Source organism: Sulfitobacter sp. THAF37, assembly GCF_009363555.1.
In the GTDB taxonomy this organism is placed as follows: Bacteria; Pseudomonadota; Alphaproteobacteria; order Rhodobacterales; family Rhodobacteraceae; genus Sulfitobacter.
On the sequence record NZ_CP045372.1, the window covers coordinates 725,131 to 838,023 of the forward strand.

The 112,893-nt window shown below is 62.0% G+C and carries 108 protein-coding genes and 4 tRNA genes (2 of these 112 cut by a window edge); 47 read left to right on the plus strand and 65 right to left on the minus strand.

Going from position 1 to position 112,893, the window contains the following annotated elements; genetic code table 11:
• The 4 genes from tuf to rpsL form a co-directional block, all read right to left on the minus strand.
• On the minus strand, window positions 1-857 hold the 5' portion of the coding sequence (gene tuf, locus FIU94_RS03670) for an elongation factor Tu (RefSeq protein WP_152464488.1). 319 nt of this gene lie to the left of the window's left edge; 857 of the gene's 1,176 nt are visible here — the first part of the coding sequence; its start codon is at window positions 855-857; its stop codon lies beyond the left edge, outside the window.
• A gap of 94 nt (window positions 858-951) precedes the next feature.
• The gene (fusA, locus tag FIU94_RS03675; RefSeq protein WP_152464489.1) at window positions 952-3,075 is read right to left on the minus strand and encodes an elongation factor G; all 2,124 of its coding nucleotides are present in this window, start codon (window positions 3,073-3,075) and stop codon (window positions 952-954) included.
• Between the two features lie 75 nt (window positions 3,076-3,150).
• On the minus strand, window positions 3,151-3,621 hold the full coding sequence (gene rpsG, locus FIU94_RS03680) for a 30S ribosomal protein S7 (protein ID WP_067928015.1): 471 nt from the start codon (window positions 3,619-3,621) through the stop codon (window positions 3,151-3,153).
• 103 nt (window positions 3,622-3,724) lie between these two features.
• Window positions 3,725-4,096: a 30S ribosomal protein S12 gene (rpsL, locus tag FIU94_RS03685; RefSeq protein WP_025063456.1), complete on the minus strand. Its 372-nt coding sequence runs from the start codon at window positions 4,094-4,096 to the stop codon at window positions 3,725-3,727.
• A 355-nt stretch (window positions 4,097-4,451) separates the two neighbouring features.
• Here rpsL and FIU94_RS03690 point away from each other — a divergent pair, with 355 nt between their 5' ends.
• Window positions 4,452-5,258 (plus strand): putative rhamnosyl transferase, encoded by an 807-nt coding sequence (locus FIU94_RS03690; RefSeq protein WP_152464490.1) that lies wholly within the window; start codon window positions 4,452-4,454, stop codon window positions 5,256-5,258.
• Here the strand turns inward: FIU94_RS03690 and FIU94_RS03695 are convergent.
• From FIU94_RS03695 to FIU94_RS03745, 11 genes are all read right to left on the minus strand, one after another.
• Window positions 5,247-6,113, minus strand: a complete 867-nt coding sequence (locus FIU94_RS03695) for a DMT family transporter (RefSeq protein WP_152464491.1) — start codon at window positions 6,111-6,113, stop codon at window positions 5,247-5,249. The two genes, FIU94_RS03690 and FIU94_RS03695, sit on opposite strands and share 12 nt — an antisense overlap.
• 163 nt (window positions 6,114-6,276) lie before the next feature.
• Window positions 6,277-10,521 carry a DNA-directed RNA polymerase subunit beta' gene (rpoC, locus tag FIU94_RS03700; RefSeq protein WP_152464492.1) on the minus strand — a complete coding sequence of 1,415 codons (4,245 nt, stop codon included), beginning with the start codon at window positions 10,519-10,521 and terminating at the stop codon, window positions 6,277-6,279.
• Window positions 10,522-10,629: 108 nt separating this feature from the next.
• Entirely contained in the window at window positions 10,630-14,769 is a 4,140-nt protein-coding gene (rpoB, locus tag FIU94_RS03705) for a DNA-directed RNA polymerase subunit beta (RefSeq protein ID WP_152464493.1), read from the minus strand.
• Between the two features lie 283 nt (window positions 14,770-15,052).
• Window positions 15,053-15,427, minus strand: a complete 375-nt coding sequence (rplL, locus tag FIU94_RS03710; protein ID WP_152464494.1) for a 50S ribosomal protein L7/L12 — start codon at window positions 15,425-15,427, stop codon at window positions 15,053-15,055.
• 74 nt (window positions 15,428-15,501) lie between these two features.
• Window positions 15,502-16,014: a 50S ribosomal protein L10 gene (gene rplJ / locus FIU94_RS03715; RefSeq protein WP_152464495.1), complete on the minus strand. Its 513-nt coding sequence runs from the start codon at window positions 16,012-16,014 to the stop codon at window positions 15,502-15,504.
• A 533-nt stretch (window positions 16,015-16,547) separates the two neighbouring features.
• Window positions 16,548-17,252, minus strand: coding sequence for a 50S ribosomal protein L1 (rplA, locus tag FIU94_RS03720; RefSeq protein ID WP_152464496.1), 705 nt, complete (start codon window positions 17,250-17,252; stop codon window positions 16,548-16,550).
• A gap of 1 nt (window position 17,253) precedes the next feature.
• Window positions 17,254-17,679: a 50S ribosomal protein L11 gene (rplK, locus tag FIU94_RS03725; protein ID WP_067267940.1), complete on the minus strand. Its 426-nt coding sequence runs from the start codon at window positions 17,677-17,679 to the stop codon at window positions 17,254-17,256.
• A gap of 167 nt (window positions 17,680-17,846) precedes the next feature.
• Window positions 17,847-18,380: a transcription termination/antitermination protein NusG gene (nusG, locus tag FIU94_RS03730; RefSeq protein WP_152464497.1), complete on the minus strand. Its 534-nt coding sequence runs from the start codon at window positions 18,378-18,380 to the stop codon at window positions 17,847-17,849.
• 216 nt (window positions 18,381-18,596) lie between these two features.
• Complete coding sequence (gene secE, locus FIU94_RS03735) at window positions 18,597-18,794, minus strand: preprotein translocase subunit SecE (RefSeq protein WP_152464498.1); 198 nt, start codon at window positions 18,792-18,794, stop codon at window positions 18,597-18,599.
• 90 nt (window positions 18,795-18,884) lie between these two features.
• Window positions 18,885-19,619 carry a hypothetical protein gene (locus FIU94_RS03740; protein ID WP_152464499.1) on the minus strand — a complete coding sequence of 245 codons (735 nt, stop codon included), beginning with the start codon at window positions 19,617-19,619 and terminating at the stop codon, window positions 18,885-18,887.
• A 138-nt stretch (window positions 19,620-19,757) separates the two neighbouring features.
• A complete protein-coding gene (locus FIU94_RS03745; RefSeq protein WP_152464500.1) occupies window positions 19,758-20,552 on the minus strand; it encodes a TetR/AcrR family transcriptional regulator in 795 nt (264 codons plus the stop codon).
• Between the two features lie 134 nt (window positions 20,553-20,686).
• On the opposite strand from FIU94_RS03745, the gene FIU94_RS03750 reads away from it, so the two are divergent.
• The 6 genes from FIU94_RS03750 to FIU94_RS03775 are packed head-to-tail and all read left to right on the plus strand — an operon-like array spanning window position 20,687 to window position 26,656.
• The gene (locus FIU94_RS03750) at window positions 20,687-21,952 is read left to right on the plus strand and encodes an ABC transporter substrate-binding protein (RefSeq protein WP_152464501.1); all 1,266 of its coding nucleotides are present in this window, start codon (window positions 20,687-20,689) and stop codon (window positions 21,950-21,952) included.
• Window positions 21,952-22,677 carry an ABC transporter ATP-binding protein gene (locus tag FIU94_RS03755; protein ID WP_172975840.1) on the plus strand — a complete coding sequence of 242 codons (726 nt, stop codon included), beginning with the start codon at window positions 21,952-21,954 and terminating at the stop codon, window positions 22,675-22,677. The genes FIU94_RS03750 and FIU94_RS03755 overlap by 1 nt, the downstream gene beginning before the upstream one ends.
• Before the next feature lie 7 nt (window positions 22,678-22,684).
• Window positions 22,685-23,383 (plus strand): ABC transporter ATP-binding protein, encoded by a 699-nt coding sequence (locus FIU94_RS03760; RefSeq protein ID WP_302848718.1) that lies wholly within the window; start codon window positions 22,685-22,687, stop codon window positions 23,381-23,383.
• Window positions 23,380-24,249: a branched-chain amino acid ABC transporter permease gene (locus FIU94_RS03765; protein ID WP_152464504.1), complete on the plus strand. Its 870-nt coding sequence runs from the start codon at window positions 23,380-23,382 to the stop codon at window positions 24,247-24,249. Before FIU94_RS03760 ends, FIU94_RS03765 begins: the two co-directional genes overlap by 4 nt.
• The gene (locus FIU94_RS03770) at window positions 24,249-25,199 is read left to right on the plus strand and encodes a branched-chain amino acid ABC transporter permease (protein ID WP_152464505.1); all 951 of its coding nucleotides are present in this window, start codon (window positions 24,249-24,251) and stop codon (window positions 25,197-25,199) included. Before FIU94_RS03765 ends, FIU94_RS03770 begins: the two co-directional genes overlap by 1 nt.
• A complete protein-coding gene (locus FIU94_RS03775) occupies window positions 25,196-26,656 on the plus strand; it encodes an amidase family protein (RefSeq protein ID WP_152464506.1) in 1,461 nt (486 codons plus the stop codon). The genes FIU94_RS03770 and FIU94_RS03775 overlap by 4 nt, the downstream gene beginning before the upstream one ends.
• 368 nt (window positions 26,657-27,024) lie before the next feature.
• Here the strand turns inward: FIU94_RS03775 and FIU94_RS03780 are convergent.
• Window positions 27,025-27,100 (minus strand) — tRNA-Trp (locus tag FIU94_RS03780).
• 154 nt (window positions 27,101-27,254) lie between these two features.
• Between FIU94_RS03780 and FIU94_RS03785 the strand changes: the two genes are divergently transcribed.
• Window positions 27,255-27,752: a DUF892 family protein gene (locus tag FIU94_RS03785; RefSeq protein WP_152464507.1), complete on the plus strand. Its 498-nt coding sequence runs from the start codon at window positions 27,255-27,257 to the stop codon at window positions 27,750-27,752.
• A 27-nt stretch (window positions 27,753-27,779) separates the two neighbouring features.
• Here FIU94_RS03785 and FIU94_RS03790 read toward each other — a convergent pair whose 3' ends face one another.
• From FIU94_RS03790 to FIU94_RS03805, 4 genes are all read right to left on the minus strand, one after another.
• Window positions 27,780-28,265, minus strand: coding sequence for a CatB-related O-acetyltransferase (locus tag FIU94_RS03790; protein WP_368407142.1), 486 nt, complete (start codon window positions 28,263-28,265; stop codon window positions 27,780-27,782).
• A gap of 444 nt (window positions 28,266-28,709) precedes the next feature.
• Complete coding sequence (locus tag FIU94_RS03795; RefSeq protein ID WP_152464509.1) at window positions 28,710-29,186, minus strand: hypothetical protein; 477 nt, start codon at window positions 29,184-29,186, stop codon at window positions 28,710-28,712.
• The gene (locus FIU94_RS03800; protein WP_152464510.1) at window positions 29,186-29,668 is read right to left on the minus strand and encodes an RNA pyrophosphohydrolase; all 483 of its coding nucleotides are present in this window, start codon (window positions 29,666-29,668) and stop codon (window positions 29,186-29,188) included. Before FIU94_RS03800 ends, FIU94_RS03795 begins: the two co-directional genes overlap by 1 nt.
• Window positions 29,665-30,126 carry a GNAT family N-acetyltransferase gene (locus tag FIU94_RS03805; protein ID WP_152464511.1) on the minus strand — a complete coding sequence of 154 codons (462 nt, stop codon included), beginning with the start codon at window positions 30,124-30,126 and terminating at the stop codon, window positions 29,665-29,667. The genes FIU94_RS03800 and FIU94_RS03805 overlap by 4 nt, the downstream gene beginning before the upstream one ends.
• A 118-nt stretch (window positions 30,127-30,244) precedes the next feature.
• Between FIU94_RS03805 and FIU94_RS03810 the strand changes: the two genes are divergently transcribed.
• From FIU94_RS03810 to FIU94_RS03820, 3 genes are all read left to right on the plus strand, one after another.
• Window positions 30,245-32,272: an NADPH-dependent 2,4-dienoyl-CoA reductase gene (locus tag FIU94_RS03810; RefSeq protein WP_152464512.1), complete on the plus strand. Its 2,028-nt coding sequence runs from the start codon at window positions 30,245-30,247 to the stop codon at window positions 32,270-32,272.
• Window positions 32,273-32,354: 82 nt separating this feature from the next.
• Window positions 32,355-33,296, plus strand: a complete 942-nt coding sequence (locus FIU94_RS03815) for a zinc transporter ZntB (RefSeq protein WP_152464513.1) — start codon at window positions 32,355-32,357, stop codon at window positions 33,294-33,296.
• Between the two features lie 148 nt (window positions 33,297-33,444).
• Entirely contained in the window at window positions 33,445-34,350 is a 906-nt protein-coding gene (locus tag FIU94_RS03820; protein ID WP_152464514.1) for a LysR family transcriptional regulator, read from the plus strand.
• An 84-nt stretch (window positions 34,351-34,434) separates the two neighbouring features.
• Here the strand turns inward: FIU94_RS03820 and FIU94_RS03825 are convergent, their stop codons facing one another.
• From FIU94_RS03825 to FIU94_RS03840, 4 genes are read right to left on the minus strand one after another with little or no spacing between them, the layout of a single operon-like run.
• Complete coding sequence (locus FIU94_RS03825; protein ID WP_152464515.1) at window positions 34,435-35,361, minus strand: OmpA family protein; 927 nt, start codon at window positions 35,359-35,361, stop codon at window positions 34,435-34,437.
• The gene (locus FIU94_RS03830; RefSeq protein ID WP_152464516.1) at window positions 35,358-35,927 is read right to left on the minus strand and encodes a peroxidase-related enzyme; all 570 of its coding nucleotides are present in this window, start codon (window positions 35,925-35,927) and stop codon (window positions 35,358-35,360) included. The genes FIU94_RS03825 and FIU94_RS03830 overlap by 4 nt, the downstream gene beginning before the upstream one ends.
• Window positions 35,928-35,938: 11 nt before the next feature.
• A complete protein-coding gene (locus FIU94_RS03835; protein WP_152464517.1) occupies window positions 35,939-36,658 on the minus strand; it encodes a GNAT family N-acetyltransferase in 720 nt (239 codons plus the stop codon).
• Window positions 36,655-37,374: a molybdopterin-binding protein gene (locus tag FIU94_RS03840; RefSeq protein WP_152464518.1), complete on the minus strand. Its 720-nt coding sequence runs from the start codon at window positions 37,372-37,374 to the stop codon at window positions 36,655-36,657. The genes FIU94_RS03835 and FIU94_RS03840 overlap by 4 nt, the downstream gene beginning before the upstream one ends.
• Before the next feature lie 46 nt (window positions 37,375-37,420).
• On the opposite strand from FIU94_RS03840, the gene sfsA reads away from it, so the two are divergent.
• From sfsA to FIU94_RS03855, 3 genes are all read left to right on the plus strand, one after another.
• Window positions 37,421-38,134 (plus strand): DNA/RNA nuclease SfsA, encoded by a 714-nt coding sequence (gene sfsA / locus FIU94_RS03845; RefSeq protein WP_152464519.1) that lies wholly within the window; start codon window positions 37,421-37,423, stop codon window positions 38,132-38,134.
• Window positions 38,135-38,162: 28 nt separating this feature from the next.
• On the plus strand, window positions 38,163-38,990 hold the full coding sequence (map, locus tag FIU94_RS03850) for a type I methionyl aminopeptidase (protein WP_152464520.1): 828 nt from the start codon (window positions 38,163-38,165) through the stop codon (window positions 38,988-38,990).
• A gap of 513 nt (window positions 38,991-39,503) precedes the next feature.
• Window positions 39,504-40,715 carry a PLP-dependent aminotransferase family protein gene (locus FIU94_RS03855; RefSeq protein ID WP_152464521.1) on the plus strand — a complete coding sequence of 404 codons (1,212 nt, stop codon included), beginning with the start codon at window positions 39,504-39,506 and terminating at the stop codon, window positions 40,713-40,715.
• 2 nt (window positions 40,716-40,717) lie between these two features.
• Here FIU94_RS03855 and rsmD read toward each other — a convergent pair whose 3' ends face one another.
• A complete protein-coding gene (gene rsmD / locus FIU94_RS03860) occupies window positions 40,718-41,272 on the minus strand; it encodes a 16S rRNA (guanine(966)-N(2))-methyltransferase RsmD (protein ID WP_152464522.1) in 555 nt (184 codons plus the stop codon).
• The gene (locus FIU94_RS03865) at window positions 41,269-42,480 is read right to left on the minus strand and encodes an NAD(P)/FAD-dependent oxidoreductase (protein ID WP_152464523.1); all 1,212 of its coding nucleotides are present in this window, start codon (window positions 42,478-42,480) and stop codon (window positions 41,269-41,271) included. The genes rsmD and FIU94_RS03865 overlap by 4 nt, the downstream gene beginning before the upstream one ends.
• Before the next feature lie 89 nt (window positions 42,481-42,569).
• Between FIU94_RS03865 and FIU94_RS03870 the strand changes: the two genes are divergently transcribed.
• The gene (locus FIU94_RS03870; RefSeq protein WP_152464524.1) at window positions 42,570-43,058 is read left to right on the plus strand and encodes a peroxiredoxin; all 489 of its coding nucleotides are present in this window, start codon (window positions 42,570-42,572) and stop codon (window positions 43,056-43,058) included.
• Window positions 43,059-43,116: 58 nt separating this feature from the next.
• On the opposite strand, the gene FIU94_RS03875 is transcribed toward FIU94_RS03870, so the two are convergent.
• The 8 genes from FIU94_RS03875 to FIU94_RS03910 form a co-directional block, all read right to left on the minus strand.
• Entirely contained in the window at window positions 43,117-43,971 is an 855-nt protein-coding gene (locus FIU94_RS03875; RefSeq protein WP_254702608.1) for a mechanosensitive ion channel family protein, read from the minus strand.
• Window positions 43,971-44,279, minus strand: a complete 309-nt coding sequence (locus tag FIU94_RS03880) for a 4a-hydroxytetrahydrobiopterin dehydratase (RefSeq protein ID WP_152464525.1) — start codon at window positions 44,277-44,279, stop codon at window positions 43,971-43,973. The genes FIU94_RS03875 and FIU94_RS03880 overlap by 1 nt, the downstream gene beginning before the upstream one ends.
• Window positions 44,276-45,463, minus strand: coding sequence for a GNAT family N-acetyltransferase (locus FIU94_RS03885; RefSeq protein WP_152464526.1), 1,188 nt, complete (start codon window positions 45,461-45,463; stop codon window positions 44,276-44,278). The genes FIU94_RS03880 and FIU94_RS03885 overlap by 4 nt, the downstream gene beginning before the upstream one ends.
• Window positions 45,464-45,508: 45 nt before the next feature.
• The gene (locus tag FIU94_RS03890) at window positions 45,509-46,270 is read right to left on the minus strand and encodes a glycerophosphodiester phosphodiesterase family protein (protein ID WP_152464527.1); all 762 of its coding nucleotides are present in this window, start codon (window positions 46,268-46,270) and stop codon (window positions 45,509-45,511) included.
• A complete protein-coding gene (locus FIU94_RS03895; protein ID WP_152464528.1) occupies window positions 46,267-46,725 on the minus strand; it encodes a RidA family protein in 459 nt (152 codons plus the stop codon). The genes FIU94_RS03890 and FIU94_RS03895 overlap by 4 nt, the downstream gene beginning before the upstream one ends.
• 72 nt (window positions 46,726-46,797) lie before the next feature.
• Window positions 46,798-48,108, minus strand: a complete 1,311-nt coding sequence (locus FIU94_RS03900; protein ID WP_152464529.1) for an HlyD family type I secretion periplasmic adaptor subunit — start codon at window positions 48,106-48,108, stop codon at window positions 46,798-46,800.
• Window positions 48,105-49,841, minus strand: a complete 1,737-nt coding sequence (locus FIU94_RS03905) for a type I secretion system permease/ATPase (protein ID WP_152464530.1) — start codon at window positions 49,839-49,841, stop codon at window positions 48,105-48,107. Before FIU94_RS03905 ends, FIU94_RS03900 begins: the two co-directional genes overlap by 4 nt.
• A gap of 409 nt (window positions 49,842-50,250) precedes the next feature.
• Window positions 50,251-52,494, minus strand: coding sequence for a transglycosylase domain-containing protein (locus FIU94_RS03910; RefSeq protein ID WP_152464531.1), 2,244 nt, complete (start codon window positions 52,492-52,494; stop codon window positions 50,251-50,253).
• 256 nt (window positions 52,495-52,750) lie between these two features.
• Here FIU94_RS03910 and FIU94_RS03915 point away from each other — a divergent pair, with 256 nt between their 5' ends.
• The 3 genes from FIU94_RS03915 to FIU94_RS03925 all read left to right on the plus strand — a co-directional run bounded on the left by FIU94_RS03915 (window position 52,751) and on the right by FIU94_RS03925 (window position 54,830).
• Entirely contained in the window at window positions 52,751-53,089 is a 339-nt protein-coding gene (locus FIU94_RS03915; RefSeq protein ID WP_152466937.1) for a P-II family nitrogen regulator, read from the plus strand.
• Between the two features lie 29 nt (window positions 53,090-53,118).
• The gene (locus FIU94_RS03920; protein ID WP_152464532.1) at window positions 53,119-54,426 is read left to right on the plus strand and encodes an ammonium transporter; all 1,308 of its coding nucleotides are present in this window, start codon (window positions 53,119-53,121) and stop codon (window positions 54,424-54,426) included.
• 221 nt (window positions 54,427-54,647) lie between these two features.
• Window positions 54,648-54,830, plus strand: a complete 183-nt coding sequence (locus tag FIU94_RS03925) for a CsbD family protein (RefSeq protein ID WP_152464533.1) — start codon at window positions 54,648-54,650, stop codon at window positions 54,828-54,830.
• 100 nt (window positions 54,831-54,930) lie between these two features.
• On the opposite strand, the gene FIU94_RS03930 is transcribed toward FIU94_RS03925, so the two are convergent.
• The 4 genes from FIU94_RS03930 to smpB all read right to left on the minus strand — a co-directional run bounded on the left by FIU94_RS03930 (window position 54,931) and on the right by smpB (window position 58,185).
• Window positions 54,931-56,115: an amino acid aminotransferase gene (locus FIU94_RS03930; RefSeq protein WP_152464534.1), complete on the minus strand. Its 1,185-nt coding sequence runs from the start codon at window positions 56,113-56,115 to the stop codon at window positions 54,931-54,933.
• A gap of 1 nt (window position 56,116) precedes the next feature.
• On the minus strand, window positions 56,117-56,971 hold the full coding sequence (gene sseA / locus FIU94_RS03935) for a 3-mercaptopyruvate sulfurtransferase (RefSeq protein ID WP_152464535.1): 855 nt from the start codon (window positions 56,969-56,971) through the stop codon (window positions 56,117-56,119).
• A gap of 79 nt (window positions 56,972-57,050) precedes the next feature.
• Window positions 57,051-57,704, minus strand: coding sequence for a glutathione S-transferase family protein (locus tag FIU94_RS03940; protein WP_152464536.1), 654 nt, complete (start codon window positions 57,702-57,704; stop codon window positions 57,051-57,053).
• A complete protein-coding gene (gene smpB / locus FIU94_RS03945; RefSeq protein WP_152464537.1) occupies window positions 57,697-58,185 on the minus strand; it encodes an SsrA-binding protein SmpB in 489 nt (162 codons plus the stop codon). Before smpB ends, FIU94_RS03940 begins: the two co-directional genes overlap by 8 nt.
• A gap of 154 nt (window positions 58,186-58,339) precedes the next feature.
• Between smpB and FIU94_RS03950 the strand changes: the two genes are divergently transcribed.
• Entirely contained in the window at window positions 58,340-59,032 is a 693-nt protein-coding gene (locus FIU94_RS03950; protein ID WP_152464538.1) for an SGNH/GDSL hydrolase family protein, read from the plus strand.
• Between the two features lie 84 nt (window positions 59,033-59,116).
• Here the strand turns inward: FIU94_RS03950 and FIU94_RS03955 are convergent, their stop codons facing one another.
• Window positions 59,117-59,935, minus strand: coding sequence for a sulfotransferase family protein (locus FIU94_RS03955; RefSeq protein WP_152466938.1), 819 nt, complete (start codon window positions 59,933-59,935; stop codon window positions 59,117-59,119).
• A 149-nt stretch (window positions 59,936-60,084) separates the two neighbouring features.
• On the opposite strand from FIU94_RS03955, the gene FIU94_RS03960 reads away from it, so the two are divergent.
• On the plus strand, window positions 60,085-61,662 hold the full coding sequence (locus FIU94_RS03960) for a DUF5928 domain-containing protein (RefSeq protein ID WP_152466939.1): 1,578 nt from the start codon (window positions 60,085-60,087) through the stop codon (window positions 61,660-61,662).
• Window positions 61,663-61,686: 24 nt separating this feature from the next.
• Here the strand turns inward: FIU94_RS03960 and FIU94_RS03965 are convergent, their stop codons facing one another.
• The 10 genes from FIU94_RS03965 to FIU94_RS04010 all read right to left on the minus strand — a co-directional run bounded on the left by FIU94_RS03965 (window position 61,687) and on the right by FIU94_RS04010 (window position 71,108).
• Window positions 61,687-62,316, minus strand: a complete 630-nt coding sequence (locus tag FIU94_RS03965) for a DUF1523 family protein (protein WP_152464539.1) — start codon at window positions 62,314-62,316, stop codon at window positions 61,687-61,689.
• Window positions 62,317-62,327: 11 nt separating this feature from the next.
• Window positions 62,328-62,594 (minus strand): hypothetical protein, encoded by a 267-nt coding sequence (locus FIU94_RS03970; RefSeq protein ID WP_152464540.1) that lies wholly within the window; start codon window positions 62,592-62,594, stop codon window positions 62,328-62,330.
• Complete coding sequence (locus tag FIU94_RS03975) at window positions 62,595-63,950, minus strand: DUF6638 family protein (RefSeq protein ID WP_152464541.1); 1,356 nt, start codon at window positions 63,948-63,950, stop codon at window positions 62,595-62,597.
• A gap of 132 nt (window positions 63,951-64,082) precedes the next feature.
• Window positions 64,083-64,397: a hypothetical protein gene (locus FIU94_RS03980; protein WP_152464542.1), complete on the minus strand. Its 315-nt coding sequence runs from the start codon at window positions 64,395-64,397 to the stop codon at window positions 64,083-64,085.
• On the minus strand, window positions 64,394-66,331 hold the full coding sequence (locus tag FIU94_RS03985) for an ATP-binding protein (protein ID WP_152464543.1): 1,938 nt from the start codon (window positions 66,329-66,331) through the stop codon (window positions 64,394-64,396). The genes FIU94_RS03980 and FIU94_RS03985 overlap by 4 nt, the downstream gene beginning before the upstream one ends.
• Before the next feature lie 53 nt (window positions 66,332-66,384).
• The gene (locus FIU94_RS03990; protein WP_152464544.1) at window positions 66,385-67,512 is read right to left on the minus strand and encodes a hypothetical protein; all 1,128 of its coding nucleotides are present in this window, start codon (window positions 67,510-67,512) and stop codon (window positions 66,385-66,387) included.
• On the minus strand, window positions 67,505-67,750 hold the full coding sequence (locus tag FIU94_RS03995) for a hypothetical protein (RefSeq protein ID WP_152464545.1): 246 nt from the start codon (window positions 67,748-67,750) through the stop codon (window positions 67,505-67,507). Before FIU94_RS03995 ends, FIU94_RS03990 begins: the two co-directional genes overlap by 8 nt.
• The gene (locus FIU94_RS04000; RefSeq protein ID WP_152464546.1) at window positions 67,740-68,816 is read right to left on the minus strand and encodes a hypothetical protein; all 1,077 of its coding nucleotides are present in this window, start codon (window positions 68,814-68,816) and stop codon (window positions 67,740-67,742) included. The genes FIU94_RS03995 and FIU94_RS04000 overlap by 11 nt, the downstream gene beginning before the upstream one ends.
• A 229-nt stretch (window positions 68,817-69,045) precedes the next feature.
• The gene (locus tag FIU94_RS04005) at window positions 69,046-70,137 is read right to left on the minus strand and encodes a histidine kinase dimerization/phosphoacceptor domain -containing protein (RefSeq protein ID WP_152464547.1); all 1,092 of its coding nucleotides are present in this window, start codon (window positions 70,135-70,137) and stop codon (window positions 69,046-69,048) included.
• Between the two features lie 179 nt (window positions 70,138-70,316).
• Window positions 70,317-71,108, minus strand: coding sequence for an alpha/beta hydrolase (locus tag FIU94_RS04010; RefSeq protein ID WP_152464548.1), 792 nt, complete (start codon window positions 71,106-71,108; stop codon window positions 70,317-70,319).
• Window positions 71,109-71,206: 98 nt separating this feature from the next.
• Here FIU94_RS04010 and FIU94_RS04015 point away from each other — a divergent pair, with 98 nt between their 5' ends.
• Window positions 71,207-72,682 carry an NAD-dependent succinate-semialdehyde dehydrogenase gene (locus FIU94_RS04015; RefSeq protein WP_152464549.1) on the plus strand — a complete coding sequence of 492 codons (1,476 nt, stop codon included), beginning with the start codon at window positions 71,207-71,209 and terminating at the stop codon, window positions 72,680-72,682.
• A 407-nt stretch (window positions 72,683-73,089) separates the two neighbouring features.
• Here FIU94_RS04015 and FIU94_RS04020 read toward each other — a convergent pair whose 3' ends face one another.
• Window positions 73,090-73,776 carry a hypothetical protein gene (locus FIU94_RS04020; protein WP_152464550.1) on the minus strand — a complete coding sequence of 229 codons (687 nt, stop codon included), beginning with the start codon at window positions 73,774-73,776 and terminating at the stop codon, window positions 73,090-73,092.
• 222 nt (window positions 73,777-73,998) lie between these two features.
• Here FIU94_RS04020 and FIU94_RS04025 point away from each other — a divergent pair, with 222 nt between their 5' ends.
• On the plus strand, window positions 73,999-74,460 hold the full coding sequence (locus FIU94_RS04025; RefSeq protein ID WP_152464551.1) for a hypothetical protein: 462 nt from the start codon (window positions 73,999-74,001) through the stop codon (window positions 74,458-74,460).
• 205 nt (window positions 74,461-74,665) lie between these two features.
• Here FIU94_RS04025 and FIU94_RS04030 read toward each other — a convergent pair whose 3' ends face one another.
• The 6 genes from FIU94_RS04030 to FIU94_RS04055 all read right to left on the minus strand — a co-directional run bounded on the left by FIU94_RS04030 (window position 74,666) and on the right by FIU94_RS04055 (window position 80,591).
• Window positions 74,666-75,136 carry an Hsp20 family protein gene (locus FIU94_RS04030; protein WP_152464552.1) on the minus strand — a complete coding sequence of 157 codons (471 nt, stop codon included), beginning with the start codon at window positions 75,134-75,136 and terminating at the stop codon, window positions 74,666-74,668.
• A 145-nt stretch (window positions 75,137-75,281) separates the two neighbouring features.
• On the minus strand, window positions 75,282-76,070 hold the full coding sequence (locus FIU94_RS04035) for a serine protease (protein WP_152466940.1): 789 nt from the start codon (window positions 76,068-76,070) through the stop codon (window positions 75,282-75,284).
• Window positions 76,071-76,166: 96 nt separating this feature from the next.
• Window positions 76,167-77,561: a glycolate oxidase subunit GlcF gene (gene glcF, locus FIU94_RS04040; protein WP_152464553.1), complete on the minus strand. Its 1,395-nt coding sequence runs from the start codon at window positions 77,559-77,561 to the stop codon at window positions 76,167-76,169.
• Window positions 77,562-77,591: 30 nt separating this feature from the next.
• A complete protein-coding gene (locus tag FIU94_RS04045) occupies window positions 77,592-77,960 on the minus strand; it encodes a hypothetical protein (protein WP_152464554.1) in 369 nt (122 codons plus the stop codon).
• The gene (locus FIU94_RS04050; RefSeq protein WP_152464555.1) at window positions 77,957-79,066 is read right to left on the minus strand and encodes an FAD-binding protein; all 1,110 of its coding nucleotides are present in this window, start codon (window positions 79,064-79,066) and stop codon (window positions 77,957-77,959) included. Before FIU94_RS04050 ends, FIU94_RS04045 begins: the two co-directional genes overlap by 4 nt.
• Window positions 79,067-79,142: 76 nt before the next feature.
• Complete coding sequence (locus FIU94_RS04055; protein WP_152464556.1) at window positions 79,143-80,591, minus strand: FAD-linked oxidase C-terminal domain-containing protein; 1,449 nt, start codon at window positions 80,589-80,591, stop codon at window positions 79,143-79,145.
• A gap of 76 nt (window positions 80,592-80,667) precedes the next feature.
• Here FIU94_RS04055 and FIU94_RS04060 point away from each other — a divergent pair, with 76 nt between their 5' ends.
• Together FIU94_RS04060 and FIU94_RS04065 are read left to right on the plus strand one after the other, a co-directional pair.
• Entirely contained in the window at window positions 80,668-81,360 is a 693-nt protein-coding gene (locus FIU94_RS04060) for a DUF599 domain-containing protein (protein ID WP_152464557.1), read from the plus strand.
• 43 nt (window positions 81,361-81,403) lie between these two features.
• The gene (locus FIU94_RS04065) at window positions 81,404-81,757 is read left to right on the plus strand and encodes a hypothetical protein (RefSeq protein ID WP_152464558.1); all 354 of its coding nucleotides are present in this window, start codon (window positions 81,404-81,406) and stop codon (window positions 81,755-81,757) included.
• A gap of 19 nt (window positions 81,758-81,776) precedes the next feature.
• On the opposite strand, the gene rlmH is transcribed toward FIU94_RS04065, so the two are convergent.
• The 4 genes from rlmH to FIU94_RS04085 form a co-directional block, all read right to left on the minus strand.
• Complete coding sequence (gene rlmH, locus FIU94_RS04070) at window positions 81,777-82,247, minus strand: 23S rRNA (pseudouridine(1915)-N(3))-methyltransferase RlmH (protein WP_152464559.1); 471 nt, start codon at window positions 82,245-82,247, stop codon at window positions 81,777-81,779.
• A gap of 15 nt (window positions 82,248-82,262) precedes the next feature.
• Window positions 82,263-82,628 carry a ribosome silencing factor gene (rsfS, locus tag FIU94_RS04075; RefSeq protein ID WP_152464560.1) on the minus strand — a complete coding sequence of 122 codons (366 nt, stop codon included), beginning with the start codon at window positions 82,626-82,628 and terminating at the stop codon, window positions 82,263-82,265.
• Window positions 82,629-82,782: 154 nt separating this feature from the next.
• Window positions 82,783-83,454 (minus strand): FAD-binding oxidoreductase, encoded by a 672-nt coding sequence (locus tag FIU94_RS04080; protein ID WP_152464561.1) that lies wholly within the window; start codon window positions 83,452-83,454, stop codon window positions 82,783-82,785.
• Between the two features lie 138 nt (window positions 83,455-83,592).
• Window positions 83,593-84,945, minus strand: coding sequence for a mechanosensitive ion channel family protein (locus tag FIU94_RS04085; protein ID WP_152464562.1), 1,353 nt, complete (start codon window positions 84,943-84,945; stop codon window positions 83,593-83,595).
• A 358-nt stretch (window positions 84,946-85,303) separates the two neighbouring features.
• Here FIU94_RS04085 and leuC point away from each other — a divergent pair, with 358 nt between their 5' ends.
• From leuC to FIU94_RS04130, 9 genes are all read left to right on the plus strand, one after another.
• Entirely contained in the window at window positions 85,304-86,707 is a 1,404-nt protein-coding gene (gene leuC / locus FIU94_RS04090) for a 3-isopropylmalate dehydratase large subunit (protein WP_152464563.1), read from the plus strand.
• A gap of 58 nt (window positions 86,708-86,765) precedes the next feature.
• On the plus strand, window positions 86,766-87,287 hold the full coding sequence (locus FIU94_RS04095; protein WP_152464564.1) for an HdeD family acid-resistance protein: 522 nt from the start codon (window positions 86,766-86,768) through the stop codon (window positions 87,285-87,287).
• A 90-nt stretch (window positions 87,288-87,377) separates the two neighbouring features.
• Entirely contained in the window at window positions 87,378-87,983 is a 606-nt protein-coding gene (gene leuD, locus FIU94_RS04100) for a 3-isopropylmalate dehydratase small subunit (protein ID WP_152464565.1), read from the plus strand.
• Window positions 87,984-88,273: 290 nt separating this feature from the next.
• On the plus strand, window positions 88,274-89,110 hold the full coding sequence (locus tag FIU94_RS04105) for a hypothetical protein (protein WP_152464566.1): 837 nt from the start codon (window positions 88,274-88,276) through the stop codon (window positions 89,108-89,110).
• A 26-nt stretch (window positions 89,111-89,136) separates the two neighbouring features.
• Complete coding sequence (locus FIU94_RS04110; RefSeq protein ID WP_172975814.1) at window positions 89,137-90,099, plus strand: endonuclease/exonuclease/phosphatase family protein; 963 nt, start codon at window positions 89,137-89,139, stop codon at window positions 90,097-90,099.
• Between the two features lie 84 nt (window positions 90,100-90,183).
• Window positions 90,184-91,290 carry a 3-isopropylmalate dehydrogenase gene (gene leuB / locus FIU94_RS04115; protein WP_152464568.1) on the plus strand — a complete coding sequence of 369 codons (1,107 nt, stop codon included), beginning with the start codon at window positions 90,184-90,186 and terminating at the stop codon, window positions 91,288-91,290.
• A 133-nt stretch (window positions 91,291-91,423) separates the two neighbouring features.
• Window positions 91,424-92,464, plus strand: a complete 1,041-nt coding sequence (locus FIU94_RS04120) for a DMT family transporter (protein ID WP_254702609.1) — start codon at window positions 91,424-91,426, stop codon at window positions 92,462-92,464.
• Window positions 92,455-92,531, plus strand: a tRNA-Pro gene (locus FIU94_RS04125). Before FIU94_RS04120 ends, FIU94_RS04125 begins: the two co-directional genes overlap by 10 nt.
• Before the next feature lie 371 nt (window positions 92,532-92,902).
• Window positions 92,903-94,387, plus strand: a complete 1,485-nt coding sequence (locus tag FIU94_RS04130) for a TadE/TadG family type IV pilus assembly protein (RefSeq protein ID WP_152464569.1) — start codon at window positions 92,903-92,905, stop codon at window positions 94,385-94,387.
• Window positions 94,388-94,437: 50 nt separating this feature from the next.
• Here FIU94_RS04130 and FIU94_RS04135 read toward each other — a convergent pair.
• Window positions 94,438-94,514, minus strand: a tRNA-Arg gene (locus FIU94_RS04135).
• A gap of 194 nt (window positions 94,515-94,708) precedes the next feature.
• Between FIU94_RS04135 and FIU94_RS04140 the strand changes: the two genes are divergently transcribed.
• The 12 genes from FIU94_RS04140 to pxpA all read left to right on the plus strand — a co-directional run bounded on the left by FIU94_RS04140 (window position 94,709) and on the right by pxpA (window position 108,078).
• Window positions 94,709-97,231 carry a YadA-like family protein gene (locus tag FIU94_RS04140; RefSeq protein ID WP_172975842.1) on the plus strand — a complete coding sequence of 841 codons (2,523 nt, stop codon included), beginning with the start codon at window positions 94,709-94,711 and terminating at the stop codon, window positions 97,229-97,231.
• On the plus strand, window positions 97,225-97,749 hold the full coding sequence (locus tag FIU94_RS04145; RefSeq protein WP_152464571.1) for a hypothetical protein: 525 nt from the start codon (window positions 97,225-97,227) through the stop codon (window positions 97,747-97,749). The genes FIU94_RS04140 and FIU94_RS04145 overlap by 7 nt, the downstream gene beginning before the upstream one ends.
• Before the next feature lie 72 nt (window positions 97,750-97,821).
• Window positions 97,822-98,856, plus strand: a complete 1,035-nt coding sequence (locus FIU94_RS04150) for a LacI family DNA-binding transcriptional regulator (RefSeq protein WP_152464572.1) — start codon at window positions 97,822-97,824, stop codon at window positions 98,854-98,856.
• Window positions 98,853-100,079: a winged helix-turn-helix domain-containing protein gene (locus FIU94_RS04155; protein ID WP_254702644.1), complete on the plus strand. Its 1,227-nt coding sequence runs from the start codon at window positions 98,853-98,855 to the stop codon at window positions 100,077-100,079. The genes FIU94_RS04150 and FIU94_RS04155 overlap by 4 nt, the downstream gene beginning before the upstream one ends.
• 364 nt (window positions 100,080-100,443) lie before the next feature.
• Window positions 100,444-101,682 carry an FAD-binding oxidoreductase gene (locus tag FIU94_RS04160; protein WP_152464574.1) on the plus strand — a complete coding sequence of 413 codons (1,239 nt, stop codon included), beginning with the start codon at window positions 100,444-100,446 and terminating at the stop codon, window positions 101,680-101,682.
• 29 nt (window positions 101,683-101,711) lie between these two features.
• A complete protein-coding gene (locus FIU94_RS04165) occupies window positions 101,712-102,701 on the plus strand; it encodes a TRAP transporter substrate-binding protein (RefSeq protein WP_152464575.1) in 990 nt (329 codons plus the stop codon).
• Window positions 102,702-102,763: 62 nt separating this feature from the next.
• Window positions 102,764-103,288 carry a TRAP transporter small permease gene (locus FIU94_RS04170; RefSeq protein WP_152464576.1) on the plus strand — a complete coding sequence of 175 codons (525 nt, stop codon included), beginning with the start codon at window positions 102,764-102,766 and terminating at the stop codon, window positions 103,286-103,288.
• Between the two features lie 4 nt (window positions 103,289-103,292).
• Window positions 103,293-104,603, plus strand: a complete 1,311-nt coding sequence (locus FIU94_RS04175) for a TRAP transporter large permease (protein WP_152464577.1) — start codon at window positions 103,293-103,295, stop codon at window positions 104,601-104,603.
• A gap of 9 nt (window positions 104,604-104,612) precedes the next feature.
• Window positions 104,613-105,551, plus strand: coding sequence for a hypothetical protein (locus FIU94_RS04180; protein ID WP_152464578.1), 939 nt, complete (start codon window positions 104,613-104,615; stop codon window positions 105,549-105,551).
• On the plus strand, window positions 105,544-106,281 hold the full coding sequence (locus FIU94_RS04185) for an allophanate hydrolase subunit 1 (protein WP_152464579.1): 738 nt from the start codon (window positions 105,544-105,546) through the stop codon (window positions 106,279-106,281). Before FIU94_RS04180 ends, FIU94_RS04185 begins: the two co-directional genes overlap by 8 nt.
• Window positions 106,278-107,306 (plus strand): biotin-dependent carboxyltransferase family protein, encoded by a 1,029-nt coding sequence (locus FIU94_RS04190; RefSeq protein WP_152464580.1) that lies wholly within the window; start codon window positions 106,278-106,280, stop codon window positions 107,304-107,306. The genes FIU94_RS04185 and FIU94_RS04190 overlap by 4 nt, the downstream gene beginning before the upstream one ends.
• 1 nt (window position 107,307) lies before the next feature.
• On the plus strand, window positions 107,308-108,078 hold the full coding sequence (pxpA, locus tag FIU94_RS04195) for a LamB/YcsF family protein (protein WP_152464581.1): 771 nt from the start codon (window positions 107,308-107,310) through the stop codon (window positions 108,076-108,078).
• Between the two features lie 221 nt (window positions 108,079-108,299).
• Here the strand turns inward: pxpA and FIU94_RS04200 are convergent, their stop codons facing one another.
• Entirely contained in the window at window positions 108,300-109,070 is a 771-nt protein-coding gene (locus tag FIU94_RS04200; protein WP_152464582.1) for an A24 family peptidase, read from the minus strand.
• Window positions 109,071-109,249: 179 nt separating this feature from the next.
• Window positions 109,250-109,325: transfer RNA gene (locus FIU94_RS04205), tRNA-Lys, on the minus strand.
• 106 nt (window positions 109,326-109,431) lie between these two features.
• Between FIU94_RS04205 and dapF the strand changes: the two genes are divergently transcribed.
• Entirely contained in the window at window positions 109,432-110,265 is an 834-nt protein-coding gene (gene dapF / locus FIU94_RS04210) for a diaminopimelate epimerase (protein ID WP_152464583.1), read from the plus strand.
• Entirely contained in the window at window positions 110,262-111,515 is a 1,254-nt protein-coding gene (mtaB, locus tag FIU94_RS04215) for a tRNA (N(6)-L-threonylcarbamoyladenosine(37)-C(2))-methylthiotransferase MtaB (protein ID WP_152464584.1), read from the plus strand. The genes dapF and mtaB overlap by 4 nt, the downstream gene beginning before the upstream one ends.
• Before the next feature lie 99 nt (window positions 111,516-111,614).
• Here mtaB and FIU94_RS04220 read toward each other — a convergent pair whose 3' ends face one another.
• A complete protein-coding gene (locus FIU94_RS04220; protein WP_152464585.1) occupies window positions 111,615-112,403 on the minus strand; it encodes a cytochrome c1 in 789 nt (262 codons plus the stop codon).
• 11 nt (window positions 112,404-112,414) lie between these two features.
• Window positions 112,415-112,893: the final stretch of a cytochrome b gene (gene petB, locus FIU94_RS04225; protein WP_152464586.1), read on the minus strand. The gene runs 865 nt beyond the window's last position; 479 of the gene's 1,344 nt are visible here — the last part of the coding sequence; its start codon lies off the right edge, out of view — the gene reads right to left on this strand; it ends in the stop codon at window positions 112,415-112,417.

Genomic DNA, 112,893 nt, shown 5'->3' on the forward strand with positions numbered 1-112,893 from the left:
CGCTCAACGCCGTCACGCTCAACGCCGCGCAGCAGCGCGCCGATGTTGTCGCCCGCTTCACCACGGTCCAGCAGCTTGCGGAACATTTCCACACCCGTGCAGGTCGTCTTCTTGGTGTCGCGGATGCCCACGATCTCGATCTCGTCGCCCACGTTGATCACGCCGCGCTCCACACGACCGGTCACAACCGTACCACGACCGGAGATCGAGAACACGTCCTCCACCGGCATCAGGAACGGCTGGTCCACCGCACGCTCGGGCGTGGGGATGTACTCGTCAACCGCCGCCATCAGCTTCTTGATCGACTCTTCGCCGATCTCGGGGTTGTCGCCGTTCATCGCCGCCAGCGCCGAGCCGGGGATGACGGGGATGTCGTCGCCGGGATAGTCGTAGGACGACAGCAGCTCGCGGATCTCCATCTCGACAAGCTCCAGCAGCTCCTCGTCGTCCACCTGGTCAACCTTGTTCATGTAGACGACCATCGCGGGGATGCCCACCTGGCGGCCCAGCAGGATGTGCTCGCGCGTCTGCGGCATCGGGCCGTCGGCCGCGTTCACCACCAGGATCGCGCCGTCCATCTGCGCCGCACCGGTGATCATGTTCTTGACGTAGTCCGCGTGACCGGGGCAGTCGACGTGCGCGTAGTGACGGTTCTCGGTCTCGTACTCCACGTGCGCGGTCGAAATCGTGATCCCGCGCGCCTTCTCTTCCGGTGCACCGTCGATCTGGTCATACGCACGGAAGTCACCGAAGTACTTCGTGATCGCCGCCGTCAGCGTCGTCTTGCCGTGGTCAACGTGACCAATCGTACCGATGTTGACGTGCGGCTTGTTACGTTCAAACTTTGCCTTTGCCATGGTGTGGCTCCTTCATTTTCATTCAAAACGGTGCGTGGGCAGCACGCACCCTACGGGTTGGTGTAGGGTGCGTGGTCATCCACGCACCGCTGTATCAAGCGAATTTAGCCTGGATTTCGTCCGAGATGTTCTGCGGCACGGCTTCGTAATGTGCGAACTGCATGGTGAAGTTCGCACGCCCCGAAGACATCGACCGCAGGGTGTTGATGTAACCGAACATGTTCGCCAGCGGCACGAAACAGTCGATCGCGATGGCGTTGCCACGTGTGTCCTGACCCTGGACCTGACCGCGACGCGACGTGAGGTCGCCGATGATGCCGCCGGTGTATTCCTCGGGCGTCACCACTTCGACCTTCATGATCGGTTCCAGAAGTTTCGCACCGGCCTTCTTCATGCCTTCACGCATCGCCATACGCGCAGCGATTTCGAAGGCCAGAACGCTGGAGTCCACGTCGTGGAATTTACCGTCGATCAGCGCCACCTTGAAGTCGATCACAGGGAAGCCCGCCAGCGGACCGGAGTCCAGAACCGACTTGATACCCTTCTCCACGCCCGGAATATATTCCTTGGGCACGGCACCACCGACGATACGGCTTTCAAAGGAATAGCCCTCGCCCGGTTCGGTCGGCATCAGGATCATCTTCACCTCGGCAAACTGACCGGACCCACCCGACTGCTTCTTGTGGGTATAGGTGATCTCGGCTTCGCGCGAAATCGTTTCGCGGTAGGCCACCTGCGGTGCACCAATGTTGGCTTCGACCTTGAACTCACGCTTCAGCCGGTCGACGAGAATGTCGAGGTGAAGTTCGCCCATGCCCTTCATGATGGTCTGACCGGACTCAAGGTCGGTCTCGACGCGGAAGGACGGGTCCTCGGCGGCCAGACGGGCCAGACCCTGGGACATCTTCTCCTGGTCGTTCTTGGTCTTCGGCTCGACCGCGATCTCGATCACCGGATCGGGGAAGGTCATGGTCTCCAGAACCACCTGCTCTTTCGGGTCGCACAGCGTGTCGCCCGTGGTGGTGTCCTTCAGACCGGCCAGCGCGATGATGTCGCCGGCAAATGCCTCTTCGATCTCTTCACGGTTGTTGGAGTGCATCATCATCATACGGCCGATGCGCTCTTTCTTGCCCTTGGTCGAGTTCTGAATGGTGTCGCCCTTCTTCAGCACGCCCGAATAGATGCGTGTGAAGGTAAGCGAGCCCACGAAGGGGTCGTTCATGATCTTGAACGCCAGACCCGAGAACGGCATGGAATCGTCCGCGCGGCGCGGGATGTTCCGGGTTTCCGTTTCGTCGTCCGGCGCAAAGCCCATGTAGTCGACCACGTCGAGCGGGCTCGGCAGATAGTCCACAACGGCGTTCAGCAGCGGCTGCACACCCTTGTTCTTGAACGCGGAACCGCCCAGGACCGGAACGAAGGTCAGCGACAGGGTGCCCTTGCGGATCAGCTTCCGCAGGGTCGGCACGTCGGGCTCGTTGCCTTCCAGGTATTCCATCATCGCGTCGTCGTCCATTTCGACGGCGTTCTCGATCAGCTTGGCGCGCCAGTCGTCGGCCAGCTGCTTGAGGCTGTCGCGGATCGGCTGACGGGTCCAGGACGCACCCAGGTCTTCACCTTTCCAGGTCCACTCTTCCATGGTCACAAGGTCGATGATGCCTTCCAGCTCGTTCTCGGCACCGATCGGCATGGCGATCGGGACGGCTTTCGCGCCGGTGCGGTTTTCGATCATCTCGACGCAGTTGAAGAAGTCCGCGCCGATCTTGTCCATCTTGTTGACGAAGACGATGCGCGGCACCTTGTAGCGGTCGGCCTGGCGCCAGACGGTTTCCGTCTGGGGTTCGACACCCGCGTTGGCGTCCAGCACGCAGATGGCGCCGTCAAGCACCGCCAGCGAACGCTCGACCTCGATGGTGAAGTCCACGTGGCCGGGGGTGTCGATAATGTTCATCCGGAACTTGGTGTCGTCGGTACCCTCTTTGGTCGGGTCTTCCTGCCACTGCCAGAATGTGGTGGTCGCAGCGGAGGTGATGGTGATGCCGCGTTCCTGCTCCTGCTCCATCCAGTCCATGGTGGCCGCACCATCGTGAACTTCGCCGATGTTATGGCTTTTGCCGGTGTAGAACAGGATGCGCTCGGAACAAGTGGTCTTACCGGCGTCGATGTGCGCCATGATGCCGAAATTGCGGTAGCGTTGAAGCGGATAGTCGCGTGCCATTGGGAGGTGTCCTCAGAGGTCTTGCGTTAAAGAGAGCCTGGGGCCCGGCGGATCCGGGCCCTGTCTTTGAGTGTCTTACCAGCGGTAGTGGCTGAACGCCTTGTTGGCATCGGCCATCTTGTGAGTGTCTTCGCGCTTTTTCACCGCGGTGCCGCGGGACTGGACGGCGTCCAGCAGTTCGCCGGCAAGACGCTCTTCCATGGTGTTTTCGTTGCGGGCGCGGCTGGCCTTGATCAGCCAGCGGATCGCCAGCGCCTCGCGGCGCTCGGGGCGCACTTCGACCGGGACCTGGTAGGTGGCACCGCCGACGCGGCGCGAACGCACCTCAACGGAAGGTTTGATGTTGTCCAGAGCTTCGTGGAACACCTCGATCGGGGCGCGCTTGATCTTGTCCTCAACGCGGGTCATCGCGTTGTAGACGATGCGCTCGGCGACGGATTTCTTGCCGTCGATCATCAGGTTGTTCATGAATTTGGTCAGGACCAGATCACCGTACTTGGCGTCTGGCAGAACTTCGCGTTTTTCAGCGGCGTGACGGCGTGACATATCTTTGTCTTCCTCTTGGCGGGTGATGCGTAGCGCGGTGCGCGGAAAAAGCGCACCCTACGGGATGGCGGTAGGGTGCGCTTTCATGCGCACCGTGGAAACATTACTTCGGACGCTTTGCACCGTACTTGGAACGGCGCTGCTTGCGGTCCTTGACGCCTTGGGTGTCGAGAACACCACGCAGAATATGGTAACGCACACCGGGAAGGTCTTTCACACGGCCGCCGCGGATCAGAACGACGGAGTGTTCCTGAAGGTTGTGGCTTTCACCGGGAATGTAGCTGATGACCTCGAAGCCGTTCGTCAGGCGCACCTTGGCAACCTTACGCATGGCCGAGTTCGGCTTTTTCGGTGTGGTCGTGTACACGCGGGTACAGACGCCACGCTTTTGCGGGCATTCCTGCAGGTGCATGGACTTGGAGTATTTACGCTTCGGCTGCCGCGGCTTGCGGATCAGCTGTTGGATCGTTGGCATTCCGGATTATCCCCGTTCTGTCTCACATCAGGTGCACGAGGAACACCCCATGCGGTTTCAAATTCAACGCTTTACCTTTGGCAAAGCAAAAACACCGCAACGTTCCCGTACCGAGGCAAACGAGGCGGTGGGGCTACAGAGGACCGGATCAACAGTAGATCGGGTCTTGACCACGTAGGTTATGAATTCGGGCCTGCGGGGGATGCCCCGCGTCCCGGATAGCGCGCGTATATGGCGTCAAGAGCAGGGTGTCAACAGCCCCGGCGCATCCCCTGCGGCATATGCCCGCTTGCCATTGCGGTTTCCCCTCCGTCATATTCGGGGCCAGTCGGGCGACCAGAAGGACAAGACCGGAATGCAGGCCATCGGACTATGCCGCTTTTCTTATCCCGCCTTGGGGGGCTTCCAGGTCGAACATGAGGACATCGAGGAACGGATCGCCTATCTTTACGCCGACGCCCGGCTCGAAGAACGGTTTCAACTGCTCGAAACCGTCGCCCTGCCCTGCCTGCGCGCGCAGACGGACCCCGATTTCAGCCTGATCATCGTGATCGGCGACCAGTTCCCCCAACGCCACGAAAAACGGCTGGAGCGGCTGATAGAGGGTTTGCCACAGGCCCTGATCCACAAGGAACCGCCGCGCAACCAGCGTGAGGTGATGAAGGAGATCCTGAACGAGGCGCGGATCAACCCAAAGGAACCCTGCCTGCAGTTCCGCTATGACGACGACGATGCCGTGTCGGTCGATTTCATCGCAAAGCTGCGCCGCGCGGTAGCGGACACCCAACCCCTCCTCGGTGACAACCGCACGTTTGCCTATGACTGGAACCGCGGCTTCGTGGCCGAGTTTGGCGCGGACGGGATCGCGGCGGTGGACATGTTCCGGCAATTCTACGTCGCCTCGCTGGGCATGTACATCAAGGGCAATTGCAGCCAGACCATCATGAATTTCGCCCACGAAAAGATCCCGCGCTTCATGCCCGCGGTCAGCTTCTCGGACCCTGCGATGTGGGTGCGCAGCCACAACGGCTTCAACGATTCGCGACAAAAGAAGGTCAGACCGGTCCCCGTCGCCCCGCTCACAGCAGAGCAGGAACAGCTGTTCCGCGACAGGTTCGCGATCGACGCGGACCATGTCAGGCGGGTATTCTCAGCCGCCTGACAGCTTCCGTTCGCGGTAGAATGTGAAAACCCCGGTCGCAACGACAATGGCCGCGCCCAGCAAGGTCATCCAGCCGGGCCATTCCCCGAAAACGGACCAGCCCAGGATCAATGCCCAGACGAGCCCGGTGTAGCGAAACGGTGCCGTGAAAGAGACATCGCCGACCCGCATGACCCAGATCGACAGGAAGTAGCCCGCCATAACGAATACGGCCGACCCGATGATCAGCAACCAGACATGCGGCGCGATGGGCACCCACGGCCCGGTCAGCGACACGAGGCCAAATGCCGTCATCACCGACGCCGCCGTGCTCAGCGCGACGGTCATTGACGGGACGGTTGGGGACAGCTGGCGGGTGATCAAGTCGCGGGCGGTGACGCCCAGCATGGCCATCAAAGCATAGACCGACCAGATGTCGAAGCCCGCGGCGCCCGGTTTGACAATCAGCAGCACACCAAAAAATCCGATAAAGATCGCCACGAACCGCCGCCAGCCCACTGCCTCCCGCAGGAACAGGGCAGAGGCCAGCGTAACCGCCAGCGGCACGACCTGCATCACCGCGTTGAGGTTCGCCAACGGCACGTGAAACAGCGCCGTCAGAAAGAAGTACGAGATGGCCACCTCGCTCACCGCGCGTGCGCCGATCAGCAGCCAGTCACGGCGCGCGATGTCGAAATGCATCGTGCCGATCCGGCCCTTCGTCGCCAGCATCAGGGTGCAGGTGATGAGCGAACGCATGAAAATCAGTTGCGCCAGAGGGACCGCGCCGGCGGTCAGTTTCAGCAGTGTGTCATTCAGGGTGAAGGCAGCCATCGAAGCCGTCATCAACAGGGCGCCCAGCAAGGTCGGTGACATCAGAGTCCTCCCAGCATGTCACGGGTCAGCCCCTTGATCTGCAACTTGTTCCTCGTCGCCATGACCTGCCCTTTTCAGAAGGTCAGGGCAAGTCAAAGACATGAAAAAGCCCCCGAAACTCATAGGATTCGGGGGCTTTCCGTTTACTTGGCTGCGGGCAATATCAATCGCGGCTTTCGTCGTCCACGATCACAGTGTCGAAAACGTCACCGCCAACGACATCGCCCTGCGCTTCCGGAGCAGCAAGCCGTGCGGCCTGTTCCGCCTCATCGCGGCGCGCCTCGATGACCACGTTGTCACGGTCCTGTGCAACCTTGCGAATCTGCATGGTCGCACCGCCCGTGCCTGCCGGGATCAACCGGCCCACGATCACGTTCTCCTTCAGACCGACCAGCTTGTCTTTCTTGCCCTGGACCGAAGCCTCGGTCAGGACGCGGGTGGTCTCCTGGAAGGACGCGGCCGAGATGAACGACCGGGTTTGCAGCGACGCCTTCGTGATGCCCAGCAGGATGGGCTCGCCCTTGGCCGGGCGCCCGCCCTTGCTGATCGCCTTCTCGTTGGCCAGATCGAACTCCTGCTTGTCGACGTGTTCGCCCTTGAGCAGCGTGGTTTCGCCAGAATCCTGGACTTCCCACTTCTGCAGCATCTGACGCACGATCACCTCGATGTGCTTGTCGTTGATCTTCACGCCCTGCAGGCGATAGACGTCCTGCACCTCGTCGATCATGTAGTCGGCCAGAGCCTCGACACCCATGATGGCAAGGATGTCATGGGGGGCGGGGTTGCCGTCCATGATGTAGTCACCCTTTTGCACAAAGTCGCCTTCGGCAACGGGGATGTGCTTGCCCTTGGGCACCATGTACTCGACCTTCACATCCGGATCGTCGGCGGATTCGATCGCGATACGGCGCTTGTTCTTGTAGTCCTTGCCGTACCGGACGTAGCCGTCGATTTCCGCGATGATGGCGTGATCCTTCGGGCGGCGTGCCTCGAAGAGTTCGGCCACGCGCGGCAGACCGCCGGTGATGTCCTTGGTCTTGGCACCTTCACGCGGAATACGCGCGATGACGTCGCCGGCCTTTACCTCGTTGCCGTCCTCCACCGACAGAACGGCATCGACGGACATCGGATAGGTCACCGGGTTGCCCGCATCTGTACGGACCGGTTCGCCATCGCCATCGACCAGGATCACTTCCGGCTTCAGCTCGTTCCCTTTCGGCGCCGCGCGCCAGTCGATCACGATCTTCTGCGTCATGCCGGTTGCGTCGTCGGTCTCGTCCTTGACGGCAATGCCGCTGACAAGGTCCACGAACTTGGCCGTGCCCGACTTCTCCGCGATGATCGGCAGAGTGTAGGGATCCCATTCGATCAGCTTGGCGCCGCGCTCGACCTTTTGACCGTCCTTGACGAAAAGCGTGGTGCCATACCCGATCTTGTGGCTGGCGCGCTCGACGTCATCGTCGCCGACGATCCGCAGTTTCATGTTCCGGCCCATCACGATCACGTCGCCATTGGCGTTCTCGATCGTCTGTGCGCCTTCGAACACGACCTTGCCCTCTTGCGATGCTTCGAGGAAGGACTGCTGACCACCCTGGGCAACGCCGCCGATGTGGAAGGTCCGCATCGTCAGCTGTGTACCGGGTTCGCCGATGGATTGCGCGGCGATGATACCGACCGCTTCACCCTGGTTGACCAGCGTACCGCGTGCGAGGTCACGGCCATAGCACATGGCGCAGACGCCCTCTTCGGCCTCGCAGGTCAGGGGCGAACGGATGCGGGCGGATTGAACCGCCGCTTCGTCCACTAGATCCGCCATGCGTTCGTCGACCACCGCACCCGCGGGCACCAGCACCTCGTCGGTACCTGGCTTGAGGATGTCGTCCGCAGCGACACGACCAAGCAGACGTTCCGCCAGCGAGGACACGACCTCACCGTCGTTGACCGCCGCTTCGGCAGTGATCGCGGCTTCGGTTCCGCAGTCGTGCATGCGCACGATGCAGTCCTGCGCCACGTCCACCAGACGGCGGGTCAGATAGCCCGAGTTCGCAGTTTTCAGAGCCGTATCCGACAGACCCTTCCGCGCACCGTGAGTCGAGTTGAAGTATTCAAGAACGGTCAGACCTTCCTTGAAGTTCGAGATGATCGGCGTCTCGATGATGTCGCCGTTCGGTTTGGCCATCAGGCCGCGCATACCGCCCAGCTGCTTCATCTGCGTGACCGAGCCACGTGCGCCGGAGTGGGCCATCATGTAGACCGAGTTCGGTTCCATCACCGCACCGCTGTCATCCAGCCGCTCGGCAGAGATCGAGCCCATCATGGCCTCAGTCACCTTGTCGTTACACTTCGACCAGGCGTCGACAACCTTGTTGTACTTTTCACCCTGTGTGATCAGGCCGTCCATGTACTGCTGTTCGAAATCCTTGACCTGCTCGCGGGTCTCGTCAACGAGGCCCCACTTGCTGTCGGGGATCAGCATGTCGTCCTTGCCGAACGAAATGCCCGCCTTGAACGCTTCGCGGAAGCCCATGGTCATGATCTGGTCACAGAAGATGACCGATTCCTTCTGACCGCAGTAACGGTAGACGGTGTCGATGACCTGCTGCACTTCCTTCTTGCGCAGCAGACGGTTGACCAGATCGAAAGGTGCCTTGGCGTTCAGCGGCAGCAACGCGCCCAGACGGACACGACCGGGGGTCGTGTCAAAGCGCATCATGACCTCGTTGCCCTCGTTGTCGATCTGCTTGATCCGGGCCTTGATCTTCGTGTGCAGGTGGACCTCGCCCGCGTCGAGCGCATGCTGCACCTCGTCCACGGTGCCAAAGATCTTGCCTTCGCCCTTCATGCCCGCGCGTTCCAGCGTGGTATAGTAGAGACCGAGGATCATATCCTGCGACGGCACGATGATCGGCGCGCCGTTGGCGGGCGACAGCACGTTGTTCGTGGACATCATCAGAACGCGCGCTTCCAGCTGGGCTTCCAGCGAAAGCGGCACGTGAACTGCCATCTGGTCGCCGTCGAAGTCGGCGTTGAAGGCCGAACAGACCAGCGGGTGCAGCTGAATAGCCTTGCCTTCGATCAGCACGGGCTCGAACGCCTGAATGCCAAGACGGTGCAGCGTGGGCGCCCGGTTCAGCATGACGGGGTGTTCGCGGATGACTTCATCCAGGATGTCCCAGACCTCGGGACGTTCCTTTTCCACCAGCTTCTTCGCCTGCTTCACGGTGGAGGACAGTCCTTTGGCCTCCAGACGCGAGTAGATGAACGGTTTGAACAGCTCCAGCGCCATCTTCTTGGGCAGACCGCATTGGTGCAGCTTCAGCTCGGGGCCGGTCACGATGACCGAACGACCGGAGAAGTCGACGCGCTTACCCAGAAGGTTCTGACGGAAACGGCCCTGTTTGCCTTTCAGCATGTCGCTGAGCGATTTCAGCGGGCGCTTGTTGGCACCCGTGATCACGCGACCACGGCGGCCGTTGTCAAACAGCGCATCGACGGATTCCTGCAGCATCCGCTTTTCGTTGCGCACGATGATGTCTGGCGCGCGCAGCTCGATCAGGCGCTTGAGACGGTTGTTGCGGTTGATGACGCGGCGATACAGATCGTTGAGATCCGAGGTCGCGAAGCGACCGCCGTCCAGCGGCACCAGCGGGCGCAGTTCCGGCGGGATCACCGGAATGACGGTCATCACCATCCACTCGGGGCGGTTGCCCGATTCAAGGAAGCTTTCCACGACCTTCAGACGCTTGATGATCTTCTTCGGCTTCAGCTCGCCCGTGGCTTCCTTCAGCTCTTCACGCAGCTGATCGGCCTCGGCTTCGAGGTCGATCGCTGCCAGCATCTCACGGATGGCTTCGGCGCCGATATTCGCGGTAAACGCGTCCATGCCGTAGGCATCCTGCGCGTCCATATACTCTTCCTCGGTCATCATCTGACCGTAGGTGAGGTCCGTCAGGCCCGGTTCGATCACCACGTAGTTCTCGAAGTAGAGAACCCGCTCAAGATCGCGCAGGGTCATGTCCAGCATCAGGCCGATGCGGGACGGCAGCGATTTCAGGAACCAGATATGCGCGACGGGCGAGGCCAGTTCGATGTGGCCCATGCGCTCGCGGCGGACCTTCTGCAGCGTCACTTCAACGCCGCATTTCTCGCAGACGACGCCGCGGTATTTCATGCGCTTGTATTTGCCGCACAGGCATTCGTAATCCTTGATCGGGCCAAAGATACGCGCGCAGAACAGGCCGTCACGCTCTGGCTTGAACGTGCGGTAGTTGATGGTTTCGGGCTTCTTGATCTCACCGAAAGACCACGACAGGATACGCTCGGGCGATGCCAGAGAGACCTTGATCTCATCGAACACCTTGGGCGGTGTCAGCGGGTTGAACGGGTTGTTTGTCAGTTCCTGGTTCATTCTATTTCCTCATGTGTCAGAGGGTGCGGGGGAGGGTTGGGCGGAAGGTGCGCTGTCAATGCACACCCTTCGTAGGGTGTGCACGTGTTGCGCACCGTTCTTTCGCGCCTACTCGTCCTCCTCCGCATCCAGGAGTTCCATGTTGAGACCCAGACCACGGACCTCTTTGACCAGAACGTTGAACGATTCCGGGATACCGGCTTCGAAATTGTCCTCGCCCTTGACGATGCTCTCATAGACCTTGGTGCGGCCCGCGACGTCGTCCGACTTGACAGTGAGCATTTCCTGCAGGGTGTATGCAGCGCCGTACGCTTCCAGCGCCCAGACCTCCATCTCCCCGAAACGCTGACCACCGAACTGCGCCTTACCACCGAGCGGCTGCTGAGTGACGAGCGAGTACGGCCCGGTCGAACGCGCGTGGATCTTGTCGTCCACCAGGTGGTGCAGCTTGAGCAGATACTTGACGCCCACGGTGACGGGGCGCGCGAACTGCTCGCCGGTGCGACCGTCGAACAGGATCGACTGCCCGGAAGAGTTGAACCCGGCACGCACCAGGGCGTCGTTCACATCCGCTTCCTTGGCCCCGTCGAAGACCGGCGTCGCGATCGGCACACCGCGCGTCACGTTGCCCGCCGCTTCGATCAGCGTGTCCTCGTCCATGCTTTCGATACCTTCCGCATAGACGTTCTCGCCGTAGGCGTGGCTCATCGCCTCGCGCACCGGGGTCAGATCGCCCGACCGGCGGTATTCCTGCAGCGCCTCGTCGACATTGATCCCCAGGCCGCGCGCGGCCCAGCCCATGTGCGTCTCAAGGATCTGACCGACGTTCATACGCGACGGCACACCCAGCGGGTTGAGACAGAAGTCGACCGGGGTACCATCCGCGAGGAACGGCATGTCCTCCATCGGCACCACTTTCGAAATCACACCCTTGTTCCCGTGACGGCCGGCCATCTTGTCGCCCGGCTGCAGCTTGCGCTTCACCGCGACAAAGACCTTGACCATCTTCATCACGCCTGGGGGCAGATCGTCGCCGCGACGCACTTTCTCGACCTTGTCCTCGAACCGCGCATTCAGAGCCCGCTTCTGGATCTCGTACTGCTCGTTCAGGGCCTCCACGATCTTGGCGTCGTCCTCGTCCTCAAGGGCAAGCTGCCACCATTGGCCGCGGGTCAGCTGGTCGTCCAGCAGCTCCTCGGTGATCTGGCTGTTCGCTCTTACGCCCTTCGGACCTTTGACCGCGACCTTGCCCAGGATCATCTCGCGCAGACGCGCATAGATGTTGCGGTCAAGGATCGCCAGCTCGTCATCCCGGTCACGGGCCAGACGCTCGACTTCCTCGCGTTCGATCTGCAGGGCGCGTTCGTCCTTCTCAACGCCGTGGCGGTTGAAGACGCGCACCTCGACGACAGTGCCGAAGTCGCCCGGCTTGACCCGAAGCGAGGTATCGCGGACGTCAGACGCTTTCTCGCCAAAGATGGCGCGCAGCAGCTTCTCTTCCGGCGTCATCGGGCTTTCGCCCTTGGGGGTGATCTTGCCCACCAGAATATCGCCCGGCTCCACGTCGGCACCGATATAGACGATACCCGCCTCGTCGAGGTTGCGCAGAGCTTCCTCGCCGACGTTGGGAATGTCGCGGGTGATCTCTTCCGGCCCCAGCTTCGTATCACGCGCGGCGACCTCGAATTCCTCGATGTGAATCGAGGTAAAGACGTCGTCACGGGAAATCCGCTCGGAAATCAGGATCGAGTCCTCGTAGTTGTAGCCGTTCCACGGCATGAAGGCGACGACTACGTTCTTGCCCAGCGCCAGTTCACCCATATCGGTGGACGGGCCATCCGCGATCACCTGCCCCTTGGTCACAGTCTCGCCCACCTTCACCAGCGGACGCTGGTTGATGCAGGTGTTCTGGTTGGACCGCTGGAACTTGCGCATGCGGTAGATGTCCACCCCGGCGTCGCCCAGCTCCAGGTCCTCGGTGGCCCGGATCACGATGCGGCTTGCATCGACCTGGTCAATGATGCCGGCACGCCGGGCCATGTAGGCAGCACCGGAGTCCCGCGCGACAACCTCTTCGATGCCGGTGCCGACAAGCGGTGCCTCGGCCTGCAGCAGCGGCACGGCCTGACGTTGCATGTTCGACCCCATCAGGGCGCGGTTGGCGTCGTCATTCTCCAGGAACGGAATGAGCGAGGCAGCCACAGAGACCAGCTGTTTCGGGCTGACGTCGATCAGATCGACGCTCTCCGTCGGGGCCAGCGTATAATCACCGGACTGACGGGTATTGACCATCTCGTTGGTGAATTTGCCGTTTTCATCGAGCGACGCGTTGGCCTGGGCCACGGTGTGGCGCATCTCTTCGGTCGCGGACATGTAGTGGACCTCGTCGGTCACTGCACTGTCCTTCACCACCCGGTAGGGTGTCTCGATAAAGCCGTACTTGTTCACGCGTGCGAAGGTGGCCAGCGAGTTGATCAGACCGATGTTCGGACCTTCCGGCGTTTCAATCGGGCACATCCGACCGTAGTGGGTCGGGTGAACGTCGCGCACCTCGAAGCCCGCGCGCTCGCGCGTCAGGCCGCCCGGCCCAAGCGCCGAAAGGCGGCGTTTGTGGGTGACTTCCGACAGCGGGTTGGTCTGGTCCATGAACTGCGACAACTGCGAAGACCCGAAGAATTCCCGCACGGAGGCGGCGGCAGGTTTCGCGTTGATCAGGTCCTGCGGCATGACGGTGTCGATTTCGACCGAAGACATGCGCTCCTTGATCGCACGCTCCATGCGCAGCAGGCCGACGCGGTACTGGTTTTCCATCAGCTCGCCGACAGACCGCACCCGGCGGTTGCCGAGGTGGTCGATATCGTCGATGTCGCCGCGCCCATCACGCAGGTCCACGAGCGCCTTGATGCAGGCGACGATGTCTTCGCGGCGCAGGGTGCGCACGGTGTCTTCGGCATCCAGGTCCAGACGCATGTTCATCTTGACCCGGCCCACGGCCGAAAGGTCGTAGCGTTCAGAGTCGAAGAACAGCGTGTCGAACAGCGCCGAAGCGGCTTCCACGGTGGGCGGCTCGCCCGGGCGCATGACGCGGTAGATATCCATGAGCGCCGTGTCGCGGTTCATGTTCTTGTCCTGCGCCATGGTATTGCGCATGTACGGACCGACGTTGATGTTGTCGATGTCCAGCAGCGGAATCTCGGTGACGCCTGCGTCAATCAGCTCTTTTGCAGTCCCGCCGATCAGCGTGCCGTCCTTGTCATATTCCAGCGTCAACTCATCCCCGGCTTCCACGTAGATCGCGCCGGTTTCTTCGTTGATGATGTCGCGGGCGACGAACTTGCCATTGATGTGGTCGAACGGCAGCAGCAGCTCCTTGACCGTGCCCTCGTCGATCAGCTTTTTCACTGCCCGCGGGGTAACTTTCTTGCCGGATTCGAACAGAACTTCGCCGGAAGCCGCGTCAACGACGTCATACGTCGGGCGGGTACCGCGCACACGCTCGGGGAAGAACGGCGCGACCCAGCCTTTGTTCTTCTGCAGGGTGTAGGTGATTGTATCGTAATAGGCATTCATGATGCCTTCCTGGTCGAGCCCCAGGGCATACAGCAGGGTTGTCACCGGCAGCTTGCGGCGGCGGTCGATACGGGCAAAAACAATGTCCTTGGCGTCGAATTCGAAATCCAGCCAGGAGCCGCGGTAGGGAATGATCCGGCAGGCGAACAGAAGCTTGCCCGAAGAATGCGTCTTGCCCTTGTCATGGTCAAAGAACACGCCCGGCGAGCGGTGCATCTGCGAAACGATCACACGTTCGGTGCCGTTCACGATGAACGTCCCGTTCGGCGTCATCAAGGGCATGTCGCCCATGAAGACGTCTTGTTCCTTGATGTCCTTGACCGATTTCGCACCGGTATCCTCGTCCACATCGAATACGATCAGGCGCAGCGTCACCTTCAGCGGCGCCGAATAGGTCATGTCGCGCTGCTGGCATTCATCGACGTCGTACTTGGGCTTTTCCAGCTCGTATTTGACATATTCCAGAACCGAGGTTTCGTTGAAGTCCTTGATCGGAAAGACCGATTGGAAAACACCCATGATCCCCTCACCATCGGTGGGGTTTTCGGCGTCGCCGGAATTCAGGAAAAGGTCATAAGAAGATTTCTGAACCTCAATAAGGTTCGGCATTTCCAGCACTTCGCGGATTTTGCCATAATATTTACGCAGACGTTTCTGGCCAAGGAAGGATTGTGCCATGTGTCGTGTCACCTTTCGATTCTCTCACCAAGCGCGTCCTCACCGGGGCCGTGAGGCGCTGCTTTAAGAGCGGAGTGTTCCGGTCAATGCTGGGATGCGTCCCACCGCATCCCTTCCGACCTATGTACCTCTCCAGAAGGACGCTTTCGTGAAAGCACCCTTCAAGACAGGTTTGGCTGGACAGGACAAATGCCCCGTCCAGCCAATGTTCCTACGGGACATACCGAAGTCTGAAAAACTCCAGCCCGATCCTGTCGCAAGGACCGGTACCCGTGGCGACCTATCAGGCCAGCTCGACTTCCGCGCCTGCGGCTTCCAGCTTGCCCTTGATGTCTTCTGCTTCTGCTTTGTCGACACCTTCTTTGATCTTGCCGCCGGCTTCGACCAGGTCCTTGGCTTCTTTCAGGCCCAGACCGGTGATGCCGCGCACTTCCTTGATCACGTTGATCTTGGATGCGCCCGCGTTCTTCAGAACGACGTCAAATTCGGTTTTCTCTTCTTCAGCAGCGCCACCACCGTCGGCGGGGCCGGCCATCATCACTGCGCCGCCTGCTGCGGGCTCGATGCCGTACTCGTCCTTCAGGATGGTTTTCAGTTCTTGTGCTTCCAGCAGGGTCAGACCAACGATCTCTTCTGCCAGTTTCTTCAGATCAGCCATGTTCAGCTCTTTCCGTTAACGATATGTGTGTTCCAACGTGTTGTTTCAACCAGCACGCCGATAAGACGAATTGCTTACGCAGCCTTGTCCTCGATGGTGGACAGGATGGATGCGATATTGCTTGCAGGTGCGCCAATGGCCCCGGCGATGTTCGATGCAGGTGCGCCCAGCATGCCCGCGATGGTGGAGATAAGCTCCTCCCGCGAAGGCATCTTGGACACGGATTCCACACCGGCCACGTCGAGTGCGTTCTCACCCATTGCGCCGCCAAGGATCACGAACTTTTGGTTCTCCTTGGCGAATTCCTGAGCAACCTTGGCCGCAGCCACGGGATCCTCGGAATAGGTCAGAACGGTCATGCCCGTCAGAAGGTCCGCGATGCTTGCGCAGGGCTTTCCTTCAAGGGCGATCTTGGCGAGCCTGTTCTTGGCAACACGCACGGCCCCGCCAGCGTTACGAGCACGCGCGCGAAGGTCCTGCATTTCAGCAACTGTCAGACCGGTGTAGTGGGCGACCACGACAACGCCAGAGCTTTCAAAGATCTGGCCGAGCTCGTCGACCAACTGTTCTTTTTGTGCTCTATCCACAGTTTCACTCCAGTAAGGGAGGGTTGCCCCTCCGGCTCAGTTTTGCCGGGACTGTTGGGCCCCGACTTTCGGGTCCTTACGGGGGCCGGACGGGTTGCCGCGGAGGCCCAGACGGGCTGTCCGAAGAAAATCTGCCGTTTCCCGTCTCAGGCAGGAATTATGTTGAAGAAAACCCCAACACCCACCGTCTCGGACGAAAAGCACAAAAGCGCGACGAATCGCGCTTTGTACCTGAGGGGGTGGATAAACGCTTGACGAGGTATTTCCAACCCCCAAACAACAGCCAATTCGGACTTTGGTAACAGAGCGCCGCGGTCGGGGGCCACCCCCTTCCTACAGATCACCCCGCGTGGCCCTAGGGCCGTTCAGGTTCGAGACCGGAGATGCCCGCAAACATGACGATAATTGCGGACCCTGTCCACACCAGGGCCGAACGCCACCAAACTGCCACGGCTCCTTGCAATCACGTTTCGCGATGCAAAAAGGGCGGTGACATCGCCACCGCCCCTTTTCAACCGTTTCTGACCTGAAAATCAGGCCTGATCTGTCATCGCGTCGTCGACGGCGACCGAAATACCCGGACCCATTGTAGAGCTCAGGTTGATCTTCTTCATATAGGTGCCCTTGGCGCCTGCCGGCTTGGCCTTGGCCACCGCGCCCACGAAAGCCCGGATGTTCTCGGCCAGCTTGACTTCGTCGAAGCTCAGCTTGCCGATGCCGGCATGCACGACGCCACCTTTCTCGGCCTTGAACTGAACCTGGCCACCCTTGGCGGCCTCGACGGCCTCCTTGACGTCCATGGTCACTGTGCCGACCTTGGGGTTCGGCATCAGGTTGCGCGGACCCAGGACCTTGCCCAGACGGCCGACGATCGGCATCATGTCAGGTGTCGCGATGCAACGATCGAACTCGATCTTGCCGGACTGCACGGTTTCCATCAGGTCTTCGGCACCGACGATGTCCGCCCCGGCGGCCTGTGCCTCTTCGGCCTTGGGGCCGCGGGCGAAGACGGCGACGCGCATGGTCTTGCCGGTGCCGTTGGGCAGGCCAACAACGCCGCGCACCATCTGGTCCGCATGGCGCGGGTCGACGCCGAGGTTCATCGCGATCTCCATGGTCTCGTCGAACTTGACCTTGGAGTTGCTCTTGATCAGCGCGACGGCCTCTTCGACGGTCACATCATCCTTGCCGGCGAATGCTTCGCGGGCGGCGGCAGTACGTTTTGCAAGCTTTGCCATCTTACTTCACCTCGATGCCCATGGACTTCGCCGAGCCCAGAATGATCTTCATTGCCGCTTCGACGTCGTTCGCGCTGAGGTCTGCGGCCTTGGCTTCCGCGATCTCGCGAAGCTGCTTGGTCGTGACGGTGCCGACGGTCTCACGGCTGGGCGTCTTGGCGCCGGAGTTCACCTTGGCAGCTTTCTTCAGGTAGTAGGACGCCGGGGGCGTCTTGATGTCCATGGTAAAGGACTTGTCCTGATAGTAGCTGATCACGGTCGGGCACGGCGCGCCGGGCTCCATGTCCGCTGTCTTGGCGTTGAACGCCTTGCAGAATTCCATGATGTTGATGCCGCGCTGACCCAGTGCAGGGCCCACGGGCGGGGACGGGTTGGCTTGCCCCGCCTTGACTTGCAACTTCATCGTACCGACGAGTTTCTTGGCCATTGGCCTTCTCCTTTGTTGTCGGCGGGTTCATGACCCACCCTTCCGGACCGCGACGCGTCACGGCCCACTTGCGAGCGTGGTATGGATCGTGACGCGCGCGCCGCTTTCCTCCCACAGACGAACGGCCCTTTCAGACCGTAGGCGAGGCATGGCCCCGCCTTGCACACTCAGGCCTGTTTGTTGACCTGTGTGAATTCCAGTTCGACCGGGGTTTCCCGGCCAAAGATCGACACCGACACCTTGAGACGCTGGTTCTCGTCGTCCACCTCTTCGATCATGCCGTCGAAATCCTCGAACGGGCCATCGGCCACCTTGACCTTTTCGCCCACCTCGAAGTGGATAAGGGTCCGCGGCGCTTCCTCGCCCTCCTGGACGCGCCCCAGGATCGCCTGAACCTCGGCATCGCGCATCGGCATCGGGCGCCCCTGCGGCCCCAGAAACCCGGTTACCCGGTTGATCGAATTGATCAGGTGGTATCCCTTGTCGGACATTTCCATGTGAACAAGAACGTAACCGGGCATAAAGCGGCGCTCTGCCGTCACCTTCTTGCCCCGGCGCACTTCGATCACCTCTTCGGTGGGGACCAGCACCTCGTCGATCTGATCCTCCAGGCCCTGCTCTTCGGCAGAGGTGCGAATCTGTTCGGCGATCTTCTTCTCGAAGTTCGACAGCACACTGACCGAATACCACCGTTTTGCCATCTGAACGCTCGTCCCTGTCTTGCGCGGCGCGTGCCGCCTTGTGCGTAAATCTCTTGCGCCGCTCCGGACGCGCCTGACGAATCCTGAACAAAAAATCGGCGCGCAACTCGAATCGCCGCGCGCCCGTTTCAGGTCAGACCTGCGCAATAACGCGCAAGCGAAGGTCTTTCAAGGGAGGATTGCGAAATTCGCGACGCGCAGCAGGCGACCGCGGGCCTAGCTGAACATCCCCAGGATGCCCTGCAGCCCACCCCGGATCAGGATGTCGACGACAGCGAAAAACACGGCTGTCAGCGCCGCGAGGATGAACACCATCACCGTGGTCAACAGCACTTCGCGGCGGGTGGGCCATACAACCTTGGCCACCTCGGCACGCACCTGCTGAATGAACTGGAGGGGGTTGGTGGTGGCCATCTGAACGATCCTAACGCTTGTCTGCCCGAAGCATCTAAAGGGTGCGCGAGCCGGATTCAAGGCGTAACCCGCGCCCGCCCCGGCGAAGGATCAGGCTTCGTGCTCGCGCATTTCGGACAGGCGCCTGTTAACGGCGGCGTCGTGCCTTTTGTCGGCTTCGGCCAGATCCCCGAAATCCGGCAGGTAGAGACCATCGACCGAGCCTTCCGGGAACCGGTCCAGTATGGCGTCCCACTTCATTGCAAAGTCATCCAGCCTACGGTGCATCTCAACCGCGCGGGAGGGGTTTCGACGGGCGTACCACCGCGCGAGCCCCATGGCCCGGCGCCAGAATCCGTCGTATCCAAGGATCAGAAAGACACCGACCATGACGAACAGGCCCAGCAACGCGATGCCAAGCACCAGCCACGGCCGGAACACCAGCAACAGCACGGCGGTGCCGATCACGATGTGGCGCCCTGTCGGACGATAGCCTGTTACCGCCGCCTTGAACCTGGCTAGCGTTTCGTTTTCGCCTCGTGTCCGATCGCCTTTCCGACCGGCCCTCGCGGGCGCGGCGGAAGCCGGCTGCGCCTCGGGCCGGGCGATGACCTGCTGCTCAAGAATCGCGCGTTTGCTCGTCCCCTGCGCCGCAGGTTGCGGCTGGGACTGCGTCTGTCGTTCCGAAACCGGCGCCTCCGCCTGCTCCGCCGCGCGCGCTTCGCCCGCCAGCAGGTCGCGGATCGCGGCCAGTGATCCCGGATCCAGCTCCGCCTGCACGGGTTCGGCCTGCGCCGACCGGTCCTCGGATGAAATATCTGTTGATCGCTCGCTTGCAGTCGTCATTGTCGCATCTCTCAGCCAGTTATGGCGTCGCTAACGCTTCAATCAGACTCTACGTTGGCACGAATACGGCGAAAAAGTGGCGGATCACAGAGGGCAGTCACAATTCCCACAGCCGCTTCAGCCTGTCGCCGCCCCCATTCAATCTGTCAGGTCTGCCTGCGGAAACCAGCGTCTTGCGATATCTCTCGGGGATGGCGGGTTGACCAGCAGCGGCGCGACGGAAAGCTCATTGACCGCATTGATGCCCGGGAAGAAATCAGCGGCCTTGCCGCTGCCCAGCGGATGATGGCCCTGTGTCAGGTAAACCGCGAGGCCGTGGGTCGCCAATACGATGTAGCCTGCGATGCGAATCGCATCACCTTCGACGATCTGCCCGGCCCGTTGGCAATCCTTGATGCATGTCACCAGGGTCGACAGCGCCTGTTCGTTGTGAAGGGTTCGGCTGCTCTGTTCGGGGTCCTCGTCCTCACGGGCCGTGAACATTAATGAAAAGAACCCCTTATTCTCCAGCGCGAACCGCAGATACGCCGACCCCAGGACATTGAGCCGCTCAAGCGGATCGTCCGAGGATCCTTCCAGTTCCTCCTCCTGGCAGGCGGCGAGGATTCGAAACCCCTCGGCGGTCAACGCATCAAGAAGCGCGGCCTTGTCGGAAAAATGGCGGTAAGCCGAGGCGTGGGTCACGCCAACGGCGCTGGCGAGTTCGCGCATGGAGAAGACAGGGCCGCCCCTCTCGGCGATCAGTTTCAGCGCCTCGGCCAGCAGTGCGTTCCGCAAGTCATTGTGATGATAAGCTTTTTTTCGGCTTCCCTTGCTAGCCGTGCTCGTCGTGCCGTGCTGTTCGATGTTTCTGCTCCCTGACATGTAGAAGGCTCCTTTGATGCCATGCAAACCGGCAATTCGACAAGGTTTCCACCATCGAAAACCGAGCACCAGCCATTTTCATTTGACGGATTACACCTTGCCAACCTAATGTGTCCATCGGTTACATTGGATGTGACCACTGGTTACACAACACAACAACAGGAGGCGAAACAATAATGAAATTCACAATGAGACACGCCGCAATGACACGCCGGCAAGCTTTGAAGGTCGGCGCAGGTGCCGCGGCCGGCAGTCTATTTGCACCAGCAATCACCCGCGCTGCCGGATCGACGATCAAGATCGGCTACGTCGGTGCCCTGTCAGGAATCCGCGCCGCTTTCGGAGAAACCGAGAGCTGGACCATCGAGAAAATGAAGGCGCATCTGGCCAACGGCCTGGATGTCGGCGGCAAGACCTATCAGGTCGAACTTGTGATCCGGGACAATCAGTCGGATCCGAACCGGTCAACGTCGATCGCAAGTGAACTGGCGCTGCGCGAAAGATGCAATCTGGTCCTGGCCCAGGACGGTGACGGCGCGATCTCCATTGGTGAGTTGGCCGATACACGGCGTGTTCCGACCATTTCGACGATGGTGCCTTGGCAGGGCTGGTTCTTCCCGCGCGGCGGCAATCCGGAAACCGGCTTCCCCTACACGTTCCATTTCTTCGCCGGGTCCGACACCATTCTGCAGACTTTCGTGGCGCTTATGGGTCAGGTCGAAACGAACAAGAAGGTCGGCACCCTGTTCCTGAACAACGAACCCGGCCAGGCCTTCATGGACCCCCAGCTCGGTCTTCCTCCTCTTCTCGAACAGGCCGGCTATTCCGAAACCGCAGGCGGCGGTTTTCCAATCACCGCGAACGATTTCTCGAACACAGTATCCGCTTTCGCCGCCGCCAACCCGGACATCCTGACCGGTTTCATGTATCCCAACCACTTCATCCCGTTCTGGAACCAGATCGGGCAGGCGGGCCTCAGCCCCAAGGTCTGCGCCATGGCAGCGGCTTTCCTGTTTCCTTCCGGTCTTGAGGCGCTGGGCGACTCCGGCGACGGCATGGCCACCGAAGTCTGGTGGTCGCCCCGGTTCCCCTACGGTTCGACGATCACCGGCCAAAGCGCCGAGGCGTTGGCCGCCGCCGGGGAAAAGGAATCCGGCCGCCAGTGGACCCAGCCGCTGGGCTATGGTCATGCGCTGTGGGAGGTCGGTCTGGCGGCGTTGCAACGCTCCGGTGATCCGACTGATCCTGACATGGTGCGCGACGCGATCGCGTCCCTGAACATGGAGACGGTGATCGGCCCGGTGAACTTTGCCGGAAGCCCGATCAAGAGCGTCGCCGTCACCGGACTTGCCGGGGGCCAATGGCGCAAGGGCACAGGGAAACACCCCTACGAGCTGAAAATCGTGGACAATACGGCCCTGCCCGCCGTGCCGATCGAAGCGGAGATGGTTCCGCTCGGCGGCGCCTGATGACGGCCCGTCCCATGGCCTTGATGGCGACCGAAGATGTGTCGCGGCAGTTCGGATCAGTTTGTGCGGTCGATCAGATCAGCATTGAATTGAACGCGGACGAAAGCGTCGGCCTTATAGGCCCGAATGGGGCGGGCAAGACAACGCTCCTGTCTCTGCTCAGCGGGGCGCTCAAGCCATCGTCGGGCAGGATTACGATGGATGGCAACGACGTCACGGCCCTACCGGTTCATGCCCGCGTCGCAGCGGGCATCGCCAAGGCCGCGCAGATCCCTCAGACCTTCGACCGACTGACGGTACGCGAAAATGTATTGCTGCCGGCATATTTCGGCGCGGGGCTGTCGCAGCCTGATGCCGGGGTGTGGATCGACGAAGTCCTGGAAATGACCGGCCTGATCGACCGGGCCGACAAGGTGCCCGCGTCTCTGGGGCTTCTCGACCGCAAACGGCTGGAGCTGGCAAAGGCGGTGGCCAGCAAGCCGCGGGTCTTGCTGCTGGATGAAATCGCCGCTGGCCTTACCGAACCCGAAATCGCCCTGATGAAGGAGGTGGTGAGACGGCTGCAACCGGGTCGGGCCATTGTATGGGTCGAGCACATTCCATTCGCCTTGCAGGATATCTGCGCGCGACTGGTCGTCATGGACAAGGGCGCCAGGCTGCTCGATGGGCCCTTCGACGAGGTCTGGGCGTCGGATGCCCTTCAAAGCACGTATATGGGGATGTAAAATGGCGATGGCTCTCGAAATCTCGGACCTCAGCGCCAGGTATGGCCAGTTCCGCGCACTGGACGGCGTTTCGATGTCGGTTGGCCAGGGCGAGACGCTCGCACTGGTCGGCGCCAACGGAGCGGGCAAATCCACTTTCCTGCGGATCCTTTGCGGGCTTATGCCCAGCTGGGAAGGCCACATGACGATCAATGGCCAACAGATCGCGCCGGGCGACCTGATGAAGGCGTCGCACCTGGGGCTGGCCCTGGTGCCCGAAGGGCGCATGCTGTTCGGCAGCCTGACTGTTCGGGAAAATCTGCTGATCGGACAAACGGACCGCGACGGCCCGTGGACCATCGCCGCTATTGAACGCCTGTTCCCGGTCCTCAGGGAAAAACGCGGTTCACGACCGTCGGAACTGTCCGGAGGCCAGCAGCAGATGGTGGCGATCGGTCGGGCGCTGGCCGCCAACCCGAAGATTCTCCTGTTCGACGAGATTTCGCTCGGGCTGTCTCCGGCTGTGGTGCGCGAAGTCTACACCGCACTTTCGACAATTAAAAAAGAGGGAGTAACGCTCGTGATCGTCGATCAGGACATTTCCCGCGTCTGCGAAGTCGCCAATTCGGTCACCTGTTTCTTCAAAGGGTCGGTCACTTTCACCGGCCCCGCCAAGGGAATGACCGCCGGCGCGCTCCACGAGGCCTATTTCGGAGGCCGGACATGACAACGGCACAATTCGCATCGCTCTTGTTCCAGGGGCTCACGCTGGGCGGGCTTTATGCCATGATCGGGGCCGGACTTGCGCTGAACTACGGCATCCTGAAGGTGCTGCAACTCGCCCATGGGGAATACATCACCTACGGTGCCTTTGCAGCCGTCGGTGCCATTGTGGTATTCCCGGACCTGCCCTTCCACGTGATACTTCTGATTGCCTTTCTTGCCTGTGCCCTGCTGGGTGCGGCGGCGCAGTGGCTGATCGTGGAACGCGCGATGGCCCACCGTAACGAGGTTGTGGCCATGCTCGTGACATTCGGGCTGGCGGTGGTGCTGCGCGACTCGCTGGTCGAAACCGTGGGCGCAGATTTGCGCGGCCTGTCGGTGGGTCAACTGGGGCAGGCGAATTTCACCATCGCCGGACTGACCTTCGGAGTCCTGCCGCTGATCTCCCTGCTGATCGCGATAGCGTCGTTTGGGTTGCTGACCCTGCTCATCTTCAAGACGCACCTGGGCAGGCAGATACGCGCGGTTTCCGATCTGCCCGATATCGCGGAACTGGTGGGCGCCCCGGTTCAGCGCATTCATGTCATCGTCGCGGCGCTCTCTGCCGGACTGGCAGCCATCGCTGGGGTGTTGCTGGCGATGCGGGCGAGCGTTTCGCCCTACTCGGGCCTCGACAACCTGCTGATCGCGTTTGAAGTCGTGGTTCTCGGCGGTCTGGGATCCATCCGCGGCGTGCTCTGGGCAGGCTTCCTGCTGGGCATGACCCAGGTGGTCAGTACGTGGTTCGACGGCAATGCCGGGCTTTTCTACGTCCATCTCGTGTTCTTCATCGTGCTGGTCTTCCGCGCCATGACCGGGAGGCTTTCCTGATGCGTCGTTATGAAATCGCCGTACTGGTTGCCGGGGCCGTGATTGCCGGTCTTGCCGGAGTATTCATCGACTCCGGTCTCCAGTTCCTGCTGTGCGAGGTCTTCGTCCTGTTTATCATGGCGCAGATGTGGAACCTGCTGGCCGGATATGCCGGACAGGTCTCCTTTGGCCAACAGATGTTTGTGGGTCTGGGCGGCTATGGCCTCTGTGTGATCGCGAACAACTCCGGGCTTCCCGTCTGGGCAACCGTCGCGATCGTCCCCGTGCTCGTTGGCATCCTCGCGATCCCTCTCGGCATGGTCGTGTTCCACCTGAAACATGCCTATTTCGCCATCGGGATGTGGGTCGCCGCCGAAGTCGTCTTCCAGTTCGTTGTCAAAACCCCGGCACTCGGCGGGTCCGGTGGCCTTGTCCTGCGCCCGGGCGGCGAGATGATGCAGGGCTTCCCCGAACAGACAGTGCTGCCTGTCGTGCTCTTCCTTTCCGTGGCGCTGATCGTCGGCCTGCGCGTGTTCCTGCGCAGCAGACTTGGGCTGGCCACACTGGCGGTGCGCGACAACGAAGCGGCGGCGGAGGCGGCCGGCGTCAATATCTGGCGACTGCACCTGATCCTGTTCACCCTGACGGCGGCAGGCACCGCTTTGGCCGCTGCGCTCTACTATACGACCACGCTGTTCGTGACTCCGCTGGACGCCTTCCAGGCCAAATGGGTGATCATGATGATGTTCATTGTGGTCATTGGCGGACTGGGCACGCTGACCGGACCCGTGGTTGGCGTGGTCCTGTTCATCGGCATCCGCGAGGTCATGACCGCAGCCGGGTATTCCGGCAGTCAGAACTGGATCGTGATGGGGCTGCTCGCCATCGGCGTGCTCCTGTTCCTTCCGCAGGGCTTGTGGCCCGCATTCTCCAATTCCATCCGATCACTCAAAGACAAGGCATCTTCATGACCGCATACCAAGACAAGAAGCCACATCTGTGGACCGCAGGAGAGGCTGTCGCCGCCCTGAGATCGCGGAAGATCGGCGCAGTCGAACTGCTGGACATCTACCTGGACCGCCAGACAAGGCTCGACGGCGACATCAACTCGGTCGTCGAAACCCGCGCTGACGCCGCACGCAAGGCGGCCAAAGCGGTGGATGCGGGCAGCGCCGCACCCGGCCCGCTGGCCGGCCTGCCGATGACCATCAAGGAAACCTTCGAGATCGAAGGCTTCCATGCGACGGCGGGCATCCCCGAGCTGAAGGATCATCTGTCGACCGAGGACGCGGATGCGGTTGCGCGGCTGCGGGCAGCCGGTGCCGTCATATGGGGCAAAACCAACGTGCCGCTCGCGGCGTCGGATCACCAAAGCTACAACCCGATTTATGGCGTCAGCCGCAATCCCTGGGATACCGGCAGGACCGTCGGCGGATCGTCGGGCGGGTCCGCCGCCGCGCTCGCGGCAGGGTTCACCGCGCTGGAACTTGGCAGCGACATCGGCGGCTCGATCCGGATACCCGCGCACTTCTGCGGCGTCTGGGGCCATAAACCCACCTACGGCACCGTGTCGGGCATCGGTCACGTCCCACCCCCTGGGGCGCGGTCGCAATCGCCGCTGTCGGTCTACGGCCCGATGGGGCGCTGCGCCGCGGACCTGCAGCTTGGGATGGATCTGCTTGCCGGTGGCGCAGCGGAAAACGCATGGGTCCTGAACCTGCCGAAGGCGCGACACGATAGGCTCTCGGATTATCGGGTCGCGGTCTGGACCGGGGGCAGTCCGGTCGATCCGGCCTACGCCGAAGCGATCGGCGAATTCGCGGATGCCCTCGCCGCGCAGGGCGTTCGGATCACCCGTTTCGATACGCCACCGGCCCCGCTGGTCGGCAATGAGGCGTTCTACATCGACACCCTGTTTGCCGTCATCGGTTCGGCCCTGCCGGCAGAAGAGCTTGAGGCTTATGCCGCGGCAGCGACCGGCCATCCGCCGGACAGCCTGCCAGCGCGGGTGGCGCGGGCCACGAGATCAAGCCTCGCGGGCTATGCCGCTCTGGTGGAACGCCAGGAGGCGCTGCGACAGGCCTGGCGCGACTGGTTCCGGGACTACGATATTCTGTTGTGCCCGGTCAGCATGACGGTCGCCTTTCCGCACCAGACCGAAGACGGGCATGGCCCGGTTCCCCAGATGGCGCGCGTTCTGGATGTCGGGGGGGAAATGCGGCCCTATCTGGAAAACCTCTATTGGCCCGGCGTGGCCACACAGGGGCTGCTGCCGGCGACCGTCCGCCCCCTGCCCTCGCAGGTGCGCGGCATGCCGGCCGGTGTCCAGTCTATTGGCGTCGAATTCGGAGATCGAACAACGCTTCGCTTCACTGAACTTTGCGACGAAGTCTTCGGCGGCTTCGTGCCGCCGCCCGGCTTCGATTGAGACGGCAAAGAGCACCCTTGCCCCCGATCTTCCTTCTGCGCCGTCCGTTATCAGCATCTGAAACGGACTGCGCAGCACCAGACCCTTTGCGACGACAAGCGCCAGGGCAAGAAACCTTACGAGAACGATATTTTCTGGATGGCAGGGGCTGAGGGCCTCGAACCCACGACCCTCGGTTTTGGAGACTTGTGAGGAAACTTTTTCATATTAATTTCAATATGTTACGTGGATCCAAAATTTCGCTGTCCCCGTTTGTCCCCGCTGGTCGCGGGACAGATTTACGGGGACTGTCCCCGTCCAAATTCCGCAATTTCAACCAACCCGTGTACCGGGCTGATTTTTTTATTCAATGTTTTCAGTGATTTGTGTGGCAGGGGCTGAGGGACTCGAACCCACGACCCTCGGTTTTGGAGACCGATGCTCTACCAACTGAGCTAAACCCCTATGCCGAACCTCCGACTAGTCGCAATTGCCGCCGCGATCAAGGGGCATCGCGCCGATTGCAGGGAATTTCACCCGATGTGTGCGGAACTCTTCATCGGGGCCGAAGCGTTGGTTCTTCGAAAAGAAAACTTAACAAGCACGCAAGGAACCTGCCATGACCCTCAAGAACCTGCACGACGTTTACCACGATCAGCTTCAAGACCTGTACAGTGCCTGCAAGCAATCGCTTGACGCGACAACAGAATTGGGTCGCGCCGCGACGGACAAGAAGGTCAGCGAAGCCCTCATCGCAGGCACCAACGGCATCAGCGCAGGCATGGATCAGCTGAAGTCCATTTGCGCCGAACACGACATCGACCCCGAAGGCGAACACTGCAAAGGCATGGCCGGTCTGGTGACAGAGGCTCGCGCGCACGCGCTCAAGGCCGATTTCGACAACGACGCCACCCGCGATGCGGTGATCATCACCCAATACCAGCGCATGGTCCACTACGCGCTTGCAGGCTATGGCTCGGTTGTTGCCTTTGCCAACCGTCTGAACCTCGACGAAGAAGGCGCGATCCTGCAGAAGCTTCTGGACGAAACTTATGACGGCGACCGCCGCATGACAGACATTGGCATGAACGGCGGCGTCAACGAAGCGGCGGCCTGAGCGTTGCCTCTGGGCCGTGGCGTGGGGCTAACCTCGTGCCACGGCCGACAAACCCGCGACATCCGCGCCGACGATCAGCTGTTCGTTGGCGAGGATTCTGTCGATCGGCCAGTCCCACCAGGCAATTTGTTCCAAAGCATCAATTTCTGCCGGGCCGAACCTCATCCGTACCAGGCGAGACGGATTGCCTGCGATCACGCTGTAGGGCGATATACGGCCTGAGACCACAGCGCCCGCGCCGACGATCACCCCATCACCCAGCTGCGCACCAGGCATTATGCGGGCACCCTGACCGATCCACACATCATTGCCGACGATCGTATCAGGCCCCGGCCCGGGCATCGACGGACGCCCCTCCACCGGGCCGCCGCCAAAAACGGCAAAGGGGAAACTGGAAATACCATCGTAGCGATGGTTCGCGGAGGCAGTGATAAAGACAACCCCGTCGGCGATCTGGCAAAATTTCCCGATCACCAACCGTTCGGGGCTGAAGTCGTAAAGATAGGGCGCCAAATGCGCTGCCCAATCCTCGGGCGGGTTGTGTGCGCTGGCATAGGAATAGTCGCCGACACTGATCCGCGGATGAGACAGGGCCGCGCGCAGGAAGACGGTACCCGCATGTGTGCTGCCGTCGGGAAGGGGCACGGGATGCAAGGTATTGGCTGTGGGAAAGGGTCTTGGGGCGGGCATAACAACTCCTTAAATCTGGGAAAATTTGGTCAGATCAAAGTTGTTGTCACGGCACCCTCCAGCGGTTTCGCCGCACGATAGCAGACTGCGCCGCGCCGTTGAAGACATCTAGCCGCAAATAAATGGCTTTCACCGCTTTGAAGCCGCCTTTGCCCCGAAATCCGCGTCTAAGGAAGACATGTCATTTTCGACATGTCTTCTATGCCCTGCTGAACGAGACGAAACAATGATGCAGCGATTACGATCCACCCGTCCGACTGCGCTGATCTACTCTGCCTTGCACGGCCCGCCGACAAAACACTGCCGGACCTGCTTCAACTGCGCCGGTTTTGCCGGTGTGAAAACATGCCCCCCGCAGGGGTTCACCCCCAGCGCATAGCGGCCTTCGTCCCGACGCACGAAGGCCAGAACATCCGCACCATTCGCCATAGACCCACACCAGGGACCGAAACAGGCGACTTCCAGCATGATGTCCTGATCGAACGGAACCTGAAAGCCCGACTTGTTCAGCGACAAGCCGTTCAGGGTGGCAGGCACTTTCGTCATTTTTGGCGGATTGGACTGCAACGAACCGTCGCTCGGCAGTTTGCGCGTGTCCAGCGTCAGGCGCCCGTGCACGACGACGTATTCTTCCTTGGCATCGTTCACCTCGTGATAGCTGCGCTCCACCGACGGGGCGATGCACGATAGCGCCAGCGCGGGCAGAGGGGCGAACATGGCCAGCATAAGGGCTGCGAAACGCATCACAAATACTCCTCGAACTCGGAAACGACGGCGCTGTAGACCGCCTGTTTGAAGGGAACGATGTTCGGGACCAATTGGTCCACCGGCATCCAACGCCAGCGCGAAAACTCGGGGTGCTCCGTCTCGATGTTCACCTGATCGTCCGTGCCCCGATAACGCATCAGGAACCATTTCTGTTCCTGCCCGCGAAACCGGCCCTTCCAGATTTTGGGCACCAGATCGTGCGGCAGATCGTAGGGCACCCAAGTCCGGGTCTCTGCCATCACGGTGACAAGGTCACGGGACACCCCGGTTTCCTCTTCCAGCTCCCGCAGGGCGGCCTCGCGCGGTTCCTCGTCCTTTTCAATGCCGCCCTGGGGCATTTGCCAAGCCTCCTGATCGCGGTCCCTTCGCTGCCCGACAAAGGCGTCGCCGTCAGCGTTGACCAGCATGACCCCCACGCAGGGACGGTAGGGCAATCTGGCGATATCTTCGGGTGTCATGTCAGAGGTTTCTCCATTTCGGCACGGCGCAGAGCCTCGCCTGCCCGGGCCACGGTTTCGTGACGGATAACATGGAAGCCCACCGCCAGAAAAGCAGGTTGCGCCATCAGGCTCGCATGTGTCCAAAGACGCCGCTGGCCCTGTGCCGCCGCTTCGACAGAACCATATAGCGCGCGAAACACGCCCCTGCCCTGTGCTGCCGGGGCGACGAAGGCAAGGTTGATATAGTCCTCGCCTTCAAGGCTGATGAAACCGGCCGGTGCGTGCGCCTCCAGCGCCACCCACACCCGCTGCGCCTCAAGCCGCTCGGTCCAGTCCGGCCCCGAGTTTGGTGCGGGCAGCCACGCGCGACGTTCCGCCTCGGAATACAAGCTTGGCCCGCGATGGATCGCGTCGAACATCAATTGCCCCAGCGCCGCGTCGTCCGTGCCGTTCTCTTGGCGTGCACGCACCTGCATCCTTGCCTCCCTCGCCGCGATGATTACCAATGGTCAGGATGACGCCGCGTCCGCCGTGACACAAGCCGCAGGATCGGATGTTCTCGTGTTCGAACGCAGCCAGCCAGAAAGGTCTTCCATGTCCAGCTATCCTCACCTGCTTGCCCCGCTCGACCTGGGATTCACCACACTGAAGAACCGTGTGCTGATGGGGTCGATGCACACCGGACTGGAAGAGACCGGCGACTGGAACCGGGTGGCGGAGTTCTATGCCACCCGCGCAAGGGGCGAGGTCGGCCTGATGGTAACTGGCGGTATCGGCCCGAACCCGGAAGGGGCCGTTGCCCACGGCGCCGCGCTGATGGTCAGCGACAAGGACGTCGCGAACCATACCATCGTGACAGATCGGGTGCATGAGGCAGGCGGCAAGATCGCGCTGCAGATCCTGCATGCGGGCCGCTATGCCTTTTCACCCGACTGCGTCGCCCCCTCTGCAATCAAGTCGCCGATTTCCATGTTCCAGCCCAAGGAACTGGACGAGGAAGGGATCGAAAAGCAGATCAGCGACATCGCCGCCTGCGCGGCCCGGGCCCGAGAAGCCGGGTATGACGGGGTCGAGATCATGGGGTCGGAGGGATACTTCCTGAACCAGTTTCTTGTCACCCATACCAACAAGCGGACCGACCGGTGGGGCGGCTCCTACGAAAACCGCATGCGCCTGCCGATCGAAGTGGTCAGGCGCGTGCGCGAGGCTGTCGGGCCGGACTTCATCCTGATCTATCGCCTTTCGATGATCGACCTCGTGCCGAACGGCTCGACCTACGACGAGGTCGTGCAACTGGCGCAGGAGATTGAAAAGGCGGGGGCCACGATTATCAACACCGGCATCGGCTGGCACGAGGCGCGGATACCCACCATCGCGACATCGGTGCCGCGGGCCGCATTCGCCTGGGTCACACGCAAGCTGATGGGCAAGGTCGGAATCCCTGTGATCACCTCCAACCGGATCAACACCCCCGAAGTGGCGGAACAGGCACTGGCGGAGGGTTGCGCCGACATGGTCAGCCTGGCACGCCCCATGCTTGCCGATGCGGATTTCGTCAAGAAAGCCATGCAGGAACAGTCGAACCGGATCGCGCCCTGCATCGCCTGCAACCAGGCCTGCCTTGACCACACCTTCGGCGGCAAGATTTCCACTTGCCTCGTCAATCCGCGCGCCTGCTACGAGACCGAGCTGACGATCGAGGCTGCCGAAACGCCCAGATCCATCGCGGTTGTCGGCGCCGGCCCCGCCGGGCTGTCCGCGGCGATCACCGCTGCAGAGCGGGGCCACGATGTCACTGTCTTCGACCGCGCGAAGGAGATTGGCGGCCAGCTGAACCTGGCCAAGCAGGTCGCCGGAAAGGAAGAGTTCTGGGGCTTTGTCGATTGGTATCGCACGATGCTCAAGGTGCATGACATCACCGTCAGGTTGGAAACCGAGGTGTCGGCGGACGATCTGGACGGGTTCGACGACGTGATCATCGCCACGGGCGTCGTGCCGCGCGACCCCCAGATCCCGGGACAGAACCGCGACAACGTGATCAGCTATATCGACGCGCTGAATGGCACGGCAAAGGTGGGCCGGCGTGTCGCGGTCGTCGGCGCGGGCGGCATCGGTTTCGACGTGTCCGAACATCTGGTCCACGACGGCGACAGCACCACGCTGAATCTGCCGGAATGGATGCGCGAATGGGGTGTCGCCGACCCCGAGGAACATCGCGCCGGGTTGGCCCCCGAAGGCCCGCAACCCCACGCCCCGGCCCGCGAGGTGACCATGCTGCAACGCAAGACCAGCAAACCGGGCAAAGGTCTGGGCAAGACCACCGGCTGGATCCACCGCGCCTCCCTCACCATGAAGGAGGTCAAGATGATCGCGGGCGTGAACTACGAGAAGATCGACGACGACGGGCTGCACATCACGTTCGGCGAAGCGCGCGAGAACCCGACGCTGATCGAGGCGGATACCATCGTGCTGTGCGCCGGGCAGCTGTCAGACCGGTCGCTGGCCGACGCGCTGGAAGCGAAGGGCAAGACCTGCCACGTCATCGGCGGGGCGGATGTCGCCGCCGAACTGGACGCAAAACGCGCAATCAATCAGGGCACGCGTCTGGCTGCCGCCCTCTGACCGGGGGGCGCAGGGACAGAGAACAGCTTGCGGCGGCTGGCCCCGGCGTGCAGACTCCGCGTCGAGTAACGAGGGGCCAACCATGCCGATTTGCGTATTCGATGTTGCCGAGGATGGCACGACAACCGTCCCGGAGGACGCCAACCTGACCGGAGGCGCGGCGTACCGCTGGTGGCATTTCGACCTGGCCGACCCGATGCTGATCCCCTGGGCAGAGCAACACCTGCACCCGATCCCCGGTGGCGCGCTGATCCAGCCGAAAACCCGGCCCCGCTGCGACCGGTTCGAGGGTGGGCTGATCCTGAACCTGCGCGGCATCAACCTCAACACCGGAGAGGACGCGGACGAGATGATCTCCGTCCGGATCTACGCCGACGAGGACGTGCTGGTGACAGTGCGCCGCAACAAGGTCTTTGCCATCGACGCCATCCGCCGCGGCGCCGAGGCGGGCAGTGCGCCGCTCAGCACGGCCGAGTTCCTCGAACAGCTGATCACCGGGCTGACCGACCGGGTGGACCAGCATGTGGCGACCATCGACGAGCGGACGGACCACTACGAAATCGCGCTGGAGGACAAGGACACCCCGATGCCGCGGGATCTGCCGGACAACCGTCGCGCCGTCATCCGCCTGCGCCGCTACCTCGAACCGCAGCGGGCAGCGCTCAGCAAACTGTCCACGCTGGACCTGCCGATGATCCCCGAAACGATCAGCCTGTCGCTCCGCGAACTGGCCAACCGCGCGGCAATCGACGTCGAGGAGCTGGACGAGCTGCAAGGTCGCCTGATCTCGGTTCAGGAAGAACACGACGCCAACATCGCCCAGCGCCAAGCGCGACACGGTTACGTCCTGTCGCTGGCCGCTGCCATTTTTCTGCCTCTTGGCTTTATCACCGGGCTGTTCGGCGTCAATGTGGGTGGGATGCCCGGTGTGGACCGGCCCGATGCTTTCGCCATACTGTGCCTGTCCATGTTGGGCCTGAGCGTGCTGATGGTGATCCTGTTGAAACTGGTGCGCTGGCTGTGACCCGGTCACGAAACGGATTGTTCCGCCGTTTCCCTGCCTTCAACGATTCCAGCAAAGACCTTGCAACTGTCCAATACCTGCCGCGATCTCGCCTAATTTGACGATCATACCCGGTCCTCGAAGCACAAAGTTGACGAGGAACCCCTTTATGGACCGCCTGACAGAAATGGAAGCATTCGCCACCGTGGTGGATCAGGGGGGCTTTACCGATGCCGCCAAGAAGATGGGCATCTCCAAGTCCGCGGTTTCCAAGCATGTATCGTCGCTGGAAGCGCGGCTGGGCGCGCGCCTGTTGAACCGCACCACGCGCCGCGTTTCGCCCACGGAAATCGGTCTCGCCTATTATGACCGCGCACGCCGCGTTCTGAACGACGCGGGCGAAGCCGACGCACTTGTCACCTCGATGCAGTCCGCGCCTTCGGGCCTTCTGCGCATCTCGGTCGCCACCGATTTTGGGGTGAATCATCTGTCGCCGGCGCTGTCCGAATTCCTCAAGGATTTTCCGGACATCACCGTTAACATGGTGCTGAACAACCGCTACGTGGAGCTGATCTCTGAAGGCTTCGACATGGCCGTCCGCATCGGGGAACTGGAAGACAGCACCCTGCGGGCCCGCAAGCTGACCGAGACCACCAAGCGTATGATCGCGAGCCCGAAGTATTTCGAAACCTACGGACGCCCCGAAAAGATCGACGATCTGAATAACCACAAACTGCTGCACTATTCCAACCAGTCCAGCGGCAATGTCTGGAAACTCACTGCGCCCTCTGGCGAAAAGCGCCAGGTGCGCACTGCGGGCTGGTTGTCGGTCAACGACGGACAAAGCCTGCTGAACGCCGCGATCTCGGGCCTCGGCATCGCCTACCTGCCCAGCTTCCTCTACTCCGATGCGATGGGAAAAGGGCTGATCGAAGATGCGATCCCCGATCTGCCGCTTGAGACCCAGGGCATCTACGCTGTCTATCCGCCAGGTCGCTTTACCCAGCCAAAGGTTCGCGCCTTCATCGACTTTCTGGTGCATGCCTTTGCCGACAAGGGCCCCAGCGAATGGTGAGCTGACACAGGATTACTTACACCAACCTCCCTCGGTGAACTCCCCCGGCACTCTCAAGGTGTCGGGGTTTTTTCTGCGTTCAACTCACTCTCCCAGCACGACCACCTCGACGCGTCGGTTCTCCTCGCGCCCCTCTTCCTCAAGGTTGCTGGCGATCGGGGAAAGATACCCCATGCCTTCGGCCTCCATCCGGGCACCGTCGATGCCGAACCGGTCGATCATGCGTTGCCGCACCGACTGCGCCCTGCGGCGGCTCAGCGCGATGTTGCCATCCAGCGCGCCGACCGTGTCGGTGTGGCCGACCAGTGCGATGCGCAGGTTAGGCCGCGCATCCAACACGTCTGCAAGCCTGCGCAGGGACGCATATCTGCCCTCCTCCAGGTCCGACGCGCCGGTCTGGAACTCAAGGTCGCGCAGCACCGCGTGACCCTCGCGGATCAGCCGGTTGCCCAGGTCGTCCTGCACCTGCGCAGTCGGGGAAACCGGCACCGGCGCTTCTGTCACCACATCGTTCTCGGTCACTTCACCCGCACGTATCACCTGGATGAATGCTGAATTCGCCGCCGTGCTTGCGAGTATCGTCAACACTTCCTGCGGCGCGTCCACCGAGGGCCGCACGGCGGTAATGAAGTGATAAGCGCGGATGTTCACGTACATGTTCGGGCCCGGCAGCGTCTCTGTCGCGAACCGGAAATCGAAGCCGCCACAGGTCTCGGCGGCGCAATCCAGCAGGATCTCGAATCCCGCATCCAACAGCTGACGGCGGAGCGGTCGGATAAGTTGCAGCGGTGTCAGGCCCTGCTGGCTAAGTTGCCATGCGGCGCGGCGCACCTGGCCCTCCACCTCCAGCGTCACGACCTGCCCGTTTCGGAAGATACCCGCAGGCGCGGAGTATCTGTCAGGCCCGGTGTTGCGCTCTGCCGTCAACCGCGCGCCTGCGGGCAGAGAAAGCTCCACCGCGGCCACCGGCCCGGCCAGAACACATCCCAAGAGCAGCGCCCGCAGGATCATCTGGCCTGTGCGTGATATTCGACATTGGGCCGCATGTCGGTGCCACTGGCAACCCGGTTGGTCATGTTGAAAAAGGCTGCGACACTTACTATGTCGAAAATATCGCGGTCCGAGAAACCATGGGCACGCAGCGCCTCGCGGTCGGATTCCACGACGGCAGCACTTTCGCGGGTCAGTTTCACCGCGAAATCCAGCATCGCCATCTGGCGTGCGTCGATCCTGGCCACCTTGTAGTTCATCACCAGCGCCTCGCCCAGTTGCGGATCGCCTGACAGCTGCCGCACTGCGGCCCCATGCGCCACGAGGCAGTAGTAACACTTGTTGACCGACGACACGGCGACCGCGATCATCTCGCGCTCCAGCTTGCTCAGGGCGCTGTCCCCCAGCATCAGGTCGTTGTACATCGCCGTGAAGGCGTTGAGCTTGTCGATGTCAAAGGCATAGGCCCGCAGGACGTTGGGAACCATGCCCAGCTTCTCCATGCAGACGTCGAAATATTTCTGCGTCTGCGCGGGCAGCGGATCAACCATCGGCAGGTCAAGGGCGGTTGGGGAATCGTCGGCCACGAAAGTCTCCTTTACCTCGGGGATTGACGATAATGGTAGCGCCCGCATTCGGTGAAGCCTATAGCCTGGTAGAGCGCATTCGCGCCCGCGTTCTGTTCGACGCAGAGCACTGCAAGCAGCGCCGCCCCCCGTGCCTGCGCCCAGAACGCGGCGCGCCGCATCATCCACCCTGCCACGCCCTGCCGCCGCTGATGCGGCAGCACCTCTACCGCGTGAACCATGCAGATCCCGTCATGGACCGCGGCAAAGGCGACGCCCCCGGGTTTTTCCTTCCAGCGCGAAAGGATCGCCGTCTTCACCTCTGCCCGCTCCATGACCGCAATCCGGGCGGTGCCGACGCCACCCTGCGCCCAGATCTCGCGCATGATGGCCAGCGGTTCCCAGATTTCAAACGCGGTGACGCGCGGGATCGGCAGGTCAGTCAGCCGATCTGTCGGAATCGTGTACATGATCACGGGATCGACGATGCCATACCCCCGCGCGTCCAACAGCCGGTCAAGCGCCTCGTCTCCCTCGCGGACCATGAACAGCGGCGTCTGGTCCAGCGCGCGCATGGCGATTTCCGCCTCGTCGATATCCGCGCTTTCGACCGGGCCGCGGGCAGTGGCCGCCGACACGCGCTTGCCGCCGCCGCGCCCCTCGCGCAGCGTCCAGTTTCCGTGCTCGAACCGCCGCGCGGCAGGCCAGGTCCGGTCGCAGATCTCATAAAGCCGTGCCGCCGCCACCGTCATACAAAGGCTGCCTTCAACTCGGCCAGTGCCGCGTCCACCGCGGCTGCGTCACTGCCCCGGATCACGACATGCGCGCCGTATCTTCCGTCTTTCTGAAAGGGATAGGACCCCATCGACAGCATCGGATAAGCCTTGGCAAGCGTGCCCAGCGGCGCGGCAATGTCACCTTCGCCCCGATCAATGCGCAGCGTCTTGCTGATCAGCGGGGCACCCCCGGTCAATCCTGGCAAAACGGAACCGACCATCGCATGGAATACGCTGGGCACCCCGGCCATGACGTATACATTTTCGACCCGGAAACCCGGCGCGGCGGACACCGGGTTTTCGATCAGCTCCGCGCCGTCGGGAATGCGCGCCATCCTCAGGCGCGCGGCGTTCAGCTCTGTCCCCGATCTGGCATAATGCGCGGTAAGGATCGCGCGGGCATCGTCGCGGACGTCAATCCGGCGGTCAAAGGCCGCCGCGATGCTGTCGGCGGTGATGTCGTCATGTGTCGGGCCAATACCGCCGCTCGTGAAGACGTGATCATGACGGCCCGACAATTCCCGCACCGCCCCGACGATCGCGTCCTGATCGTCGCTGATCACGCGAACCTCCATAAGGTCGATCCCCGCCTCCGCCAGTTTGCCCGCGAGATGGTGCATGTTGCTGTCCCGGGTACGGCCTGACAGGATCTCGTCTCCGATGACGATCATGGCGGCGGTTGGGTTTGGCATCGGGTTCTCCTTGAGACGTTCCGAGGTTCGGTATAGGCCGCACCCCATGCGCTTTCAAACCCAACTTGTGCCCGCCCGGCTGATCCGCCGCTACAAGAGGTTCCTCGCCGATTGCCAGCTGGAAGACGGGCGCGAGGTGACGGCACATTGCGCCAACCCCGGGTCGATGATGGGTCTGGCCGAGCCCGGCACCCGGATCTGGCTGGAACCCAACGATGACCCGAAGAAGAAGCTGAAATTCGGCTGGCGCCTCGTGGATCACGAGAACGGCCACTTCACCGGGGTCGATACCGGGCTGCCGAACCGGTTGATCAGATCGGCGCTTGAAGCCGGGGAAATCGCGGGGCTGGCAGGCTATGACAGAGTTCAGGCTGAGGTGAGATACGCCGAAAAATCGCGCGTCGATTTCCTGCTGTCGGGGCCGCGCAGACCGGATTGCTATGTCGAGGTGAAATCCGTCACCCTAAGCCGCACGCCAGGATTGGCCGAATTTCCCGACAGCGTGACGGCGCGCGGAGCGCGGCACCTGAACGATCTGGCGCAGATGGCGCAGGCCGGTCACCGCGCGGTCCTGCTCTACCTCGTGCAACGGACCGATTGCACATCTGTTACAATGGCGCGCGACATTGACCCTGCCTATGCTGCGGCGCATGCGGCGGCAACTGAAGGCGGGGTGGAAACGCTGTGCCTCGGCACCCATATTACGCCGGACTGCGTCACTTTGGCCGCCCCTCTGGCATTGCAACGCCGCGCACGCTAAACATCTGCCTGAACGGAATGGAAAATTCATGGAGAAGCCGGTGAACGAACAGCACCGTGGCCGCGTCACAAAGGACGGCATCCGCATATACGATCCGTCGGATTTCGCCGGAATGCATGCTGCCGGGCGACTGGCGGCGACGATCCTGGATGAAATCGCGGAGCATGTCGTTGTCGGCCAGACCACGGGCGAGATCGACCGCCTGATCGAGGAGAAGGTCAAGGCAGCGGGTGCGAAATCAGCAACCATCGGGTACAAGGGCTATCAGCACGCCTCCTGCATCAGCGTGAACCACGTGGTCTGCCACGGCATCCCCGGCGACAAGAAGCTCAAGGATGGCGACATCCTGAACATCGACGTCACCGTGATCGTCGATGGATGGTTCGGGGATACGTCGCGGATGTATGTCGCGGGCAAACTGCCACGCAAGGCCGAGCGCCTGATCAACGTGACACACGACAGCCTGATGCGGGGCATCGAGGCCGTGAAGCCGGGGAACACGTTTGGTGACATCGGCCATACGATACAGTCCTTCGTGGAAGCGCAGCGCATGTCCGTCGTCACCGATTTCTGCGGTCATGGCCTGGGCCGTGTGTTTCACGCCCCGCCGAACGTGCTGCACTACGGTCGGCCCGGCACCGGTGCTGTCCTGGAACCTGGCATGTTCTTCACCATCGAGCCGATGGTGAACCTCGGTCGGGCAGAGACGAAAACGCTGTCGGATGATTGGACGGCCGTGACGCGAGACAAGTCATTATCGGCGCAATTCGAACATTCCGTCGGCGTGACGGAGGATGGGGTCGAAATCTTTACCCTGTCCCCGTCGAACTTGTTTCATCCGACCTACGGCGGCTAACCTTCCGGGTCGTCTTTGTGTTCTGCCAGCCGCTTCATCATCAGACTTAACAAGGTCTCCCCCGCGACAGGTGTGATCGCATCCGTGATGATGACCGCGGGGCCGACAGGTTTGCGGCCCGGCGCGGTCCGGTCGTCGGCGCTCGCGTGCGGTATTGGCAAGGCCCAGTGTGGCACCGTCAAATCTGTCATGTGAAGGGAAATAGCACGACGGCCGGGCCTTTACAGCCTTTGAACGTCAGACGGCCATCTGGGCGACATCGGTTAGCGGCCTCGGACAACCCTGCAAGATCCGCAGCCCGACCGAACTTCACTCCCTTCAAAATGAAGACATGTCATAAATGACATGTCTTCTTTGGTAGGACAGGATATCAACCGGCGCTCTCATCGGGGGGCGACATTGCATATTCGCCAATTCGAACCCGCACTCGGCAACTTTCGTTTCAATTAGGTAAGAAATATTGCCATAGATTTCTTTTCGTGATTACCTCCCCCAAAAAGGGAGGATATCACCATGGACTGGCATCAGATTTTCGCCACACGCATGGACCGCATGAAGGCCAGTGAAATCCGCGAGTTGCTCAAGCTGCTGGACCAGCCCGACATCATCTCCTTTGCAGGCGGCATCCCCGACCCGGAATTGTTCCCGACCGAAGCGTTCCAATCGGCATTGGCCGATGCCCTGTCACCGGCCAATGCCAGTGCCGCGCTGCAGTATTCCGTTTCCGAAGGCTATGCCCCCCTGCGGGACTGGATCGCGACCCAGATGGCAGAGCTGGGCGCGCCTTGCACCCGCGAGAACGTTCTGATCACCTCGGGCTCCCAGCAGGCGCTGGATTACCTTGGCAAGCTGATGCTATCGCCGGGCGACACGGCACTGATCGGCTGGCCCACCTACCTTGGCGCGCTGGGCGCGTTCAATGCCTATGAACCGACCTACGACCGACTGATCCCACGGGGCAACCGCAGTGCCGAAGACTATGCCGCTGCGGCCAGCGCGAATGGAGGCCGGGTCAAGTTCGCCTATGCGTCCGTGGACTTCGCCAATCCCACCGGCGAAACGCTGGACCATGCTGCGCGCGAGAGCATCCTGACCCTCGCCGACGATCTGGACATCGCGGTGATCGAGGATGCAGCCTACCAGGTGTTGCGCTACGACGGGGAGCCGGTTCCGCCGATGCTGGCGCTCGAAATCGCGCGGAAAGGCGATATCGAACAGTGCCGGACGCTGTACTGCGGCAGCTTTTCCAAGTCGCTGGCGCCGGGGCTGAGAGTGGGCTGGATCTGCGGCGCGTCCAACGTGATCAGCCAACTGGTCCTGATGAAACAGGCCGCCGACCTGCATTCATCGACCATCAACCAGATGGCGATCAACACCGTGGCGCGTGGCGTGTTCGCGGACCATACCGCCAAGCTGCGCCGCACCTATGCCGCGCGCCGGGATGCAATGCTGTCGGCACTGGAAACGCACATGCCAGAAGGCGTGACCTGGACAAAGCCGGAGGGCGGCATGTTCGTCTGGGTCACTTTGCCCAAGAACATCAACGGCACCGACCTGCTGCACGTCTCGCTGGAAAGCCAGCGGGTCGCTTTCGTGCCGGGACAGGCCTTCTTTGCGGACCGCTCCGGGGCCAATACACTGCGCCTCAGCTTCTCTCTGGCGGACGACGCAGCAATCTCGGAGGGCATCAAGCGTCTGGCGGCGGCAATCCGCGCCGCAGCCTGAAATCAACCGGTAAACAGCAACAGCGTCACGTGTGTGTCGCCGAACCGCCGGTTGTCCAGCAGGGCGAAACCCTCAGGCGGCTGCATGGGGGCGCTTTCTTCCCAGACGACAGTGGCATCTGGCCTCAGCCATCCCTGCGTGCCAGCCGCTTTCAACGCGCTTTGCCCCAGGTTCTGGCCATAGGGCGGGTCAAGAAAGACAAGATCGAAAGGCGCATTCGGCCACGCCCCCAGCCGGGTCGCATCGTTGCGCATCAGCATCGCTTCGGTTTCCACCCGCAGCTTGCGGATGTTCTCGGTGATCAGCCGCTGGCCCGCGCGCCCGTTCTCTATCAGACAGACCTCGCGCGCACCGCGTGACAGCGCCTCCAGCCCCAGCGCCCCGGTTCCGGCAAAAAGGTCGAGCACCCGCGCCCCTTCGATCACGTCGCGGTGGGTCAGCATGGAAAACAGGCTTTCACGCACCCGGTCGGACGTAGGACGCAGATGCGCAGCCGCATCACCCTTGCCCAAGGCCGCAAGCGCCGTGCCTCGAAATCTCCCGGCGATGATCCTCACGCCTTCAGCAGCGCCTTCAGATCCGTCGTCGGGTCTGCGATGACCTCCGGATCAGGCGATTTGCCCGCCTCTATCAGGCGTTTGCCCACCATATAGCCGCGCGGATCGTTCATCGCGTCCACGGCCACCAGTTCATCTCCCCGATAATACCAGAACCCGATCGAATCCGCATCGACCCGCCGGGTCACGACCCGGTCGTAGCCGGTGTTCAGCCCCGCGATCTGCAGCTTGACGTCATATTGATCGGACCAGAACCAGGGCTTCGCGATATAATCCTTTTCCGCGCCCATGATATTCGCGGCCACCGCTTCGGCCTGTTCGATGGCGTTCGGAACGGACTCCAGACGGATACGCTCACCCCGGTAAGGAAAAGATGCGCAATCGCCTGCCGCCCAAACATGCGGAACCGACGTCCGGCCCTGCGCGTCGACCCGGATGCCGTTCTCTATCTCGATGCCGGCGGCCTCTGCCAACGCGACGCCGGGGCGGATGCCGACACCTACAATGACAAAATCCGCCGGGATTTCGGTCCCGTCGGTCAGGCGCGCGCCAATCACCGCGCCCGCCTCGCCCATGAGATGATCCAGCCCCACGCCCTCGCGAATGTCCACGCCGTGGCGGTGATGCAATTCGCGGAAGAAATCGGAGGTTTCTGGCGCCGCCACCCGCTTCAGAATGCGGTCGGCCATCTCCACCAGTACAACCTTCAGGCCCAACTTGGCCGCGACGGAGGCCGCTTCCAGCCCGATGTAGCCGCCGCCGACGATCAACACCTTTGCATCCTGAGCGAAGCGCGGCGCCATCGTGTCGACATCCGAAAGGTCCCGCACCACGAAAACACCGTCAAGGTTGCCTCCAATGGCCTCGGGCAGGCGGTTCGGTGTCGAGCCGGTGGTCAGCACCAGTTCGTCATACGCCAGGGTTTCCCCCGAAACCGTCAGTGTCTGCGCGTTGGTATCAATGCTCTCGACCTCCGAATGCATGCGCAGCGTGATGTTGTTGTCGGCGTAGAACGCCTCCGGTCGCAGGTAGAGGCGCTCCAGCGTCATGTCACCCATAAGATAGGCCTTGCTCAGCGGCGGACGCTGGTAGGGCGGTACGGGTTCGGCGCCAATCAGGGTGACATCGCCCTCGAAGCCACTGTTGCGCAGCTTGGCCACGCAGGATGACCCGGCCTGGCCGGCCCCGATGACAACCACATGCTTCATCTATCCACTCTCCGATTTTCCGCTCGCACCGATGGGCGAAACCTATATGGTCGCATTGATCCAACACAATACCATGAAAGGCCCAGCGGATGACAATCTCAACAGGTGATACCCTGCCCGACGCGACCCTCGTTCAGATGGGGTCGGACGGCCCTCAGCCGGTGCAAATGGCCGACAAGGTGAAGGGCCGCAAGGTGGTGGTCTTTGCCGTCCCGGGAGCGTTCACGCCAACATGCCACTCTGCCCATGTTCCCAGTTTTGTACGCACCAAGGACCAGTTCGACGCCAAAGGCGTGGACGAGATCATCTGCGTGTCCTGCAACGACCCCTTTGTAATGAAGGCCTGGGGAGAGGCGACAGGCGCGACGGAGGCGGGGATCACCATGCTTGCCGATGCGTCTTCCGAGTTCACCAAAGCCATCGGCATGGACTTTGACGCACCGCCCGCCGGGCTTGTGGCCCGGTCCAAGCGATATGCCATGCTGATCGAAGACGGCAAGGTTACTCTCTTCCAACCAGAGGAAAACCCCGGCGTCTGCGAAGTCTCCGCCGGCGAGAGCCTACTGGCCAGCATGTAACGAAAACCGCGGGCGGGCGCGTTCTTGATCGCGCCCGCCCCGTTCCGAATTCGCCCGCTCAGCCCGCCTGAACGAGTGTGCGTGTCGGGAACGGAATATCGACGCCCCCGGCGTCCAGGGCTTCCTTGACCTGACGGGTCATGTCGGCCTTGAAGGCGAAGTAATCTGCGGCGCTGCACCACACTCGCACCAGAAAATCGACGGAACTGTCGTTCAGGTTTGTGACCTGAATAAAGGGTTCCGGTTCTTCCATGGCGCGGGAGTCTGCCATGATCGTGTCTCTGATAATCGTCTCCGCGTCTTTGAGGTTCGCGCCGTAGCCAACACCGAATGTCCATTCCGCGCGGCGGGTCGGATTGACCGAATAGTTGTCGATGACATTGCCCCAAACCTCGGAGTTGGGAACGATTACGTGCACGTTGGTCAAGTCCGCGAGTTCGGTGAAGTTCAGGTTGATCTGCTTGACCGTCCCCATCTTGCCTGCCACCTCGACGAAATCGCCAATTTTGATGGGCCGGAACAGGATCAGCATCACCCCTGCGGCCACGTTCGACAACGTCCCTTGCAGCGCAAGGCCGATTGCCAGACCGGCGGCACCGATAACCGCCACGACCGATGTCGTCTGTACGCCGAAGGTGTTGAGCACGAAGAGAATCGTGAAACCCAGCACGACATAGCGCACGATGGAGGCAAGGAATTCGAACAGCATGTCGTCCAGATGACGACTGCTCTTGCCCAGTTTCTGAACCCTGCTTTGCAACCAGCTGGAGATGATCCAACCCAACAAAAGGATCACGACAGCCCCAAGGATGGAGCCTGCCGTGCTGGCGAGGAATTCCAGTGTCAATACGTCCGAAATGCTTCTGCCATTCCAGATTTCGGTGTTCAGAAAATTGGTCAGTTCCTGTTCCATCAGTCTTTCTCTGTTCCGTACAAGCCGTCCATCTTGCGGGCCAATTTTGCGTCCAGTGTCGTCAGCCCGTCAGCATCGTGCGTGGTCAGGGTGACATTTACCGTCTTGTACACATTGTCCCATTCTGGATGGTGATCCCATTTTTCGGCCCAGATGGCCACCCGTGTCATCCAACCGAAAGCCTCGACAAAATTGTCGAATTCGAACGTCTTGTGCATGGCGTCCTGATCTTCGGCCAGTTCCCAGCCGCTTTCCAACAACGGCTGCAGGACGGTGCGGCGGGTCTCGTCACTCAATTTCTCGGTCATTCCTGTTCCTCCATATGAACGTGTTTGAAAGGGCCGTAGTCCGTGAGGATCTCAATCTCCTGGTCTACGGCATCCCGCTCTGCTTGCAGGTATTCGGCAACGGCGCTGGCGAAACCCCGATCCCGCATCCAGTGCAGGGACCAGGTGGGCGTCGGCAAATACCCGCGCGCCAGCTTGTGTTCGCCCTGTGCACCGGCCTCGACCGTTTTCAGCCCACGCGCGATGGCAATGTCGATGGCCTGATAGTAACACAGTTCGAAATGCAGGCAGGGGTGATGTTCGATACAGCCCCAGTAACGGCCATAAAGCGCGTCGCGCCCGATAAAGTTCAGCGCCCCCGCGACCCACCTTCCGTCCCGTTCAGCCAACACCAGCGCAATGTCATCGCGCAACGTCTCCTGTGCGATGTCAAAAAAGCGACGGGTGAGATAGGGCGTACCCCATTTACGCGCGCCAGTGTCCTGATAGAACTGCCAGAAGGCATCCCAGTGCTCCGGCAACAACTCATCGCCGGAGAAGGTCCTGATCGTTCCGCCGAATCCCTGGGCCTGCGCCCGTTCCTTGCGCAGGTTCTTGCGCTTGCGCGAGTTGAGGTTGGCGAGAAAATCGTCGAAGTCGTTATAGCCCTGGTTGCGCCAGTGGAATTGCTGGGTCATGCGTACCATCAATCCCAGGTCTTCTGCCTGGGCCGCCTCTTCGGCCGTGCAGAAAGTGACATGCAGCGATGACAAGCTGTTGTTCTGTGTCAACTGGACCGCGCCCTGCGCCAGCGCCGCCAGCCCGGTCTGCTCGAACCCCGTCCGCGTCAGAAAGCGACGCCCGGTCGCAGGCGTATGCGGCACGGCGATCTGAAGCTTGGGATAGTACCGGCCCCCTGCCCGTTCATAGGCATGCGCCCAGCTGTGGTCGAAGATGTATTCTCCCTGCGAATGGGATTTCGCGTACAGCGGCGCCACCCCGATCACCTGCCCCTCTACCGAGGCCGTGATGTACTGTGGCTGCCAGCCGGTGCCGGGACCCACGCTCCCGCTTTGTTCGAGCGCGGAAAGAAAGCGATACGTCGTGAAGGGATCGTTGGGCGCACCGCCATCCGCAGTTTCGGGACAGGCACAGGCATCCCAATCGGCCTGCCCGACCTCGGACAGGTGGGGAACCACCCTGATTTCAATCTCTTGTGCGCTCATGCCATTTTCCTGCCTCTCCCTTATCTGGTTCGGCCTCGCGCCGGATCAAGCGGGAATGGCAGGCATGTACCCTTCGAAGGTGATGTTGTCCGCGACCTTGCGCGCCTGCATCTCCTGTCCGACGTCCCGGATCGTCCAACAGCAGATGAACGCCCCCCCTGCCTTGATCTCCGCCACGCGGGGGCGTGCCAGATCGTCCAGCTCGTGACTGATAAAGGCGGCATCGACCCGGTCAAAGTCCGGTACCTCGCGCAGTGCGTCGCAGGTGGCGCGCGGCAAGGGCCAGTCTTCATAGCGATAGGCGCTGGTCACAATCCCGCGCGGCACCTCGGGAAGCAGGTCGGCCATCCGGGCGACCGAATGCGGGTTGAAGGACATCACCGCCACCGGCCCCTCATACCCTTCGAGCGCCGACGCCACCGCCGCTTCCAGGGGGCCGATGTCAGGGCCCATGCCGCCGTCCTGATCCTTGAGCTCGATCAGCAGGGGCACCCGCCCCGCAACCAGATCGAGCACGTCGGCAAGCGGGGGGATCCCTTCTTGCCCGCCCTTCAGCCGGGTGCCCGCCAAATCCTCGGCACTGCGAAGCCGCACAGGGCCGGTGCCGTTTGTCAAACGCTCCAGCGCGTAATCGTGAAAGACCATCGCGGCATTGTCCGCGGTCAGTTGCACGTCCAATTCGATCCCGTAGCCCGCGTCGATCGCCGCACGGAAGGCGGCGCGGCTGTTCTCGGGTCGATCGGCATTCACATCGTGCAGCCCTCTATGGGCCAGCGGGATCGTGTGAAAGGCGCGCGGCAAGCTCATTTTATTTCGAAGATGCCTTCGATCTCGACCGCCACGCCCACAGGCAGCGACGGCGCCGAGACCGCGGAACGTGCATGGCGACCGGCATCGCCCAACGCCTCGACCAGAAAATCGGATGCGCCGTTGATCACCTTGGGCTGATCGGTGAAATCCTGTGTGGAGTTGACGAAACCCGTCAACTTGACCACCCGGTCCAGCCGTTCGATATCGCCGCCGCAGGCCGCCTTGACCTGCGCCAGCAGGTTGATCGCACAGGATCTTGCCGCTTCTGCCCCCTGTGCCACGTCCATGTCGGCACCCAGTTTGCCGGTGATCAACCCATCGGGGCCGTTGGAAATCTGGCCCGAGACGTAAAGTGTGCTGCCGACCTGCACATAGGGGACGTAGTTGGCTGCTGGTGCGGGCGCATCCGGCAATGTGACGCCAAGCTCGGCCAAACGATCTGCAATACCCATGAACTGGTCCTTCCCTTCAATGCTGCTTGCGCAAAAGTTAACGCCGCGGCGCGGAGTCCGAAAGCCCCCGGATCAACTTTCCCGGAACGCGCGTGCGAAATAGTCGGCGACCGGTTTCACGAGATACGCCATGGGAGACCGGTCGCCGGTACGGATGAATGCCTCCACCGGCATACCGGGCAGCAGGATCGACCCCTCGGGCAGCTTTTCCATCTCTCCGGGGTTCAACGCGATCTCGGCCCGGAAATAGGACTGACCGCTTGCCTCGTCTTCAATCGAGTCGGCAGATATCTGCAGGACCTGGCCCACCAGTTCCGGTGTCGTGCGCTGGTCCAGCGCCGAAAGGCGCAGGTTCACCTGCTGGCCGACCGCGATCTGGTCGATATGGATCGGCAGCACCCGCGCCGCAATCACCAGCGGTCGGTCTTGCGGCACGAGAAACATCAAAGGTTCCGCCGGCCGCACCACGGACCGGGGTGTCTGCACCTGCAAGCCATAGACGATGCCCGAAACCGGTGCGCGCACCGACAGACGATCTATTTCGTTCAGCAAGGCGCGGCGTTGCTGCACAAGCTCCAGCTCGCGGTAGCGCAAATCCCGCAGGCGGGTGATCGCCTCTTCGCGTCCGGCGGTTCCCAGCTTCAGGATCTCGATCTCGATCTCCGTGGTGCGTTCTTCCAACTGGGCGCGGCTGGCTGCCAGTTCACCAATCTGCCCGGTCAGCCGGGCCTTTTCGCGCTGCAGGTTCAGAACCGTGGTGGCCTGTGCCAGCCCCCGGTCCAGCAAGGATTGCTGGTTGGCCAATTCCTGCTCGATCAGCTGCAACTGTTCTTCAAGCGCGGTTTCCTGTGCCGCAACTCCCCTGATCTGTGCACCGATCTGGTCGCGCCGCTTGCCCAGTTGCTCGGTCTCCCGCGCGACAGAGGCACGGCGGGCCATGAACAGGTTCTGCTGACCCTCCATCAATTCGGCGATTTCAGGGTCGCGGCTGCTGGCCTCTGACAATTCATCATCGAAGGTAATCTGCTCGACTTCGTCACGCTCGGCCTCAAAACGGCCCCGCCGGGCCATCAACTCGTAGAGTTGCCCTTCGACGATGGCCAATTGCGAGCCGATCTGCTGTCCGTCCAGTTGCAGCAGCAGATCGCCAGCGACCACATTGTCGCCCTCGTCCACACGGATCTCGGCCACCGTGCCACCGTTCTCGTGCTGAACGATCTGACGGTTACGGTCGACCTCGATCCGACCGGAGGCGACGACCGCACCCGAAATTTGCGAGACCATCGCCCAGGTGCCGAAGCCGCCAACCAGCACCAGAAGGCCGATGAAGCCAAAGATCACCGGCGCGGTGGCGGACCAACGGTTGGGGGAAGGACCGCTCATGTGACACCTCCCGCATCGGCAGGCGCCGACTGGATTGCACGCGCGTTCTTGACCATTCCTGCCAGCACCTCGTCCTTGGGCCCAAAGGCCATGCGCATGCCACCGTCCAGAACCAGCAGGGTGTCGCATTCCTGGATCGCGGCGGGGCGATGCGCCATGATCAGGACCGACCGGCCATCTGCCTTCATTGACCGGATCGCGTGGTTCAACGCCTGCGACCCGACATTGTCGAGGTTCGAATTCGGCTCGTCCAGCACCAGGATCACCGGCTCGTCGTAAAGCGCACGGGCCAGACCGATGCGCTGCATCTGTCCGCCCGAAAGCCGGACCTGACCCGCGCGGACCACCGTGTCATAGCCCTTTGGCAATTCCAGGATCATCTCGTGCGCCGCCGCTTTCTTGGCCGCGTCGACGACTTTGGCATCGTCCGGCTGCGGCGAAAGCCGTGCAATGTTTTCAGCAATGGTGCCGTCGAAAAGCTGCACGCGCTGGGGAAGATATCCGATATGCTGGCCCAGAACCTCGGTCCCGTAATGCTCCAGCGCCGCGCCGTCCAGCCGGACGTAGCCCCCCGCCGGGGGCCAGACGCCAGTGAGGGTACGCGCCAGCGTCGTCTTGCCCGCGCCCGATGGGCCGATGACCCCGACCGCCTGCCCCGGCTCCACGTTGAAGTTGATCGACTTGAGAGAGGCCTGCCGTTCGCCCGGTGGCACCACCGTCAGGTTCTTCGCGACCAGCTTGGCCGCCGGTTTCGGCAGGGCCGTGCGCGGCGGCTCTGGCGCAACGGCGCCCAGCAACGTCGCGAGATTTTGCCAGCCTTCGCGCCCGCGCTGCACGATGGGCCACTGGTTCAGCGCCATTTCCACCGGCGCCAGCGCGCGACCCAACAGGATGGACCCTGCAATCATCGCACCTGCGGTCATTTCCCCTTGGAGGACCAGATACGCACCCAGACCCAGCATCGCCGATTGCAGGAACAGGCGCAGGGTCTTGGTCATGGAAGTGAACGTGCCGCCGACATCGGTCGCCCTGATCTGGCTTTCCAGCGCCTCACCCCGCGCTTTCTGCCAGCGGTCGAAAGCGGCATCACGCATGCCCATGGCCTGCACCATCTCGGCCTCTGTCCGGATCTGGTCCGCGATGGATCCGGCCGCTTGGCCCGCCTGCCCCGCCTTGGACTGAGAGTTACGGGACAGCAGCTGGTTGGCAAAGGTGATGGCGATCAGCACAGCCGCGCCACCGACCGCCATCCAGCCCAGCAAAGGATGAAAGAGAAAAATCGCAGCAAAGAAAATCGGTGTCCACGGCATATCGAAAAAAGCCATCAACACCGGCGACGTCAGCAACCGCTGCACAGCCTCGAGGTCGGACAGGTTTCCGCTGGTACGGGTGTCCGGCGCGATGGCGGATTTGCGCACAACCGCGTCGAATACACGGCGATCCAGCGCATCCTGGAACCGCGCGCCTACGCGCGCCATGATGCGACCGCGGGTATAGTCTAGCACCCCCATTATCCCATAGAGAAAGACCACCAAAATCGACAGCGCGATCAGGGTTTCCTCGGACCCCGAACCCAGCACCCGGTCATAGACCTGCAACATGTAAAGCGGACCCGTCAGCATCAGCAGATTGGCGAACAGACTGAACAGCGCGACCGTCCAGAACAGGCTGCGGCTGCGTTTGCGCACGGCGCGCAGTTCGGCAAAGCCGCGTCGGGTTACTTCATCACGCATCTGCGCCTTCCTGCCCAAGGAACGTCAAAACAGCTCCGCCAATTCTCAAAGGCGATGCCCGTCAATGGCATAACCAGTTTAACAGCGAATTTCCATTCCAAGATTGAACGGGGCGCGGCAACTGTGGCGCGGTCACATCCAACGCAGGGCGCCGCTGACACGCACGGATGCACCGGGTTTTCCCGTGACCTCCACCGTCAGCGCCAATGACATCCCCATGTCCACACCCTGCCGGATTTCGAAACGCCCCCCTGCCGCAAGCCGTCGCAGCGCAAATCAACCAGTACCCGGCAGGGCATTGCGCAGCACCGTCCCGAGATGGGAGAAACATCTGTGCAAGAATAGTGGCCGGTTATCCGCAATAGGAAAAATCAGCTTTTGCGTGGCCACCATCATGAAATGAGAAGAATCACCTTTCCGTCGGTCGGGGCGCAGATGCCCCACTGCCGGACCCGGTGCTGCCGCCACCGAAGATGTCCTGCAGAACCTGGTCGATGATGTTCCCGCTGCCTTGGTTGCCACCGGTTTCGTCCACCGGGATCGGATCCGAAGCCAGCACCGGGTCCTGCTCCCCAAGGCCGCTGGGAGCGACGGGAGGCGCCATCGGCAAGCCCTTCAGTTCAGTCCCCTCGTGGGCGCGGCTCATGGCCTCGCGCCAGATGTCGGTGGGCAGACCGCCGCCCGTCACGCCCTTGAGCGGGGTGTTATCGTCATACCCCATCCAGACACCGGCGACGTAGTCCGCCGAGAAGCCGATGAACCAGGCGTCCTTGGCGGCCGAGGTCGTACCGGTCTTGCCCGCCAGTTCACGCCCGCCGAACTGCGCCCGTTGCCCGGTGCCTTCGGATATGACCTTTTCCATCATGTAGACCAGCTGCCGCGCCGCATCTTCCTGGATCACCCGTTCGCCGATCCCCCCGCCGGTGCCCATCAGCGGCTCATTATCGCCCATCAATCGCAGGTCCACGAGGCCGTAGGGCGTGACCGAAGAGCCGCCGTTGAGAATGCCCGCGTATGCCCCTGTCATCTCGGTCAGGGTGCTTTCCGACGCGCCAAGCGCCAGCGCAGGCCCAGCGGCAAGGTCGTTCTTGATGCCGAATTGCGCGGCGACCCGGCTCACCAAATCCCGACCGACGCTTTCGGAGATCTTGACCGCAGGAATATTCAGCGAGTCCTTGAGCGCATTGGTCAGTGTGACCGGCCCGAGAAAGCGATTGGTGTAATTCTTGGGACACCATTCGCCCGAGCCGGGAATGTTCATGCACAAAGGTTCATCGACCACGATGTCGTTGGGAGAATACCCAAGATCGAGCGCGGCGGCATAGACGAACGGCTTGAACGCCGACCCGGTCTGGCGCAGCGCCTGGGTCGCGCGGTTGAAGGCACCGCGCACCTTGGTCTTGCGCCCGCCCACCATCGCGCGCACCGCCCCGTCCGCCGACATGATGACGATCGCCGCCTGCGCCTCTGACCCTTCGCGCACCTTGTTTTCGAAGACGTATTTCAGCCCCTCCTCGGCGGCCCTCTGAATACGCTGATCCAAGGTCGTTCGGATAATCACGTCTTCGGTCGTGTTCCGGGTAAAGAATTCCGGTCCGGTGGACATCACCCAGTCCGCAAAGTAGCCGCCCGCACGCGCCTCCGCCGCATCGGACAACACCGCCGGGTTGGCCTGTGCCGTCTCGGCCTCCGCCGCCGTCAGATAGCCCTGCTCCCGCATGAGCCGGATAACGGTCGCCGCACGGTTCTGCGCGCGATCCAGATCATTCGTGGGTGAAAGGACAGAAGGCGACGTCAAAAGCCCGGCCAGCATTGCGGCCTCCGACGGGTTCACCTCGGACGCGGATTTGCCAAAGAATCGCTGCGCCGCCGCTTCCGCGCCATAGGCACCGCCGCCCATGTAGGCGCGGTTCAGGTAAATCGACAGGATATCATCCTTGGAATACTTGACCTCCATCGCCATGGCATAAAGCGCCTCCTTAGCCTTGCGCTGAAGGTTGCCGGCCCGGCAGCCCGCCTCGTATTCCTGCTCCGTCTGGCCGGAAGATGGATCATAGGGTTCGCCCAGACAGATCAGTTTGGCGGTCTGCTGAGTGATCGTCGAGCCGCCGTGCCCCGAGAGCGGGCCGCGCCCCTCGCTGAGGTTGATGCGCACGGCAGAGGCGATGCCGCGCGGGCTGACGCCCAGATGGCGGTAGAAACGCTTGTCCTCGGTCGCGATCACCGCATTCTTGAGGTGTCTCGACACACTCTCGGCGGTCACGACGCCGCCAAACTGGTCGCCGCGCCAGGCAAAGACGTCGCCATTGCGGTCCAGCAGCGTGACCGACCCACGCGCACGTCCGTCCAGCAGCGCCTGAAGCGGGGGCAGCGTGGTGTAGAAATAGCCCACCGCCAATGCGAGGCACAGAACAACGACAGCGGTGACGCGCCAGGTGATCTTCCAGATCAGCCGCACGAACCAGGATGCCAGCGCCGACAGCAACCCAAGAGGACCACCGCGACGCGGCTTTCTTGCCCGCGTGGCCTTGCGGCGCACCGGCGCGGCCTTTGCCGCGGGTTTCTTTGCGGTTTTCTTACCCGTGGGCTTACCCTTTGACTGATACCGACGGTCCGCCACCAACGGGCGTTTTCGTTTGGATGAATCGCTCATGAGTCTGGCCTGCTCGCCTGTCTTTTTTCCATCTTACGCTGCAAATGCGAGATTGTTTAGCGCAGCAAAGCGCAATGCCCATCATTATTTTGATTATTTTTTATGCAATTTGCCATTTATGCCTACATATTATGCAAATGAGGGCGAAAATCCGCCCAAACCCTTCGGTCAAACCTTCCACCCACAGCTCGATAGCCTGTTTTCTGCAGTGGCATCACGCAGGTCGATCCTGCCAACCGGAAGAGGGATTCAGAAGGTGAAACTCATTATCGCAACAATCAAGCCATTCAAGCTCGAGGAAGTGCGCGAAGCACTGACCGAAGCGGGTGTGCGCGGGCTGATGGTAACTGAAATCAAGGGATTTGGCGCGCAGTCGGGCCACACGGAAATCTACCGCGGTGCGGAATACGTCGTGAACTTCGTCCCGAAGGTCAAACTGGAGCTCGTCGTCGCCGACAGCGTGGCCGATCAGATGGTCGAGGTAATTTCGAAAACCGCCAAAACCGGCAAGATCGGCGACGGCAAGATCTTTGTGCTCGATGTCGAACAATCGGTGCGCGTGCGGACCGGCGAAACCGGCGAAGACGCCATCTGACCCTCCCATAGAACTGAGGAAAACTCGAAATGAACAAACTCAAGTATATTCCGTTGGCCACCGCGATCGCGCTGGTGCCCACGCTGGGGGCGGCGCAGGATGCTGAATTCGCCTCGCTCTCGCAGACGACCTTCATCTTCAACACGCTGCTGTTCCTGATCGGCGGCTTCCTGGTGTTCTGGATGGCCGCAGGCTTTGCCATGCTCGAAGCTGGATTGGTCCGCTCCAAGAACGTGACCACCCAGCTGACCAAGAACATGGGCCTCTTCGGGATAGCGGCGATCATGTACTGGCTGATCGGCTACAACGTGATGTACCCCGGCGACGGCAACTGGATGATGGACGGCGTGCTGGGCACGATCGCGCCCAAGGACATCAAGACAGAAGTTGACGCCGGCGGCTATTCCAACGCCTCGGACTTCTTCTTCCAGCTGATGTTCTGCGCCACGACCGCCTCCATCGTGTCGGGCACCCTGGCCGAGCGGATCAAGCTGTGGCCCTTCCTGATCTTCGTCGTGGTGCTGACCGGCCTGATCTACCCGATCGAGGCATCCTGGCAGTGGGGCGGCGGCTTCCTGTCCGCGATGGGCTTCTCCGACTTCGCCGGTTCCACGCTGGTACACGCCGCAGGTGGCTTTGCCGCCCTGGCCGGTGCCCTGCTGCTTGGGCCGCGGATCGGCAAATACGCCAAAGACGGCCGCGTCGTCCCGATGCCGGGCTCCAACCTGCCGCTTGCCACGCTGGGTACGTTCATCCTCTGGATGGGTTGGTTCGGCTTCAACGGCGCCTCCCAGCTGGCCATGGGCACACTGGAAGACGTGGACGCGGTCGCGCAGATCTTTGCCAACACCAACATGGCCGCCGCATCCGGTGCCGTGGCGGCACTGATCCTGACGCAGGTGCTGTACCGCAAGGTCGACCTGACGATGGTGCTGAACGGCGCGCTGGCCGGGCTGGTGTCGATCACCGCAGGTCCGCTTGACCCGACCCTGCTTGGCGCACTGTGGATCGGTGCCGTTGGCGGTGTCATCGTGGTCTTTGCCGTGCCCTTCCTGGACAAGCTCAAGATCGACGACGTGGTCGGTGCGATCCCGGTCCACCTGATCGCGGGCTTCTGGGGCACATTGGTTGTACCAGTCTACACCGACGGCACATCCTTCGTGACCCAGATCATCGGCTTTGTTGCCATCGGTATCTTCGTCTTCGTGGCCAGTATCATCGTCTTCGGCATTCTCAAGGCCGTGATGGGCATCCGCGTCAGCGAAGAAGCCGAAATTCAGGGGCTCGACACTTCTGAACTGGGCATGGAAGCCTACCCTGAATTCTCCAAGGGCTGACCCTCCCTCAGTCCTGAAAGAACCAACCCGGCCTTTCGAGGCCGGGTTTTTTCATGCCCCCAGATCAACGGCAGGGTAGCGACCGGCCAAAAATGGCTGATCCGCGACACGCCGCACAGGACACCGGGAACCGGCGGATCACAGAAGCGGTTATCAGGATACTGGAACAGGAACCGCGATCGGCGCGCTACTCTTCCGGGCCCGATCAGGAGAACACGATCATGGGTGAAATCGCAGACAAGGCAAAAGGCGCCGCCAACAAAGCCGCCGGCGCGGCGAAATCGGCCGCAGGCCAGGCCACCGGTAACGAAAAGCTCCGCAGCGAAGGCGAAGCCCAAAAGGTGAAGGGCGACGCGCAAAAGGCCAAGGGCGAAATCAAGGGCGCTTTGGGCAACAAGATCTGATCAGTCTGAAAATCCATATCTGCACCAAAGTGCACCAAAGAAAGACCCCGCGCCGACCCTATCGACGCGGGGGTTTTGCATTGGTGGTCGCCAGGCTTGCTCAGATGCCGACGTCGATGATGGCCCGCGCAAGGATCGGCACAGTCTGCTGGTTCAGCCCGGCAATATTCATGCGGCTGTCACCTACCATATAGATGCCGTGTTTCTCGCGCAGCTCCTCGACCTTTTCGGGCGTGGTCCCCAGGCGCGAGAACATGCCGCGGTGCTGACCGAGGAAACCGAACCGGTCCGATCCCGAAAGGCGTTGCAGTTCCGCGGCAAGCTGGGTGCGGATGCCCAGCATGGTGTTTCGCACGTCCTCCAGTTCCTGCATCCAGTCTGACCGTAGGTCAGCGTCGTTCAGTATCGTCGTGACGACCCGCGCCCCGTGGTCCGGGGGAAAGCTGTAATTCTGGCGGTTGAGGAAGGCCAGCGTGTCCTGGTTGAGCTTGCGCGCAGAGCTATCCGCAGCGATCACCATCAACAGACCGGTACGTTCCCGGTAGATGCCGAAGTTCTTGGAACAGCTTGCCGCGATCAGGCATTCGGGCACCGCTGCCGCGACCTTGCGCGTCGCAGCGGCGTCGTCCGCCAAACCGTCACCGAACCCCTGATAGGCGATGTCGATCATCGGCGTAGCACCGGTTTGCTGCAATACCTTGATAACAGCATCCCATTCGCTGGTGTTCAGGTTGGCCCCCGTCGGGTTGTGACAACAACCATGCAGCAGGACCACATCACCGGCCCTGGCCTGTTTGAGGTCCTCGACCATACCGTCAAAGTCCACCCCGCCGGTATCGCTGTCGAAATACCGGTAGTTTACCACTTCGATACCCAGATATTTGAGAATCGACAGATGGTTGGGCCATGTCGGGTCCGACACGAACACCCGCGCGTCGGGCCGTGCCATCTGGATCATTTCGAACGCCTGCCGCACGGCACCCGTGCCGCCGGGCGTCGCCGCGGCTGCCACCGTGTCACGCGGCACGGCCCCATCCAGGACCAGTCCGATCATCGCATCGGAAAAAGCCGGGTCCCCGACCAGCCCGGTATAGACCTTGGTGTCCTGTGCCTCCCAGATCCGGTGTTCCGCCGCTTTGACGGCGCGCATCACGGGGGTAAGCCCCGTGGGATCCTTGTAGACGCCTACGCCGAGGTCGATCTTGTCCTCGCGCGGATCGTCCCGGTACATCTGCATCAGGGTCAGGATCTTGTCAGCAGGCTGGTTTTTCAGTGTTTCGAACATTTCATGCGTCTCCGGTAGCGATTGGAACCGTGGGGAACATGCCCCATTCGGCCCAGGATCCGTCATAGAGCGACCAGTTGCTCTGGCCGATCCGCTCAAGCGCAAGCGCGAGGATCGCGGCGGTCACGCCCGACCCGCAGGTCGTGATTACGGGCTTGGCCGTATCGACACCCGCCGCCTCGAAGACCGCGCGCAGCGCGTCGGGGTCCTTCATTGTGTTGTTGTCGTTCAGCAAGGTCTGGTAATGCACGTTGCGCGACCCGGGGATATGCCCCGCGCGCAGCCCCTCGCGCGGCTCGGGCGCATCGCCCCGGAACCGGGCTGGCGGGCGCGCATCGACGATCTGCGGGTCGCCCAACTTCGACGCCTGCGCCACCTGCGTCACGTCGCGCACCAGATGGTTCTGCAGGCGGACCGTCATGTGACGGTCGCGCGGGATCGGCGGCATATCCTCGGTCGGATGCCCCTCATCGACCCACTTGGGCAGGCCCCCATCCAGCACCGCGACGTTCTCTTGACCCATCAGGCGGAACAGCCACCAGACACGCGCCGCCGACATCAGGCCCGCGCCGTCATAGACCACCACCTGATGCCCGTCCCCCACGCCCATCGCGCGCATCCGCGACATGAATTTCTCGACCGGGGGGGCCATGTGCGGCAAGTCGGATCGCGCGTCGGAAATATCCTCGATGTCGAAGAACCGCGCGCCCGGAATATGCGCCGCGTCGTATTCTGCCTTGGGGTCGCGGCCCGCATCCGGCAGATACCAGGACGCGTCCAGCAATCGCATGTCCGGGTCTTTGAGATGCTTCGCCAGCCAGGCGGTGGACACCAGCGTCTTGGGATCATCGGCCATGAACGGTCCTTCCAGAAAATGCTACGTTGTCTGCCTAGCCAAGCGGATGCCAACTGGCAAGGGGAGGGCCGCCCCCGCCTCACTCTACAGGAGGCGCGGCGGATGGAAACGGCTCGGTCATCAGCAACATGGGGCTGTCCGCCATGCCACGCCACCAGGCACAGAGCGCAGGATATTCCGCCAGCGCCTCTGCCCCTGCCTGAACTCGTGTGAAATAGTCGATCATCGGCGCGAGATGCAGATCCGCGAGGCTGCGGCTCTCACCGCCCAGCACAAGCCCCTCCGCCGAGATGGCATCAAGCAATTCAAGCCCCGGCCGACCCGCTTCCAGACCGACGGCCACCTGTCGCGGGTCATGCGCTTCCTGCATGAGCGGGCCGTAAAAGCCGTGAGAAAAGACCTGCCGCACCAGGGGCCAATACAGGCTGGAGTCCGCCACGCCCATCACCTGCTCCATGCGGGCAAGCGTCCGGGGATCTTCGGGAAGCAGATGGCCGCATCCGGTGATCCGCGCCAGGTAGCGCAGGATTGCCGCCGTCTCGGTCAGGGTAAAGTTACCGTGGCGCAAAACGGGGACCTTTCCCAGCGGCGTGAACCGATCCAGCGCGGCGTCGCCCGCAAACGGATCGACTTCGAGATAGCGCGCTTTGGTCCCGGTTTCGATCAGCGCGATGCGCACGATACGGGTGTAGACAGAGTAGCGGAAACCGATCAGCTCGAACGGTTCAGCCATGATCTTTCAGCAGACGCGCCTTCTGGCGGGACCAGTCGCGTTTGGCTGCCGTCTCGCGCTTGTCATGGTTCTTCTTGCCCTTGGCGATGCCGATCTTGATCTTCGCCATACCGCGGTGGTTGAAGTACATCACAAGCGGCACCAGCGTCATGCCCTTGCGCTGGGTGGCGTTCCACAGGTCGGACATTTCCTTGCGCGAAACCAGAAGCTTGCGCCGCCGCCGTTCGTCATGCTGAAACGTCTTGGCCTGCGCATAGGGCGCCACGTAGGAATTCACCAGCCACAGTTCGCCGTCCTCGACAGCCGCATAACTTTCGGCGATGTTGGCGCCCCCTTGGCGCAGTGATTTGACCTCCGATCCTTCCAGCACGATGCCGCACTCGAGGTCTTCCTCAATTGCATAATCGAACCGGGCCCGGCGGTTTTCAGCGATCACCTTGTAGTTGGGATCGGACTTGGAGGATGTTTTGACCTGTGTCATGCCCAGCGATGTAAGGCGCGCGCGCGCCGTGCGCAACAGTACCGATGCGCCAGACCAGATTGTACACCAGAATTCGACCGAATTTCCATAATTTCGCCCGAATCCTGTGTCACAAATGTGGCAGATACAGCAGCATCAGATGAAGGGGGATGTCATGCGTGCACTTCTGGTCACTCTTGGAATGGTCTATGTGTTGTCTTTCGGGTCGACAGCCGTTGCGGCGGAGCGGATGAACGTCCTGGTTATGGGCGACAGTTTCATGACGTCGAACGGCTCGGCCCGCCAATCCGTCCCACATGTGTTGTCGTCCCTATTGAAAACCCGCGTCAAAAGCAAAGCGGTGACCGGTGCACGCCACCTCTACCGATTGCCGATCACCGGGGCGCTGGGGATGAACATTTCCAAACAATACCGGCCCGGCAAATGGGATGTTGTCGTGATGAATGGCGGCGGAAACGATTTGTGGATGGGCTGTGGCTGCGGCAAATGCACCCGCAAGATGGCGCGGCTGATTTCGCCGGACGGGAAACGCGGGGCCATCCCCTCAGTCGTGGCACGTGCCCGCGCCGATGGCGCGCGGGTGATCTATGTGGGTTATCTGCGCAGCCCCGGCCGCGGCTCGCCAATAGAAGGGTGCAAACCGCTTGGCGACGCGCTTGAGGCACGCATTGCCAAACTGGCGGCGCGTGATCCGGGCATGACTTTCGTGACGCTTGCGGACATGGTGCCCTTTGGGGACAGGAGTTTTCATGCGGCCGATATGATCCACCCCTCGCCCAAGGGTAGTGCAGCTGCGGCACGGCGCGTGGCGGAGGCAATCAAGAAGGCTCAGAAAAGCAGTTTCTGAAGAACTGTCTCACCTGACGCTGCCCGGCAGGACTTCGTTCGAGCGGCCAGATCAAGAGGTGCTGGCCTGGCTCAACAGTCCCGCTCAATCCCCGAGCTTGGCATGCACCTCGGCCAGATCAATCTCTCCGACGGGCATCTTGTTCCCCGGATTGTCAAAGTCGTATTTGAACAGCTCGAAATCACGTTTGTAGATTTCCCGCATCAGATGCATGGACAAATCGTCAAAGTAATCCTCGACCGGATGCGCCCGCTTGGGTCCGTGCCCTTCGCTCTCATTGAACCGCGGGATATCGGCCAATTTGACCGTATGCGTGGTCTTAATCGAGTCGAGCACATCTTGCATGCCGTCGTTGAAATGCTCGGTCCAGAAAATCTTGTCATAGGTGCCACCGTTGACAATGAACGTACTTACGTGCCCCGACATGGCCGACCAGTGAATGTCCGGGTCCATCGGCCGACGCCAGCGGATGGTATCGCGCGCGAACAGCAAGAACCGGCGGAAACTGGCGATCTGGTCGAACTCCTGCTTGCCGTCGTCGCCGCCGACCTCGATCCCGTACTTCTGGATCAGCAACGGCACAAGGTTGCCGCGGTAGCGTTTGCCGTTGCGCTGGATGCCGCAGATCTTGTCAAAGAACGACGACAGGATGCGCGTGTAAGGGTTGCGCACGCAGGTGAAGGCGTAGGATTTATGCCCCTTCACGTTCTCTGTGATGGGCAATTGCGACGCATCTAGCGCCCATTTGTGCAGACCCGACTGCGCGTCATGGATGTCGCCGTCAAAGAATTCGCCATGGTCGGAGTAGAACATGATCTGTCCGATCGTTGAACAGGCGCACTTGGGCACGACGCGATAGACCACGCTCTCGCTCTCCGTCATCCATGTTCCGGGGAACCCCATATCCGCCTGCCTCTCACTCATTCCGTCATGACTGTTTTCAGCAACAGTTCTGAGTTGCCGCAAAAAAGCAAATAAATGCGGTTTATTCAATGTTGCTTCATCATTATCTAGGTAAACAAAACAAGGTAAAGGGGCAGTTCGTTTCCGCCGTGGCCAAAATCGCCTACATACTGCTGTGTCACAAGGATCCGCTTGCCATCATCCGGCAGGCCGAGCGACTGACAGCGGTGGGCGACTACATGTCCATCCACTTTGACGCACGGGCCAAGCCGGCGCACTACCAGCAGATCCGCGAGGCTTTGGAGGATAACCCCAACGTCACCTTTGCCAAAAAGCGTGTGAAATGCGGCTGGGGCGAATGGTCCCTTGTGCAAGCCACACTCAGCGCGCTGACCGCCGCGGTCGAGACCTTTCCCCGTGCCACCCATTTCTACATGCTGTCGGGCGACTGCATGGCGATCAAGTCAGGGGAATACACCCACCGTTTCCTCGATGATAACGAAGCCGATTTCATCGAAAGCTTCGACTACTTCCAGAGCGACTGGATCAAGACAGGCTGGCGGGAAGAAAGGCTGATCTATCGCCACTGGTTCAACGAACGCACCCAGAAGAAACGTTTCTACTGGATGTTTGAGGTACAGAAACGGCTGGGGTTAACCCGGAACATTCCCGCTGATTTGCAAGTCATGATTGGCAGCCAGTGGTGGTGCCTGCGTCGGCGTACCGTGGAATGGCTGCTGGATTTCGTGAAGAAACGCCGCGATGTCGTCCGTTTCTTTCGCACGACCTGGATCCCGGATGAGACGTTCTTTCAGACCCTGGTCCGGCACCTGGTGCCCGAAGAAGAGATCCGCTGCCGGACCCTGACATTCCTGATGTTCACGGACTACGGGATGCCGGTAAACTTCTACAACGACCACTACGAACTGCTGCTCAGCCAGGATTATCTGTTTGCCCGCAAGATCAGCCCAGAGGCGAAGGATTTGAAGCGACGGCTCGGGCTGCTTTATGCGGCGGAAGGGGTCCAGTTCCAGATCAGCAACGAGGGCCGGAGCCTTTTCAAATTCCTGTCGGGCCGCGGCCGGATCGGCCGCCGCTTTGCCACGCGATTCTGGGAAACCGAAAGCACATTGGGCCGCGAGCGCGAGCTGCTGATCGTCGTCTGCAAGAAATGGCATGTCGCCAAGCGCGTGCTGGACCGCATCAGGCAAGTCACCAATGTACCGGCCATCGAATACCTCTTTAACGAGGAGGACACCCCGCTGCCCAACCTGGGCGGCATCCAGAACACGTTGGAGAAACGGCATCGCCATCGGCGCGCGTTGATGCGGATGCTGTTCGACTATTTCGAGACGGACCGCCTGATCGTCTGCATGGATCCGGGCAACATCGAGCTGCTGAACGACTTTGCCTCGGACAGGTCCATCACGCGCATTCTGGAGATCGAATGCCAGTTCTCGGACGATTATCTGATCGGTCACGCCATGCGGGTCGGCCTTGCAGGGGAACAGACCTCGCAGGATACGCTTGAACGGCTTCTACCGACTATCCGCAACAATATGGTCCACGAAAGCGATCACATCCGCGATGCGCAGTTCGAAAACCACCTCCGGATGCGCGAAACCGCCGAGCCCGAGATCAACGCCGAGACCCTTCAGAAATTCCTGAACATCTCGGACTCCAAGGCGCGCGAGATAGCCGGGACCGAACATCTGTTCGCCGATTGAGCGCGCAACGCTCTTCCGCCGGGTCTATTTGCTGCCGCGCCTGTTGGCGAACCACCTCGACACACCCTGCCGCCTTTCAGCCAGATCATCCTCGATCGCCTCAAGGGTGGGGTCGAGCCGCGCGCGGCGGAACCGTCGCCAGCGCACCCATATGGCATAGACGATGGCAAAGAAGAGCGTCAGAATGATGATGTTGGTCCATGGGATGCCCTTGGAGGCGTCCGGCCCTTCCACAGGTCGCAGCGAGATCGCGTTCGGGAACACCGTCAGGAATTCATTGCGCCATCCGTAATGCTTCAGCGCGAACCAGCGCGATGACGCGTCCGTGGATCTGCCGTCCGCCGCCTCTGCCTGCAGGTTTGACGTGTCGAACTTGAAATAAGGCGGCCAACCCCATCCGGTATCTTCGTTGCGATACACCATCACGTCACCCTTGGCCCGCCGTGTCTGGATGAAAAACACATCCCGGTTCGTCAGCGTCCCGTCCGTGCCAACATCGGCCTGCGCCCAGAACAGCGAATTTTCACCCGGATCGACACGCTTTTCATAGGTATCCGTGATCCTGACGATGTCGACCTGCGGCAGCGTGTAGTGAAAGAAGGCCGCAACCAGCACCCAGACGGTGATCCAGAATACCCACTTGATAATCGCCATGTTGGCCCCTCTCAGGAAAAATTCGTCAGATAGATGACTACGCCGACCACGACGACAGGTACGATGTAGACGCCCAAAATCAGCTTGCGCCGGATGGACCCGTCATAGCGTTCAAGTCCGCGCTGCACAAACGTGTCGCGGTCGACCAGTTGCTTGCCCTCGTACCACTTCTTGCGCAGCTTCGACCGCCGCACGCTGCGCGAATAGAACGACAGGCAGACGTAGACGACCGTCAGAACGACAAAACCGACCACCACTAGACGCATCAGTGCAAACATCTACCTCTCCCTCACCGCGCCCCAGGGGCCGACACGGGCCATCATGTCGGACACCGGGTCTGGCTTGCGGGGGGCGGGCTCCTCCATCGGGGCGTCGTGCCCGAACAGCGCCGCCCGCGCGCCCGCCTTGTCCACCTGATACTCGGCCACAAGGAAATCGGCAACATAGGCCTTCTTCGCCTCCGGCCAGCGCGCATAGGTCTGGTAGAACAGTTCCTTGTGGCAGATGAACATCTGCCGCGCGTCCTTGGGGGCCAGTTCGGCCAGCAGCATGTTCACCAGTTCCGCATCCTTGGTATCGCTGGCGCGGAGGGTATAGAAATAAGCCGGATGATCCGAGGTGATGCGCGGCCAGTTGCCGCCATTCTCGGCCCAGTTCACCAGCGCGCCCAGCGCGTGAAACTCTTCGGGCAGCTTGCCCGCATGCTCCCGCGCCAGACGCCGCATATCGGCACGCGTGGCCCCGGTCAGGTCGCCGCCTTCATCCGCCACAGCGTCGATCAGGATGAAATCCATCTTCTGCCGCAGGATCGCGGCCGAATTGATGCCCCGCGCCTCGACAATCGTTTCGGTCAGGTCGTTGTATTCAAAGAACTTGGCAAGCTGGTTCCGGTCGTCGGCGTCAAAGACATATTTGATCGGCAACTCGCCCAGATGATCCTTGCCAGAGGGGGCCACAACCGCCGGATGATCCAGATCCTGAAACAGGTAGAGCCCGCCGAAATGCGCCGTCCAGAAATTCCGCTGGTCAAAGGACATCTGCCGCAGCCTGACCGGGTTGCGCACCACATCCCCGGTCTTGCCCGCCAGCTCGATCATCTGCGCGATCAGCACATCGTCGTACCAGCCGTCTTTCTCGGTCTTGAACCGCTCGACCATCTGCCCCAGCTTTTCCGCGTCACGCACCGTGCCTGCCGTTGTATCCGCCTCCACCTTCACCCGCCTGAGGTCGAACAGCCGCTTCGGCTCTGACACGTCGAAGACGGAGTTCACCAACTCCCCCGCCACCGCGTCGCGGGCGGTCAGCGCGAACAACTGCGCCTCATTCTCGGCGATGAACTGCTGCAGGATACCCCGCGAGGTCGAGAATTTCATGTTGAGCAATGGCGCCGTGCGCTGCTCCATGCTCAGCAGGATAAACTGCCGGTTCACGCCAGCGTGGTTGAGGTAAAGGTGGTCGCCCAGCTCGTCGCCGACCTCGGGCGAATAGCCGGAGATGTCGACGTGGAAGTCGGTAAGTTGGGTGCGCTTGCCCGTCAGATGCTCCAGCGCACGGTTGTAACGGTCCACCAGCGCGGGGGAGTCCACGTGGAAGAGGTTGCCGAACATGAGGCCGCGTTTGATCAGGCGGTTCATGCTATTCCCGCCTCGTCGGTTGGCATCCATGCGCGCTGATTTCCCGTCCGGCGACACGCTGGGCCGCGCACCAATTCGTGCGCGTTCCGGCTCGTGTCTTGAAAAATGCGACTGAATGGTCAGCGAATTGCCCTAACACACGACCTTCCCCACCGTATATGGCCCATCCCCGTCATGCCGGATCAGCTCCGGTTTCAGCGGGCACCCGGCCACGTTCCGGATCCCGATCACGTTCCGCGCGAAATAGGCGTTGTCCAGCCGTGCCCGGTCACGCTTGGACGCGCCCTGTGCGCGGTAAGTCCCTGCATCGGCGCGGGACTGTTCGACCGCCACGCCAAAGCCCTTCACGTCGGTCGTGGCGATCCGGCGATAATCGCCGGTCTCGGCGCATGCGGCAATCGTGATCAGCGCCGTGAGGGCTGCGATTTGCTTCAGCCAACGCGTCATGTCCGCCCCCCCAAATACCGCTTCTTCGCCTCTTCCATCCGCCCCATCTCGCGCACGGCATTCTCGATCGCCACCTCGTCCGACTTGTCGGCATAGCGGAACTCTGAATCCGCGTAGCGGTTGATCTCCTGCACCACCATCTCCACCGTGATCGGCTGGCGCATGTCCTCGATCATCGCCTTCTTCTCGTCATAGCCCTTGAACAGGAACAGGTCGGGGTTCTCCATCCACTCATCGGGCAGTTCAAAGTCCATCGCCCGCACCTTCACCGCGTCGGTGATGTTCTTGATCGCGCGCCCCGTAAACCGCGCGTCCGCTTCCTGGATGCCCTTCAGGTAGGTGCCCAGCTTGTTGATCGTATCCAGCTCCCCGATCTCTCCGCGCACGGCGTCGTAGACGCGCAGCAACCCCGCCTCATGGGGCCTGGAATGGGCGTCAAACGAGGCCGCGACCGCCTTCTTGATCGCCTGCGCCTCGAACACGTTGTGATCGCCCAGCGGGATGTCGTGGTTCTTGCCCATCAGCAGATACAGGATATCGACGTAATCTTCTCGCGTCTGCGGCCCGTCCACCAGAAACCGCGCCCCGGCGCGCTGGCGCAGCGCATCGTCCACGTTCTCGGGGTAATTCGAGAACATGCCGAAGGTGCAATTGCCGCGCACCACCGTATTGGCCCCCGCAAAGCTCTCCATCAGGACCGCCGTGATCTCCAGCTGGCCCGCGCTCGACTGCCGGTCGCCGCGCTTGCCCGCCAGTTGGTCGATATCGTCAATGGTGCCAAAGCCGATCACGCCGGGGTCGATGATAGTGTTGATAAACGCCTTGGCATTCTGCCCCGATTTGCCCTGATAACTGTCGATGTTGTCGGTGCTCAGGTTCTGATAGCGGAACGGATAGTCGGCGTTGCCGCAATATTCGCTGATCAGCCCCGCCATCATCTGGATCAGCGTGGTCTTGCCCGTGCCCGGCGCGCCGTCACCCATGAAGGTAAAGATGAAGCCGCCCAGTTCAGCGAAAGGGTTCAGCCGACGGTCGAAATCATAGGCCATCAGCATCTTGGCCAGTTTCATCGCCTGATATTTGGCGATGTGGTTGCCCACGACCTCGTTCGGCTTCTTGAAGGTCATGGTCAGCTTGGTGGACTTTGCCCTGGACGCAGGGCTGAACCCGGCCACGGTGAAATCATCCGCTTCGACCCGCCAGGACGCGCCCCTGAATGCCTCTAGGCGCGGGGCGGTCTGGGCGCGCAGCGCGACTTTTTCCATCAACGCCTCGGCAAAGGCGCTGACCGTGGCCACCAGCCGCGCATCGTCCTGCGCATGTGCCGCAATGTCCTGATCCAGCTCCCACAGCGCGCCATGCAGCGCGGTCTGGCCGTTGTCGGTCAGCACCTCGTCCACATCGCCGACTTCCACAGTCGTCTCTGACAAATGCGACGACAGCAGATAGGCGGTGGCATTGCCAAAGACATACAGCGTCACCAGCGCCTCCGCCGCCAGCAGTTCGGAAAATTCGGACTTGCGCGCGGCAGGCAGCGATCCTTCAAGGTTGGCGCGTTTCAGATCGCCCAGCCCGGATTGCTCTGCCACGTTCTCTGCCACCGCCAGCGCAATGGCTGTGGCGCGGCGCAGGGCATGCATGACGGTCGCCTGCAAAGGTGTGATCAGCGTATCGCCCTCATCCGCCCCCTCGATCCGCGCCAGCAGCTGCACCGCACCGCTGGGGGTGGTCCGCCGCGTGGCCAGACCCGGCGTGGTGCTGCGGAACCGACGCCGCGTACCGATGCCGGGAGAGCGTTCCGGCTGGGCAGATTCATCCGTGGGCTTTCCAATGCGCGGCGCGTGATCGAACCCTTCCAGCAGGGCTTGTGCCACGCTTACGTGCTTTGCAATATCCTCTTCCCGAAGCTCCATCGCATCAGATGCCTGGCTCATATCACAACCCTATTTTCATTGTTCAATAAATACACTCTTTTGGCGCAGCTTCGCTAATATCGAAGAACCCGTCCTTTCGCGCTGACCACATATTTCCGCACCGACGCGAATCCGGGCGGCCGTTTCTCCTCAAGCACCTGATAGGGCCGCTGAGGCAGGATAATGCTCCGCTCCGTCCGTGTCGCGCCCAGGTCCGGCCCCTGCACGCCAAACGGGTCGAGCGCAAAGACCTCCCGCTCGACGGTTGAGAACCAGCCGGATTTCTCTTCGATCACCCGGTCGCTCACCAGTTCTTCCTCAGTCCAGACCAGTGCCCAATCCTGGCCCGCAGGCGCGTTCGCCTCCGCCAGGACCTCACGCAGGGGGCCTGCCTGCCGGGTATAGGCATGGCTGTACATCGGCCCCAGGTGGAACCGGCGCAGCCGCTTGGGGTGCAGGTCGTCGAAATCCTGGTCAAAGCCGCGCGCGATGGTCAGCAGCTTCAACCCGCCCAGCGCCTGTGCGCTCAGGTGCGCCTGCACCTCGGGCCAGCGCCGTTCGTCCTTGGGCAGACCGATTCGCCCGGAATCCTCCAGCTCCATCAGGTAGATGATCGGCAGGTTTACCTCTGAATCGTAGGTTGACCAGTGCACGCGGAACCGCCTGCGCCCCTCGCCTACATTGCCCATCCAGGCCGCCTGCGGGTCATTGTTCACCCAGAAAAGGTCGCCACGCGCGAGTTCGGCGTAATAGAGCCGTTGCGACAGGGCGAATTGCAGCTTGGTGGGAATTTTCCGGTCGCCAAGGATGGTCTGCACCATTTCGTCCTTCAGCCGCGCCTCGGACGGCATGTTCTGCAAGCGTGTCGCGGCCTGCTGCGCGTCGTTGGCCATGGTCATGATCTCTGCCGCCACCGGAAAGCCGCTGTCGCGGTTGTCCATGGTGAGCGAGCCAAAGAAACGGCCTGTTTCACGCCCGACCAGCAGGTATTTGTAGCTGAGCGCCCGGAATGTATGGGTCAGCTTGGCCGCATAGCGTGTGAGTATCTCGATTTCATCTCGGTCCAGCGCCCCTTCGGCTTGCATCACGCCCGCCACATGCAACATGTGCTGCATGATGCCTTCGAACTTGGCAAAGTAGCGGCGCGACGCGAAGGTGTCGGTGATACCGACATGATCTTGCGAAAGCGACAGATCAGCCATCAAAAAAGCGTCTCTTCAGAATGACCCAGTTCAACTCCCGGCTCCACGTCCTGATGACAATGAACACAGAGATCAACAGCCCCAGCACATAGAAATTGGCCCCAATGCTGATACCGAAGACAACCATCAGAAGAGGGGGAAGGCCAATCAGAGAAATGGCAATCAGCAAGTCGCGCTTGCCTCGGTCGGAAAGCAAGTTTCCCGAATGCCTGTTCCTGTATTCCTTTTCAGCCGCCATACTGATTGCTGTCGTGCTTTTCGATGATCTTGGCAAAGCGCCGGGCGAAACGCTCATCCGCCTTGGCTTTGGCCTCCAGCACCTCGCGGGCGAAGACCATGTGGTCCTCGTGTTTCTCCATCATCTCGGCCATGCGTGCATTGGTGGCCGCCCCGATGCCCGCCATGGCGGATTGCGCCTCCTGATCCGTCTTCACACCGATCTCGTTGATGCGGTGCGCCACATCCTGCTGCTGCGCGGTTTTCAGCGATTTGGTCAGCGCGTCATAGAGCACCACGCGCTGCTTGGTGTCGGTCTGCAGCTTGTTGATCAGCACCATCTGCGTCGCCGCCTGGTTCTGCAATGAATCGATCCAGGTCTTGCCCTTCTCGATATAGCGTTCCAGCGTCTGGGACTTGGCCAGCTTGACCTGCTCCTCCTGCACCAGCGCGTTGTACTTTGCATTCGCCTCGGCCAGCTCGGTTTCCAGCTTGGTGCGTTTCGCCGCGTCCGCCTCTGACGCGATGGCGTTCTCCAGCTTGATGATCTCCGGGTCCATGCCGCCGATGTCGGCACGGATGGTTTCCAGCTCGCCCACCGTCAGCTCGCGTTCATTCAGCGTCTCGCCCAGGTTGCTCTCGACCTTGACCTTCTGCTCTTCCAGCATCGCCAACTGGCCTTCCAGCAACTGGACAATCACGTCGGATTTGCTGATCAGATCCTGCAATTTGTCGTCGATGGAGGCAGCGCGGACGCGTTCCTGACGCATGCTTTCAGCCTTGGCGCGGGAAAAGATGCCGATAAAAGTCTCCATCCCCGTCTTGCTGCGCATCTCGTCAAAGTCGCGGCTGAACCCGGCGGTCACGTCATCCAGGCCCATGATCAGTTCGGCGATATTCGCGTTCATCACATCGGTATGCGCGTGGACGTCTTCCAAAGACGCGTTCTCGATGTCGATCATCGCATCGTCACCAGCCTTCAGCTTGGCCCGAGCCGTCTCGATCCGGCTGGTCAGCTCTGCGATCTTCGACTGCGCCTGAGCGACCTGCGCCTGGGATTCCTTGACCTGTGCGTCCAAGTTGGCCATCGAAAGCTCCATTTCTCAATAAGTTAAGAACGATATAGAAAATGTTACGGGGATTTACATCCCCTGCCGCGATAATTCGCCCCGAGTTTGGCAAATGCCCAAGCCCTTGGGAAGAGCGGATTGCGCCAGCAGAGCGTTTCGGGACATACGTGGATCACTTGTTCGCTGCCTCTCCCTTCGGTCGAGCGCGAAAAGTGATGTGGGATGTTTCAAGTCTATCCCGAACGCTTTAATCCAGCGGCCAGCGCAGGGTGACGACGTGACCTTTTTCTTCGCTGGAAGCGTCTATTTCGCCCCCCAACTGCTGGGCGGCGGCCTGCATGATCCGCGTGCCCAGACCGGTGCCGACGATTGTCTGCACACCTCCGGTGGCGGCGGGGCCACCGTCATCGGCGCAGGTCAGGACGTAATGCTCCCCCTCAACCTTGCCCACAATTTCGAAAGCCCCTTTTTCGCGCCCGTCAAAGGCGTATTTGGCGGCATTTGCGATGGCTTCATTCACGACCATACCAACCGAAGACGCGGCACGGGATTCCAGTTTGCAGGCTTCCACCTCGTGCCGCACGATCACGCCCTGCGGCATCTGGCCCGACGCGGTTTGCACCACGCGATCCAGAAAGGTCGCCAGATTGACCATGGCGCCCGCATCGGACAGGTAAAGCGCCTCGTGCAGGTTGCTAACCATCGCCAGCCGCCCCTGAACCGCCTCCAGCGCATCCCGCGCCTCTTCGGTCTTGACGGAACGCGCCTGTATCCGGATCAGCGCCTCCAGCGACTGGAGAGAGTTCTTGACCCTGTGGTCCACTTCGCGACGCAGCATCTCGGCAGCACCCAGCGCATCCCGCAGCTCCAGGTGGCGCATCACCTGCTTGGCCAGTATTTCCAGCGTCGTGCGCTGCACTTCATTCAAGGCGCGTGGCTTTCGGTCCAGCACGCAGAGCGTCCCCAGCGCCACGCCGTTCTCGTTCTTCAGTAATGCACCAGCATAAAACCTGATGTTTTCATCACCGATCACCAGCGGATTGCCCTTAGTGCGGTCATCCTTGGTGGTGTCCTGTACCTCAAGAAAGTCATCGGACTGGATCGCATGGGCGCAAATGCTCATCCGGATAGGAGTCTCGGTCACGTCCAGACCCTCGACTGCCTTGAACCACTGGCGATCTTTCTCGACCAGCGACACCAGGGCAATCGGTGTTTCGCATATCGTCCGGGCCAGTTTGACGATATCGTCAAACCCATCTTCCGGGGCCGTATCAAGGATGTTGTATCCGCGCAGCAGGGCGAGGCGGATTTCCTCATCGTCGATCAGCTTGTCTGACATTCAGGCTCTTTCGTTACCGCGCCCTATCGCAAGGATCTGGCCCGTATTTCAATCCAGCAACGGTATTGTGGAAGGGGCCGGTCGGGTCAAGTCCGATCCGTTCATGACCTCCAGGCAAGCAGAATTCCCCGCTTTGCCTGATCACGGGCCTGATGGTTTGCCTGACGGAAACTGGTGGCTCACCCGCCCAGAAGCGCCCGCACCATGTCGCTCTCCGGATCGGCCAGTGCGTCGATGACATCGAAGTGGTGCTTGCCCTCGACCACGGACTGCCGTGCCCCCCAGGCACGGGCCAGCTGCTCGGACTGCTCCAGAAAGGCGGGACGTTCATCCGCACCGACCCAGACGGTCACGTTGACCCCGTGCGGCGGGCTCATGTTGACCGGGCTTTCGGCCTGCGCCTCCGATGTGTCGATACGCAGGATATCGTTCATCGAAGTCTGCATCAACGGTGCCAGGTTCGCCAGGGCCGAGATCGGAACAACGTTCTCTATACGGTCGCGCACCTCCACGGACAGCACCAGCGGGTCCATCATCCGGCACACCAGATGGCCGCCTGCCGAATGCCCCGCCAACGAGATCGGTCCGAAGGTTCGCCCGGATATTTCTGTCACCGCCGCGGCGATCTGGCCGGTGATATCGCTGATCCGCACATCCGGGCACAGGTCATAGGATGGCATCGCCACCGCCCAGCCGCGCGCCAGCGGCCCAGCGGCCAGGTGCGACCAGTAGCTGCGGTCCAACGCCTTCCAATACCCGCCGTGAACAAAGATGACGGTACCGCGCGACACGCCTTCGGGCTGGAAAAAATCGAATGCCTGCCGATCCGATGGTCCGTAGGACACATCGGTTTGCGCCCGTGCGCCCAGCTCACTGCGGAACGCCGCGGCTGCCCGTTTCCATGTCGGGGGAAAGTCCTCGGCGCCCTCAATGTGGCCGGAATTGTCGTAGGCATCGTCAAACTGCGTCATACTTCGTCCTTTGGATAGCGGCCCCGAAACAAACGGGAACTGGACAATCATAGCCAATGTTGCTTTGGGTGCCACAGACAAAAGCGGAGACGAGATACATGACTGACTCAAAGACCGATCTGAAATCCATGCTCAAGGACCCGGCCCTGCTTGAAACCCGTGCATATATCGGCGGCAAGTGGGTCGACGGCGACGACGGTACCTTCGACGTGACGAACCCCGCCCGCGGCGACGTGATCGCGCAGATCGCGAACCTCAGCCGCGCCCAGATCGCCGGTGCCATCGCACAGGCCGAAAAGGCGCAAAAGGAATGGGCCGCCTGGACCGGCAAGGAACGTGCCGCCGTGTTGCGCAAGTGGTTCGATCTGATGATGGAGAACCAGGACGATCTGGGCACCATCCTGACCGCCGAACAGGGCAAGCCGCTGGCCGAAGCCAAGGGCGAAATCGCCTACGGCGCCTCGTTCATCGAGTTCTTCGGGGAAGAGGCCAAGCGTGTCTACGGCGAAACCATCCCGGGCCACCAGCGCGACAAACGGATCACCGTGATCAAACAACCCATCGGCGTCGCCGCCTCGATCACGCCGTGGAACTTCCCCAACGCGATGATCACCCGCAAGGCTGCGCCGGCACTGGCCGCCGGCTGCGCTTTCGTCGCGCGACCTGCCACGGAAACACCGCTCAGCGCCATCGCCATGGGCGTGCTGGCCGAACGCGCCGGCATCCCCGCCGGCGTCTTCAACGTGGTGCCGACCAGCTCCTCTTCCGAAGCCGGCAAGGAATTCTGCGAAAACCCGGCAGTGCGGAAGCTGACCTTCACCGGCTCCACGGAAGTCGGCCGCATCCTGCTGCGCCAGGCAGCGGACCAGGTCATGAAATGCTCCATGGAACTGGGCGGTAACGCCCCCTTCATCGTCTTCGACGACGCCGACCTCGACGCCGCGGTCGAAGGTGCAATCATGTGCAAGTTCCGCAACAACGGCCAGACCTGCGTCTGCGCCAACCGCATCTATGTGCAATCCGGCGTCTACGACGCCTTTGCGGAGAAGCTGAAAGACCGCGTCAGCAAAATGAAAGTCGGCGATGGATTTGGCGACGGCGTGGATCTTGGCCCGCTGATCAACGGCGACGCCAGCGAAAAGGTCAAGGAACACGTGGAGGACGCGGTTTCCAAAGGGGCCGAGATCATCCTCGGTTCGAAGGAAGAGAAGCTGGAAGGAAACTTCCTCGCCCCCACCATCATCACCGGCGTCACCCAGGACATGAAAGTGTCCAAGGAAGAAACCTTCGGTCCCCTCGCGCCGCTGTTCCGGTTCGACGATGTGGATGACGTGATCGAAATGGCAAACGACACCATCTTCGGCCTCGCGTCCTACTTCTACGCCAAGGACCTCAGCCGGGTCTACAAGGTCGCCGAAGCACTGGAATACGGCATCGTCGGCGTGAACACTGGCATCATCTCGACCGAGCTCGCGCCCTTCGGCGGCGTCAAGCAGTCCGGCCTTGGCCGTGAGGGCAGCCATCACGGCATCGAGGACTACCTGGAGATGAAATACATCTGCATGTCCGTCTGACGCACCGCCCGCCAAGGGCACAGCAAATCCCCTCTCCCCCGCGGGGGAGAGGGTTAGGTCGTGTTGACATTCATTGTCGACCACCCGCGCGAGACGGATTTTGCCGCTGGCGCCCTGATGTGAGCGCAGCAATGTGATCATTTGAAGTGAACATCCGGGATGGCAGAGGCAAAATCCGCCGCGCCCCGAAGGGGTTTCGCCAAAATTGCCCATTTCCGCGTTAAGAGAGCTTGAAATAGCTGGCTATTCCTGCGCTCTCTTGCCTGGAACTGAGCAATTTTGGGCTGAAACGGGTGGCCGAAAATGAATGTCAACACGACCTAGGGTGAGGGGGCACCCCCCGCCCCGGCCAGCACCACCGCAGGGTCGATGCTTGCCATCTGGGCCTCGAACCTTTCCCACGAGATTTACGCCCGGTTGCCCGCATGACCATGGTAATGCGACCGGCCCGATGCATTGGGCAGCCCGGCCCAGATCTTCGCCAGGTTGTTCATGAAGGCCACCCGCGTCAGGCTGCCGTCGCGAAACCGGTGCAACCCCGCTTCGGCCAGAAGCACATCCGCCAGTCTGTCCTGCAGCTGCGGACCAAAGCGCGCCTGCGGGCCAACGCCAAGCTTTTTGGCGACACGCCGCAGCGTAACCGGAATGAACTGGTACCGCCCGATCGCATGAGGCTGGCCCGGCGTTTGCTCAATCCATTCATAGATCTCCGCCAAGGTCATCTGTGTCGGTGGTTTGGGCGGTTTTACCCGTGCCCCGTGCTGCACCGCATCGTACCCGTCGCGCCGCGACTCCGCCTCCTGAATCAGGCCCCGGATGATGGCAAGGTCCGATCCCCCCGCAACGGCAGATGGCGCCGCGGCAAAAGCCGGCGCCTGCGGGACCCGGTCCGCGAAAAGACCCCGTTCCGCCCGCCCCACGAACAGGCTGGCGGCCCGCACTGCCGCCCCGTCCGAGGCGCGCGCGGCGCTCAGACCGGGCCGCGTGTCGCCCCAGACGCCCGCTGCAAACAACGATCCGCCCTCGGCACTCGCATTTGCGGCAAACATCAGGTTGCCAAACGCGGCAATGAAAAGGACGACAGCAAGGTGCATCGGGTCTCCGGCAGGTTGGATGGCGGCAACCTCGCAGCTTCAACCTAAAATTTCGTGACCGCCCTTACCGGGCCAGCAATCCCCCGCCGACATGCCGCGATCTGGGCAAGTGCGTGCCGACGCCTTGGCGATACGGGAACGGCACCCCCATGTCTGGGTTGGCGCCACAACCGGCAGGCACACCGCCTTCCGGAAACCGCCAAACGACTGAAAGGAACGACAATGACCTTCTCGAAAACCACGCGTACCCTCGTAGGCTCAACCGCTCTCGCCGCTGCATTCGCGATGCCACTGATGGCGCAGGAAGCGCCGGATGCCTCGCAGTCACCCGAAACGCCGATGACACAGACCGCACCCGAGGCCACGGCCGAAGCGCCAGTCGGCGATGCAACCGCCTCGATGGAAGCGGTCGAGAACGGCAGCGCCGTTGCTGTGACCTCGGATGACGCGGTGATCGGAAAGATCGAGACGATGACACCGATGGACGATGGCACCCACCGGTATGAGATCGCCTTGGAAGACACCTATCAGGTCGAGGGCGGGCGCGTTGCGATCAAGAGCCCTGAGCAATTGAACGCCGATGGTGAACTGGAACTTGAAGTTACCGAACAGGAATTCGCCGCTGCGGTCCAGCAACAGCTGGGTGGCGGCACAGGAATGGGCACCGAGACGCAGACAAACTGACCTCCCCCGGTTTGTACCCAAGACTGCCTCGGCTGTCCGGGGCCGGTTCCGCCGCGACGGAACCGGCCCCCTTTTATTGAAGAACCCAACAACATCGACACCACAACGAAAAAGCCCGGAGCATCACTGCTCCGGGCACGGTCTGCATGGGGTCAGTTTCAGACCTCCCGCCGCGAACCCGGCAGGCCGGTTTGAACTGTCCGCCTCAGTTGACGGATTTCGCGTCGACCACGTCTTTGTCCAGCGCCCGGGTGTCCGAGGCGATCTGGATCTGGCGCGGCTTCAGGGCTTCGGGCACCTGGCGCTCCAGCTCGATGTGCAGCATGCCGTTCGCATGCGCCGCACCCGTCACATGGACGTGATCGGCAAGGTGAAAGCGGCGCTCGAACGCGCGGGTCGCGATACCGCGATGCAGGTAGGTCTTGCTGTCATCTTCATCGGCCTTGCGCGCGGACACGATCAGGGCCTTTTCCCGAACTTCGACGCTCAGGTCTTCGTCGGAAAAGCCTGCGACCGCGATCGAAATGCGATAGCTGTCGTCGTCCAGTTTCTCGATGTTGTACGGGGGATAGCTGGGGGTGGCCCCATCATTGCTCAGGACCCGGTCCATCATGTTGGCGATCTGGTCAAAACCGACGCTGGACCGGTAGAGCGGTGCAAAATCATAGGTACGCATAAGTCATCCTCATATCAGAGCGATTAACGTGGCAGGCCTTCCACCATCGGACAGGCCCAGGTTTGCTGCCAAGACCCTGCATAGGCGTCTCGGTGCGACTAAGATGGGGAGGGCGAAATTCGATTTCAAGACCCGGGAAAACGGATCAGGGACGGACGAATTTCGCACCGGTACCGGAACTACGCTGACCTGCCATCAGGCTCTTGCTGCCACCGCTGCTGGAGGACATCGCGCGCTGTCCGGCGACCAGCTCGGCCTGAAGCAGGGCAAGCGGTGTCGACAGTGCCGTGCCGAGAGAAACGACTTCCGTGCCCACCTCCGCCTTGGCGGAGACGACAGAGACCACATGTGCCTCACCGTTTTCCAGCGAGAATATCGGTGCGCCGCTGGACCCGAAATCGACGGAACAGGAGGTGACAAGAACACCTTCCTGCTGGGCGATCACCTTGCAGACCTCCTGCAGGGACGGTGCTTCGGACCGGTCCCTGGCATAGCTGACCACGCCGACCGAATCGCCGGGCCGCGGCCGGGCCGCGGTGCCGAAAGGCTTGATCGTGGTGTTGTTGATGGGGCGCTGCAGTTCAAGCAACGCCAGGTCGTTGCGCACCCGGTCCGAAGAAACGACACCGTCATAGACGTAATCGGGATGCACCACCGCGCGACGCACGTCCCGGTAAGCCCCGGCGCGGCCATTCCGCCACCCGGCGAGGAAACGCACCTTGCTGTGATCAATCCGCTCTTTGGTATCGCGGTCGAACAGACAATGGGCGGCGGTCAGCACCAGTCGGGGTGCAATCAGCGTACCGGTGCAAAACCCCCCACCGTCGATGTCCAGCCGTCCCACAGCCTCCCAGGCGGCAGCGTCATCGCCTGTATCAAGGCGCTTGAGACGGGCATCCTGAGCAAAAGCCGCAGAGGTGGTGACGAGCACCATCAAAGTCATTGCCATCCAGCGCCGCACGTACATCTCCAAGACTTGATAAGCCCTGCCTCACTATCGACAACTTGCGGCAAAAATGGGGCAGATCGGTTAACGCAGGCGCGGAATTTCCGCCTCGTCAGGCAGGTTTTCCCGCAGCGCCGGCGGCTTCGGTCCGCCGAAGGCCCAATCCAGCAATTCCACTGTGTGGACCACCGGCACCGACGCGGCAGAGCCGATCTGCATCATGCAACCGATGTTGCCTGCCGCGATCACATCGGGCGCCCTGGCCTCCAGCGTCCGCACCTTGCGCGCTTTCAGTTGCGTCGCGATTTCCGGCTGCATCAGGTTATAGGTCCCCGCCGATCCGCAGCACAAATGCGAATCCGCAGGTTCGACCACGGTGAACCCCGCGGACGTCAGCAGATCTTTGGGGAAACTCTTGATCTGTTGGCCATGCTGCAGCGAACAGGCAGCGTGATAGGCGACCGTCAGCCCCTTCGATGGATGTGGCGCATCCTCTTTCCGGCGGTCCGTCCCGGCAATCCTGTCCTTCGCTTCCCTTTTGTCGGCTGCTTCATCCACGGAGTTTGTCAGCTGCATGAGCACCTCCGAGACGTCGACCGCGATATCCGACACACGTTTCGCATCGGCTGCCAGCGAATCATTGCGGAGCATGTGAGCGTAGTCCTTGACCGTGGTGCCACAGCCGGAGGTATTGATGACGATGGCATCCAGCCCGGCGCCATCCATCTCGGCGGTCCAGGCACGGATGTTGGCGGCGGCGGCACGGTGACTTTCGTCGACCTTGCCCATGTGGTGTGTCAGCGCGCCGCAACACCCCGCACCGCGCGCCACGACAACCTCGCAGCCCAGCCGTGTGAGCAGCCGGATGGTGGCATCGTTTATGTCCGTATTTAGCGCCTTCTGTGCACACCCCGTCATCAGCGCGACCCGCATCCGTCGTGGGCTTTCGGCGGGAAAGCTCTGCGGATCGTCGTTTCGGCTGACCGGTGGGATGACTTTGGGCGCCATCTCCAGCATCGCCCGCAACCGTGCATCCGGCATCAGCCGGGCGAAGGGACGTCCGATCTTTGCCCCCAGCAAAGCCACTCGGAACCGCATCGGGTGGGGCAGTATCCGCGCAAGGACCCAGCGCAGCGCCCGATCCCCCAGAGGCCGCTTGTAATGCGTTTCGATGTAGCTGCGGGCATGGTCGACCAGATGCATGTAGTGCACCCCGGAGGGGCAGGTCGTCATGCAGGCCAGACAGGACAGACAGCGATCAATATGCTTGACCGTCTTTTCATCCGGCACCCGCTCATTCTCCAGCATGTCCTTGATCAGGTAGATGCGCCCCCTCGGGCTGTCCAACTCGTCGCCCAGCACCTGATAGGTCGGGCAGGTGGCGGTGCAGAAGCCGCAGTGCACGCAGGACCGCAGAATATCGTTGCTGCAGGCGATCTCCGGGTCTTCCAACTGGGCGGCGGTAAAGGTGGTCTGCATGGCTGCTCCGTTCTTGTCCTTGCTGCGGGTTCAGCCCGCCAGCATCTGCGCCGTGCCAAGGCCGAACCATGGCACCGTGGTGCCCCCGGCACCCAAGACCGCCGACCAGCGGCGCATGTGCGGACCTGTATCAACGCGCCGAACCGCCTGCGCCCCCAGGGCCAGGACCCCGATCCAAGCGAACCACAGTCCCAATACACAGGCCAGCGCCATCATGCTGTCGCGGTCCAACATCTCGGCAAAGCCGAACCGCAACCCCAAGCTGAACATGGCGGAGACACAGGCAAAGACCGCCACCGACCGCATCGCGCCGCGGGAGGGCGCGGGTTGGGTCAGGGCACGGAAGACCAAGGGGCCTCCGACGAAGAATACCATGAACATGCTGATCAGAGGCGTCATGCCGTCTCCTTTTCGCCACGGCTGAAAATGTTCCTCGGATCGAACCGGGCGCGCAGCCCCGAGGTCAGGCGCGCCACCCCGGGCGGTTCGGGGTGGAACCGGCCCAACCGCGACTTGGTCGCGGCATCCGCGCGGATCAGGGTCGCATGGCCATCGAAAGCACCCAGCCGGGCGCGCAGATCGCACCCCGGTTCGCTCCGCAGCCAGATCAGCCCGCCGGACCAATCGAAATAATGCGCCTCGGCCCCGCTGCGCTCGGCAAGGCCCGGCCCGTCCGAGGGCTTGCACGAGACTTTCCACACATCGCCCTGGGCCTCGTGAAAGGGTTCGACATCACGCAGGCCTGCCCAAATGCGCGCGGACGCCGATCCCTCCGACACGCGGGTATCGGCGTGCCCCAGAAGGTCGCGCAGCCGCGCCATGCGGTAGCTGACCGAATCCTCGAATCCCTCGAGCCGCAGGCAGGTTTCACCGGCGGCGGGATCGTGGGCCGCGCCCGTCACCTCGTAGGGGCTGCCCATCGCACGACAAAGCGCCGCAACCGCGCTGGCGTCGTCCAGACCGCCCAGGATTAATGTCGCCTCGGTCTCGGGGCGGGGCAGGACCTTGAGCGATACTTCGGTGAGAACGCCCAAAGTGCCGAAAGACCCCGCCATCAGTTTTACCAAGTCGTACCCTGTGACGTTCTTCATCACCCGCCCGCCGTTCCTGATCAACGCGCCGCGGCCATCGACAAAGCGGACGCCCAGCAGGAAATCCCGCGCCGCGCCCACGGCCAGCCGCCGCGGTCCGCCGACATTTGCGGCAAAGATACCGCCGATTGTCGGTTCGCCGCCGGTTCCAAGGAGGCCCCTGTGATCCATCGGCTCGAAAGCCAGTCGCTGGTTCGCTTCCGCCAGCGCCGCTTCGATCTGCGCCACCGGCGTGCCCGCCTTCACAACCAGCGTCAGCGCGCCCGGCTCGTAGAGCGAAATGCCGGACAACCCCGCAACGCTAAGCGGCTCGCCCGCCCCGGCAAATCCGCGCGTGTCGCCGCCGCGAATGGAAAGCGGCCCCCCCGCCCCGATGACGGCTGCGCTCAGCTCTGCTTCGGTAGTGATCTTCATCTGCGTCTTGATCCTGAATTGTAGCGGAAGTTGGTGCAGCGGTGGCCCCGGCGGGACGGCGCCCGTCGCGAATGCCTTACGCCGCCGCCGACCTTGCCGTCCTGTGCCCCTCGGACGCGCCCAGCGGAAAAACCTTGGCAGGGTTCAGCAGCCACGCCGGGTCAAAGACATCCTTCACCGCCATCTGCGCCTCCAGATCGTCGGGCGCGTACTGCACATGCATCAGGTCGCGCTTTTCAATGCCCACGCCGTGTTCGCCTGTCAGGCATCCGCCCACCTCCACGCACAATTTGAGGATTTCCGCGCCGAAAGCCTCGCACAGTTCCAGATCGCCGGGCTTGTTCGCGTCAAACAGGATCAGCGGATGCATGTTGCCGTCACCCGCGTGAAAGACGTTGCCAACCTCCAGACCGTATTCCGTGCTCATCTCCCTGATCCGGCGCAACACCATCGGCAGCGCGGAAACGGGGATCGTGCCGTCCAGGCACATGTAGTCGTTGATCTGCCCCATCGCCCCGAAGGCCGACTTGCGGCCCAGCCAAATCTTGGCCGACTCCTCGGCCGACTTGCTTTCCCGCAGTTCGACAGGATTGTGCCGACGGGCAATCCCGGCGATCAGCGACAACTGGTGGTCGATCTCGGCGTCCGAACCCTCCACCTCGACAATCAGCAGCGCCTCGCACATCGGGTAGCCCGCCTTGGCAAAGGCCTCGGTCGCCTCGATGCAGGGACGGTCCATGAATTCGATGGCGACCGGCAGCACACCCGCCTTGATGATGTCGGACACACAGGCCCCGGCGACCTCGTTGTCGTCGAACCCCATCAGCACCGGGCGCGCGCCCTCGGGCTTGGGCAGGATGCGCAGGGTGGCTTCGGTCACGACGCCAAGCTGGCCCTCGGAGCCGCAGATCAGCCCCAGCAGGTCCAGCCCACCCGCGTCCAGATGGCCGCCGCCGATCTCGACCACTTCGCCATCCATCATGACCATGGTTACGCCCAGCAGGTTGTTCGTGGTCACGCCGTACTTCAGGCAGTGCGCCCCGCCGGAGTTCATAGCGATATTCCCGGCAATGGCGCAGGCCAGCTGGCTGGAGGGATCCGGCGCGTAGAAGAACCCGTCCGCCTCTACCGCGCCAGTCACGCTGAGGTTGGTCCGGCCCGTCTGAACCCGGATCAGGCGATTGACATAGTCGGTCTCGATCACCTCGTTCATCCTTGCCACGCCGAGGATGACGCAATCCGCCGTCGGCAGGGCACCACCCGCCAGCGACGTGCCCGATCCGCGCGGGACAACCGGAACGCCCGCCGCGTGGCAAATGCGCAGGACGTCCGACACCTCCGCCGTGGTGGCGGGCAGGACCGCTGCCATCGGCGGACATTTGTAGGCGGTCAGCGCGTCACATTCGTATGCGCGCGTCTCGTTCAGGTCGTCGATCACGGCATCCGAGGGCAGCACCTCACGCAAGCGGGCGACAAGCTGCGCCTTGCGGGCCAAGACCGAAGCATCGGGCGTGGGCATATCCATCGCATCCCTCCTTTGGTAAAGTAATATGACCAATTTAGCCCTATTGCAACTCTAAACCACTGGTTATGAAGATCGCATGAATTGGTTTGACCGCCTCGCCCTGTTTGACCCGCTGGACTACGCGGCGGTGGTCACCATCCTGCTGCTCTGGCTTCTGCTGGGCTGGCGCATCGAAAATCCGGCGGCATCGCGGCCTTCGGTTTCCGTCCTGATGGCGGACTACCGGCGCGAATGGATGCGCCAGATGGTCCAGCGCGATCCCCGCATCTTTGACGCGCAAACGATCGGAACGCTCCGGCAAGGATCCTCTTTTCTGGCGTCGACCTGCGTTATCGCCATTGGTGGCACGCTGGCACTGATCGGCAACGCCGAGCGTCTTGCCAGCGTCGCCCAGGATCTGACAATGGAACATCAGCCGGTCTTTATCTGGGAAATCAAACTGTTGCTGGTGGTCTTCTTCCTCGCCAATGCCTTTCTCAAATTCATCTGGTCGAACAGGCTCTTTGGGTATTGTTCGGTGCTGATGGCGGCGGTGCCGAACGACGCGAACGACCCCCATGCGGCAGTGATGGCCAGCAAAGCGGCCGAAATCAACATCTTCGCGGCCCGCAGCTTCAACCGTGGGTTACGGTCGGTCTACTTCAGTCTGGCCAGCGTCGCCTGGCTCGGCGGTGCGCTGCCGCTGATCTGTGGTGCAATTGTGACACTACTGGTGATCTGGCGGCGCGAATTCGCATCCCGTTCTCGGGGGATACTCTTGGAAAAATAGCCGTGGTAAGTATATACACTCCAGTCTTTCCAAGGTGAGTCGCATGCTCAAGCGTTCCATTCTTGCCGTAACTCTCGCGACGACCCCCGCGTTTGCCGACCCGCCGGTCGTCCAGAACGTCAACATGAAAAAAGCTGGTGACAGCTGGAATTTCGATGTCACCATCCGACACAAGGACACCGGTTGGGACGATTACGCCGACGGCTGGCGCATTCTGGACGCAGAGGGCAAGGAACTGGGGCTTCGCAATCTGGCCCATCCTCACGTGAACGAACAGCCCTTCACCCGGTCGCTGTCTGGCGTGAAAATACCCGAGGACGTGACCGAGATCGGCATCCAGGCGCGCGACAACGTCAACGGCTGGTCGCCCGTGGTCAAACGGATCAAGCTGCGCTGATAGTACGCAGGCGGCTCGATCATTCGCGATGATAAGGGCTGCCCGAAAGGATCGAAGCCGCGCGGTACAGTTGCTCTGACAGCATCACCCGGACCAGCATATGCGGCCAGACCATCTTGCCAAAAGACATGGCATGCCGCGCCTTGCCCTGCAGATCGGGATCAATGCCGTCGGCGCCCCCGATGACAAAGGCGAGATCGCCCGCCCCGTCATCGCGCCAGCCGGCCAGGCGTTTGGCAAACTTGGGTGAGGTTTCGACGGCGCCGCGTTCATCCAACACACAGACGACCGCGCCATTCGGCAGAGCTTTTTCCAGCAGGGCTGCCTCTGCCGCCATGCCGCCGCCCTTGCGGGCGTCGACCTCGACCACCTGCACCGGGCCGAGGCCGAGCGCACGGCCCGTCCGGTCAAAGCGGGTCAGGTAGTCGTCCACCAGATCCTTTTCGGGACCGTTGCGCAGGCGCCCGACGGCACAGATATGCACACGCATGGGCCTGCGACCTGATCAGTTCTGGGTCGCGGCCTCACCGCTCGCCAGCCACATCTTTTCAAGCTGATAGAATTCGCGAACCTCGGGTCGGAACACGTGCACGATCACGTCGCCGGTGTCGATCAGCACCCAATCCCCGATATCCTTGCCTTCCATCTTCGGCGTATGGCCGAATTCGTCCTTGATCCGCTGGACCAGCTTCTCGGCAATCGACGACACCTGCCGCGTGGATCGCCCCGAGCAGATCACCATGTGATCGCCGATTGCCGTCTTCCCGCGCAGATCAATCTGCACGATGTCTTCGGCTTTGTCATCGTCGAGGGAGTTGAGAACGGTGGCCAGCACAGCATCGCTGGTGGCCGTATCAGCAGCCGCCGTCATGACGGGTGCCTCAGGTTTCGCAGCCAAGGCTGCGTTGGCTTGGGTTGACAGGACATTGCCCTCCTTTTCGGTGCACCGTATTCCCCGGTGCCGGGTGTCTCCAAGTTAGCAATCCAACGACTACAATTCAATGACAACGGGTTTCCCCCGGCGCTTACCAGCCTTCTTCAGTGATTATGCTGCTTTCTTTCGCACCCAGATCCTTCAACGCGTCGCGGACATCGTCGACAAATTCCTGCGGACCGCACAGATAGAACGTCTGATCAAAGTCTGTGACACGTTCCTTCAGCAAGCTTTTGTCGATCTTGCCGTGGTGCATTCCATCAACCTTTTCGTCCGATAGAACGAATTCCGCCCGAAGCCCTTTCATCGCCTCCCATTCACCGCGCATGATAATGTCGGCCTCGGTCTTGTTGGCGAAGAACAACGCACAGCCGTCCATCGTGCCCTCGCGATCATGTTTGCGCAGAATCGGAATGAAGGGCGTGATCCCGGCGCCCGCGGCGATAAACGTGCCGGGGCCGTGATCCGTGATCGCGCCGAACGGACCGTCGAGCGTCAGCTCGGCCCCGGGTTTGAGCTGGGCAAGCTGTTCGGTCACGCCGTCATGGTCGGGATAGGATTTGATCACGAATTCGATATCGGCGTCCTCGGGCTGCGAGACGAAGGTGAAAGGCCGCCCTTCTTCGCGCCACCCGTCCCGGTCTATGGCAAGCTCCGCCGCCTGACCCGGCTTGAACGACAGACCTTCGGGTCGCGAAAAGACATAGTGGTGGGTGTCATGTGTGACGGGTTTCAAATCCTTCAGGATGATGCGGTCGGCCATGTGAATTTCTCCTCTGAAATTTCCAACCCCCGCCGCACCTCATGGTTCCGCACCGCCTGCGCCTTCGATGCAAAATGAGGCCGAAACCCGCCACCCGCCGACGCAGCCAGGTCGCCCTGATGCCGCTGCCAATCCTGGTCAATCCTCCGCCGTCTTTTTCGCGTGACGTGAAAGCGCGAGCTTGCTGTCCTCCAGCATCAGCACCTCACGCTGCGGGAACGGAATGGAAATATCGTTCTCCTTGAACGCATCCCAAAGCGCCAGATAGACGTTGCCGCGAATGTTGGTCAGACCGCCGGTAGGGTCCCTGATCCAGAAGCGCAGGATGTAATCGACGGAACTGTCGCCAAACCCCACGATATGACAGACCGGCGCCTTGAAACTCAGCACCCGGTCCACGTTCGAAGCCGCCTCGATCGCCAGCTTGCGCACCTTGTGCGGATCATCCGAATAGGCCGTGCCAAAGTAGATGTCGAGCCGCACGAAATCGTTGGAGTGCGACCAGTTGACGACCTGCCCGGTGATCAGGTCTTCGTTCGGGATCAGGTATTCCTTACCGTCCCTTGTGACCACCGACGCATAGCGCGCACCCAGTGTCTGGATCCAGCCGAAGGTCTCGCCCAGCGAGATCACGTCGCCGGGCTTGATCGACTTGTCGATCAGGATGATCACACCGGAAACGAGGTTCGACACGACTTTCTGCAGACCGAAACCAAGACCGACACCGATGGCACCCGACAGGACAGCCAGACCGGTCAGGTCGATGCCGACGGCCTTTACCCCCATGAAGAAGGCAAAGCCGTAAAGGGCGAGCTGGATACCCTTGACCGCCAGCACCTGCATGGAGGGGCTGATTTCCTCGTTCTTGCGAATGGTGCTTGCCGTTGCCTGGCTGACCAGCCGCGCCACGGTCAGCAGAATCCCGATCACGACCAGTGCCGTGATCAGCGTCAGGACAGACAGGCGGAAATCGCCGATCTCGATGGCCAGCCTGTCAAGAAACGCGGCCACGTCGTCGGAAACGTTCAGGAAATAGAGCGTCGCGTAGATCCACAGCGACCAGGTCACGATCCGGCGCAATGGCCGGTTGCGCACGAGCTGGGCCGCGAAGGCGATGCCGACCCAGACGATCGCCAGTGTCGCAGCCAGGCCGACGAGGTAGGATCGTGACGGCCAGGTAATGTTCTGCATCACTTCATAGACGACATAAGCCATCAACGAGAACCAGATCAGGCCCATGCGCCGACGCACCTGCACCACCATGCGCAGCTGCCATTTGGCCCATCCCTGGCGGGACCGGACCCAGTTGCGGATCGCCTTGTCGCTGATGCGGTGCAACGCCCATGCCACCAGCGCCAGAGCGATGACAATCAAGACCTGGTTCTGTCGCCAGCCGGGCTGAACCACGCCCGACAGAAACCCCTCCGCGTTTACCCAGATTCCCTCAAGCGAGCTGAGAAAGTCTGCAAAGGGGTCTGTGGTTGGATCCATGTGATGCCTCGCTGTCGAACAGTTCGATGCTGGCATATTCCCCCATGCCCCGCAACGATCAGACGCCGCGGGCAGTCCGTCGTTGTCGACTTCGCGATTCTCGGCACGCAGCAGGCGTCCCTCGGTCGGCGCGCACCGCCCCGGCCCGATGGCGCGCATTACGTGGCACCTTGCGGGAATCTACGCAGTGCCTTATCCCCGTGCACATGACACAGGTCTTTGATCAAACCGACCGCACACGCCTGCGCGAACGCTTTTTCGGCGCGACGCACACCGTGCTTGCCCGACTATAAGGCCGCGCGATACGCGCCCCCACGCCGATCCACTTGTTTCACACCAAAATCACGGGAGAGGACACATGTCCCCCAAGACGCTCTATGACAAAATATGGGATGCCCATGTCGCCCACGAAGCCGACGACGGCACCTGCCTTCTCTACATCGACCGCCACCTTGTTCACGAGGTAACTTCGCCCCAGGCGTTCGAAGGCCTGCGGATGACCGACCGCAAGGTCCGCGCACCGGAAAAGACCATTGCCGTTCCCGACCACAACGTACCCACCACGGGCGATCGGGACGCACAGATCGAAAACGAGGAATCGCGCATTCAGGTCGAGGCGCTGGATCGCAACGCCCGGGAATTCGGGCTGAATTATTATCCCGTGAACGATATCCGCCAGGGGATCGTCCACATCATCGGCCCGGAACAGGGCTGGACCCTGCCCGGCATGACCGTTGTCTGCGGTGACAGCCACACCGCCACGCACGGGGCCTTTGGTGCGCTGGCCCACGGCATCGGCACGTCGGAGGTCGAGCATGTACTTGCCACCCAGACGCTGATCCAAAAGAAATCCAAGAACATGAAGGTCGAGATCACCGGCAAGCTGGCACCGGGCGTCACGGCCAAGGACATCACCCTCAGTGTGATCGGTGCGACCGGAACCGCAGGCGGCACCGGCTATGTGATCGAATACTGCGGCGAGGCGATCAGGGATCTGTCCATGGAAGGTCGGATGACCGTCTGCAACATGGCGATCGAGGGCGGCGCCCGCGCCGGGCTGATCGCGCCCGACGAGAAGACCTTTGAATACTGCAAGGGCCGCCCCCACGCACCGAAAGGCGCCCAGTGGGAAGCCGCAATGGAGTGGTGGAAGACGCTCTATTCCGACGATGACGCCCATTGGGACAAGGTCATCACGCTGAAGGGCGAAGACATTGCGCCGGTCGTCACCTGGGGCACCTCGCCCGAGGACGTGCTGCCCATCACCGCCAACATCCCCGCGCCCGAGGACTTTACCGGCGGTAAGGTCGGCGCGGCAAAACGCGCGCTCGACTACATGGGTTTGACATCGGGCAAGCCGCTGTCGGAAGTCGAAATCGACACGGTCTTCATCGGCTCCTGCACCAACGGACGGATCGAGGATCTGCGCGCCGCGGCTGAGATCCTGAAAGGCAAGAAGATCAAGGAAGGCATGCGCGCCATGATCGTGCCCGGTTCCGGACTTGTCCGCGCCCAGGCCGAAGAAGAAGGCCTTGCCGATATCTTCAAGGAGGCGGGTTTCGAATGGCGGCTCGCGGGCTGTTCCATGTGCCTGGCGATGAACCCTGACCAGCTGTCACCGGGCGAACGCTGCGCGGCCACTTCGAACCGCAACTTCGAAGGCCGCCAGGGGCGGGGCGGGCGCACACACCTGATGAGCCCCGCGATGGCCGCCGCGGCTGCGATCACCGGCAAGCTGACAGATGTCAGAACGATGATGTGATCCGGGGGCCGACCGCGCACCGGTCGGCAGCATCCCGCGTCCGAACATAGGAGTCGTCATGAAAACCTGGCTTACACTTGTACTTTTGGGCGTGCTGCTGGTCATTGGCGGTATCCTCGCCATCGCGAACCCGCTCGCCGCTTCGATCGCAGTCACCACACTGGTCGGCGTCTTCTTCCTGCTGGGAGGGGTTCTGCAACTGTGGCTGCTGTTCAAGAACGGCACTGGCTTTGACGGTGCACTGAACTGGGTCATCGCCCTGATCACACTTGTCGTTGGCGTCTGGCTGCTGGCCAATCCGCTGGAGGGCACCGTGTCACTTGCGATCGTGGTCGGCGTCGGCTTTGTGATTTCCGGCATTGCCCGCATCATCTGGGCCAGCCGCGCGGGCCGGGGCACATCTGCTTTCGTCCCGCTGCTGCTGTCCGGCGCCGCCTCCCTGCTGGTCGGAGTTGTGATCTTTTCCGATTTCCAGTCGCTGGCCACGCAGGTGCTTGGTCTGCTGCTGGGAATCCAGCTTGTGATGGACGGCGTCGGCTCTGCCGCCATCGGCCTGATGCTCCGCAATCGCCAGTCGTGACCGGCCCTTTTTCTTTGGCATCGCCATCGGGCGGTGCGTTTCCCCAATCAGCCACCCCATCCCGGTGGTCCACATTAGGAGTTCATCCACATGGACAAGTTTGACACCCTCACCGGCATCGCCGCACCGATGCCCATGATCAACATCGACACCGACATGATCATCCCCAAGCAGTTCCTGAAGACGATCAAACGCTCGGGCCTCGGCGTGAATCTCTTTGATGAAATGCGCTATGACGACAATGGCAACGAGATACCCGACTTTGTCCTTAACAAGCCGCAATACCGCGAGGCGGAAATTCTGGTTGCCGGTGACAACTTCGGCTGCGGCTCCAGCCGCGAACACGCCCCCTGGGCGATCAAGGACTTCGGTATCCGCTGCGTCATCGCGCCGTCCTTCGCCGATATCTTCTACAACAACTGTTTCAAGAACGGGATTCTGCCGATTTCATTGCCGCAGGAAACGGTCGACGTGCTGATGAAAGACGCGGAAAAGGGCGCCAACGCGCGCATGACCATCGACCTTGAGGCACAGACGGTGACCACCTCCGATGGCGAAATCATCTCCTTTGAGATCGACTCGTTCCGAAAGCACTGTCTTATGAATGGTCTCGATGACATCGGCCTTACATTGGAGAAAGCCGCGTCAATCGACAGCTTTGAAAAAGCGGCTTCGCAGAGCCGCCCCTGGGTCTAGGCGCCGCAAGATCCTTGAAATGCTCTTCGAACTCCTTGTGGGCGCGCCGGACGCACCCACAAGATGTGCTCTCCGCCATTATTCTGCCGAAAAATAGATGCAAGAACGCACCACCCTTTCCCTCAAAAAGCCCAAAGGAATAAGTTCTCATTACCTACAGCCTTGAGGAATGAGACGAAAGAAGGCACAATTTGGGCGAGAATGAGGCAGGTCCCCAAACCCCGGGGGCAGCAAGTTGGGACAAGTACGCGGCAATGTACCGCGGCTGGCCAGTTTGGAAGGGAAAAGTCGTGATCGGACGGATGACAGGCGCCGCGGCGCGTGGCCTCTTTGTGGCCCTGCTGGCATTGCTGCCGGCCCTCGTCCTTCCGGACGTGGCAGCAGACTCCACGCAGATTTCCGTCCTTATGGCTCTCCTGGCCGCTTTCCTGACCTTCGTCGAATACAACTCCAATTTTCCCAGCATCGTGGAATTTCGCGACGCGCCGCCCTTCAATCGGCTTCGCTTTGTCGCTCTCTTCGCGACAGTCCTTTTGCTAAGCTTGATCCTTCGGGGCACCGCCGAACCGACGCTGCTGACCGGTGCTCTGACCTCTGTCGGCACCATCATCGGTAATGCGGTCGATTTTCCGTATTCGCCCGTGCGGCTGGTCGTGCTGATGCTGCCCGAAACGGCCAGCCCCCAGCTTGTCGCATCCGTCCGAACGTCGGCCGGTCTGGCGTATCTGATTTCATTGGTGGCGATGACCGCATTCCTGATCCTTGTGCGGTTGATGAACTGGCCTGCGCGGCAAGGCATCTTCAACGTCTGGATCAACCTGCCCCTGTTCGACCCCACCGTGGGCGGCGACGTCATTTACCGCCTGCAACGCGATGCGCGGGTGAATATCGCGCTGGGGTTCCTTCTGCCGTTCATCATCCCCGCACTGGTCAAGGCGGCAGCCGACCTGATAGACCCGATCACATTGCAAAACCCGCAAACCCTGATCTGGACACTCAGCGCATGGGCCTTTCTGCCAGCAAGCATGATCATGCGCGGTCTCGCGATGGGCAAGGTCGCCGACATGATCCAGGACAAGCGCCGCCGCGCCTACGCGGATGCCGAAACGCCGTTTCAGCCTGCCTGATATCGCTGCTTCTGGTTCTTTTGGGCGTGACCGGTGCCGCGCGGGCAGAGACCGTCAGGATCGCCACCTATAACACCGAACTCTCCCGAGACGGGCCTGGCCTGCTCCTGCGCGACATCGCGGGCGGCAAAGACCCGCAGGTGCTGGCCGTTCTCGACGTCCTGCTCTCGGTGCGAGCCGACATCGTTTACCTTCAAGGTATCGACTACGATCTGGAAGGACGTGCCCTGGCGGCACTGGCCGAGGCGCTGACCGAGCAAGGCCTCTCCTATCCGCACCGCTTTGCCGCGCCGCCGAATGCGGGACGGATGACGATGGAGGACCTGGATGGCGACGGCAAGACGGGCGGACCCGGCGATGCACAGGGTTACGGTCGCTTCTTCGGCCAGGGCGCCCCGGCGATCCTGTCCCGCTACCCTGTCGGACAAGATGACGTGCAGGATTTCACCGATCTTCTGTGGCGGGATCTGCCGGGCGCGATGATGCCCGGCACGCCGGATGATCCTTTTCCAAGCGCCGAAGCACATGCCATCCAGCGCCTGTCCACCCACGGCCATTGGGTGGTACCGATCATGCATCCCGATGTCGGCACCATCCACCTGATGACCTATCACGCCAGCCCGCCGGTCTTTGACGGGCCGGAGGACCGCAACGGCCGGCGTAACCACGATGAAACACTGTTCTGGCTCCACTACCTCGACGGGCATTTCGGCCGGCCGCCCGCGGAAAAATTTACATTGATCGGTGACGCGAACCTCGATCCCGTCCTGGGCGATGGCCGCGGGATCGCGATGCAGCGGCTCTTGGCAGACCCTCGCCTGCAAGATCCCCAACCCGATCTGGCGACCGTGAACTGGCCACAGACCGGCCCCATGAGGGTGGACTATGTCTTGCCCTCATCCGACTGGACCGTCCGGGACGCCGGAATGACCGCCCCCGCCCCCGCGGCAAGCCGTCATCGGCTCGTCTGGGTCGACCTGGCACGGTGAAAAGCGAGACGCCGAGCAGGCCAACTTGACCCGCCGCGCCGGTCGGGCTACGCCGCCTCAGACAGGTTATTTCAGGAGCATCCCATGGCAAACCCCACCTTGTTAATCCTTGCCGGTGACGGCATCGGACCGGAAGTCATGGAGCAGGTCAGCCGCGTCATCGACTGGTACGGCGCCAAGCGCGACCTGGTCTTTGACGTCGAGCACGACCTGGTCGGCGGCGCGGCATATGACAAGCACGGAACGCCGCTGCACGACGACACGATGGCCAAGGCCCTGGCGGCCGATGCCGTTCTTCTGGGCGCCGTGGGCGGCCCGAAATACGACGAACTGGACTTCAGCCTGAAGCCCGAGCGCGGCCTGCTGCGCCTGCGCAAGGAAATGGATCTCTATTCGAACCTGCGCCCGGCCCAGTGTTTCGACGCCTTGGCAGATTTCTCTTCCCTGAAAAAGGACGTGGTCGCCGGGCTCGACATCATGATCGTTCGTGAACTGACCTCTGGAGTATACTTCGGCGAGCCGCGCGGCATCATTGAGGAAGGCAACGAACGCGTTGGCATCAATACCCAGCGGTACACCGAATCCGAGATTGATCGTGTGGCCCGGTCCGCTTTCGAACTGGCCCGCCGTCGCGGCAACAAGGTCTGCTCGATGGAAAAGGCAAACGTGATGGAATCCGGCGTGCTGTGGCGCGAGGTCGTTCAGCGTGTGCGGGACGCGGATTATCCGGATGTCGAACTGAGCCACATGTACGCCGACAACGGCGCGATGCAGCTGGTGCGCGCACCCAAGCAGTTCGATGTGATTGTCACCGACAATCTCTTTGGCGACATCCTGTCCGATTGCGCCGCGATGCTGACCGGCAGCCTTGGCATGCTGCCCTCTGCCAGTCTCGGCGCGCCGAATGCAGACGGACGGCCAAAGGCGCTGTATGAACCCGTGCATGGCTCCGCCCCCGACATCGCGGGCCAGGGCAAGGCGAACCCGATTGCCTGCATCCTGAGCTTCGCCATGGCGCTGCGCTATTCCTTCGATCAGGGAGAGGAGGCGGCCCGCCTGGAAAAAGCGGTTGAGAAGGTCCTGGCGGACGGTGCCCGCACCGCCGATCTTATGGGACCCGAAGGCGGCACACCGATCTCGACCAAGGACATGGGCGATGCGATTCTGGCCGCGCTCGACGCCAGCCTCTGACCCCGCCGGGTAGACATCTTGAACAGAGCTTGTGCAGAGTGAACAAATACCCTGCACAAGCCCAGAAAACGGTCCCCCAACCCTTTACGCTGCAGTGCAGCGGGCCTAGCTCGGCTTTATGACAGATGCACCTATGACAGATCAGGACATGAACCGGGCCAGCCGCACCACGCTCCAGGGCGTGCTAACCGGGCTTCTGGCCTTTGCGGTCTATGCCACACATGACGCTGCAATCAAATCGCTCGGCGGGACGTATTCGCCGTTTCAGATCGTCTTTTTCGTCGTCCTGCTGAGCTTTCCCATCGTCACCCTGATGCTGGTCCGCGATACCAAGGCCGAAAACCTGCGCCCGCGCGATCCGTTCTGGGCCGCCGTGCGTACTGCGGCAGTCGTGATCGGCGGCTTCTGCGCCTTTTACGCGTTCACCGTCCTTCCCCTGGCAGAGACCTACGCGATCCTCTTTGCCGCGCCTTTGATCATCACGGTGCTGTCCGTTCCGCTGCTGGGCGAGGTTGTGCGCCTGCATCGCTGGATGGCGGTGCTGGTCGGTCTCGCCGGGGTGATCGTGGTCCTGCGCCCCGGTTCCGCCGACCTGGGTCTGGGGCATCTTGCCGCGCTCGGCGCCGCCTTCGGCAGTGCCCTCGCGGGGGTTGTGATGCGCAAGATCGGCGGTTCCGAGCGGCGCGAGGTCCTGTTGCTCTACCCGCTGCTGGCGAATTTTGCCGTGATGCTGTGCATTCTCCCCTTTGTCTATGTCCCCATGCCCCTCGCAGACCTCGGCATGGTCCTGCTGATCGCCTTTCTTGCCATCGTCGCGATGAGCCTGATGATCCGCGCCTATACTCTGGCCGACGCGGCCATCGTCGCGCCAATGCAATACAGCCAGATCATCTGGGCCACGCTCTTTGGCTGGCTGTTCTTCGGCGAAACCTCGGACACTCTGACCTTCGTCGGCGCTGGCATCATCATTGCAAGCGGAGCCTACATCGTCCTGCGCGAAGCGGGTGGCGATACATCGAAACACCGCCCGGTGCTGAACACCCTCAGCCGCAGACCCGAAATGGGCGCCATGCCACGCATCAGCCTTCTTGTCCGCAAGTCTGCATTGCGTGCAAGAGAACAATTGCCAAGGAAGCGACAACAAGCTATGTCGCGGCCATCGGTCGGGCTGTAGCGCAGCCTGGTAGCGCACCTGCTTCGGGAGCAGGGGGTCGGAGGTTCGAATCCTCTCAGCCCGACCAATGACAAAAGCGGCCATCTGACCAGCCTTGTCCCTTCCCCGGAATGTTGTCTGACACGGAACATGCTGCTGATCAGCCCTCTGGTGGGTCGTCGTCAGGTCAGAGAATCACCCGCGCGCCCACCTGCGGGAACGACCTGTTTCCGTCTGATGTCCCGGCAGCTGCGCCGAAAGGAATTGTGGCATTGTTCCCGGCTGCGGCCCAGTGCCCCCTCGCGTTTCCCATTGAGGCCGGGATGTGGAGAGTTTGGCGGATTTTCTGAAAACCGACCCTTCCCGTTGCCAGCGATTGCGGCAGAATATTGACCATACAATGGCCGCAATCTGGAGCGGCGCTGATCAAATGGGGGCACATTTGAGAGGTAGACGACAATGGGACCGCAGCCAAAGCCGGCCATCCTGACCGCAGCCACACCCCGCCTACGGCGTTTCGCCAGGCGCGAAGAGGGTGCCATCACGATTTTCGCCTGCTTCATGGTCATAATCATGCTCATGGTCGGCGGCATCTCCGTGGACATGATGCGCCACGAGATGGACCGCAGCCGTCTGCAGGCCGCGGCAGACCGCGCCGTGCTGGCCGCCGCCGCGCTGAACCAGCGGCTGGCCCCCGAAGACGTGGTCAGCGACTACCTTACCAAATCGGGGATCCGCGACTACGTCTCTGACGTCGAGGTCAGCGAGGGGCTGAGCTTTCGCACCGTCACTGTCGGAGCCTCCACCACCATGGCGACACAGTTCATGGATTATCTTGGCGTCGAAACGCTGAACGTACCGGCACGTGCCACCGCCGAAGACCGCGTGCCCAACGTCGAAATCTCTTTGGTGCTCGATATCTCCGGGTCGATGCGGTTCTCCAATCGCATGAACGACCTGCGCCCGGCGGCGGCAGAGTTTCTCGACATCGTGCTGGACGATGCCAACCGGCAGAAGACTTCGGTCACGCTGGTCCCCTACGCGGGCCAGACCAACCCGGGACCCTTCATGTTTGACCGCCTGAACGGCGCGCGTTATCCCGCGACACCGCTTGACGAGGCGGACGGCGGCATTCCCGAGGACCTGAGCCACGGCCAACTGCCCGCCGATGCCGAGGGCGGCAGCGGGTCCGATCCGAACATCCGCTACGTTTATCCCAACGTTTCCTCCTGCCTCGACATCGGCACCGACGGTTTCGGGTCGGCGGCATTGCCGTCCGGGATTCTCTATCCGCAGACGCCGCATTTCATGAACTGGACCATTGCGGGCAACGTGATGGATTGGGGGTGGTGCCCACAGGACCAGACTGCCATTCAGTACCTCAGCAACGATCGCACCGGCCTGAAGGCCCTGATCGATACGATGCGCATGCACGACGGCACCGGAACGCATTACGCGATGAAATGGGCGGTTTCGATGCTGGATCCGTCCTCGCAGGACGAAGTCGTCGCGCTGGCCAACGCGGGGCTGGCCCCGGCGGAATTCGTTGGCCGCCCCGCCTCCTACGACGATCCGACAACGCAGAAATACATCATCCTGATGACAGATGGCCAGATTACCGAGCAGGTGCGCCCGATCGACATGATGGATCCGGAGAACCCGGTGCGCGAATTGCAGCGGGGTCGACAGGTCGAGACCGAAATCATCAGCTCGGCCGGTACCAACGTCGGCAGCTTCTTTCAGCAATGCGACCTCGCCAAAAGCAGGAGCCCCCGCCCCATCGTGATCTACACCATCGCCTTCGAAGCGCCCGGCGTTCCGGAACAACAAATGCGCGACTGCGCCTCGTCGCCTTCGCATTTCTTCAGCGCGGACGGCGACAACATCGCGGATGTGTTTGAGGCGATCGCCTATCAGATCAGACAGCTTCGCCTGACCCAATGAAGGGGCGGTGGAACATGCGGGACGGATGCGTGGCGATTGTTCTGGAAATCTGGCGATCCCGGCAGGATTCGAACCTGCAACCTGCCCCTTAGGAGGGGGCTGCTCTATCCAGTTGAGCCACGGGACCGCAAGACCAAATGGCCGTACCACGCGGTGTAGCCCGCCCCATCTCGGTTGCCAAGACCAAAGGCTTGTGGCCACCGGCGGAGGTTCCTTCATCCATTACACAAATTCTTGAAACTACTTCCAATCGCTCCACGTATCTCCTCGGACGTCCATCAATTATTGCGTCATTTATTTGTTCAACGGGAGAAAATGGTAATGAAGTTCAGGATATCGTCCGGTTTACGGATCAGCTCAACTGCGGCCCTTCTGATTTCCGCGGCCGGCGTCGTGTCGGCCGATGGCGACGCGCCCTGCAACCCTGGGGCCGGCGCGTCCTCGACAGAATGCGGCGCGGGCTCCGACGCCTCCGGTGACAATTCGGTCGCCGTTGGCGCGGCAAGTACCAGCGCGGGCGCCACTAACGGGATCGCGATTGGCAACACTGCCAGTGCCGACGGCGGAGATGCCATCGCCATCGGTGGCAACCGTGACGGTGCCGCTGGTCAGGCCACCCGTGCCACCGGCCCATCGACCACCGCCATCGGCGGACAGTCCATTGCGGAAGGACCTGGCGCCTCGGCCATTGGGTGGCGCGCTGAAGCCACGGCAGAACGGGCGCAGGCCCTCGGCCACCTCGCAACCGCGCAGGGTGTTCGCAGCCTTGCCGTCGGCGAAAACGCTGACGCGCAATCCGACAACGCCACTGCCATCGGCAACGAATCCATCGCAAACGGCGTCGACGCACTGGCGGTCGGGGACTCCGCAATGGCAACCGGGCCTTCCACAACGTCGATCGGCGGGGAAAGCGTGACAAACGGCCCCGGCTCTACCGCGATCGGCTGGCAATCCGCCGCCACGGCAGAACGGGCGCAGGCCTTCGGCCACCTCGCCACCGCGCAGGGTGTTCGCAGCCTTGCCGTCGGCGAAAACGCTGACGCGCAATCCGACAACGCCACTGCCATCGGCAATGAATCCATCGCAAACGGCGTCGATGCACTGGCGGTCGGGGACTCCGCAATGGCAACCGGGCCTTCCACAACGTCGATCGGCGGGGAAAGCGTGACAAACGGCCCCGGCTCTACCGCGATCGGCTGGCAATCCGCCGCCACGGCAGAACGGGCGCAGGCCTTCGGCCACCTCGCCACCGCGCAGGGTGTTCGCAGCCTTGCCGTCGGCGAAAACGCTGACGCGCAATCCGACAACGCCACTGCCATCGGCAACGAATCCATCGCAAACGGCGTCGATGCACTGGCGGTCGGGGACTCCGCAATGGCAACCGGGCCTTCCACAACGTCGATCGGCGGGGAAAGCGTGACAAACGGCCCCGGCTCTACCGCGATCGGCTGGCAATCCGCCGCCACGGCAGAACGGGCGCAGGCCTTCGGCCACCTCGCCACCGCGCAGGGTGTTCGCAGCCTTGCCGTCGGCGAAAACGCTGACGCGCAATCCGACAACGCCACTGCCATCGGCAACGAATCCATCGCAAACGGCGTCGACGCACTGGCGGTCGGGGACTCCGCAATGGCAACCGGGCCTTCCACAACGTCGATCGGCGGGGAAAGCGTGACAAACGGCCCCGGCTCTACCGCGATCGGCTGGCAATCCGCCGCCACGGCAGAACGGGCGCAGGCCTTCGGCCACCTCGCCACCGCGCAGGGCGTCCGCAGCCTTGCCGTCGGCGAAAACGCTGACGCGCAATCCGACAACGCCACTGCCATCGGCAACGAATCCATCGCAAACGGCGTCGACGCACTGGCGGTCGGGGACTCCGCAATGGCAACCGGGCCTTCCACAACGTCGGTCGGCGGGGAAAGCGTGACAAACGGCCCCGGCTCTACCGCGATCGGCTGGCAATCCGCCGCCACAGCAGAACGGGCGCAGGCCTTCGGCCACCTCGCCACCGCGCAGGGTGTTCGCAGCCTTGCCGTCGGCGAAAACGCTGACGCGCAATCCGACAACGCCACTGCCATCGGCAACGAATCCATCGCAAACGGCGTCGACGCACTGGCAGTCGGGGACTCCGCGATGGCGACCGGGCCTTCCACAACGTCGATCGGCGGGGAGAGCGTGACAAACGGCCCCGGCGCGACGGCAGTTGGCTGGCAATCCATGGCGACAGCGGAACGCGCACAGGCTTTCGGGCATCTGGCCCAAGCGACTGGCATCCGGTCCACCGCCGTTGGTGAGGCAGCGGTGGCATCGGGCGCGCAGTCGCTGTCCTTCGGCAATCTGGCCAACGCGAGCGGCGACAATTCCGTCGCCATCGGGAATGGTGCTTCGGCAACGCGCAACAACCAGGTCGCAATTGGCAACGGGAACAACACCTACACCCTTGCGGGCGTGTCGTCCGACGCCAGCAATGCGGCGCAGTCCGGTCCCGTACGGATTGTGACGGCGGACGCAAACGGCAACCTGGGCACCTCCAGTTCGGATCTGTCTCAGGTACTTTCGCTGGGCACGGCGGTAAGCGCCAACTCGGCCGCGATCGCTCGGAACACCGCAGCCATTGCGTCGAACAAGGAAGGCATCGCCATGGCCATGGCATTGGACACACCCTATGTCCCCGCAGACAAACAGTTTGCGATGTCAGGAGGCATTGCCACCTTCGAGGGGTCGCAGGCCCTGGCCATCTCGATGGGGTACCGTATCAATGCGAACACCCAGTTCGACGCGGGGGTCACCTATGGCTTCAGCCAAGATCAGGTTGGTGCCCGGGTCGGCGTGACTTACGCATGGTAAGCGTTCTCAAGAAAACAGCGCCGCGGATATTGTTCGCGGCGCTAATTTTATCGCTCGGCCTGGCCCTGCCGGGGCAGGCGCAGCAGCAGGATCAGATAGACCGCAGCTTCGCCACCGCTCTTATCCGTGACATCCTGACGGCGGTCAACCACGGCAACTGGACCGGCAACTACACCGTGCTTCGGGACTATGCCGCCTCGGATTTTTCCGAGGCGAACGATCCTACACGCCTTGCCGGGCTGTTTGCACCTGTGCGCGAGGCGGGTCTTGATATGTTGCCGATCATGGTCACTCCGCCGACGATCCTGCAGGCGCAGGCCACCGCTGGGAATACTCAAATGCGCCTGATGGGGTACTTTCCCCTTCAGCCCAGGCACATCAGCTTTGACATGGTTCTGGTCAGGGAAAAAGCGCGTTGGGTGCTGCTGGACATATCGGTGGGTGAGTTCGCTCCGATCGAGCCTCGGGAGACCGAGCCGCAAGCGGAACCCGAGCCGGAAACCGCCGGGGACGAATAGGGCGCGGAAACCTTGCGCCCCAGCCGCCAACTGCGATAGCATCGCGGGACACGCCTCATCAGGACCGCTCACTTGACCACAACTTCCAAACGGCCGCTGACGCTGCGCGATGTATCCGAAGCCTGCGGGGTCTCGGAGATGACCGTAAGCAGGGTGCTGCGCAACCGGGGCGATGTTTCGGAAGCCACGCGCAACAAAGTACGGGCCGCCGCAAAGGAGCTGGGATACGTGCCTAATCAGATCGCCGGGTCGCTGGCTTCGCAACGCGTGAACCTTGTCGCGGTCATTATCCCTTCGCTTTCAAACATGGTGTTTCCGGAGGTGTTGAATGGCATCAACCAGGTGCTGGAGGACACGCCGCTGCAACCCGTGGTCGGGGTTACGGACTATCTGCCGGAAAAAGAAGAACGTGTGCTCTACGAAATGCTCTCGTGGCGTCCCTCCGGCGTGATCATCGCGGGGCTGGAACATTCCGATCCGACCCGTGCGATGCTGCGCAACGCGGGCATACCGGTGGTCGAGATCATGGATACCGATGGCAGACCGGTGGACGCGATGGTGGGCATTTCGCACCGCAGGGCAGGCCGGGAAATGGCCAATGCGATCCTGAAGGAAGGATACGAACACATCGGCTTCATGGGCACGAAGATGCCCTTGGACCACCGCGCCCGCAAACGTTTCGAAGGATTTACCGAAGCACTGGCTAAAGCAGGAGTAGAAATCGAAGATCGCGCCTTCTACTCCGGCGGGTCCGCGCTGGCCAAGGGCCGCGAAATGACCCAGGACATGCTTGAACGGTCGCCGGATCTCGATTTCCTCTACTATTCCAACGACATGATCGGCGCCGGTGGCCTTCTATATTTAATCGACCAGAAGATTGACGTCCCCGGACAGATCGGGCTTGCCGGTTTCAACGGGGTCGAACTGCTGCAAGGCCTGCCCCGACAGCTCGCCACCATGGACGCCTGCCGGATCGAGATTGGGCAGACCGCCGCACGGATCGTCCTGAACTACACCTCGGAAACACCCGATCCGGATGTGCCCACGCAGGTCACTATGACACCGAAGCTGTCGTTCGGGGATACGCTGCGCCGCCACCGCCGCTGAGGATGCTGACCCTGGACAACGGTCAGGCGCGGCGGATTTTTCTGGACCGCCATGCCCTGTCCGACCCCCCGGTGGGTGAGGCAAAGGGCATGGCATTGCATGACCTGATCCATGATCTGGGCTTTGTTCAGCTGGACAGCATCAACACCGTGGCGCGCGCCCACGACCTGATCCTGTTCTCGCGCAGGCAGCGTTACAGGCCGAAGGCGCTGAGAAACCTCTATGAACGTGACAAGGCGCTGTTCGAACACTGGACCCATGACGCGGCGGTCATACCGATGGCGTTTTACCCCTTTTGGGAACTGAGACGCCAGCGCGATGCGGAAAGGCTGCGCGCCCGCTGGCGGGAAGGACGACGGGAAGGCTTTGAGAAGCGGGTTCAAAAGGTGCTGGACCAGATCGCGGCGGAGGGGCCGCTGAGTTCTTCGGACGTTGGCAAGGACGAGGCGCGCGGTTCCGGCGGCTGGTGGGACTGGCACCCGTCAAAAACGGCGTTGGAATATCTTTGGCGGTCCGGCGCGCTCTGTGTCGTGGGGCGCGACGGGTTCAAGAAACGGTATGACCTGACCGATCGGGTGATCGACCGCCAACTGCGCGAACCGCAAGCACTGCCCGATACAGCGGCCATCATCGACTGGTGCTGCGATCAGGCGCTGGCCCGGCTTGGCTTTGCCACCCACGGTGAGATCGCCGCGTTCTGGGATCACGTCACGCCAGCAGAGGCGCGGGACTGGTGTGCCGAAGGCATGGCGGCCGGTACGCTGGAACAGGTTGGGATCACCGACACCGACGGGTCCGTCCGGCTTGCCTATGCGCGGCCCGGACTTGTGGAAGACCCGGCTATCGGCAAGCCCCCGACCGGGCGGTTGCGCGTTCTCAGCCCTTTCGACCCCGCCCTGCGCGACCGAACCCGTGCGGAAAGGCTGTTCGGATTCAATTACCGGATCGAGGTCTTCGTGCCCGAAGCGAACCGCACGTTTGGCTACTACGTCTTCCCCCTTCTCGAAGGGGACAGGATTGTCGGACGGGTCGACATGAAAGCGTTTCGCAATGACGACGTCCTCCGGGTTCGCGCACTCTGGCCCGAAGGCAAGACACGCTGGGGCAGCGGGCGGCAGCGCGCCTTCGAGGCGGAACTGGACAAGCTGTGCCGCCTTGCGGGCGTGAGCCGCGTCGCGTTCGAGGACGGCTGGCTTCGGCCTTCAGCGCAGAACTATCTCTGAAAGGTCGGCGGCTGCGGCTCTCAACCGGTCAAGTTGCAAAGCAAGGTCGCCATAGCACAGGCGGCAGACTATCCATTCGATCCGAACGACAACGGAGCGGACCAGAAAGGTGTCAGTTTTTCTCAATTTACGGACCGCATAGCCCGGCAAGCTGCGCTGACCACCGGAGTTCCAAGTGATACCGCCCCCCACGCCAGATCGCGGATCGGCTTTGCGTGATCGCGCCTGTCGGATAGGCAGACGGACCTCTGCCGCGCCCAGACACTGACAATTTGCAAACATTTTGTTGATGTTTTGCAAATTCGTGCAATGATGACTGAAAGGAATCAAGGGCAAGACACCTCATGATGCGAAAGTCCGCCAGATGAATCGCCATGTCGTCGTGATCGGCGCGGGGATCGTGGGCATCTCGACCGCCATCTGGCTGCGCCGGACGGGGCTGGAGGTGACGGTGATCGACCGCGGGCTGCCCGGCACCGGCACCTCGCATGGCAACGCAGGTGTGTTGGCGGCGTGTTCGATGGTGCCAGTTACCGGCCCCGGCCTGATGCGCAAGGCGCCGAAAATGGTACTCGACCGCAATTTTCCACTGTTTCTGCGCTGGCCGTATGTACCCCGCCTGTTGCCATGGCTGCGCCGGTATATGGCAAACGCCAACGACACCGACACCCGGAGAATTGCCAAGGGGCTGATCCCGATCGTTGGCGACAGCGTCGAACAGCACAAGAACCTCTGCAACGAGCTGGGCCTGGGCGACTGGGTGACTGACAGCGACTATTGCTTCGCCTATGCGGATACCGCCGCATTCAAGGCGGATGCATACGCCTGGGAGCTGCGCAGAGAGGCCGGTTTCGCTCCCGAGTTGATTGAAGGGCCGGCGGTGCAGGACTATGACCCCGCTTTGGGGCCGGATATCACCTGTCTTGCCGTGATGAAGGATCACGGCTTCATCCGAAGTCCCGGCGGCTATGTCCAGGCACTGGCCAAGGCCTATACCGACCAGGGTGGCAAGCTGGTTCAGACCGAGGTCAGGGATTTCGAACTGACGGATGGTCGTATCGCCACGGTGCTGACCGACGCGGGCAGCATTCCCTGCGACTCTGTCGTCCTCGCCACAGGGGTCTGGTCGAAACCCATGATGGCCAAGCTGGGCCTGAAGGTGCCGCTGGAAAGTGAACGCGGCTATCACGTGGTGTTCGAAGGCGCGACAGGCGGCCCCCGTCAGCCCACGATGATCGCCAGCGGCAAATTCGTCGCGACCCCGATGGAGCAGGGCCTGCGCTGCGCCGGTATCCTGGAATTTGGCGGGCTTGAGGCCGGACCGTCGCGCGCCCCGCTCGAACTGCTGCGCCGCCACGCGAAACGTGCTTTCCCCGGCCTGAAATCCAGCAATGAAATCGAATGGCTGGGGCATCGACCCGCCCCCAGCGACAGCCTGCCGCTGATTGGCGAAATCGGCCAAAGCAGGGTCTTCACCGCCTTCGGGCATCATCACATCGGGTTGACTGGCGGACCAAAAACGGGCCGACTGGTCGCCGGATTGATCTCCGGGCAACCGGTCAATACCGACCTCGCCCCCTATCACCCTCAACGCTTCCAATAGCGCAATTCATTACCAACCGGGAGAATACCATGAAACTGACCCAGACCCTGATGACAACCGCGGCAACTGCCGCCCTGACGCTTGGCAGTGTGCTGCCCGGCTTTGCCGCCGAAACCTGGGACATGCCCATGGCCTATTCGGCGTCCAACTTCCATACCGAGAACGGTGTCGAGTTCGCCAACTGCGTGACCGACGCCACCAATGGCGAGATCGAGATCACGGTCCATCCGGGCGGGTCGCTCTTTGCCGGTGCCGACATCAAACGGGCCATCCAGACCGGACAGGTCCAGATAGGCGAGCGCCTGCTGTCCGGCCACCAGAACGAAAACGCGCTGTTCGGCTTCGACAGCGTTCCGTTCCTCGCGCCTTCGTTCGAGGACAGCGACAAGCTTTGGCAGGCCGCCCAGCCAGAGATCGAGGCGCTGCTGGAAGAGCAGGGTCTGCACCTGCTCTACAATGTGCCGTGGCCGCCGCAGGGCCTCTACTTCAAGAAAGAGGTCAACAGCGTCGAGGACATGGAAGGGGTGAAATTCCGGTCCTACAACAACACCACCGCGCGGCTTGCCGAACTGACCGGCATGTCGCCCGTCACCATCGAAGCGGCGGAGGTCAGCCAGGCCTTTGCGACCGGCGTGGCTGAATCGATGATTTCGTCCGGCGCTACGGGCTATGACCAGAAGGTCTGGGAAAGCCTCACGCACTTTTACGAGGTCGACGCCTGGCTGCCGCGCAATTACGTGATGGTGAACGCAGGCGTCTGGGAAGGTGTCTCCGACGCGAACAAGGAAGCGATCAATCTGTGCGCCTCGGACGCCGAGACGCGCGGCCTCCAGATGTCCAAGGACTATACCCAGTTCACCTATGACGGCCTCGAAGAGGGCGGCATGATCGTCCAGCCCGCCAGCGACGAACTGATGTCCGGCCTGCGCGAGATCGGCGAGACGATGACGACCGAATGGCTGGAAGCCGCAGGCGAGCAAGGTCAGGCGCTGGTCGACAGCTACAAGTCCGCGGACTGATCATCCCATCAGGAGCGGCCCGGAACGCGGGCCGCTGCAACCTTTCAGAAAGGACGGTTCGGATGGCGGCGCTGCGCAAATCCCTTGATACGCTTTACGTCTCGGCCGGCGCTTTGGCGGCGGTCTGCCTTGTGGCGATTCTGCTGCTGATCGTGGCCCAGATGGTCGCCCGGTGGTCCGGTGCGGTCTTTCCCGGGGCGGCCAGCTATGCCGGGTATGCCATGGCGGGCGCAAGCTTTCTCGCCTTCGCCAATGCGCTGAACCGGGGGGCTCATATCCGCGTGTCGATCCTGCTGAACGCCCTCTCCGACCGGCCGAAACGGCTTCTCGAAATCTGGTGCTTTGCCCTGGGCGCCGCCATCGCGTGGTACTTCACCTACTACGCCTACTGGTTCGTTTACTGGTCATGGAAATTCAAGGAAGTCAGCCAGGATCAGGACGCGACCTTGCTGTGGATTCCGCAGTCGGTCATGGTGGTCGGCGGTGTCATTCTCGCCATCGCGCTCACCGACAATCTGCTGCACGTCATCTTCCGGGGACGTCACCGCATGACCCGCGATATCGTCGACCAAAGCTTCGGAGAATGAACCAATGACCGAAGTCTATGCCATCGCGCTCTTTCTTTTCGTCCTGTTCTTCCTCCTGGGCACCGGTGTCTGGGTCGGGCTGGCCCTGATGGGCGTTGCCTGGGTCGGGATGGAGCTGTTCACCACCCGCCCGGTGGGTGACACGATGATCACCACAATCTGGGCCTCGTCCAGTTCCTGGACACTGACGGCGCTGCCCCTGTTCATCTGGATGGGCGAAATCCTGTACCGAACGCGCCTTTCCGAAGATATGTTCAAGGGCCTCGCCCCCTGGCTCGCGCGGCTGCCCGGCGGGCTGGTCCATACCAACATCGTCGGCTGCACCGTTTTCGCCGCCGTGTCGGGTTCGTCCGCGGCGACGCTCACCACCGTCGGCAAGATGTCGATCCCGGAACTGCGCAGCCGCAACTACCCTGAAAAGATGATCATCGGCACGCTGGCCGGTGCGGCAACGCTCGGGCTGATGATCCCGCCTTCGCTCGCGCTGATCGTTTACGGCGTGACGGTGAATGAGAGCATCACCAAGCTGTTCTTCGCAGGCGTCCTGCCTGGCCTGATCCTCGCCCTGATGTTCATGGGCTACGCCGCCGCCGTTTCGCTGACATCAAAGGACTGGAACCCAAAGCAGGAAACCGGGATGAACATCGGGGAAAAGCTGCGCAATTCCCGCTTCCTTCTGCCGGTCTTTGCCCTGATTACGGTCGTGATCGGGTCGATGTATCTGGGCTTTGCCACCGCGACGGAAGCCGCGGCGATCGGTGTCATCGGCGCGCTGGTGCTGGCGCTGTTTCAGGGTTCGCTGAACTGGCACAGCTTCCGCGAAAGCCTGATGGGCGCCATGCGGACCTCCGCCATGATCGCGCTTATCCTCGCAGGCGCAGCCTTTCTCAAGCTATCCATGGGCTTTACCGGCCTGCCGCGTGCGCTGGCCGACGGGATCGCGGCGATGGAGCTGACGCGCTTTCAGCTGCTCATGGCCCTGCTGGTCTTCTATATTGTCCTGGGCATGTTTCTTGACGGCATTTCCTCCGTGGTGCTGACCATGGCGGTGGTGGAGCCGATGGTGCGCGGCGCGGGAATCGACCTGATCTGGTTCGGCATCTTCGTGGTCGTCGTTGTCGAAATGGCACAGATCACGCCACCCATAGGGTTCAACCTGTTCGTGTTGCAGGGCATGACCGACCACGAAATGGGCTATATCACCAAGGCGGCGCTGCCGATGTTCGCCATCATGGTGCTGATGGTCTTTATCCTGATCTGGTTTCCCGAACTCGCCACCTGGCTGCCGGACAACCTGCGCAGCGGACCGACATAGAGCCGATGCATGCTGATCCCTGTCCTTGCCGGGGCCTCGACCCATGCCCGGATATGCCTGATCGCCGGGCTGGCCTCGGGTCTTCTGCTGCCCGGCCTGGCCGCCGCGCTGGTGCCGTGGTTGCCCCAGATGGTTGCTGCGCTCCTGACGATCACCGCGTTGCGGATCGGGCATCGGGCGGCGATGGGCGCGGTCGGGGACCTGCGCTGGGGCCTGGTAGCGGTCGCAATTCTGCAGATGGTTCTGCCGCTGGCGGCGATCGGCCTGCTGACGCTTTTCGGACTGCAGGACACACCTGCCGCGCTGGCCATCGTGCTGACCGCGGCCGCTCCGGCGATCACAGGCAGCGTGAATCTGGCGCTGCTTCTGGGGCTCGACGCGGGCCGGATGATGCAAATACTGGTGCTGGGCACCGCCGCTTTCCCCCTGACGGTACTGCCGGTGCTCGCCGTCCTGCCGCAAGCGGGCGAGCCGCAGCTTGTCATCTACTCGGCGCTGCGGCTCTTGGCGGTCATTGTGGTCGCGACCGGGACGGGCTTTGCCCTGCGCGCCTGGCTTTTTCCGCACCCCACTGCGCGGCAGACACAGGCACTGGACGGCGCGTCGGTCCTGGCCTTTTCATTTATCGTTGTCGGGCTGATGGCCGCGCTCAACCCCGCTTTGCGCGACAATCCGTGGGCCGTGCTGAACTGGGCCCTACTGGCCTTTGCCGTAAGCTATCTGTTGCAGCTGGCGACGCTGGGAAGCCTGCGGCGGACTGCGCTGCGCCATCTGGCGGGGCCTCTTGCACTGGGCGCGGGCAACCGCAATATCGCGATCTTTCTCGTCGCCCTCCCACCCGAGGTGCTTGCCCCCCTGATGATCTTTATCGGGTGCTGGCAATTGCCAATGTATCTGACCCCCATGCTGCTACCGCAGCTCTACCGATGGGCCCTGCAGGATGAGTGACTGGCCCAAGATTCGCACCGTCGGCCTTTCCGGCATTCTGATCACCTTCGCCGGTGAGATGTCGGAACCCGCCAATCGCGCCGCGCTTGCCCTGAGAGCCGAGGTAGAGGCGCAGGGCTGGGAGCATGTGAGCGAAACCAGCACTTCGCTGGTCTCAACCTTCCTGAGTGTGGATCTTGCGTTGGTTTCTCCGGAGGACATCATCGCGCGCTTGAACGACCTTTTGACCAGCCGCGACTGGTATGCGGCGGACTTGCCAGCCGGGCGCAGGCTGTGGCGCATCCCCACGGTCTACGGCACCGACCTGGGGCCGCAGCTTGAGGAAGCTGCCAAGGCTGCCGGTGTCGATCCAGACACCGCAATCCGCGAGATTTCCGGGTCTCGCGTGCGCGTCCTGACACTGGGTTTCGCCCCCGGCCAGCCTTTTTCCGGCATGCTGCCGGACACCTGGAACATCCCGCGCCAGCAGAGCCTGACAAAGGAAGTCCCGGCAGGCGCACTTGTCGTCGCGATCCGGCAGTTGATTGTCTTTACCAATCCCTCCCCCACCGGGTGGCGGCACATCGGGCAGACCGCGTTTCGCAACTTCCGTCCTGAAAGCGATCAACCCATTGCGCTGTCGCCCGGTGACGAGCTTTGCTTTCCCGCGATCACACCCGAAGAACTGAAACGGATCAGGATGAAGGATTCCTCCGGTGACGGCGGTGCGGAGACGGAGCTGTTGTCATGAGTGGCACTCTGACAATCCATCAGGCAGGCCCGCAGATGAGCGTGCAGGACTTTGGCAGGCCGGGCTACCGCGCCAGCGGCATGACACGGGGCGGCGCGGCAGACCCACTGGCCCTGCACGAGGGCGCGATACTGCTGGGGCAGGAACCGACACTGGCCGCGATCGAGATGGTGGGCGCGGGCGGCACGTTCACCGCCGATACAAACCTGCGCATCGCCCTGACCGGTGCGCCGATGAAGGCGACGCTGGACGGTACGCCGCTGACATGGAACGCGAGCCACCCGATGCCCGCCGGGGCCCGACTGGTGATCGGCGGGGCCACGTCAGGCACCTATGGCTACCTGCACATCGGTGGCGGCATCGACCTGCCGCTTCAGATGGGCGCGCGCTCCACGCATTTCGGCGCAGGGCTGGGCGGCGCCTTGGAGGCTGGGGATACCCTGCCCGTCGGCGCCGACACCGGCAGCGGGACGGGTGTTGCCCTGCCCCGCGACGACCGGTTCGATGGCGGATGCCTTCGCGTCGTGACCAGCGTACAGACCGACCGGTTTGACGACGAAACCATCGCACGCTTTACCGCCACTGCCTTTGCCCGCGACCCCAGGGCAAACCGGCGCGGGGTGCGGATGGAACCGCCCGGCGAAGGCTTTTTTGCCACCGACCAGCTGAGTATCCTCTCGGAGGTCATCACCATCGGCGACATCCAGATCACCGGCGACGGCGCGCCCTTCGTGTTGATGTGCGAATGCCAGACCACGGGCGGTTATCCCCGCATCGGGACCGTGATCCCAGCCGACCTGCCCCGCGTGGCGCAGGCGCCCACGGGTGCCGAGATACGCTTTGATTTCATTCCGCTGGAAGAGGCAATCGCCATCCAACAGCGTGCCGCCGCCGATTTGAAGGCGTTGCCCGGCAGGTGTTACCCTCTGGTCCGGGACCCGCACAACATTCGCGACCTGCTGTCCTATCAGCTGGTTGGCGGTGTTGTTTCGGCGCTGGCCGACCCCTTCGAAAAGGAGACCTGACATGCCATCCGTCGATCTGAACGCCGACATGGGCGAGAGCTTTGGCGCCTGGAAGATGGGCGATGACGCCGCCCTGCTGGACATCGTAACTTCGGCCAATATCGCCTGTGGCGGCCACGCCGGAGACCCCGACGTAATGGCCGCGACCATGCGCATCGCGGATGCGAAGGGCGTGGGCATCGGTGCGCACCCCGGCTTCATGGACATCGCCGGTTTTGGCCGCAACCGAATATCGGTGCCGCGCGCCACTCTGCAGAATCAGGTGCGATACCAGGTCGCGGCCAGTGTCGGCATGGCCCGCAGCCAGGGCGCGACGGTGCGGCATCTCAAGCTGCACGGCGCGTTGGCCAACATGGCGTCCGAGGACCAGACCCTTGCCCGTGACCTCTACGAAGCCGCGTTGAGCGTGGCACCCGAGCTGATTGTCATGGTGCTTGCCGCGACGGCACAGCAGCGCGCGGTGGAGGACCTGGGATGCAGATGGGCCGGAGAGATCTTTGCGGACCGGGCCTATAACGACGATGCCACCCTGGTAGACCGTTCGCTGCCCGGCGCGGTCATCCATGACGCCGCGCGGGCGGGCGCGCGCATGGTCGACATGGTCCGCGCCGGGGCGATCATCACCGAAAGCGGCAGGCAGATCCCCACGCGGATCGACACCATCTGCCTGCACGGCGACACAGCCGAGGCGGTCCAGATCGCAACTGCCGTCCGGTCGCAGCTGGAGGCGGCGGGCGTGACCCTGGCTCAGTTCACCGGAAACGCGGCATAGCCGTTCCGCGAGGCGCGTTCCACCTGCACCCCGCGCATCTGGATCTGGCCGCTGACACCGCTGTGCCTGAATCCGGCGGCAAGCCTCGGCTGTCAATCAACAGGTCGATCAAACGCAACCCCATGGCGCCCGAGCTGGATATAGGAGGGCACAGCAATGTGCCTGGGGCGAAGAATCATTGCAGGCAAGATGACCATGGCGCTTGCCGCCTTGAAGTCAGTTCACCAACCCATCGGCGCCAGTTGCGGTCCGATCACCCATAGAACCGCCGCCGAAGCGCACAGAGCTGTGCCGAACGGCAGGGGTCGATCCGGGACATGCGCGGTCGGGGTCAGCACGCGTTGGCCCAGCACAACGACCAAAGCCGACAGCGCGGCCAGCAACACCAGCAACGGGAGGTCATAAGGTCCGGCAAAAGCGCCCAGCCCCACCATCAGCTTCACGTCGCCCAGCCCCAGCCCTTCGCGTCCGCGCCACAGCCAGTAGAGCCAGCGCAGCATAGCAAAAGCGCCCGCGCCCAGCACACTGCCCAGCGTTGCTTGCAGCAATCCCGCACCGCCCTCGGACACCGCCATCGCGTATGTGACCAAGGCCAGCGCCGCTGTGAGCGGATCAAAGAGCCGCAGCCACAGCAGATCAGCGGTCGCCAGCCCCGCCAGTATCCAAAGAAGGGCGGCAGACAGAATAACCTGGGTTCCAGTTCCGCCCTTGAGCACGGCCAGTACACCTGCACCGAGACAGATCAATTCGAGATAAAGGGTCCAGGGCGGTATCGCCCCGCCACAGGTCGCGCAGCGCCCCTTCGAAAGCAGATAGGACAGGATCGGCACCATCTGTCGGCGGGCAAGCGGGGTGCCACAGCTTCGACAGGCCGACGGCTGCCGCACCGTATTACCTGCCCGCGGCAGACGGTCCACCACCACCCCCAGAAAGGACCCCACTGCGGGCCCCATCAGGATCACCAGCACGTAGAGCAGGGCCGCGCCTGTCATCCGCCCCTCCGTTTCGTCAATATTTGCAATGTCGGATGCAAAAACATTCCCCGTCCTAACATGCGCGCAGACGAAAGGGACATATGGGATCAAAGCAATCGGTGCAGTCGAAAGGGCGAAACACCCAGCCGACCAGACGGCGTGGGATAAGACGCTCGTTTCAATTAAACCGGTTGCAGTGGTGAGCCGTGCAGGATTCGAACCTGCGACCCACTGATTAAAAGTCAGTTGCTCTACCAACTGAGCTAACGGCCCACTAGGTCGCGTATCTAGAAAGGTGTGGCAGGGGGGTCAAGCCCTTAAACTACGATTCTTCAGGTGCCCGCTGGATTCGTCCGGCGTGCGGCGTTATATGCGCGAAATGAGCACCATCAGAACAGCTGGATTGCCCTTCATGAAAATGCACGGGCTGGGCAACGACTTTGTCGTCGTAGACGCACGGGCACAGGCGATTTCCGTCACACCCGCCATGGCCAAAGCCATTGGGGACAGGCATTTCGGCGTCGGGTTCGACCAGCTTGCCCTGATTTCCGACGGGGATGCCGATGCGCATCTGACCTTCTACAATGCCGATGGATCGCTTTCGGCGGCCTGCGGCAACGCAACGCGCTGCATCGCGCGCTACCTGATGGACGAAACGGGCGCCACATCCCTGCATCTGACCTCGGAACGGGGCGACTTGCAGGCCCAAGACCGGGGCGATGGCATCACGGCTGTCAACATGGGGCATCCTCAGCTTCTGTGGCACGAGATCCCGCTGGCAGAAAAGATGGACACGCTGGAACTGCCGATTGAGGGCGCGCCGACCGCGACTGGCATGGGCAACCCCCATTGCACCTTTTTCGTAGATGACGTGTCCGCTGTGGCGCTCGACACCTTTGGCCCGGCCTTTGAGCATCATCCACTCTATCCCCAGCGCACTAACGTACAGGTGGCGCAGATCGTCGGGCCGGATCATATCCGCATGCGCGTGTGGGAACGCGGCGTCGGTGTCACATGGGCCTCCGGCACTTCCTCCTGCGCCTGTGCCGTCGCCGCCGCGCGACGCGGTCTGACCGGGCGCAGCGTGCGCATCGACCTTGACGGCGGCACGCTGTACATCGAATGGCGCGAGGATGGCGTCTGGATGACCGGGCCGACTGTTCACGTCTTCTCAGGCACCCTGACGCATGCCTTCCTGGAGCAGATCACATGAACGCGCCGGTCTTTTCCAACCACGGCTGCCGGTTGAACGCCTACGAAGTCGAAGCGATGAAGGATCTCGCGGGCCAGGCGGGTCTGGGAAACGCCGTGGTGGTGAACACCTGCGCCGTCACCGCAGAAGCGGTGCGCAAGGCGCGCCAGGACATCCGCAAGCTGCGCAAGGCGCACCCCGACGCCCGGTTGATCGTCACCGGCTGCGCCGCCCAGACGGAACCCGAAACCTTTTCCCGCATGACCGAGGTAGACGCCGTTATCGGCAACACCGAAAAGATGCAGCCCGACACCTGGCGCGGACTGGCCGCGGACTTCATCGGAGAGACCGAGGCGCTGCAGGTCGACGACATCATGTCCGTGACAGAGACCGCCGGGCATCTGATCGACGGGTTCGGCACCCGCAGCCGCGCCTACGTTCAGGTGCAGAACGGCTGCGACCATCGGTGCACCTTCTGCATCATACCATACGGTCGCGGCAATTCACGCTCTGTCCCGGCAGGCGTCGTTGTCGATCAGATCAAGCGGCTGGTGGACAAGGGTTTCAACGAGGTGGTGCTAACCGGGGTCGACCTGACCTCTTGGGGGGCCGACCTGCCCGCCGCGCCGCGCCTGGGCGATCTCGTCATGCGCATCCTGCGGCTGGTGCCCGACCTGCCCCGCCTCAGGATCAGCTCGATCGATTCGATCGAAGTGGACGAAAACCTGATGCAGGCCATCGCCACGGAGCCGCGACTGATGCCGCATCTGCACCTCAGCCTTCAGCATGGCGACAACATGATTCTGAAGCGGATGAAACGGCGGCATCTGCGCGAAGATGCCATCGCCTTCTGCGACGCGGCGCGGCACCTGCGCCCCGACATGACCTTTGGCGCCGACATCATCGCCGGTTTCCCGACGGAGACCGACGCGATGTTCGACAACGCCCTGCGCATGGTCGAAGACTGCAACCTGACCTGGCTGCATGTCTTCCCCTACTCCGCCCGGCCCGGCACACCGGCAGCACGCATGCCCGCCGTAAACGGTCGCAGCATCAAAGAGCGTGCGGCCCGTCTGCGTGCAGCTGGTGAAAAACAGGTAGGGCGCCATTTGGAGCAGCAGGTGGGCCGAACCCACGGTATCCTGATGGAAAGCCCGACGATGGGCCGGACCGAGCAGTTCGCCGAGGTGCATTTCGAAACGCCACAGACCGTAGGTGACATCGTCACCGCAATGATCACCGGAAAGACGGATAGCGCCCTTTCGGCCTGACTGTGCCCGCGATTGCTCACCCCACGACCCCGCAAAAGTAAAGCCCTCCCAACCGTCAAGGTCGGGAGGGCTTTGTCATGCAATGCCGGGTGCGCCGGATCAGTCTTCGCGCCTGTACTTCACGGCGGACCACAGCCGCTTGTTGGTGAGATACAGCAGCACGGCAAGCAGCGTGAGGAAGATCACACCGGCGAAACCGGCCTGTTTGCGGGCCATCATCTTGGGCTCTGCTGTCCACATCAGGAAGGCTGCGACATCCGCCGCCTCGTGGTGCAGATCGCTTTCGTGTCCATCGTCGAATTCAACGTCGTCGCCATAGAGCGGCGGGGCCATGGCGATCCAGCCGCCCGGGAACGCCGTATTCTCGTAGAACACCGTTCCGGCCTGCTCCCTTTCTTCACCGGTGTAACCGGTCAGCAAGGATGCGATATATTCCGGCCCGCCGATACCGTTGATGAACTGGTTGATACCCAGCCCATACGGTCCGTGGAAGCCAGCCCGTGCCTTCGCCATGAGCGACAAGTCCGGTGCATTCGGAAGGGACGAACCGGGGAAGTGGTCCACCGGTGTGGCCGGGCGGAAGTCGTCCAGTTCCTCGTCGAAGACTTCGAAACGCTTGGCGTATTCGCGCACCTGATCCTCGGGCATGCTGGGTCCGCCGTCGTCCGCCAGGGTGCGGATCGGAACGAACTTCAGACCGTGGCACGCCGAACAGATCTCGGTGTAGATCTTCAGCCCGCGCTGCAACTGGTTCACGTCATAGGCACCGAACGGTCCTTCGAAGGAAAAGTCGAAGTTCTCGACATGGCCTTCCGAACCGGCGGCCAGGGCACCGGTGGTGCCAAAGCCGAGGGCCACAAGGGCGGAGAGGGTCAGTTTCTTGATCATTTTCTTCTCCGTCATTCTGCCGGTTTCACGATGGTCTTGGTGCCACCGGCCTTGGGCGCGTAATGGGCGTCAAAGTCTTCTTCGATGGACGCCGGTTGCGGCTGCGGCTTCTCGATCACGCCAAGCAGCGGCAGGATCACCAGGAAATAGGCGAACCAATAGGCCGATGCGATCAGCGAGAAGGACGCATAGGGTTCTTCCGCCGGCATGGCGCCCAGCCACATCAGCGCGAAGAAGTCGATCACCAGCAGGGCGAACCACCACTTGAACATCGGACGATAGCGACCGGACCGGACGCTGGATGTGTCCAGCCAAGGCACCAGCGCCATAACCGCAATCGCACCGAACATCGCCAGCACACCAAAGAACTTGGCGTCGATGATGCCGCCGGTCACGAAGGACGCGATCTGCACAACCCAGACTTCAGACGTAAAGGCACGCAGGATCGCGTAGAACGGCAGGAAGTACCATTCAGGCACGATGTGCGCAG

What these genes read in the sequence shown, in the direction of transcription:
- FIU94_RS03980 (WP_152464542.1), bottom strand. Translation starts at nt 64,397, where the DNA reads ATGACGCGTTGGCTGAAGCAAATCGCAGCCCTCACGGCGCTGATCACG.
- FIU94_RS03885 (WP_152464526.1), bottom strand. Translation starts at nt 45,463, where the DNA reads ATGAGCGCACAAGAGATTGAAATCAGGGTGGTTCCCCACCTGTCCGAG.
- FIU94_RS04130 (WP_152464569.1), top strand. Translation starts at nt 92,903, where the DNA reads ATGGGACCGCAGCCAAAGCCGGCCATCCTGACCGCAGCCACACCCCGC.
- FIU94_RS03920 (WP_152464532.1), top strand. Translation starts at nt 53,119, where the DNA reads ATGAACAAACTCAAGTATATTCCGTTGGCCACCGCGATCGCGCTGGTG.
- map (WP_152464520.1), top strand. Translation starts at nt 38,163, where the DNA reads ATGGAGAAGCCGGTGAACGAACAGCACCGTGGCCGCGTCACAAAGGAC.
- FIU94_RS03910 (WP_152464531.1), bottom strand. Translation starts at nt 52,494, where the DNA reads ATGAGCGATTCATCCAAACGAAAACGCCCGTTGGTGGCGGACCGTCGG.
- FIU94_RS03755 (WP_172975840.1), top strand. Translation starts at nt 21,952, where the DNA reads ATGACGGCCCGTCCCATGGCCTTGATGGCGACCGAAGATGTGTCGCGG.
- FIU94_RS04020 (WP_152464550.1), bottom strand. Translation starts at nt 73,776, where the DNA reads ATGCACCTTGCTGTCGTCCTTTTCATTGCCGCGTTTGGCAACCTGATG.
- FIU94_RS04175 (WP_152464577.1), top strand. Translation starts at nt 103,293, where the DNA reads ATGACCGAAGTCTATGCCATCGCGCTCTTTCTTTTCGTCCTGTTCTTC.
- rlmH (WP_152464559.1), bottom strand. Translation starts at nt 82,247, where the DNA reads ATGCGTGTGCATATCTGTGCCGTCGGGCGCCTGCGCAACGGTCCCGAA.
- FIU94_RS03775 (WP_152464506.1), top strand. Translation starts at nt 25,196, where the DNA reads ATGACCGCATACCAAGACAAGAAGCCACATCTGTGGACCGCAGGAGAG.
- leuD (WP_152464565.1), top strand. Translation starts at nt 87,378, where the DNA reads ATGGACAAGTTTGACACCCTCACCGGCATCGCCGCACCGATGCCCATG.
- FIU94_RS04190 (WP_152464580.1), top strand. Translation starts at nt 106,278, where the DNA reads ATGAGTGGCACTCTGACAATCCATCAGGCAGGCCCGCAGATGAGCGTG.
- FIU94_RS03800 (WP_152464510.1), bottom strand. Translation starts at nt 29,668, where the DNA reads ATGACACCCGAAGATATCGCCAGATTGCCCTACCGTCCCTGCGTGGGG.
- FIU94_RS03955 (WP_152466938.1), bottom strand. Translation starts at nt 59,935, where the DNA reads ATGGGGTTCCCCGGAACATGGATGACGGAGAGCGAGAGCGTGGTCTAT.
- FIU94_RS03825 (WP_152464515.1), bottom strand. Translation starts at nt 35,361, where the DNA reads ATGATCCTGCGGGCGCTGCTCTTGGGATGTGTTCTGGCCGGGCCGGTG.
- FIU94_RS04095 (WP_152464564.1), top strand. Translation starts at nt 86,766, where the DNA reads ATGAAAACCTGGCTTACACTTGTACTTTTGGGCGTGCTGCTGGTCATT.
- FIU94_RS03900 (WP_152464529.1), bottom strand. Translation starts at nt 48,108, where the DNA reads ATGAGCGGTCCTTCCCCCAACCGTTGGTCCGCCACCGCGCCGGTGATC.
- FIU94_RS04025 (WP_152464551.1), top strand. Translation starts at nt 73,999, where the DNA reads ATGACCTTCTCGAAAACCACGCGTACCCTCGTAGGCTCAACCGCTCTC.
- FIU94_RS04005 (WP_152464547.1), bottom strand. Translation starts at nt 70,137, where the DNA reads ATGTCAGACAAGCTGATCGACGATGAGGAAATCCGCCTCGCCCTGCTG.
- sfsA (WP_152464519.1), top strand. Translation starts at nt 37,421, where the DNA reads ATGCGCTTTCAAACCCAACTTGTGCCCGCCCGGCTGATCCGCCGCTAC.
- rplK (WP_067267940.1), bottom strand. Translation starts at nt 17,679, where the DNA reads ATGGCCAAGAAACTCGTCGGTACGATGAAGTTGCAAGTCAAGGCGGGG.
- FIU94_RS04060 (WP_152464557.1), top strand. Translation starts at nt 80,668, where the DNA reads ATGAATTGGTTTGACCGCCTCGCCCTGTTTGACCCGCTGGACTACGCG.
- FIU94_RS04050 (WP_152464555.1), bottom strand. Translation starts at nt 79,066, where the DNA reads ATGAAGATCACTACCGAAGCAGAGCTGAGCGCAGCCGTCATCGGGGCG.
- FIU94_RS03905 (WP_152464530.1), bottom strand. Translation starts at nt 49,841, where the DNA reads ATGCGTGATGAAGTAACCCGACGCGGCTTTGCCGAACTGCGCGCCGTG.
- glcF (WP_152464553.1), bottom strand. Translation starts at nt 77,561, where the DNA reads ATGCAGACCACCTTTACCGCCGCCCAGTTGGAAGACCCGGAGATCGCC.
- FIU94_RS03750 (WP_152464501.1), top strand. Translation starts at nt 20,687, where the DNA reads ATGACACGCCGGCAAGCTTTGAAGGTCGGCGCAGGTGCCGCGGCCGGC.
- FIU94_RS03795 (WP_152464509.1), bottom strand. Translation starts at nt 29,186, where the DNA reads ATGCGTTTCGCAGCCCTTATGCTGGCCATGTTCGCCCCTCTGCCCGCG.
- FIU94_RS03770 (WP_152464505.1), top strand. Translation starts at nt 24,249, where the DNA reads ATGCGTCGTTATGAAATCGCCGTACTGGTTGCCGGGGCCGTGATTGCC.
- FIU94_RS03990 (WP_152464544.1), bottom strand. Translation starts at nt 67,512, where the DNA reads ATGGCTGATCTGTCGCTTTCGCAAGATCATGTCGGTATCACCGACACC.
- FIU94_RS04055 (WP_152464556.1), bottom strand. Translation starts at nt 80,591, where the DNA reads ATGGATATGCCCACGCCCGATGCTTCGGTCTTGGCCCGCAAGGCGCAG.
- FIU94_RS03925 (WP_152464533.1), top strand. Translation starts at nt 54,648, where the DNA reads ATGGGTGAAATCGCAGACAAGGCAAAAGGCGCCGCCAACAAAGCCGCC.
- FIU94_RS04035 (WP_152466940.1), bottom strand. Translation starts at nt 76,070, where the DNA reads ATGGTGCTCGTCACCACCTCTGCGGCTTTTGCTCAGGATGCCCGTCTC.
- nusG (WP_152464497.1), bottom strand. Translation starts at nt 18,380, where the DNA reads ATGGCAAAACGGTGGTATTCGGTCAGTGTGCTGTCGAACTTCGAGAAG.
- FIU94_RS03965 (WP_152464539.1), bottom strand. Translation starts at nt 62,316, where the DNA reads ATGGCGATTATCAAGTGGGTATTCTGGATCACCGTCTGGGTGCTGGTT.
- FIU94_RS04200 (WP_152464582.1), bottom strand. Translation starts at nt 109,070, where the DNA reads ATGACAGGCGCGGCCCTGCTCTACGTGCTGGTGATCCTGATGGGGCCC.
- FIU94_RS04030 (WP_152464552.1), bottom strand. Translation starts at nt 75,136, where the DNA reads ATGCGTACCTATGATTTTGCACCGCTCTACCGGTCCAGCGTCGGTTTT.
- fusA (WP_152464489.1), bottom strand. Translation starts at nt 3,075, where the DNA reads ATGGCACGCGACTATCCGCTTCAACGCTACCGCAATTTCGGCATCATG.
- FIU94_RS04160 (WP_152464574.1), top strand. Translation starts at nt 100,444, where the DNA reads ATGAATCGCCATGTCGTCGTGATCGGCGCGGGGATCGTGGGCATCTCG.
- rpsG (WP_067928015.1), bottom strand. Translation starts at nt 3,621, where the DNA reads ATGTCACGCCGTCACGCCGCTGAAAAACGCGAAGTTCTGCCAGACGCC.
- FIU94_RS03895 (WP_152464528.1), bottom strand. Translation starts at nt 46,725, where the DNA reads ATGGGTATTGCAGATCGTTTGGCCGAGCTTGGCGTCACATTGCCGGAT.
- FIU94_RS04085 (WP_152464562.1), bottom strand. Translation starts at nt 84,945, where the DNA reads ATGGATCCAACCACAGACCCCTTTGCAGACTTTCTCAGCTCGCTTGAG.
- FIU94_RS03835 (WP_152464517.1), bottom strand. Translation starts at nt 36,658, where the DNA reads ATGACGGTGGCGGCGGCACGGCTTTATGAGATCTGCGACCGGACCTGG.
- FIU94_RS03975 (WP_152464541.1), bottom strand. Translation starts at nt 63,950, where the DNA reads ATGAACCGCCTGATCAAACGCGGCCTCATGTTCGGCAACCTCTTCCAC.
- pxpA (WP_152464581.1), top strand. Translation starts at nt 107,308, where the DNA reads ATGCCATCCGTCGATCTGAACGCCGACATGGGCGAGAGCTTTGGCGCC.
- FIU94_RS04000 (WP_152464546.1), bottom strand. Translation starts at nt 68,816, where the DNA reads ATGGCCAACTTGGACGCACAGGTCAAGGAATCCCAGGCGCAGGTCGCT.
- FIU94_RS03880 (WP_152464525.1), bottom strand. Translation starts at nt 44,279, where the DNA reads ATGACCGAGAAATTGAGTGACGAGACCCGCCGCACCGTCCTGCAGCCG.
- mtaB (WP_152464584.1), top strand. Translation starts at nt 110,262, where the DNA reads ATGAACGCGCCGGTCTTTTCCAACCACGGCTGCCGGTTGAACGCCTAC.
- dapF (WP_152464583.1), top strand. Translation starts at nt 109,432, where the DNA reads ATGAGCACCATCAGAACAGCTGGATTGCCCTTCATGAAAATGCACGGG.
- FIU94_RS03950 (WP_152464538.1), top strand. Translation starts at nt 58,340, where the DNA reads ATGCGTGCACTTCTGGTCACTCTTGGAATGGTCTATGTGTTGTCTTTC.
- FIU94_RS04045 (WP_152464554.1), bottom strand. Translation starts at nt 77,960, where the DNA reads ATGACGCCTCTGATCAGCATGTTCATGGTATTCTTCGTCGGAGGCCCC.
- FIU94_RS04140 (WP_172975842.1), top strand. Translation starts at nt 94,709, where the DNA reads ATGAAGTTCAGGATATCGTCCGGTTTACGGATCAGCTCAACTGCGGCC.
- FIU94_RS03820 (WP_152464514.1), top strand. Translation starts at nt 33,445, where the DNA reads ATGGACCGCCTGACAGAAATGGAAGCATTCGCCACCGTGGTGGATCAG.
- rpsL (WP_025063456.1), bottom strand. Translation starts at nt 4,096, where the DNA reads ATGCCAACGATCCAACAGCTGATCCGCAAGCCGCGGCAGCCGAAGCGT.
- rpoB (WP_152464493.1), bottom strand. Translation starts at nt 14,769, where the DNA reads ATGGCACAATCCTTCCTTGGCCAGAAACGTCTGCGTAAATATTATGGC.
- FIU94_RS04015 (WP_152464549.1), top strand. Translation starts at nt 71,207, where the DNA reads ATGACTGACTCAAAGACCGATCTGAAATCCATGCTCAAGGACCCGGCC.
- rsfS (WP_152464560.1), bottom strand. Translation starts at nt 82,628, where the DNA reads ATGACGGCGGCTGCTGATACGGCCACCAGCGATGCTGTGCTGGCCACC.
- FIU94_RS03740 (WP_152464499.1), bottom strand. Translation starts at nt 19,619, where the DNA reads ATGACGACTGCAAGCGAGCGATCAACAGATATTTCATCCGAGGACCGG.
- FIU94_RS03840 (WP_152464518.1), bottom strand. Translation starts at nt 37,374, where the DNA reads ATGCCAAACCCAACCGCCGCCATGATCGTCATCGGAGACGAGATCCTG.
- FIU94_RS03810 (WP_152464512.1), top strand. Translation starts at nt 30,245, where the DNA reads ATGTCCAGCTATCCTCACCTGCTTGCCCCGCTCGACCTGGGATTCACC.
- FIU94_RS03995 (WP_152464545.1), bottom strand. Translation starts at nt 67,750, where the DNA reads ATGGCGGCTGAAAAGGAATACAGGAACAGGCATTCGGGAAACTTGCTT.
- smpB (WP_152464537.1), bottom strand. Translation starts at nt 58,185, where the DNA reads ATGACACAGGTCAAAACATCCTCCAAGTCCGATCCCAACTACAAGGTG.
- FIU94_RS04065 (WP_152464558.1), top strand. Translation starts at nt 81,404, where the DNA reads ATGCTCAAGCGTTCCATTCTTGCCGTAACTCTCGCGACGACCCCCGCG.
- FIU94_RS04170 (WP_152464576.1), top strand. Translation starts at nt 102,764, where the DNA reads ATGGCGGCGCTGCGCAAATCCCTTGATACGCTTTACGTCTCGGCCGGC.
- FIU94_RS03985 (WP_152464543.1), bottom strand. Translation starts at nt 66,331, where the DNA reads ATGAGCCAGGCATCTGATGCGATGGAGCTTCGGGAAGAGGATATTGCA.
- secE (WP_152464498.1), bottom strand. Translation starts at nt 18,794, where the DNA reads ATGGCCACCACCAACCCCCTCCAGTTCATTCAGCAGGTGCGTGCCGAG.
- FIU94_RS03785 (WP_152464507.1), top strand. Translation starts at nt 27,255, where the DNA reads ATGACCCTCAAGAACCTGCACGACGTTTACCACGATCAGCTTCAAGAC.
- leuC (WP_152464563.1), top strand. Translation starts at nt 85,304, where the DNA reads ATGTCCCCCAAGACGCTCTATGACAAAATATGGGATGCCCATGTCGCC.
- rplL (WP_152464494.1), bottom strand. Translation starts at nt 15,427, where the DNA reads ATGGCTGATCTGAAGAAACTGGCAGAAGAGATCGTTGGTCTGACCCTG.
- rpoC (WP_152464492.1), bottom strand. Translation starts at nt 10,521, where the DNA reads ATGAACCAGGAACTGACAAACAACCCGTTCAACCCGCTGACACCGCCC.
- FIU94_RS04185 (WP_152464579.1), top strand. Translation starts at nt 105,544, where the DNA reads ATGAGTGACTGGCCCAAGATTCGCACCGTCGGCCTTTCCGGCATTCTG.
- FIU94_RS04180 (WP_152464578.1), top strand. Translation starts at nt 104,613, where the DNA reads ATGCTGATCCCTGTCCTTGCCGGGGCCTCGACCCATGCCCGGATATGC.
- rplA (WP_152464496.1), bottom strand. Translation starts at nt 17,252, where the DNA reads ATGGCAAAGCTTGCAAAACGTACTGCCGCCGCCCGCGAAGCATTCGCC.
- FIU94_RS03865 (WP_152464523.1), bottom strand. Translation starts at nt 42,480, where the DNA reads ATGAAGCATGTGGTTGTCATCGGGGCCGGCCAGGCCGGGTCATCCTGC.
- sseA (WP_152464535.1), bottom strand. Translation starts at nt 56,971, where the DNA reads ATGGCCGATGATCCCAAGACGCTGGTGTCCACCGCCTGGCTGGCGAAG.
- FIU94_RS03695 (WP_152464491.1), bottom strand. Translation starts at nt 6,113, where the DNA reads ATGTCACCGACCTTGCTGGGCGCCCTGTTGATGACGGCTTCGATGGCT.
- FIU94_RS04120 (WP_254702609.1), top strand. Translation starts at nt 91,424, where the DNA reads ATGACAGATCAGGACATGAACCGGGCCAGCCGCACCACGCTCCAGGGC.
- FIU94_RS04145 (WP_152464571.1), top strand. Translation starts at nt 97,225, where the DNA reads ATGGTAAGCGTTCTCAAGAAAACAGCGCCGCGGATATTGTTCGCGGCG.
- FIU94_RS03870 (WP_152464524.1), top strand. Translation starts at nt 42,570, where the DNA reads ATGACAATCTCAACAGGTGATACCCTGCCCGACGCGACCCTCGTTCAG.
- FIU94_RS03805 (WP_152464511.1), bottom strand. Translation starts at nt 30,126, where the DNA reads ATGCAGGTGCGTGCACGCCAAGAGAACGGCACGGACGACGCGGCGCTG.
- FIU94_RS04010 (WP_152464548.1), bottom strand. Translation starts at nt 71,108, where the DNA reads ATGACGCAGTTTGACGATGCCTACGACAATTCCGGCCACATTGAGGGC.
- FIU94_RS04220 (WP_152464585.1), bottom strand. Translation starts at nt 112,403, where the DNA reads ATGATCAAGAAACTGACCCTCTCCGCCCTTGTGGCCCTCGGCTTTGGC.
- FIU94_RS03930 (WP_152464534.1), bottom strand. Translation starts at nt 56,115, where the DNA reads ATGTTCGAAACACTGAAAAACCAGCCTGCTGACAAGATCCTGACCCTG.
- FIU94_RS03690 (WP_152464490.1), top strand. Translation starts at nt 4,452, where the DNA reads ATGCAGGCCATCGGACTATGCCGCTTTTCTTATCCCGCCTTGGGGGGC.
- FIU94_RS03940 (WP_152464536.1), bottom strand. Translation starts at nt 57,704, where the DNA reads ATGGCTGAACCGTTCGAGCTGATCGGTTTCCGCTACTCTGTCTACACC.
- FIU94_RS03855 (WP_152464521.1), top strand. Translation starts at nt 39,504, where the DNA reads ATGGACTGGCATCAGATTTTCGCCACACGCATGGACCGCATGAAGGCC.
- FIU94_RS03890 (WP_152464527.1), bottom strand. Translation starts at nt 46,270, where the DNA reads ATGAGCTTGCCGCGCGCCTTTCACACGATCCCGCTGGCCCATAGAGGG.
- FIU94_RS03815 (WP_152464513.1), top strand. Translation starts at nt 32,355, where the DNA reads ATGCCGATTTGCGTATTCGATGTTGCCGAGGATGGCACGACAACCGTC.
- FIU94_RS03970 (WP_152464540.1), bottom strand. Translation starts at nt 62,594, where the DNA reads ATGTTTGCACTGATGCGTCTAGTGGTGGTCGGTTTTGTCGTTCTGACG.
- FIU94_RS04165 (WP_152464575.1), top strand. Translation starts at nt 101,712, where the DNA reads ATGAAACTGACCCAGACCCTGATGACAACCGCGGCAACTGCCGCCCTG.
- FIU94_RS03875 (WP_254702608.1), bottom strand. Translation starts at nt 43,971, where the DNA reads ATGGAACAGGAACTGACCAATTTTCTGAACACCGAAATCTGGAATGGC.
- leuB (WP_152464568.1), top strand. Translation starts at nt 90,184, where the DNA reads ATGGCAAACCCCACCTTGTTAATCCTTGCCGGTGACGGCATCGGACCG.
- FIU94_RS04080 (WP_152464561.1), bottom strand. Translation starts at nt 83,454, where the DNA reads ATGGCCGACCGCATCATCCTGAAGGATTTGAAACCCGTCACACATGAC.
- FIU94_RS03760 (WP_302848718.1), top strand. Translation starts at nt 22,685, where the DNA reads ATGGCTCTCGAAATCTCGGACCTCAGCGCCAGGTATGGCCAGTTCCGC.
- FIU94_RS03765 (WP_152464504.1), top strand. Translation starts at nt 23,380, where the DNA reads ATGACAACGGCACAATTCGCATCGCTCTTGTTCCAGGGGCTCACGCTG.